Here is a 113,180-nt window from a genome sequence, read left to right as displayed (position 1 = left end):
GCGGGAGGCGGCCCCCTTCCCCGCCAGCCCGTCCAGCTACCGCGATCCGCGTCATGCGCCCTTGCATGACGACACCGGCGATGGTCACTCTGCACGGCGCTACGACAGCGCCACGCTGGACGTCCGCCACCGCTTCGGCAGCGCCACGCTGAGCGCTCGCGGCGCGTGGACCGGTTACACTCTCTCGCACACCGAGGATGCCGACGGCACCGATCACGTGGTAACGCACCTGGACACCGGTGTGGAAGGCCGCGGCCACAGTGCCTACGGCGAGTTGCGACTGTCCGGCGCGACGCCACGCCTGGACTGGACCCTGGGCACGAGTCTCTGGCGCGAGAACGCAGCGCAAACCAGCCTGGCACGCGCCAACACCGACACCGTCGATACTCTCGCACGCAACCGAGGGTTGCCCACCGGCCCCCCCGACGGCAGCGTGTACGGCTACTTCGACGCCATGCTGCGACAGGCCGGGATGCCTTGGCGCCTGCTTGGCGAGCCGATCGGCGAACAGATCGACAACCACCTCCGCACGCGGGCCGCCGCGATTTTCGCCGATGCCACCTGGCACCTGACCGGGCGCATCGATCTCGTCGCGGGTCTGCGCTACACCCGCGACAACAAACTGTTCTCCTGGTACACCCCTGCGCGCTCCGCGCCGGGCCTGGACCGCAGCCTCGACGAGATGGAACAGGCTGGCGTGCTCGCGCTGGCCGCGCAACTGGCCCACACCACCTCACAGGCCCTGCGCGCGGCGCTCTCGCGCAATCTGCTGTACGCCGACGCGGTGGGCCGGAACGTACTTCGGCGTAACCGTTGGAGCGACACCAGCCCGCGGCTGGCACTCCACTGGCAGCTTGCTCCCAGCGCCATGGCATACGCTTCGGTTGCCAAAGGCTACAAGGCCGGCGGCTACAACGCAGTGCAGGTCAACTCGATATTCGCCCCGGAACACGTGTGGAACCTGGAGGCAGGCCTGAAGACCCGGCAACCGACCTGGGGCTTCCTTTTCAACATGGCCGCGTTCACCTACCGCTACGACGATCGCCAGGCACTGACCCTGATTCCCACAACCAGCGGCGCCGGCGTGCCGCAGTACCGGGTCAGCAACACCGACCAGCAGGCCAAGGGCCTGGAACTCGAGACGCGCTGGCGGCCGCTCGGCGAGCTGCAGGTGGGCCTCATCGCGACCTGGACCGACGTGACCTACCGCCACGCGATCACCGCCGGCGGCCTCGACCTCGCCGGCCAACCCTCCGGTGAACCGACGCTCGCCTATGCGCTCGACGCGGGCTATCGCTGGCATGACGTCGCCGATGGCGACCTTTCGTTCACGGCCATCCACGGCTATCGCGGCGCCAACCGCTGCAACGACGACTCACGTCTGCAGGGCAACTGCGCGCCCGGCACGCCCTTCGCCGTCGGTGGCGCGCGCCGGCGCACCGACCTGCGGCTGGACTGGTCGTCCGCAGGCGACCACTGGGGGGTGGGGCTCTACGCCACCAACCTGTTCAACCAGCGCTACGTCGAGTCGATCGGCAACGTCACCACCGCCGTGCTGGGCACGCCTTGGGCCTACGTCACTTCGCCGCGCAGTTGGGGGGTCGAACTTCGCGCCTCGCTGTAGCGGACCTGAGGCCTGTTTCCAACCAACCGCTTTTTATCCCGCCCAGTCGCTCGCGGCAACTCGACTGCCGTTGAAAATCTTGAAGTGATCCACGCCGATGGAGACCAATGACGCTAGAGCAATGCGCTGGCAGCCGTCGGTGCTAGGCAGTGATTCCATTAGCCAGCGCCGGTTGAGCACACGCTTCAGCGCATCGCGCCAACAAAGTTCCAGTGGCTGGCGGATGGCGCTGTTCAATCTCGACGTGCGTGCATCGTGGTCGGAGCGCCTGCCTCCACCGAAGAGCACTGCTGACTCGAACGACCGCTTCAGGTCGATAGTGTTGAAAAACTCGCTTCGAAAATTCGAGTTCGCTCGAAGCGAGAAAATCCGGCCGCGACAATCGCTTTCTGTCGGCCTGAATGTGCAAATTGTACAGAATCGAATTGTCGTTGCCGTCGTGATCCAAAATTTGGACGTCTATTTGTAAAGACGGAGTTTTTCAACAGAATAGGACAGTAGCGGGCACAAAAAAGGCCGGAGCCTTTGCTATTGCTAGGCTTTCCGACCTGTCTCGGATCTTATTGGACTATTGGATGGTGCCGGCACCAGGAGTCGAACCCGGGACCTACTGATTACAAATCAGTTGCTCTACCAACTGAGCTATGCCGGCGAAGGTCGGGAATTCTAGCAGGCCCGCCGCGAAGCGTGCTCAAAAACAGCCGGTGCTGTGCGAGCCGACGTTGCTGGCCGGGATGTGGCTGCGCCAGTCGAAACGGGTGCGGTCGGCCACCACCAGATCCAGCCAGTATTCGGGAACGCTTTCGCTGCGCTCACTCATGCGGGCGGGAAAACCGGCGGCGATGACCTCGTCGCGACGCTTGCGTGCATTGGCGGGATCCTTGAAGAGGCCCAGCGAAATCGTGTTGGGCTGGTCTCCGGAACTGACCACGAAGTAGTCGCCGATATGGTGCGCGCCCAACTGCCTGGCCTGTTCCAGCGCCTGCGTGCGGCTGCCGGCGGCGGGCAGATACACCCACCAGCCGCTGGCCTGGCTGGCCTGCTCCTGGCGCGAGCGCATGCGCGTGGCCTGGGCGGCCAGTGCCTGCCGCGCATTGCGCAGATCCTGCGGCGTGGCGAACGGACCCAGCGCGACGCAGCTGTAACTGAGGTCGGGTTGCGACGTATCCGCGATCGGCGCCGCCACGGTGGCGGGCGTGGAGGCCGATGCGCCCGACTCCGGCACCTCCGACAGCAGGCGGATCTCCGCCACGCCAGGATCGGTGGGGCTGCCACCACGGGCATACGGCTGGCCCAGTAGCAACCAGGCACCTACCGCAATATTGAGCGCGCTCAACAGGACAAACAGCAGACGCAGAAACATCAAACCCCCATCAACCCGCAGCCATCGTCATTCTAGTCGGACGATGCGGCCGCCATATGCGTGTTTGCCCACACCGCCAGACCGCGCAACACGCCGTCCTCGCTTAGCCGGGCCGGCAACGACAGCAGCGGCGCCAGTCGCGCTGCGTCGCCGCCTCCCAGGATCAGTGTCGGAGTGGTGCCGAATCGCAAAGCCATCTGCGCCACGAAACGTTCGATCAAGGCGGCCGCTGCCAGCCAGCAGCCCGATGTCACCGCATCAGCGGTATTGTCGGCCAGTTCAAGAATGTCGCCGGGCCGCTCCGGCCGCACGCGAGCCGTCGCCGCCAGCAGCGACTGTTGCATCAGTTGCGGACCCGGCGCGATCAGGCCTCCCAGATGCTGGCCATCGGCCCCCAGCGCATCGAGCGTGAGCGCGGTGCCCGCGCCAGCCAGTACGCAGGGTGCGTGGCCATCGGCAAAGGCCGCCACCATCGCCAGAAAACGGTCCACGCCGAGCCGCTGTGGCTCGGCGTAGGCGTTGTGCACGCCACAGGCACTGGCGGGTGTGCGCAACCAATCGGGCACACATGCAAACAGGCGCTCGATCACGCTCGCCACCTGCGCCTCGCGCGAGGGATCAACCACCGACGCTGCGATCACCCGGTCCGGCCGCGGCAGGCTGGCCCAGGCCGACTTTAGTAGTGCCGGAATATCGGCCTCCTGCCAGTCCACCGCGCCACGCGCCAGCCATCCGAGCGACTGCGCCTGCAAGGCCCACTTCAACCGCGTGTTGCCCATGTCCAGCAGCAGTCTCATGCGCGGCGCACCGTGACGTCCGCGCTGTCGATCCGGCGCACGCTGCCGTCGGCCATGCGCACCTGCAGTGCGCCGTGGGCGTCCACGCCAGCACCGATGCCGTCGAACTCGCCCAGCGAGCCGCTCAGGTGCAGTGGCTGACCGCGCAGCAGGTCATGCCGCGCATAGTCAATGAGGAAACCGGTAAAACCCTCACGCTCGAATTGGCGCAGGCCTTCCACCAACGCAATGATCAGCGCCGCGGCGACGCGGTTGCGATCCGGTGGCGTACCGCCAGCCAGGGTGGCCAGATCGCACGCCGGCTGCCCGGCCTGTTCGTGCAGCGCCGGGGTCAACCGCAGGTTGAGGCCGATGCCGATGATCGCCGCGCACGGCCCCTGACACTCGCCACTCAACTCGACCAGGATGCCGCCCAGCTTTCCGCCGGGTTGCCCGCCCGTTACGGCAAGCACGTCGTTCGGCCATTTCAGGGCGGCCCCGGCGATGCCGAGATGGTCCAGCGCGCGCAGCACGATCACCCCGATCGCCAGCGACAAGCCACTCAAGGCGGCAAAGCCCCGGTCGAAGCGTTTGAGGCAGGACAGATACAGATTCAGCCCCGGCGGCGACAGCCACTGGCGACCGCGCCGGCCACGGCCAGCGGTTTGGGTTTCGGCCAGCACGATGCTGAAATCGCTTGCCGTCGTGCCGCGGCGTTGCAGTTCGCTGGAGGTGGAATCCAGTTCCCAATGCACCTCCAGCGCACCCAGCGAATGCGCCAGCGGCGCCGGCATGGCAGCGAGGATCTGCCCGGCATCGAGCATTTGCAGCGGCCACGGCACGCGGTATCCCGCCGGGCCACGTGCCTCGATCGGCACGCCACGGGCGCGCAAGGCTTCGATCTGTTTCCAGATGGCCGCGCGAGTCACGCCTGCCTGCGTGGCAAGGCCGGCGCCGGAGAGCGGCTCGCCCGCAGCGAGCAGCGCCAGCAATTGCACCGGCTGCATCAACAGGATCCGAACGCCGCGGCGACGGTCGGGCGGCGGCAGGGGACGGGAAAGCGGGGCAGGATGGGCATCGGCGGATTTTAGCCCGGCGCGCCGGTCGTGCGGCGCCCGCCGTCGGCACGGTGCGCAAACGCCGTCAAATGGCAGCACTGGCACAGCGCCAGTGTTTCTGAGACGATCCGGGTCTTCGCTTGCGGGTCAGGGAGTTCGATCGCCATGCGTGCCACTCATTGGCTTATCGGTTGCGCCTTGTGCATCGCCGGGATCGGCAGTGCCACGGCGACAAGTCTGGATACCCAGGACTTGGACAGCTCGCCGCACGCGACAGCCGACAGCGCCAGCACGCACGGCGGCAATGCCAGCGGCGGTGATGCGCTGGGGCTGTCCCGCGATTGCCCGTCGGCCAGCAACAGCGACAACTCCGGCAACAGCTCCAGCAACGGCAACGACCACTCCGGCGGCGCCTCGTCTGCACCGACGCAAACCCGCCGGCTGCATCTGGGCTGGCAATCGCTGCTGCCTGGCTCCATCCAGTAAGCGCTCGGCGTCATGCCGGGGCATTGGTGGCAATCACTGCGGGCACGCCTTGAACCTGCGCCGGTGGCCGACCCGTTGTGGCGGCGCGCGCTGCTTGCCTGCCCACTGGCCCGCCGGCTGGATCCCGAACGACAGCAGCAACTGCGCCGGCTCGCCGCACTGTTTCTCGCGCGCAAACGCTTTCACGCGTTGGCCGGTGCCGTCCTGGACGACTACTGGCGGCTGCTGATTGCCATGCAGGCCTGCCTGCCGGCGCTGCAGCAAGGTGCCGCCAGCCTGCGCGGCTGGCGCGAGGTGCTGATCTATCCGGGGGAATTCAAGGTACGCCGCAGCCACCACGACGACCGCACAGGCGTGGTTACCGAGGGTGACGAGGTACTTGCTGGCGAGGCATGGGAGCACGGCCCGCTGGTGTTGTCGCTGGCCGATGTGCAACTGGATCTGGAGCAACCGTGGGACGGCTACAACGTGGTCGTTCACGAGATGGCGCACAAGCTCGACATGCTCGATGGCCCGCCCGATGGCGTGCCGCCGCTGGTGGAGATTCCGCGGCGGCGCTGGATCCAGCAATTCCAGCAGGCCTACGATCGCCTGGTCAGCATGCCGGCGGACAGCCACGACAGCCCGATCGATCACTACGCCACGGAAAGCGCCAGCGAATATTTCGCCGTGGTCAGCGAGCTGCATTACTCGCAACCGACGCTGTTGCGCCAGGCGGAGCCGACCATCGCCGAACTGCTTGAAGCGTTCTACGGCCGCTCGCCGGCCGAGGGTTGCGAGCCCCCCGGCTTCTGCCGCTCGCGCTGAACGATCGAACGCGAGCGCTCAGCTTGCCGCCAGTTTCACGCAGAAGCGTGCACCACCGAATTCCGTTGAGCGGTCGACCGTCAGTTCACCCTGATAGGCATGCACGATGTCCTGCACGATCGACAACCCGATACCGTGCCCCTGCACCCGCTCATCACCGCGCACGCCACGCTGCAGCACCTTTTCGATCTTGTCATCGGCAATGCCCGGACCGTCGTCTTCCACGCACAGCAACAAGCCCGGACGCTGCCGACCAGCCTGAGGCTGCATCTTCACCACCAGCAGCACGCGGTGACCAGCCCACTTGAACGCGTTCTCCAGCAGGTTGCCAAGCAGCTCCAGCAAGTCACCCTGTTCGCCATAGAACACCGCGCCATCGGCGATGTCGAATTCGCACAGCACATTCTTGCTCGCATAGACCTTTTCCAGACTTTGCACCAGATCCTCGGCGTGGCCGGCGATCGGTATCGCGCTGGCGAAAGTCTGCCGCCCGGAAGTGGCCGCGCGCGACAGCTGGTAGGCCACCAGCTCGTTCATTCGCCGCACTTGGTCGAGCACGCTGCCACGCCGCGCCACTTCATCCCCCGCGGTCGCCGACTCCAGCTGCGAGCGGATCACCGCCAGTGGCGTTTTCAGGCTGTGCGCCAGATCGGCCAAAGTGTGCCGATAACGCGTGCGCTGTTCGCGTTCGTTGTTGATGAACGCATTGATGCGCTCGGTCAGGCCGGTGAGCTCCATCGGATACTGGCTGTCGAGTTGCTCGCTGTCGCCGCGCTCGACCCGGCTCATGTCGCTGGCCACCTTGCGCAGCGGCGTCAGGCTCCAGCGCAGCAGCAACAGCTGCAGCACGATCAGCATCACGCCAAGGATCGACAGCCAGATCACCAGGGTATGGCGGAACACCGCGTTTTCGCCTTCGAGCTGATCCTCGGACTGCGCCACCGTCATGGTGAGGCCCACCGACTTGCCCGTCTCCATATCCAGCGCCACGCCTTTGCTGTAGTAGTACAGCCGGCCCATGCGCGTGTCGATCGGGCCGACGAACCGGCTTTGGCCAGGCTCCAGCGGTTTCAGGAAATTGAAGTCGCGGCCGATCGCCGACGAGGATTCCCAGCGGAACCCGTGATCACCGATGGCTACCGCGTACAGCCCGGATCCCGGCCCCGAGAAATTCGGGTCCGGCAACGTGTCGATCGGCGGCAGCAGCTTGCCGTAGCGGTTGACGTCGGTATTGGTGATGTACGCAATCGCGAAGTTCTGCAGCCGATCGTGCAACGTGCTCAACGCGCGCTGCTTGTTCGCCTGCGACAAGGTCAACCCGACCAGCCCGAGAAACCCCGCCAGTACGAATCCGGTCGCGATCGCCGCGCGCGCCGCCAGCGACAGCGGGCGACTCGGTGGCGATGCGGGTTCGTTACTCGTCGTCGCCGTCAGTGCGCGGGATGGCAAAGCGGTATCCGCGTCCACGTACCGTCTCGATGGGTTTGAGGGTGCCTTCCGGATCGAGCTTGCGCCGCAGCCGGCCGATGAACACTTCGAGCACGTTCGAGTCGCGGTCGAAATCCTGCTGATAGATGTGCTCGGTGAGGTCGGCCTTGGAGACCAGCTCGCCGGCGTGCAGCATCAGGTATTCCAGCACCTTGTATTCGTAGCTGGTGAGATCGACCAGCTTGCCTTCCACCGTCACCGTCTGCGCGGTGGTGTCCAGCTTGATCATGCCGCAGGCCAGGATCGGCTTGGACCAGCCGCTGGCACGGCGCACCAGCGCGTTGATGCGCGCCAGCAACTCCTCGACGTGGAATGGTTTCACCAGGTAATCGTCAGCGCCGTACTTCAGCCCCTCGACCTTGTCCTGCCAGCTGCCGCGCGCGGTCAGGATCAGGATCGGATAGCGCTGGCCGTGCTCGCGCAGTGCCTTGACCAGCTCCATGCCGGACATCTTGGGCAGGCCCAGGTCGATGATCGCCAGATCGAACGGCACCTCGCGGCCAAGGTAGATGCCTTCCTCGCCATCCTGCGCCGCATCGACAGCAAAACCGTCCCGCTTCAGGCGTGCCGCCAGCGTCTCGCGCAACGGCGCCTCGTCCTCCACCAACAGGATGCGCATCAGTGTTTCTCCTTGCTGCCCGCGCGTTTCGCAGGCGGATTCTTGGTTGACTGACCGGAAGCGGGATTCTTGCTCGCCTCGGACGAAACCACCAGCTTCTGCACATGCCCGTCCGGCTTGAGCACCTTGATGAAGTATTTCAGTTTACGGTCGACCCGGTGCGGCTCGGCCGACAACACCCTGCCGCCCGTATCCTGCTGCACCTTGAGTACCGCCTGATCCAGCGTCATCACCGGCTCGGCCGACTGTGCCGAAGCCATCGCGGCCGCAGCCATGGCCACCCATGTCAACAGAGCAAGGATGAAGTTTTTGTGCGTTGTCATGCGTGAAGATCCCGCCCGGCACCTGCCGTAGCGTCTAGCCTAGGCAATCAGGCCTGAATACTGACCGGACGGACGGCAGCTGTCACGCCGCCACCGAACACGGCGCGAAGGCCTGTTCAAGCAACGCCCAACCCGCACCCGGCAGATGCGCACCCTCGCTGATCGTGCGCCGGAACGCGCGCGCGCCCGGCTCGCCCTGGTAGAGGCCGAGCAGGTGGCGGCTGATGTGCTTCAGCGCGGTGCCGCGCGCCAGCTCGGCTTCGATATACGTCCGCAGGTGTTGCAGCACGCTTTCACGGGTGGGCAGCGGCTCGCCGTACAGCGCGTGTTCGAGCCGCGCCAGCAGATACGGATCGTGATACGCCGCACGACCCAGCATCACGCCGTCCAGTTGCGCCAGGTGCATGCACACCTGTTCGACCGTGGTGATGCCGCCGTTGATCACTACCATCAGCTGCGGAAACTCGCGTTTGAGCCGGTAGACGCGCTCGTAATCGAGCGGTGGAATCTCGCGGTTCTCCTTGGGCGACAGCCCCTGCAGCCATGCCTTGCGCGCATGCACCGCCAGTACCTCGACCCCGACCTCCAGCATGATCTCGGTGAAGTGCTGCAACCCCGCGTAGTCGTCCTGGTCGTCGACGCCAATCCGGCATTTCACCGTCACCGGCACGCTGACCGCATCGCGCATCGCCTTCATGCAATCACCGACCAGCGCCGGCTCGCGCATCAGGCAGGCGCCAAAACGACCCGACTGCACCCGGTCTGACGGGCAGCCCACGTTGAGGTTGATCTCGTCGTAACCGGCCTCGGCGCCGAAACGCGCCGCCTGCGCCAGCTCGTGCGGATCGCTGCCACCCAGCTGCAGCGCCAGCGGATGCTCCTGCTGGCTGTGCTCCAGCAGACGCAGCTGCTTGCCGCGCACCAGCGCCGCGCTGGTCACCATCTCGGTATACAGCCGCGCCCGCGGCGACAGCAACCGATGGAAATAACGGCAATGCCGGTCGGTCCAGTCCATCATCGGGGCGACGCAGACGCGCCAGTCGTCGGCATGCAGGGGAACGGCGCGTGGAGAAGTGGTGTGGGGCATGCCGCCATTGTAAGGGGCTGCCGACCGCTCTGCTCCGGGCTAGTGGCCGCGCTTGCGCACGTGTTCCATCCAACCCTTGCTGAGCCACAGGGCTACGGCAGCGACGGTCAGGATCAGGGCGACAGGCTTGAGATGCATCTGATACAACGCCATGGCACCGATGATCAGCGGCGCCGCGATCATTTCCAGCAGCCAGATCCGGGCAAGCTGCGGCTCCAGATCGGGCGCGAGGTGCGCGATGAATGCCACGTGGAACCATAGCACCGCCATGCAGGCGAACGTCACGGCAATCGCCACCGCATAAACCACGAACCCCAGGTCCTGCGTCGAATCATTGAGCGAAAAACGGATCACCACCGGCATCAGCGCCACCAGGCTGAGCAGCAGCAGGTTGATCGCGGTGCCGACGCCGTCAATGTCGCGAAGGTGCGAAACGATACGGCGGTGTCCAATCCAGATCACTCCGATCAACAGGAAACTCAGGAAATAGACCGTCAATGGCCCCGACCAAGCCTGCCACATCGATTGGCCGGGCTTGAGCTCTGGCCGTATCTCGATGGCCGAAAGAGTGATCGCGATGGCGAAGATGCCATCGGACAACATCACCAGCCGGTCCAGATGGCGCTGATGAACGTGATGCCCCTTCACGGGCAGTGGTGCACCTGTTTCCATACAACACTCCGCATGAGTCGACTGCGGCATTCTGCCCGAGAATATCGTTGTCGTCGCCCGCGGCGCTCGCGCACGAAGCGACCCGAAAGCCGGGTCGGCGGCATCGATGCAACGTGGCGACGTCATCGGGAGCTTCGGCCCGATGCCGGTTTTCGGAGGCGCGTTACGCCGGCCTGGTCTTCTTCGCTGCCCTGGTGGTTTTCGCTGCCTTGGCAACTTTGCCGGCCTTCTTCGCGGTGGCAGATGTGACCTTGGCAACCGATGCCTGCGGTTTCATCACAAGGTTCATGCCGCCCGGCTGGTGCTTGTTCGCCTCGGCCTGCAACAGCGCGCACAGGGAATCGAAGCGGCAGCAGCATTCCTGATAGCTGCCCTTGTCGTCGGTGACGCCGAGCGCGGCGTAGTGATGGAGTCCTCGTGGTGGCAGTGCAGCAGGGCCGCTGGTGCCGTCCGCCGCAGTCACCGGCGGCCAGTCGAGCTGGCCATTGCCGGCCACGCGGGCGGGGATCAGCCAGTAGTCGCCGGTGGCATACAGGCCGCCTGGCTCGAAGGTGATCTGGATACCATCCTCCAACGTGACCGGCGCGCCCTCGCTCAGCGCCAGCACGCCTTGCACGTTTACCGCATCGACCTGATCCCAGCGTCGCAGCAGTGCATGCTGGCGCGAATCGTTGCTCGGCTGCCACGGCGTCAGGTTCTTCGGCACGTTGAGGGTAACGCTGCAGTTCGCCACGTCGATGGCGATCACCTGCAGCAGCGGAAACGCGCGCTGCCCCAGCGTGTAGGCATCGTCGACCAGCTCGACCCAATCGTTAACCGCCAGTCCGAGCCGCGCATCGCGACCTAACCGGCCCAGCGTCACCACCTGTTGCGCGCTGCCGTCGTCCGCCGTCGCACCGGACACGCTGCGGATGATCGGAAACACCACTGAACCGTTCTCGCGCGACCACTTGAAGCTGGCCGCGCCAGCCAGTCCGCCCTGATGGATCTCGACCCGGTACAGCTGATTCTCGCAGCCGCGGTAGCGCGCGTCGGCGGCGATCACGCAGGGGTCGCTGTCGGACTCCAGCGGTCCCAGTTCCGCCCGCATCCGCGGCAACGCATACAGCGCCCGTGCGCCGAGCAACTGACGCAGCAAGGTGCACGGGGAGACGTTGGCATTGGCATTGGCATTGCCCTGGCCGTCGATGCCGCTGCGCAGGTTGCCCACGTCGACCAGCTGCTGCTTGATGGCGGCGATGTCGGCCGCACTGCCCGCGGCTTTTTGCCGTGTCTTCAGTGCGGCGGTGACGTCGTCGAGCCGCTGGTCCGCCCGCGTCCGGTCGAACAAGCGCAGCTGCCACACCACCTGCGCGCGCGATGCGGTATCGACACCATCGAGCGCGACGTCGGCGAGCGCCGGCGCCTCTACCGCGGACAGGTGCCGCTCCCACACGTCCAGCCACAACGCGTAGCCCGGCGATGGATTCTCGAAGCCGCTGCTGCCATCGGCCACACCGTAGTCGGGCGTCGGCGCCTGCGGCTGCGTGGCCAGGGTGCAGGCAGCCTCGTTCACGCACAGGATGCCGTCCACGTAAAAATGTCCCGGTGCGAGTTGCCAGCCAGTCAACGGCAACGGCTTGCTGCTGCCGTCCGCATTCGTCGTCGTGCTGGTGATGCCGAAACCGCCGCCCGCCGCCCAGCACGGACCGACCAGGTCGCACACCAGGGTACGCAGCAGATGCAGCTGGATATGCGCCTGCTCGTTCCAGTCCGCCTCCAGCAATACGCGGCCCTGTTGCTGGAAGACCTGGCTGTAGTGCCGTGACGGATCGAACGTGACACGTGCGAAGTCGCCTTTCATGGTCGATCTCCTAACTCGCGAAAAGAATGCCGGCGTCCGTGCCTGCCGGAACGTATTCCTGCAGCCGCGCCGCGAGATTCGCCTCGCGCTGCGGCTCGTACAGATCGTGATACACGCCCATCACCGAACGATCCGACGCGCCGCTGCGGATCTCCGCGCAGCAGCGATCGGCCAGACGCAGGTAATGCGGCGTGGCGTAACGCTGGCTGCGGAACTGCGGCACCACGCGCAGCTGCTCATGCGCGCGCCTGCTGACGTCGCCCGCGGCGACTGCGGCCAGCGCCAGATCCGGCTGGCAGTGGAAACGCCGCGGCGTGCGTGAGCCATCCGCCACGTAGCAGAAACGCACGCAGCCCTGCTGCCGGCGCAGCACGCGCAGCGGGCCGGCGAAGATCGAATCCTCGGCCAGTGCGATGCCGTGCGCCTGCACCTCGCCGATCACCGTGCAGCGGCGGAAGCTCGCCTCGACATACGCCACCGCTTCGTCCGGCGCGCCCAGTGCCACCCGCTCGACGCCGGTGGCGTCGACGATGCTGTCGCAGATGTCCAGCAGTGGCGGCTCGCCACGTCGAGCCGGACTGATCACCGCGATCGCGCCGAGGATGCTGTGACTGACACGCAGCGCGGCACGCGTGCCGTCCAGCGAGACACTCGGCTCGCCTGGACGCTTGGGATCGCAATCGCAATGCAGCGCCCAGCCCGGCACCAGGGTGCAATGGCGAATCACCAGTTCGCACAGGTCGTCTGTCGCGGGGTTCTCTTCCGCCGGCCCCTGCACCTCGATGCCACGACCCACGATCATCAGGCCGTCGAGCAGCACGCGGCTACCGGCAGCGCCGCTGATGCTGAGCGCATCGGGCTGGCTGGCGCGCACATCGAGCAACCGCAGTATCGGCCGGGTGCGCTCGGCCGCCCGCAACTGGATCGCCTCGCCGGCATCCAGTAGCAGGTCGATGCTGCCTTCATACACTCCGCTCTCGGCCAGCTCGATGATCAACGCATGCAGCGGCTGTTGCGCCGGCGCGGCAGACTTTGCCTGCGCCCATGCGGTCAGTGCCGCGGCAATGCTGCCGTAGTGGCCCGGCGGCCAGCTGGTGCTCGGATCACGATTCGGCAACGCGGTGTGCACGATGTAGCGCGCGGCGCCTTCCAGCTCCGGCGTCACCCTTGCATATTCGCCACCACCGAGATCGGCGGCGAAGCCGTACTGGTACGACACCCACACGCCGCGTTTCGGCCGCTGGTTGGCGGGAAACAGCAGCCGGCCCCGTTCGGGATCGACGGCCACGCGACCGCGCGGTACCTGGTAATGCCAATCCGACAGATCAGCCGGGATCAAGGTCTCGCACGGCACCGGCACGCCCTGCCCTTTGGCCGGCCAGTCCGGCGCCCAGATCTGCACGCTGTTGCCGTCGCCATACAGCCCAGCCGCCACGCTGGCGTAATCGGCCTGCGGCCCGCGCACTGCGAATCGGTAGCGCCGCAATGGCAGCGGCAGATTGCGCTCGTCGGCGATATGGGTCGGCTCGGTTTCCTCGACCGGGCGCCGGAACAGCGGCGTGTCGTTGCCGAGCACGCTGAAGCTGAAACAGTGCGGGCCGCGTTCTTCCACGCAGTACGCCGACGTGCTGGTCACCGGATAGCTGCGCAGGCGGCAGGCGAACACGCCGACGTCCGGGATGTTGTAGCGACCACGCCGACGCCGACTGCCCATGCGTCGCAGGTCGACGCTGTGCGCGAACGGGTCGAACGCGCCGCTCGCCCAGCCGATACGCTGCAACCGCCCCGGATCGCGCAGGTCGGCCGTGCCGCCGCGATGCGGATGCTGGTGGTCGAGATGCTGCATCCAGCCGAGCCGGCGGTAGAACTCGACCGCGCGCGCCGGCCAGCCGGCGGCGTCGCGGGACAGGTCTTCGAGCAGCGACAGCGTGCCCTTGCGCCGGCGTGCGTCGATCGTGTTGGCCACGTCGGCGCGCGGCGCGAGCACTCGACCGAGGCCCGCCGTGCACGCATCACCTGTCGCATCCAGCGTGGCGGCTTCCGGCAGCAAGGTGTAGCCGAGCAGGTCGCCGATGTACGGCACCACCCAGTCGTCGCAGGTCTCGATGAACCAGTTGTCGTACAGCCGCGCGATGTCCTGTTCCAGCACGTCGGCCTGGGTGGCCAGCACGCGCAGCAGGTCGCGCAGCGGATAACCCTGCTCCGCGTCGCGCATGCGATAGACCGCGGGCAGCAGGTCGTACAGCCGATCCGGACGCGCAGTCATGGCGTGGCCTCCTGCAGCAGCAACGTGTCGGGGATGTTCGGTGGCAGATACGCGAGCTGCGCCGGCAGCAACCTGCCATCGCTGTCGTAGCGTGCGGGCAGCACCTGCACGCGCGGCGGTAGCGTGGCGGGCGTCGCCGCATGCGTCATCAACGAAGCGCCGTCACCACCTTTGCCGTTGTCGCCCGAATCGCCGAAACCGGCCAGCAGGGTCGCCTCGTCAATGCTGCCGAGCGCATCCACGTCGACCCAGACGACGCCACGCACCGCCTGCATGCAGGCGACGATCTCGCTGAGGTAGACGTTCTGCGCCAGCGCCCGCCGCTCGAAACCGAATGCATCGAGCAGCGCCGCGCGCAGCTGCGGCTCGACCACTTCCCACGCGTAGTCAGGTGCCAGCCCGACCTTCGCGCTGAGGGTCAACGCCAGCAGTTCGCGCACGTCGAGGCGCAGCGGCAACGACGGATCGCCGTACTGCTGCAGCGCCTGCAGCAGGTTGCGATAGAGATCGGAGGTCGGGTCGATCGGCGCGTCCTCCGCACCGGCGATGGTCACCTGCACCAGATTGCCGAGCTTGCTCGCCGCCGCCTTGCCGACGCCACCGAACGTGCGTGCAAAGTCGGCGTAATCCGGCACCGAGACCAGCCGGTCCAGCGCCAGCACCGCCAGCGGAACGTTGCGTCGCGCCTGGTCGCGCGTCTCCGCATCGGCGCCACCGGAGGCGCGCAACGGATTGATCACCGCCTTGACGCCGAGCGGCCGGGTCGCCAGCAGGCTGATCTGCTGAGCGCTCACATTGCCCGGTGTGCCGATGCCGTTGCGATAGACCGCGGTGATGTTTTCGACGCCCGTGGGCAGGCGCGCGCCATCTGTGCCGTCACCGAACACCACGGAGGTCTTGCCGCTGTCATCGGTGGCAGTGACGAAGCTGCGGTCGGCCGCACCGACGAAGGCAAGATTGCGCGTCTCGCGCCATGCCATGTCGTTGACGCGCACGCCGAGTGTGCTCTGCACGCCATCGATCGTGGCGGCGGAGACATACGTCAACGGCGACTGCTTCAGCACGAACGCCTGCATCGACAGCGCGCCATTGCCGCTGCCGAGCACTTCGTGGCGCGTTTCGCCGTGGGTGGCGCGCACCACGTTGGCATGGACCGTCACGCTGTCGCGCCGGTAGCTGTAGGCGAGACCCTGGTTGGCAAACACCAAGGTGCTGTGCACGGTGTCGCCGGGCAGCTGCGCATCCACGCCCTGCTCCACCGCGCTCAGCATCACCAGTTCGGCGGCGCTCACCGCATCGGTACCCGGCACGTCGGTGCGCTGGCCCTCGACGATCACCCAGCGGCCAGCCTTGAGCCCATCGATCGCGGCGGCCAGCTCCAGCCGGGTATTGCTATCCGCGCTGGTTCGCGTCGAGCTGTCGTTCGCGGCGATGCTGCCGACGCTGTCACTGATCAGCAGCTCGGCCAGCTGCAGCGGGTCGCTTTGCGCAAACACCTGCTGGATTCTCACCGTCTGGGTGATGTAGTGGATGTTGTTGATCATCGCCACCATGCTGACCGATGCGACTGGCGTGTTGTCCAGCGTCAGCTCAGTGGTCTTGCCGCTGATGCCGTAGGCGGTGCGCGGATGGATCGCCGCGGAGCTCACCTTGTGCACCTCGACGCTGGCGGCGGTGGCACCGACCGCCGGTGTGCTCACGATCACGTAACTACCAGGGCGGACGCCGTCATAGGCATTGTCGAGATACAGCGTGCCGGCTTTTTCGACGCTCTCCCAGTCGGTATCGGGCAGCGACTGGTAGGTGTCGCCGTCCTTCACCAGCTTCATCCTGAAGGGCGCGTTGTAACCGAACTTCGCGGCGGCAAGGCGCTGCACGTAGATATTCCTGACCTGTGCATTACCCGCGCGCACGGGCGTACCGCTCCACGCAGCGTAGAACGTGCCGGCCAGCCTGGCCTCGAAATTCAGCAGCAGCTGCGGCCGCACATCACTGGCGTTGCCCAGCGCACTGGCCGTGCTGCGTGACAGTCGCCGGGCGTTCGCCGGTTGCACGGTCGAGGGTTGCCTGAGCGCATCCACCAAGGCGACGAATGGGCTCTCGGCATTTCCGACAGCGGAAGGCGCAGCTGCCGTTGCTGACGAAGTGAACGTCGATACCGGTGCCGCGCTGGCAAGAGCGCCGATGGAGTCGGTCACCGCTGGCTGCAAGGTCACCTGGGTCCGTTGCTGCACGGCATCGAGCGTGACCTGCTGGATCTGGCGAATCGCCGGCGTGCTTCCGTCGGCGAATTCGAACACCAGCCAGTCGTTGGTCTTCAGGTTGTTCGCCGTGCCCTTGAAACCGAGTCCTGTCAATGAATCGAGCGACGCCCGGGTGACGATCTGCGGTTTGGTCAGCCGCGGCTTCAGCGCATTCCATTCGTAACGGGCGTCCAGCGGCTCGGCGGTCTCGAAGGTCTGCATCTGCTCGCCGGGCGCCGGGATGGATTGCGCGCGTGCGCCGGCGCCGATTGTCACCGGCGGCGAGTCTTTCTCGACGGTGTAGGCGAGGTAGACGCTGGCGGCCACGCCGGGGCGCAAGCGATAGTCGACCAGCCTGGCCAGCTCCAGCACCGAGCGCCGCTCAGTGGCAGTGCGCAGGTAGCCTTCGTTGGCGATGCGCTCCTGGTAGAAGCTCAGCACGTCGGCGCCGACCGCCCAGGCATCGAGCAGCGCCATTGCCGGATCGTCATTCGCGCGCGTGCGCAGCCCGGCCAAGCCCGGCAGCGCGGCGTCACTGAGGTCGTTCTGCATGGTGACGCGGAAGTCGGCGTACGTGCCGACGCGATAGGCGAGGCTGTCCAGCCCCGGCCGGTTGTACAGCGGCAACGGGGTGCCGGCGACCGCGCCGCAACCGCAGGCGCAGGCATGCTTGCCACAGGCGCTGCAGCAGCTCATCGGCCACCTCCCAGCGTAAACGCGATGCTTCCGTGGTCGGGATGATCCGGATCGTTGTCGACCTGCGCGATCTCGCGCGCAGCCAGATGCAGCACACCGTCGGCGGGCACGCCACCAGCCGGCACGTCATCGGCGCGGGCCAGCGTGGTGATCTCGACGTGGGCGACGCCGGTGATCGCCTGCGCCTCGGCCAGCAGCGCGCTGGCGAACACCGGCGCGCCCAGCCGCAGCCGATCCGGATGGAAGAACCCAGGCGTACCGTCGCGCCGAAGGCTCGCGCTGAAACGATCGCGCAGCTCGGCCTCGACGTGCGCCACCAGAAAGTTCGGCAGCACGCAGACGAACAGCTCGATCTGCAGCGGCACGTAACAGGCGCCGCGCACCTCGACGTCGTGGCCGATGCGACGGTAGCGCTCCAGTTCTGCCCTGATCCGCTGCGCCAATCCGGCCGGCAGGCTCTCGCGGCCGAGCGGATCGACCACCACGTCGGCGGCATGCCAGCTTCCGCTCCACTCCAGCGCCGCCGCCGCACCCTGCAACTCCGGCGCGCGCGCGGCGAACATCGCGTAGTCGTCGGCGACGATCGCGCGCAGCGGGTTCGCGCGAAACGCGCCGGGCGCGTACCGCTTCACCTCGGCGAGGCTTTCCGCTGCGGTGCCACCGCTGGCCGGCAGCGGGTTGCGCGGCTGCAGGTCGGCGGACAACTCACCCGACTTCAGCGCCAGCCACACGATGCTGTCGCGGCCGACGTTGCCGGACGGACCGTTGCCAAGCCGCGGCGCGGCACGAAAGAAGTCGCCAGCCTGCGGCTGCGCGCCAAGCACGCCGTCGCCAAAGCGCAGATGCGCGGCGCCGTCGTCGTCGATCTCGACCACGAAGTGGCGATCGTCCGGTCCGCTTCCCAGCAAGTCGTACTGCGGCTGCCATTGCCAGCGTGGGTCGGGCGCACCGGCCATCAGCACATCGCCAAGTGCGCCGCCGTAGACGCTCAGCTGCGGCAACGCTCGGCGCGGATCGCGCGCGAATAACCGGCATACCGGCGCTTTCGTCGGCAACGGCTCGGCCCAGGTCAGCGGCGTGCCAGGCAACACGTGGCCGGTGTCGGTGGGCGGCCGCCGTACGTCCTGCACCGCGCCATCACAGTGGCAGCAACCGTACTGCGTGGCACCCGGCACCAGCCAGCAATCCTCGGCGAGGTCGTGACAGCGCGGGCACGCATCCGGCAGCGCGGCCAGTGTGGCGGCGAGTCCGGGGTACTCGCCATCACCGCCACTGGGCACGCAGATCGCATTGGAGGTGCACTGGCCACGCACGTGGCCACCATGATCGACCAGCAGCACGTTGCCGCGCGCCAGGCTGACGTCGTGCAACCAGGTGCAATCGGGCGATGGCGTGCGCACCGAAAGGCACAGGTCGAACGGCAATGCATCGCAGGCATCCCAGGCGATTTCCAGCAGGAGGGTGCCATCGAACGGATCGACGGACGTCTGGACGTCCGTCAGCCGCACCGCATGCCGATGCGCTGGATCGGCATCGGCGGGATTGCCGGTCTGCGGCCCCAGCACTTCCTCGAAGATCAGCATGTCGCCGGCCGCGAGCTTCAACGCGCGTTGTGCCACCGCAGCGGCGGCCACGGAAACCGGTGCGGGATCGTTCGCCGCCGCGGATGTCGATGGCGTTGTCGATTCGGCCGGCGGCGCCGATGATGACGGTGGCGCATCGACCAGCGTCGCCCGCGTGCTCCCACGCGGCAGGCAGCACATCTCGTCACTCCAGCGGTGCAGGCGGATCGCGCTTTGCGCGGCGACCACGTTGAACGCATCCATGCCGTCCAACGACATGGGTTCAAACACCAAAGCGCCCTGCGTGCGCGCAGCATCGAGTTGGACCGCACCGATCACGCCGGGCTTCGCGTTGTTCTGTCCCGGTGGCGGCACCAGCAGCAACAGGTTGTCGAGCTCAAGACCAAGATCGGTATCGGAGGCCAGCACCACCAGCGCGCGCGCGTTGCAACCTTCGTGCATGCGGTAGTCGACCAGCCGCGCATGCCGGCGCACCGAGATGCGCCGACGCGCGGTGCCGAGATAGGCCTCGGTGGCGACCGCGTCCTGGTAGTAGCTGAGGTAGTCGGCGGTGTACGCCAGCGTCTCGACCAGCGCAATGCCGATGTCCGGCACGTGCTGCTCCTGCCACGCGGGCATGTCCAGCGCGATTTGGTCGAGGAACAGCTGGCGGAAGCTGGCGTAATCCTTCGCCAGATAATTGATCTCCGGCGCTGGCAACGGTGGTCGCGCGCATGGTGCCTCCTCGGCGCAGTCCAGCGTCTTCGCGCAGTCGAGACGGAAGTGCAGTGCCACGCAGGCATAGCGCGGATCGAAGCCCGGATACGCCAGCCAGCCGGCCGGGTCGTTGCCCGAAACCGCATCCACCAGGCACAGGCAGTACGCCGTGTGGTCGCCTTCGCGATCGAGCACCACGCGCAGGCAGGCATCGTCGTGCATGTCCGGTTCCAGCTCGGCGTTGACGCTGAGCACGCGCAGGCCGGTGATGCGATCGCCGCCACTGATCCGCACGTTCGCCACGCCGATACCTTGCGGGATCTCGCCGAAGAGATGCACGCACAGGCTGCTGCCGTCGTCGCCGACCTCGACGTAGTCGATGCCGTTGAGGTTGCCGGACAGCCGCAGTTTTTCGCGCCGCGCCGGCACGCTGCATGCCGGCAGCGCCGCACAGCCAATCGCGCCCAGGCTCGCGCTGCGACTCGCGGTGTTCATGGCAGGCTCCGCGTGAAACTATCGCTGCGCGTGTCGCCGCTGGCGCGCACGGTGTAGCTGAGGTCGACGCGCAAGGTGGCATCCTCGCTGCTTACCGCCAGCGCGCCGACATCGATCACGTCGCCAAGCCAGCGCTGCAACGCCGCCTGCAAGGTGAACTGCAGCGCGGCGGCCAGCTCCTGGCTGTTCGGCGCGAATACCAGTTGCAGCAGGCCACTGCCGAAGTCCGGCCGGTTGACGCGCTCGCCGGGATTGGTGAACAGCAGCTGCTCGATCATGTCGCGCACATGGTCATCGTCGCCGGTTTCCGCGCTGCGGCCGCGATTGTCGAAATGGAACGGGTAATCCATATTTTTGGCGATATTCATGGCCTCGTCCTCACATCGCGGTGACGCGCATCTGGCTGGCGACGATCAGCACTGGCGTACCGGTCGGCGCGCAGATCGCCTGGCTGTCGAACAGCAGCAGCGGTTGCCCGTTGGAAGTCACCCGGGTGGCCCCGCTGACGAACTGCGCGGTGACGCACGGCCCGTTCGCCGCCGGTGGCGGCGGCAGCGCGCAGCCGGCAACCAGCCATGGCGCCGGCAGCGTCACGCTGGGCTGGCCACTGACGCTGACGCGCGGATTCGGCGCGGTGGCCTGCGCCTGCCCGCCGTGCGAACAGAGCACGCTGGCGCCGACATGGATGAGGAAGCCCGGCATCATGCATCTCCCTAGGTCACGACCAGTGCGCCGTTGTTGATCGTCACCGTCGGCCCGGCCAGCACGATGGTGGCGCCCTGGCCGTTGGAGATCGTGATGCCGATCTCGTTGACCATGATCATCGCGCCGGTGACACTCTTCAGCAGGATGCCGCCGGTCGGTCCCGGCAGATCGCTGATCACGATGGCGTTCTGCAGGCCCGACTGCAGCACCACGCTGGGGCTGGCCGGATTGCCGGCCAGTGCCAGCGCCGGCACTTCCGCCGCCACGCCCCAGAAACCGCCGACCCAGATCGGATAATCCGGATCGCCCTGCTCGAACTCGATCCACACGCCCGCGCCGATCTGCGGCACCACATAGACACCGCTCTGCTTGCCAGCGAGCGGCACACACGGCATCGCCCAGCTCGACGGAACCAGTCCGGACACGTCCGGCACCATCGCCTGGATGCGCCCGCGCTGTTCGGGATCCACGTTCTGGATCACGGTGCCGCGGTACTTGCCGTAATAGCGGTTCATGCCAGCACCAGCGGCACGGTGGAGAGCAGCCCCTTGCGCGACAACTCGAAGCTCTGCTTGTACTCGCCGCGCTTGATCGTGTGACGCACCTGGCTGACGTAGTGCAGCCCGTCGAACGCGGGGCCGACGCCGCGCACGCCGACCAGCTGGCGCGGCTTGAGCACGCGGCCGTAGCGCACCACGTCGAGGCTGCCGCGGCCGGTGACGGTGTCGGCGGATTTCGCCGCCTCGGCCATGCCCAGCAGCATCGCGCGCATCGGCGAATACTTCGCGGTCTCCGGCAGCGTGCGGAATTTCTGCGGCGGCGGATCGATCAGCCCCAGCGGCGGATTGAGCGGGCCGATGTCCGGGATCGGTATCGGCAACGGCACCTTGGTCTGCTCGTTCTGGATGTAGACGATCGGCAGGCTGCGCGCGTTGCCGTCATAGCTGAAGCTGAGGCTCTCGACATTGCTCGCCGCATCCATGTCCGCGTTCAGCGCCGGCTGCGGCACGCCAACTTTCACCTTCGGCCCCCAGTACGCGATGCTCATGCCGGGCGCCGGGCCGGGATCGAGGTAGAACACGTAGCCGACGCGCTCGGCCAGGGTACGGATGTATTCCAGGTCGCTGCCCTGCTGGGTCGGGATGCGGTTGGTCGGGATCGGCACGTCGATCGCGATGCTCGGGATCACCAGCGGTACGATGCCGAGGAACGCGTACTTGGCCAGCAGCAGTACCACGATCGCCTCGGCCGGCATCGCCGGATACGGCAGGCCCGGCAAGCCGGAGAATTCCAGCTTGGTCATCACCGCGGTGAGGTCATCGCCGGTGACCTGCAAGGTGGTGTGGCGCTGGTCCGCGCCGGGCAGCACTTCGGTGCGGGTCACCACGCCGTCGATCAACACCTGCGGCATGCCGTTGAGCGTGACCACCACGATCACCCGCAGCAGCGGCACCACCCCGCCGCCGCTGAGCAGGAACAGCGTGTGCAGCGGCGACTGCACGCTCAGCGTGAACTGCAGGGTGAACGCGCCGGCCGCTTCGTCCGGTGCACTCACCTCGATCTGGGTCAGCGCATCCAGCACGATCTGCGGCACCGGCACCGGCACCACCGGGCCGACCAGCAAGGTCAGGTGCACGCCCTTAAGCATGCGGCACCCCCGGGATGCCTTCGGGCAAGGTGATGCGCAGCTGCTTTCCGATCGTCTCGGTCAGCTCCTCCGGGCGCAGTGCGCGGTTCGCATCGCACAGCCGCCAGAACTGTTCGGGATCGCCTAGATATTGAGCTGTGATGTTGTCCAGCCGCTCGTTCTGCACGACTTGATGCCATTGCAGCAGCGCGAGGTTTTCCGGCGCCGGCACGAAGCGGCGTTTGAGATAGGTGACCGGCGTGCCGTCGGCGCGCACGAGGGTCGCGGTCGGCGTCAGCGCGTAACGGCTGGTGGGTGGAAAGATCACATTCATCAGGGCACTCCGGTGATGCCGAGCGCGGACAGCTGGCCGGCGCCGGTGGCGGCCAGGCGCTCCTTCTGTTGCAGATAGTTCATGAACAGGCTGGCGGCCTTGTGCCCGGACGGCACGTCGTTCACCGACAGCACGCGCAGGCCGAGACCGATCTTGGCGCGGATCGGATTCAGCGCGGGGTCGAACGCCTCCTCGGTGATGCTGAATTCGGTGACGCGCACCGGCAGGATGCGCGACTTGCTCCACACGAACAGCGCCAGCGGTGTCTCCATCGGCACGATCTCCAGCGTGCCGATCTGCGCCAGCACGTCGTTCGCACGCAGCTGGCCGCTAGTCGGATAGACCATCGTCTCCAGCGCCGCCAGCTGCGCGAAGATGCCGGACTGCGTGGTGACGCTGTTCTGTTCCGGAAACTCCAGCTGATCGGTGGCGTCGATCTCCGCCTCCAGCTTCAGCGTCTCCACCGGCGGCCCCTTTAGGCGCAGCACCTCGGAGCGGTCGCCGCCGTCCGCACTGACCGCCTGCACCTGCAGCGAGCGCGTGAGCGAATCGGGGTTGTACTGCAGCGCGATCACCCGCAGCACCGCCGAGGTGCCGGCATCGATCAGCACGATGCCGCCCTTGAGAATCCGCGGTGAGCCGGGAAAGGCGCTCATGGCACGTGGCCGAAACCGAGCAGCTTGTCCATCCGGCTCAGCACATAGGAGAAGCCCTGCACGCGCGGGCTGTGGTTGCCCTCGATCGTGTACAGCATGCCGTCCTGCACCGAATGCACCAGGCCGGTGTGACCGAGCCAGCCGGCCAGACTCACCCGCCACCACACCACGACGTCGCCGGGCGCCGGCACGTAACCGCTGCCCGGTGCGTTGGACCGGCCCTGCTGCTTGAACTCAGTCAACAGGCTTCGCGCACTGGCGACATAGGCGAACGGCATCGCCGCCTTGTCGCCACCGCTCGCCTGCATGAAACACCAGCTGACGAAGCCGGCACACCACGACTGACCTTCGTCGAGACCGGTCGGTGCGAGGTACTTGCGCACGAATGGGCCGCGATTGTTGCCGCCGATCTCACGCGCGTTGGCCTTCAGTTCGCCGATCGCAGCGGCGAGTGCGGCACGGCCGACCCTGCTGCCACCCTTTGCCGGCAGCGTGGCGTAGTCGACCGCGGTCGGCGTCCTGATGAACGGCTTCGGGTTGTGCAGGCTCCACCATGTCAGCGGGCCGGCCACGCCATCGACGACCAGCGGCTGGCCGTGCTGATCGAGATTCTGGGTCTGGAACGCGCGCGACGCCTGCCAAGTCTTCGTGTCGAACATGCCATTGATGTCGGCCGCGTAACCACGCTGCACAAGCAGCTGCTGCAACTGCCGCACCTGCGTGCCCTGATCGCCCTTGCGCAAGGTATCCATCTTCATCGCTCCGTCGGCCTCGGGGTGCCGCCCATCCTGGCCGCGCGCAGCACCGCGGCATTGATCTTGATATTCGGGTTGAGCCGCAACGCGGCATCGACATTCGCCTGCGCCTGTTGCGGCTGGCCCAGCACGACATAGGCCTTGGCCAGCGCAGCATGCGAGGCCGCCGGCAACGGCGCGCCAGTGCCCTGCAGCTGTTTGGCGATTTCAGCGATCTCGCGCTGCTTGTTGCTTTGCGTTGGTGCTGACGCACTGGCCGCAGCCGACGCGGGTGCTGTCGCGACCGTGCCGGCGCTGGTTGGTGCGTCTGTCGGCGGTGGCGCAGCGGGTGCGGCAGCCGCAGGTGCAGCCGCGACCCTACCGGCGCCGGCTGGCGCGCCTGTCGCCGTCGCGGCCGGCGAGGTCGGCGCAGCACCCGAGGTGGACGAACTCGATCCAGGCGAAGATGCGGGCTGTGGAACGACCAGTGCGCCGGCCTGCACCTGATTCAGCTTCGCGGTCAGCACCGGCACCAGGGTGGCCTGCACCTGCGCCGACGGCTTCTGCTGCAGCACCGATTGCGCCAGCTGATAGCCTTTGTCCAACTCGCCGATCGCGCGATAGCCATCGGCCACCTGTGCCTGCAACTGCGGGTTGCCGGCGCTGCGTTCCTCGAGGGAACTCAACGTCTGTGCCGATTGCTGCTGCTGCTCCGGATCGGTTGGCGCGTTCGGCTGCGCACGAATACGATCCAGTTCGACCGTGTCCTGACTGAACTTGACTGCCTGGATGCCGGGAAACCCCATCAGCACGATCGCGAAGACAATCAGCCCCATCGCCATCTTGAAATCGCGCCGCTGCACGATCATCACCGTGATCGCCGCCAGCGCGAACACGAACAGGATGAAGCCGCAGATCAGCATCAGCCTCTCGTAGCCGAGCAGACCGTCGAAGATGCTGTTGAGGATGCTCATGACTTGCTCACTGGAATGAAAAGTGTCGACGCAGCCTTTGCGGATGCTTTCAATGGCAATTTCGTGTTCATCATTGGACTGTGACCTTTGGACCGCGCCCCAACGCGGCTCGCACGGCGCTGATCTGCCCGAAATAATTGGGCTGCCGTATCACCACTACGCCTTGATCCGAAAAATCCTCGAAGGTGTTGCTGGGCTTCAGGACAACAGCGACTACCCGGGGAACTCCCAGACGCTGCAATGTCTCCCTGGCCTCGCCCCACGAGGTATAGGTCGTGAAAAGCACGAGGCGGGTACCGTCGGCTTCGCTGACCAAGATGCCTTCATCGCTTTCACTCATGACAAGCGATGGCTTCGCAGCGATGCTCGCTACCGCAGCCCGTACATCGGAAACGAATGGACGAGCACGGTCGGGCGACATGGCAATGTCGGTGCCTTCTCCGATCACGGCGCTTCCGAAATGGGGATAACTCGCTGCATTCGCTCCCAGAAATGCGAGCGCGTCCGAATGCTCGCTCGCTTTGACTCCGAGGACGGGACCAAGACGCTTGGGCAAGAGGCCACCTGCCCGATAAGTGTCCTGATGGCCATATGGCAATCGCGAACGATCCGGTGAGGTGTCTTCGAGAAGGACGACGTCTCCGGCACGAAGATCGGACCCCTCCTGCCACTCGATCGCCACGTAGGGGCGCGCGTCGGCTTGAGCCGGTTCCCGACGCCCCGCCGCTCTGTAAGCGTCTTCGCGCACGTGAACAGCCCCGGGCAGCGGATGAGATCGGTTGAGCGACCAGAACGGTGCCAGTGCGACGACACCGACAAGCCCGACCTGGCTCAGGCGATCCACTTGAAGCTTCGATTCGTGAACCAGGTCCGAGGAGTCGCTGCTTGTAACGGAGAAGTCACCCAATACTTCGTAGAGGCCAATCTCGCGCAGGTGCTCGGCGATCTCCTCGTCGGTCAATGCGGTCTTTGCATTTGCCTCGGACTTGCTCATCCAGTGAATCCAGAGGTCGATCTCTATCGCTTCCTGCGTCCTCTTCAGCACGGGCGTATCGACGGTACCAAGGAACAATTGAAGTTCGCTTTCGGCCTGTTTCATGACCTGGCGCAGACTGCTCAGGTCTTCGTTTGTGATCGGGCTCACTACAGACGGTCGACCACCTGTCGGTGGCTTCGGATGCGGATCGTGCCCGGCAGCAGACGTCGGGGCCAATATCACGTCAATCACCAACTTGTCGAAATGCGAGACCGCCAACCCCGCCAGGGACATACCCTGCCAGGCCTGCGCCAACTGATCCATGTATTTGCGCGCAATCAGGTTGTCGCTCACTTCCGCCGGAAGTCCGAAAGCGGTCTTGCTTTCGGCCGGCGTGAGCGCCTCGACGGTGACGATCTCGGCCTCCTTCTTGGCAAGCTCGATGACGGTTTCGCTCTTCTCGACTGCCTTCGCAACGCTGTGAATGATGTTCGAGACCCTTTTGCCCAACAGGAAACTCGCCCCCAACAACTCTCCACCGGCCAACCCGATACCGACGACGACAACAAATTCCAGCGCCGTCTTCCATTTCTCGTTCTCGGCTTCTTTTTTCTGTGCCTCGGAGAGTCGCTGAGTGACAGCCTTATAAGCCCCGTCGTACTTTGCGATGTACCCCCTGACGTCGGTGCTGACTCTGGCCAATGCATCGTTCCCGCGCGTCAGGAACGCATCGAGTGCATCCACGAGCGTGCGTATCGCTTCGTCGGAAGGCGGTGCCGTCTTGACTGGTGGCGGCGGTGTGCCGCCAGGGCGGCGCTGCAGAGATGTCGCGACAGGGTTGCTGCCCGTCACCGATGCCTGCTGTACGACGTGGGTCAATTCGTGCGCGATGAGTCGACGACCCTCATGCGTTCCGGGAGCAAACCGGCCGGCACCAAAAACCACGTCGGATCCCACGGCGTAGGCCTGTGCGCCCAACTCCGACGCCGATTGCGAGGCACGAGCGTCGGCATGCACACGGACGCGGGAGAAATCGTGACCGAAGCGCCCCTCCATGTCCTTTCGCAGTGCAGGCTCCATCGGACTGCCGGGACTGGCCAGTACCTGATCCACGCTGATCGACGCTGCATCGGCCCGCCCATCCGGTTGTCGTGAAAGATGCTGGATGCGCAGTGGCGCCTGGACAGGCAACTGATGATCCGTGGCCAATACCTGTTCCGCGATCCGATCCGCTTCCTGCTCGTAGATGTCTGCAGCCTCATTGACTTGGAGCTTGGCCTGCACATCTGCGCGTTTTCTCTTGCTGCATTCGGTGCATTCGCCACCGTGGGGCGTATGCGTGCCACACGCGCACTTCCGCTGAAGGACACTCCCCATCGACCGGGTCGAAACCGGCTTCGCTGTTGCATGGACAATGCGCTCAGTCATGGCTGCTCCTGACAAGACACTGGAGCTTTGGTGACATCGACCTTCGGAACGGCGCCCTTGAAGATGCGACTGGGAGCAGGAGAGCTGGACATCATTCGCCCTCCCTCATCGTCGGCGCCTGTGGCGTGTGTTCGCGCAGGTTGCCAACCGCCTTGGTGCACATCCGCAGGAAGGTGGAATTCGACAGCCGGTTCCAGTAAGGGATCGGCGGATTTGCCGAGACGTACTGGTCGCCTTGCTTGACGATGACCTCCACTTTTGGCCACCAGCCCGGTTTCGGGCCCTTGAACAGGTAGTCGAGCACCTGGTCCCTCGGCACCGGCGGGCCGCCGTAATAGCCCCAGGTATCGTTGGCCGCCTGGGCCTTGGCAAGCACGTCCTGCTTGTCGTTGTCGGTCAGCGTGTCGTAGACGCGCCGGCTTTCCACGCCGAACGTCACCGACGTCGCCTGCGGCTTGCACCCTTCGCCCAGCCCGGAAGCCGTCGGCGCCTTGCCGCCGCGCGCGAGGTTATCGGCGATCGTCTGCTCGAACGCCGCCGTCACCTGACAACCGTAGAGCACCACGCGATTCGGACCGAACTGGTCGCGCCATCCAACGAACGCGCTGTCGCCACCGAACAACGACTTGATTGCGGCCTCGTCGTAGAAAACCGCATTCTTCTGCCAGTCCGGCGGCGCCTGCGCACCAAGCCGGTTCTCCGAAGCGTGGATCGCGAGTACCAGCGTCCAGGGCTTGTCGATCCTGCGCTGCATCAGCCTGGTCTTCGCGGCGGCCAGGTCGGACACCAGCACGCCTCCGCCCAGATCAAGCCCTGCATCACGCACCACGATGTGGAAATAGGCAGTGGCCGGATCCGGTGTCACCGGAGCGGGTTGTTGCTGCGCGTCGCTGCTCTTCGCCTTGTCCTTCTTTTCGTCGCGCTGCAACGACAACCGACCGGCGCCGCCTTGCTGCACGACATGGGTCAGCTCGTGCGCGAGCAGGCGTGTCCCTTTCGCATTGCCGGGATCGAACTTCCCTGCACCGAACACGATATGGCTGCCGACCGTATACGCATTGGCGTGCACATCGTCCGCGGAGCGCGCTGCGAGCTGATCCGAATGCACGCGCACGCCGCTGAAGTCATGGCCGAAACGCTGCTCCATGCCGTGTCTTAAAACTGGCTCCAGTGGTCTGCCTGGATCGGCCAACGCGTGATCCACACTAGCCGGTGCTGCATCGCCACGCTCATCCGATTGCCTGGAAAAACGCTGGATACCCAGTGGCGCCTGGATAGGCATCTGATGTCCCGGAACGACCATCACCCGATCCGCAATCCGATCAGCCTCCTGCTCGTAAATATCTCCCGCCGCATTGACCCGGAGCTTGGTCTGCACATCGGCGCGCTTTCGCTTGCTGCACTCGGCGCACTCGCCGCCATCGGGCGTATGCGTGCCACACGCGCACTTGCGCTGCAAACGCAGGCCACGGACCGACGCCGACGGGGCCGGTTTCATCGACAGGCTGGTGCTAGGCTCGGTCATGGCTTCTTCGACACGGCGCGTTTGTGCGCGACCGTTTGTTTGCTCGATGCCGGCTTGCGATTGCGAAGCGCGCTGAGGAACGCGTCGAGCTTTCCCGCATCGAGTGCACGCTTCTTTTTCGCGGTATCGATCGCATCGATGATCGCGTAGGCCTCGTCGCAATACTTGACGAGGAAGGCCCAGCTCATCTGCTGCTTGCGGCCCCAGGTGACGCAGACCGGGCCGCTCCTGGTGTAGCCGGGCACGTAGACGTAATGGCCGTTCTTCGGATTGGGCTGGCCGGCCTTGCCGCTGACCACCACCCACGGCTTGCCGGCGTAGTACTGGGTCAGCGCCGCATCGGGCAAAGTGAAACCCAGGCCCAACCCGATGTCCATGAACACCGCGCGCTTGACCTCGCTGCGTTTGCCCTGGTCGATCTGCGCGAAGGCCCTGATCCTGTAGCGCCGCTTCGCCGCGAGCCAGCCCTTGCTGCGCCATTCCTTCAGCGAATCGAGCACGACCAGGCCGCTGTCCGCTCCACCGGTTTCACCGAAGTATTCGTGCAGCACATCGTTGTCGCTGATCGCAATCAGCTTGTTCTGCTCGGCCTTCTCGAAGCGCAGGGTCTGGTGCGCGCGGCCGGCGATCACGCAGTCGCCGTACTGGTCGTTGCCGAACATCGGCGTGGGGATGCCTTGATGGGCCACGTCGAAGTCGTACTCGGCCGGCAGCACCGGCGGCGCCTTCAACAGGGCGGCGAACATCAGGTTGCGGTCGTCACGTTTGGCCTTCCGTTTGCCGAAGCGCACGATGCCACCGGGACGGGGTTGGGGGATCGCCTTCATGTCAATGCTCCTTGCCTGCGGTATGCCTGATGGGCGGGACGCCGAGGCCTTGCTGCACCGCCGCGGCGATGCGCGAACCCAGCATCGGCTGCGGATGTGTGGCGGCCGGCAGCAGCGACGGCGGCAGCGCGGCCACGGCACCCAGGCCGCGCAGGGCGTCGACGGCGCCAGATTGCGCCAGCAATTTCGTCAACTCGCGTTCGAGCGCATCGCGCACGCCGCCGGTGCGCTCGCCGCCGAGCAGCGCCTCGTCCAGCACCAGCCGCTCGATGTGCAGCACGATGCTCATGGCTTGCCTCCCGCGCTTTCGAGCCAGCGGAAGTCCGCTTCGTTGACCGGCTTGTCGAGCTTGCGGTATTCGCTGCGGGCGGCATCGAGCAGCAGCGGCATGCCGACGGACACGCCGGCCTTGGCCGCCATGAACGCGGCGTTGAGCGCGATGCCCTGGATGCTGCCGCCGGTGAGTGCAAGCCGTGCCAGCCGGTCGACATCCAGCGCCGTGACCGCTGCCTGCGCGGGGAACACCGACGCCCAGATCGCCTTGCGTTCGGCCACGCCGGGGAACGGAAAGTTGATGACGAAGCGCAGCCGGCGCAGGAAGGCCGTATCGAGCGCGCCCTTCATGTTGGTCGCCAGGATCGCCAGTCCGCGGAACGACTCCAGCCGTTGCAGCAGGTAGTTCACTTCGATGTTGGCGTAGCGGTCGTGGCTGTCCTTCACTTCGCTGCGCTTGCCGAACAGGGCGTCGGCCTCGTCGAAGAACAGGATCGCGCCACCGTCCTCGGCCGCATCGAACAGCTTGCGCAGGTTTTTCTCGGTCTCGCCGATGTACTTGCTGACCACCGCCGACAGGTCGATGCGGTACAGCGACAGGCTGAGTTCCTTCGCCAGCACTTCCGCCGCCATGGTCTTGCCGGTGCCGCTCTCGCCGGTGAACAACGCGCTGATCGACAGCCCGCGGTTCATCCGCTGGCGGAAGCCCCAGTCGTCGTAGACCGTGCTGCGCTGACCGACCTGGTCGGCGATCTGGCGCAGCAGGGTCTTCTCGCTGTCGGGCAGTTTCAGATCGTCCCAGCCGGCCTTGGGCTCGATCCGCTGGGCGAGCTGGTCCAGCGCCGGCCGCGTCTGCGCCAGCGCGCCCTGCCACAATGTCTGCGCCAGCGCTTCGGGCTTCTGCTCGACTGCCGCCAACGCGGCATGCGCGATCTGCTCGATCCGGCCGAGGTTGAAATCGAAATGGCCGGCCAGTTGTTGCGGCTGTGCACCGGCAACGTCACCAAGCAGTCGCTGCCACAGCGTGCGCTGCTCGACCGCGGTGGGTTTGGCTACGTCGACGCTGAGCGCACGCGTCGTCGCACTCGCCCACGGCTCGCGCGCATCGACGAAGCTGAGTCCGCCGGCACGGGCAAGGAAGCGTTTGACCAGGATCGCGGCGGCGGCGCCGTGCTCGACCTCGGCCGCATCGAGGTATAGCGCCAGCGGCAACAGCTGGCTTTCGCGCTGCCACAGCCGCAGCAGGGTTTCCTGCTCTGCCGTCGCGCTCGGCAGCAACTCGGCCGAGAGCCGGTACGCCTGCGCGCCGAATGCGGCGGCGATCGTCTGCGCGATCGCCTGCTTGCTGGTGCTGTCACTGCCGAGCAGTTGCACCACCGGCAGCGTGTCACCCACCGGCACTTGATGCAGGCCGTCCAGCAGCTGGTCGGCAATCGCGCGCTGCGACGGCGGCAGTGTTGCCGGCGGCAGCGCGGTGAGCAGCGGGGTCAGCCGGTCATCCAGGTAGTTCATGCCCTTGACGAAATTGACCACGCGCTCGTCGGCACTGAGCGCTGCGCCGATCAGTGGCTGCGCACCGGGCTGGTGGATGTCGAGCAGGCGCCAGTAACGCAGCGGCCGCTCCGGCGACAACGCATCCCAGCTCGGATCGTCGAGTACGGCGAAGGCCAGCGCGAAAGTCGGATACGGCTTGGCGGCATCGTGCTGCGCCTGCGCGCACAACGCGGGGAAACGCGTATCCAGTTCCATGCCGATGCACAGCAGCAGCAGATCGCGCTCGAACGCGGACAGGCCGAGCCGATTCGCGAGCACGCTCAAAGCCGGCGTGTGTTGGCTGTCGTCGGTAACGCTGCTGGCCGGCGATGCCGCGGCATCGGTTGCTGTCGCGCCGGCATCCGGCACGTCGACGACGAGCGGCTGTGCCGCTGGCGGCGTGTCGATGACCTTCATTTGCGCGTTCGACAGCGGCGTGCGTGCCGGCTGACTGCTGAACATCCGTGCGAACCACGAGTGCTTCTGTCCGCCCGGCGCATTCACCGCTGGCGCGGATTCCATCAGCGCGGTGGCCGCCGCGGCCGGTGCTGGCGGCGTGGCAGGCGCGTCATGCAATTGTGCGGCGCGCTGCAATCGCGTGCGCAGATCCGCCAGCGCCGCGGTGAGATACTGGTCGTTCGCTTGCAGCCAGGGTTTGTAGTCGTTCATGTCACGACCACCTGCTGGCTGCTGGCGAACGCCGGCACGCTGCCGCCGAAATCGACCGGAATGCTGTCGGCGCCATCGACGCGCAGGCGCACGGTATAGGTGCCTGCCGTTACGCCTGGCACCTGGAACACCAGCGCGCTGGGCTGATGCGTGTCAGCCGGGTTGTTGATGCTCTGCGGCACCAGCAGGCGATCGCCGAACAGCAGGAATACCCGCTGGCCGTCGCGCAGGCGCGGCAAGCAGGTGAGGTTCAAGGCGAGGTCGCCAGCCGCGGCGCCGAGCGGGCTGAGCGTGATGATCGGTGCCAGTACCAGCGGCAGTTCGTTGCTGAGCAGCGGCGGCAGGCCCGGCGGTTGCACCAGCAAGGCCACGGTGTAGATGCCCGGCGCCCAGCGCGACGCGGCATCCGCATCGTCGGTCGCATCGGCGAGATGCACACGCAGGCTGCCGGCGGCATCACCGGCCAGCGGTGCGATATCGATCGGCGCGCCGAGGCGCAGGCTGCTGAAGCGTGCCAGCGCGTGGTCCGTGGTGAGCTGACGACCGCCCAGCACGATGTCCTCGCCGAGCCGCACAGCCGGTTGCGTGCGCGGATAGGTCAGCGTATCCAGCACCGCGGCGGCGGACGCGGTGGCGATCACACCGCGATCCTGCGGGCCGCGCCGCAGCACCGGCAGCGGCGCGCGGATCGCCGCCTGACTGTCGATCAGCAGCACGGCCGCCTCGTACGCGGCGGAGATACGGTAGTTGGTCTGGAATGCCGTCCACAGCCGGGACAGCTCATCGACACTTTGCGGCAGCGGCGTGACGCGCACACGCTCGATCTGATTGGCTAGGTCGTTGTCCGGCAGCGCGTTGCGGATGTCGTTGCCGTCGAGCACGCCGCGGTCATGCAAGGTGCTCATCGCTGCGGCCAGTACGCGATGGCTGAGCGCGTCGCTGTCGTTTTCGCCACGGCCCCACGCGGTGATCACGTAGTGCAGGTTCAGCGCCAGCGGCGGCGGCGCCGTTTCACCGGGGCGTACCTGACCGGGCATGTCGAGATTTCGCCATGCCGCATTGGCGACCACCTGATACAGGAACAGGTTGAGCTGCGCCTTGCTGATGCCCTTGCGTGCCACATCCGGCGACTGCAGGGTCACTTCCAGGTCGCCCAGCTCCGCATCCAGCGCCGGCATCTGCGCCAGCAGCAGGTTGCGCAGCGTGCGGGTGGTCGCGGCGATCGCGAGGACATTGCTCATGACGAAGCCTTGCCGCGCTGGCGCAGATAGTCGTCGAGGCTGCTCGGCTGCGGCGCGTCGCGGCGGCGCGGTGGCGTGGTGGACGCCGGCGCCGCACGCACTTCGAGCCGGCCGATGCTGACGTGCACCACCGGTTCGCCTGATGAACTGCCCGCGCCGGCCTGCACGGCGAGTGGGCGAAATGCAGCCGCGTTGCTGGATCGAGCTGGCGCGGCCGCTGCGCCGAATACCGGCGTGGGCGCGGGCAGCAAGGCGCCGCTCGACGGCTGCGACGGCACCACCGTCTCCGTTGGCTCAGCCGCGATGCGCGTCTGCCGCGGCCGCACTGGCAGCGGCGCGGACACCTCGGCCGGGCGCAGCAACGTGGACGACGCGACAGGGCGCCCGATGACCGGCGACGGAGTTGGCGCGGCAGCGGCGATCGGCGCCGGCTGCACCGCGGCGCGCGGCATGTCTGCGACGGCGTGCGGCGGCGCAGCCACCGGCTCCGCCGGCGCGACGTGCGGTGCATCCGTCATCGCCACCACCGGCGCCTGCGGCAAGCGTGTCGGTGCGGTGGTCGGCGTCACCGTGGCGGCTGACACTGTTTCGCGATGCCGTGGCACCGCCTCGCCATCGTCGGATGCCGGCATGATCGACGTGCGTTGCAACGGTTCGAACAGCGACGGCATGCGCGGCACCAACGCTGTCTCGCTGCCGATCGCCCGTGCCGCCAGCCGGTCAAGGAAATCGCTCATGACGCGCACAGCTCCAGATAGGCTTGCCGGCGGCGCGGGCTCAAGCTGAGGATGTCGTCTTCAGACCAGTGATACGCGCACGCCAGCGTGTCCACTTCGCGCAGCATGTGCAGTGCCCAGGCGTGCAGTTCCTGCCACAGGAAGCGCGCTATATCGAACGTCGGTTGCCAGTCGTGGCCGCAATCCGGACAACGGAAGGCCAGTTGCAGGTCGGCTTGCGGATCGGCTTGCGCCATCGCCTGCGCGATCTCTGTCTGCAACGGTGGCGACAGGCTGCGCACGTCGCGCTTCGCACCTGCGTCGGACACGGCCAACACGCAGCGTTCGAACAGCAACTGACGCGCATCGTCGGCATGGTCGATATGCTCCAGCGCCAGCAGGTCATTGCTGTCAGGCAGGCGGAACTGCACGCGCGCACCATCCGCGGGTGAGACATGTTCAAACGCCGCGGCCGCAATGCCTGGCGAAGTCTGCCGCAGATCGTCGCAGCAGAACGTTGCCTCGACGATGGCCGCGCACTGCGGGCAGTTCGCCACCGCGCAGATCTCATCGCCGAACAGGCGCTCGCGCAGTTGCAGCAGCAGAGCATCGCGGCGCCCCAGCGGCAACGCCGCCAGCATCTCGGCCGGGTATTCGTCGCAACTGCTGCCGAGCAGCAACAGGCCGCACGTCGCCGCGGATGGGTCGCTTCCGCGTTCCCATACCTGCAGCAACTGCGCGGGCGTGGGCGTGCGCACGGCACTCAGCCGGCGGGCACGGTGAAGCTCGGCTCGCTCGGCTCCGGCACGCTGACGTCGCGCTCCCAGCCCTCGTTCTCGAGCTTCAGGTGCTGGATCGCCACCGCATTCGCGTTGGCATCCAGATCCGGCATCGCCTGGAACTCCGAGACCCAGCAGCGGTACAGCTTGTACGCAAGTGCGAGCTGGCCGGCCTCGTTGTAGACCTCGAGGATCAGGTCCTTGCGGAAGTCCTTCAGCGAGACCTCCGCACCGAGTCCGGCACCGAAGTTCCACACCTTGTTCGCCCACTTTTCGAACTCGCTGTCGTGGGTGACCCCGCGTTCGATGGTGATCGCTTCGTACTCGGTGCGGCCGGGCGATTTGCGCGTGCTGCTGGGGTCGCCGCCTTCGCGATGCTTGACCACCTCGGTGGTGCGCTTGAGGCCGGACACCTTGCTGACGCCGGCCACGTAGCGGCCATCCCATTTCACCCGGAACTTGAAGTTCTTGTAGGGATCGAAACGCTGCGCATTGACGCTGAATTGAGCCATGACGAAAGTCCTCAGGTCTGGATCTGGCCGGCCATCTGCTGCAGCTGGATGACCACGAACTCGGCGGGCTTGAGCGGCGCGAATCCGACCACGATGTTGACGATGCCCAGGTTGATGTCGTTCTGCGTGGTGGTTTCCTTGTCGCACTTGACGAAGTAGGCGTCGTTCGGCGTCTTGCCCTGGAATGCGCCCTGGCGGAACAGGTTCTGCATGAACGCGCCGACGTTGAGGCGGATCTGCGACCACAGCGGCTCGTCGTTCGGCTCGAACACCACCCACTGGGTGCCGCGGAACAGGCTCTCCTCGATGTACAGCGCGAGCCTGCGCACCGGCACGTATTTGTATTCATCGGCCAGCAGGTCGGCGCCGCGCAGCGTGCGTGAACCCCACACCACCGGCCCGACCAGCGGGAAGCTGCGCAGGCAATTGACGCCGAGCGGATTGAGCATGCCGTTCTCGGCATCGGTGAGTGTGGTGGCCAGACCCTGTACGCCGTTCAGTGCAGCATCCTGGCCGGCAGGCGCTTTCCACACGCCGCGCTGCGTATCGGTGCGAGCCATCACGCCGGCAACGATGCCACAGGGCACGAAGGTGTCGAGCTGGCCTTGCCGGGTCGGATCGGATTCGATCACCCGCGGGAAATACAGCGCGGCGTTGCGCGCGGCATCACCGTTGAGCCCGAGCCCGGTCAGCGCCGCGTTGTTGCTCTGGGTGATCGCGCCGGCGCTGCTCCACTCCGCCGGCGCGTCGACGAGCAGCAGGGCGCGGCGATCAACGCAGAACGCCATCGCACTCTGGTACACCAGAACGGACGTATTGCCTTCGCGCACATCCGGCGGAATGCACAGCAGGTTGAACAAATCGGTCTTCTTCAGAGCATAGATGCCGGTCTTGGCGTCCGGATCACCCAGGTAAGCCGCATCGTCCAGCGCCGCGCTGTCGGCCGCCTGATCGGCGGCGGCGACACCGGTGGAAGACTTGTCCTGATCCCACACGGTTTTTCCGCTGTCCGGATCGAGATGTGCGGCGGGTATGACCGTTGCCGGCAACACCAGTGATGCGGCGGCGCGTGCCAGCGACGAGCCGGCCTTCAGCACGCGATCGACACGGCGAGGACTCTCTTTCACGGTGAGGTTGCTGAAGCTTTCCTGCCTGCCGCTGCCCATGTCACGCACGATCAGGTTGAACAGGTCGGTGGTGGCAAGTCCGTAACGCGCAGCGATATCCGCCGACACGTTGGTGTCGATGCGTGCACGCAACTGGTTGCCCCAGCTGCCGGCAGACGCGGCCTCGAGCGGCAGGTTCGCGATCTTGATCGCGGCCTTGGCTGCCGCCGCCGGGTTTCCACTCGCCTTGTACAGACGGACGACCGCCGCCTGACTGCCGCCGTTGAGGTAGAAGTCGCGCACGGCATAGCCCATCGGATAGGCCGGGTCGAGCTTGCCGAAATTGCGCTCGAAGTCACCGTAGCTGCCGATGATCACCGGACTCTCGGCGTCGGCGTCGGTCGGTCCGCAGGCAGCACGGCCGATAAAGGCAGTGATCGACGTCGCCACCCCGGTAATGGTGCGGACACCGCTGGGAATTTCCTCGATATAGACGCCCGGATATGTGAGCGCAGCTGGCATGAGTCTGTCCTCCCTCGTGAAAACCCGCGTCACAGTCAATGCGGCTGCGGCGACCTCGTGTGCTTGTTCAGCGCGTACAGCACTTCGCCATCGGGCAACTGGTCGCAATGCAGCAATCCTTCCGCAACTAGTCGGCCCAATACGTGCTCAATGTGCTGGCACCCGTTTTCATAACGCTGCTGCGGCAGCCACCAGTTGACGATGCCGCGAAGGGTATCCGCGGCTTGTGGGTGGCCATGCAGATACGCAAGCACAGAGTGCTCGACCTCCACCTCGCTCCCGCTTGCCGCGCCTTTGCCCAGGTGTTTCGTCATGGCACTCTTCCGCACACATGCGTGAGGGTCGAGGCAACATGCATGCCATATCCGGAAATCCACGAAATGGCCTGCGGCTTGGGATTCACATGCCCGGCGCCGAAGCGCGCGGGTCAGCGTTGACCCGCTTTGTCGGCGCAGTGGGGAAGATTGCACCCGGCCCGGAGACACCCGCAGATACAGGTCGCGCGCAACGGAATCAGTGCGGACGGAACTGCTTCGTGCCGATGCCATGCTTCAGCAGCAGCTTGCCGAGCTGGCGGCGCTCGGTACCGGACAGGCGGGCGGCGGCACTGATGTTGCCGCAGGCCTCCTGCATCAGGTGGGTAAGGTAGTCGTGCTCGAACTTGCGGATGGCATGTGTCTTGGCCGCGCTGAAACCGAGCGATGGCTCATTCGCGCGGCGCCTCGGGGCCGACCTCGTCCCGGCAAACGCCGGCTCCGCCGCCACCAGCTCGGCGAGGCCAATCACGGCGGTCTCGGCACACATGTAGGCACGCAGCGCGACATTGTCCAGCTCGCGCACATTGCCTGGCCATGCATACGCGGCAAGCGCCTGCATGGCGTCTTCGCCCCAGGTTTTGTCCGGACCACGCAGCCGCACTGCGACGGCATGGATGAAATGTCCCGCCAGCAGGACCACGTCGTCACCGCGCTCGCGCAACGGCGGCAGCCGCAGGTACAGCGCGTTGAGTCGGTATTGCAGGTCGCGGCGGAAGCGTCCGGCCGCCACCTGCTGCTCCAGGTTCGCGTTGGTGGCGGCGATGATCCGCGCATCCGACACGCGTGCGGCACCGCCGCCCACCGGCCGGTATTCGTTGTCCTGCAGGAAGCGCAGCAGGGTCACCTGGCCCTTGTCGGAGAGCGCGTCGACTTCATCAAGGAACAGCGTGCCGCCGCGCGCGTGATCGATCAGTCCGGGTTGTGCACCCTTGGCGTCGGTGAACGCACCACGATCATGGCCGAACAGCTCGTTCTCGATCAGGCTGTCGGGGATCGCACCGCAATTGACCGGAACGAACGGGTGGTCGCGGCGCGCGCTGGCGTAATGGATTTCGCGGGCCGCCAGTTCCTTGCCGGTACCGGTCTCGCCCTCGATCAGCACCTGCACGTCGCAGCCGGCGTAGCGCTGCAATTGCGTACGCACTGACTGGATTGCCTGGGATTGGCCGAGCATCACCGGCATCATCCGTCCCCGAAGTCACCATCAAGAAACCTGGCACGCCATTACGGGCGTGCAACGGAATCCCCCTGGTATCCCTCCCGACCTGGCCGTGACGCACCAAATCGGAGCAACGATGGAGTATGCGCAACTTCAACGCTGTAGTTCAAGAATGTTCCATGCGTAATACATGGGATCTTCTCGTTGTAGTACTTCGCCCAGCTCCTGAGTAGTACATCACCGGCTCCCACAGCTGAACGGCCGCCGATCGCAGAATCGGATACTGCCGTTCACCCTGTGCAACGCATCGGGTTTCGCTGACTATCCTCCGCCGGATCCCGCCGGTCCATTGCCCTGGTTGGCATGGGCGCATTCACGCCCGCTCGCGTATCCTTGGCAGCTGCCGCCGCGGCTGTCCCGGCGTCCGCCAGGCGCCGCGGCAACACCGCCTTCCCGGCAAGTCTCGCCCCCGGTCTGCCGGATGGCCGAGCATGCAACCTTCCCGACACTACGCGGCAACAAGACGAGACAAACCCACCATGGTGGCAATGGCAACCGAGCACGTGATCGACGTGCAGCACTGGAACGACACCCTCTTCAGTTTTCGCACCACGCGCGATCCCGGCTTCCGCTTCGACAGCGGGCAGTTCGTGATGATCGGGCTGGAAACGGACGGCCGTCCGCTGATGCGCGCGTATTCCATCGCCAGCGCCAGCTGGGAAGAGCATCTGGAATTCTTCTCCATCAAGGTTGCCAACGGTCCGCTCACCTCGCAGCTGCAGCACCTCAAACCGGGCGACCCGCTGGTGGTCAGCCGCAAACCCACCGGCACGCTGGTGCTGAACGACCTGAAGCCCGGCCGGCATCTCTACCTGCTTGGCACTGGCACCGGCCTGGCGCCGTTCCTCAGCATCGTGCGCGATCCGGAAGCCTACGAGCGCTTCGACAAGATCGTGCTGGCCCACGGCGTGCGCCACATCGACGACCTCGCCTACTCGCACTATCTGGAACATGAGCTGCCGCAACATGAATACCTCGGCGAACTGGTGCGCGAGAAACTGATCTACTACCCCACGGTCACGCGCGAAACGTTTCGACATCGCGGGCGCATCACCGACGCCATCGTCGACGGCGTGATGAGCGAGGCGATCGGCCTGCCGCCACTGAATCCGCAAACCGACCGCGTGATGCTGTGCGGCAGCCCGGCGATGCTGGACGACCTGTGCGGCCTGCTCGAAGGCCGCGGCTTCCAGCCCTCGCCACGCACGCGCGAGCCGGGCGACTACGTGATCGAGCGCGCCTTCGTCGAGAAGTGAGCCGCGGCTCAGTCGCGCACGCGGCCTTGCCCTTCGTTGTCCCGGTAGCCGAACACGCGCCGCGCGATCAGCTTGTACAGCCGCTTGCCGGTGGCGCGCCGGTGCAGCCGCGTCAGCAGCCGAAGCGCGTCGCGGTAACAGCTGCGATGTCGCGGTTGCGCCTGCTGCATCGGCGCACCGGCGATGTAGCTGCGCAGCAGTTCGCGGCCGTTCCATGCCAGCAACGCAGGCACACCACCGATACCCGCCAGCCCGATCAACGCGCGCGCCTCGCGCGCCGCCGCGCAGCGGGCAAACGGGCGGGTCCACCAGTGTGGCGGCCGCGATGTCGCGACGGATGATGCGCAGGCCATCGCGTTCAATGATCTCGATGCGGCCCAGTTCGTCGGCCTTGAGCAGGATGGGTTGGGCAGTCCACGGGATTCCGGTGGACGCGAACGGCGCACCATTGCCCGTCATAGCGTCCCAACCGGTTATGGTTGTGCGATCCGCGGCGTACCGCCGCCTGACCACACTGGCGGATCTGCATGCTGGATATCGCGTTGTATGTGCTCGCCACGCTGTTGATCGTCGGCGGCCTGGCCGGCTCCGTGCTGCCGGCGCTGCCGGGGATACCGATGCTGTTCGGCGGCATCTGGCTGGTGGCGGCGCTGGACGATTATCAGCACCTGGGCCTGTGGTGGCTGTTGATCATCGGTGCGCTGGGCGGCGTCGGGGTAATCGTGGATTTCATTGCCGGCACGCTCGGCGCCAGACGCGTGGGAGCCAGCAAGCTGGCCCTGTGGGGCGCCAGCCTGGGCACCCTGGTCGGGATGTTCTTCGGTATCCCAGGCCTGCTGTTCGGCCCGTTCGTGGGCGCGCTCGCCGGCGAGCTGGCGTCCGGCACCAGCGTGCTGAGATCGGCGCATGTAGGCATCGGCACCTGGCTCGGCCTGCTGTTCGGCACACTGATCAAGCTGGTGCTCTCGTTCGTGATGGTGGGGCTGTTCGGGCTGGCGATGCTGTTCGGCTAGGTGCGGCGTGAACTTGTTTTGCCCCGACCTTCGGCACATGGCGCGCATGGCGACAGCCATTTAGGGTGACCCATCCAAGGGAGCCATCACCTCATGTCCAGACGCCTCGTTGTCGCCTTCGCCGCCACGCTTGTCGCTGCCGGTGCAGCGCGTGCGCAGACCGCACCACCCGCATGGATCGCACGCAGCGACGCCGATTCGAAGATCCTGCTCGACGAGATCGTGCGCTTCAGCCCCGAATCCGCCTCGCAACTGGGTGTGACCGGTTACGACGACAAGGTGGCCGATCTCAAGCCGGGTGTGGACGAACGCTCGCGCGCCGCACTGGTCGCCGCGAAGGCGAAGCTGCAGGCACTGCTGGCCGCGGAGAAAGACATCAATGTCCGGCAGGACCTGCAGATCCTGGTCAAGGCTGCTGACGAACAGATCGAGGGCATCGATCTCAACCGGAAATACCTGCTGCCCTACAACGACGTCGGCCAGCTGATTTTCAGCGGCGAGTTTGGACTGCTGAAAGATGACGTCGCCGCCGCGCGCCGTCCCTCCGCGCTGAAGCGGCTGCAGTGCTACGTCGGCAAGGCGCCGGGCTGCACGCCCATCACCGACCTGGCCAAGGCGCAGACCATCGCCCGGCTCGGCGACAAGGCGTTGCTCGGCCCCTACAAGGGCGAGGTGGAACAGAAGCTGGCCAACACCCGGCGTTACGTCGACGGCATCCGCCAGTTGTTCGCCAAATACAAGCTGGACGATGCCGACGGCAAGGCCGCGCTGGATGCGCTCGACGCGCAGCTGCAGGCGTACGACAGCTGGGTGCGCAGTACCGTGCTGCCGCGCGCCCGTACCGATTTCCGCCTGCCCGAACCGCTCTACGCCTACAACCTCAAGCAGGTCGGCATCGACATTCCACCGCAGCAACTGATCCAGCAGGCGCAACTGGAGTTCGTCGAGCTGCGCGGCATGCTGCAGGTGCTGGCTCCGACCGTGGCGAAGGCCGAAGGCATCGACGCCGTCGATTATCGCGACGTGTTGAAGGCGCTGAAGAAACAGCAACTGGGCAAGGATCAGGTGGTGCCGTGGTATCACGAGGTGCTCGGACGCATCGAGCAGATCATCCGGCGCGAACACATCGTCACCCTGCCGCAGCGCAAGATGCAGATGCGCCTGGCCTCGGAGGCAGAGGCGGCGCAGGTGCCGGCGCCGCACATGGACCCGCCACCGTTCGTGAACAACCACGGCGAGCAGGGCACCTTCGTGCTGACCATGGGCAATCCCGGCACGAGCACCGACGGGAAGTCGGATGACAAAAGCCAGGCCTACGACGATTTCACCTTCAAGGCGGCCGCGTGGACGCTCACCGCGCACGAGGGCCGGCCGGGGCACGAACTGCAGTTCGCCGCGATGGTCGAGCGCGGCGTGTCGCTGGCGCGCAGCCTGTTCGCGTTCAACAGCGTCAACGTGGAAGGCTGGGCGCTATATGCCGAATCGGAAATGCTGCCGTACGAACCGTCGGCGGGTCAGTTCATCGCGCTGCAGAATCGGTTGATGCGCGCGGCGCGCGCCTGGCTCGACCCGATGCTCAACCTGGGCCTGATCACGCCCGAACGCGCGCACGACGTGCTGGTTCATGACGTCGGCTTGTCCGAGGCGCTGGCGCGGCAGGAGATCAATCGCTACACGTTCGAATCGCCCGGCCAGGCCACCGCCTATTTCTACGGCTACATGCGCCTGCAGCAACTGCGCCTGCAAACCGAACAGGCACTGGGGCCGGCATTCGACCGGATGGCATTCAACGATTTCGTGATCGGCCAGGGCCTGCTGCCACCGGAACAGCTTGCCGAAGCGGTGCGCACCCAATTCGTGCCAGCCCGGCGCAAACCCTGATCGATCACCGCGCGGTGATGGTCGTGCGGCCCTCGCCACCCGCATGCCGGCGCGGCGTCAGCGATGCCGCCGCGGCGATGACGCGGCGGGTCGCGAGCTCGCCGCCGCTCGCGCGCTCTTCGCCAGCCAACCCGCGAGTTGCACGGTATCGCGGCTCAGCGGTGCGGGCAGCACGATGTAGTGCCGGCTCGGCGCCGCACCCGGCTTGGCGATCAGCCGCGATGCCCCCGCCAGCTGCAGCAAGGCCGGTTGATCGGCGGGCGCCAGCTTCAGGGCCAGTCCAGCGGGCGTCAGCCATGCGCACGGCTTTTCATCGAGCCAGGCCATCAGGCCGCCGAACATCGGCTTGATGCGCAGATCGTGCAGCTTGCCCAGATGCGCAGCCGCATCCTCAAGCTCGCCGCGCATGACGTCGAGTGTCGTCGGCACGCTCATGCCGGCGCGTCGGGAATCACATACAACAGCACGGCGAGGAAATGCAGCACGCTGCCGGTCAGCACGAACACATGCCACAGCGCATGGTGATACGGGAGCCGCCGCCACAGATAGAACGGCACGCCCAGCGTATAGGCCAGACCGCCGCCGATCAGCAATACCGTGCCACCGGTCTGCAGATGTTTGCTGAGCGGCTCGAACGCGACCATGCCGATCCACCCCATGCCCACGTACAGCAGTACGGCCAGCTTGTGGTAGCGCTTGCGCAGGCCAAGCTCCAGCGCGCTGCCGACCAGTGCCAGTGTCCACACCGCCACAAACAGGCTCCAGCCCCAGGCGCCCGGCAGTGCGATCAGGGTGAACGGCGTATAGGTGCCGGCGATCAACACATAGATCGCGATGTGGTCGAGCGCACGCAACGCCGGCTTGGCCGACGCCACGGAGATCGAGTGGTACAGGGTGGAGGCGGTGTACAGCAGCACCAGCGAGGTACCGAACACCGCGCAAGCCACCACGGTGAGCGCATTGCCGTGCAGGGCGGCGAACGCCACCAGCACAGCCAGCCCGGCAATGCTCAGCGCGATGCCGACGCCATGGATGACGCTGCTGGCCAACTCGTCGCCGAAACGGTAGCGCGGGATCACCGCGTGGGATGGGGTGGACATGGATCGCTCCTGGCATGATCGCAGGCGCCGCGCAGCGCCGTAACGTGGTGGGCGCTGCGGCGCCTGTCTGTTGCACTCACGGCATCCCGGCCGCGCGCCAACCGCTGCACTATTCGATGATGAACGCGCCGAACGCCACGCCGAGATTCCAGCCGCTGCCCTTGCCGCTGAGCGCCAGCGACACATTGCCCTTGGTCAGCACCTGCGCGTCGGCAGCCTTGTCCTCGGCACCAGCGTGCGCTTCCGCGTTGGCGTAGTGGCCCAGCACGTCGCGCACGTTGCTGATCCCGCTGAACTTGCCGATGCCGTCGGTGATCTTCGTCTTGCCAAACGTCAGGCCGCCGCCCTTGGCGCGCAACTTCACGTGCAGGCTCTGGCCGTTGCTGCAGCGAACTGTGCCGCTGCCGCTGGCGGTCTTGTAGAACACCGACCAGCCGGACAGCTGGAAACTCATCTTGCAGGAAAGGTCGCCGGCCCGTGCCGGCGTGCCCAGCAGCAGCCAGCCACACGCCAATCCCACCACGCCCGCCCATTTGATCAGACTCATGCCGTTCTCCCATCCTGCCCGGCTCACCGCCGATCACTGATTGTTGCAGGACTACCCTGCCGTGGGCGATGCCTGCGTGAAATCTCTTGTTGCCGGGGACCCGCGCCCGACCGCTGTCGCGGCTGCGTGTCCCTGCTGCCGTGCGCAAGCCATCACGCGCCGGTGTCATCGCCGCACAAATGGCCGTCCAGCCGTCCGCTTGCGCGATCGTGCCATACAGGCATACGCTGCAATCGCGACAGCGCGATCCCCCTGCTCACGCAGCGCGACTGCCGCCACAACCCCATCGTTGTCAGGAGGTCGCCCATGTCGTCCGCAAGCCTGGCCGTTGCTCATCGTACCCACCCCGACAGTGCACGCATCGCCGCCATCAGCGCAGCGATTGCACTCAACCTTGCCGTTCTCGTGATCGCCTCGCGGCCGATCACTCCGGCGCAGCTCGCACTGATTCACCAGCCCGCCGCGATCCAGCAGATTCGCCTGATCACTCCGCCGGCGGTGCTGCCGCCACCGCCAGCGATCGAACTGAAACCGTTGCCGCATCCACCCACGCTGCCGCAAGCCCGCCTGCGACCGGTGCCATTCAGCCCGCCGGCAGTGGTGCCCAGCACCGAGGGCCGCCTCGCCGCATCGCCGGTCAGCGATCCGACCGTGCTGCCCGACAACGCCATGCCGGGCACGGCGACGGAGACAGTTCCGGTGGAGGCCAGCCTTGCCTATCGCTCGGCACCGCTGCATTTTCCCAGCGTGGCCCTGCGCCAGCGCATGCATGGCAGCGTGCTGTTGCGGGTGCTGGTGGATGAAACCGGCAAACCCGTGGAAGTGACGGTGGAGCATGGCAGTGGCTATGCCCTGCTCGACCGCAGCGCGCGCGATCAGGTGCTGGCGGGCTGGCGCTTCCAGCCGGCCATGGTGAACGGGCGCGCGGTGCGCGCCTGGGCCCGGGTGCCGGTGAATTTCGACCTGCGCGAGTAAGCCGTTCACGGCCACTCCGGCCGGGCGTTCGGCGGCAACGATTGCCCCCTGCCGGCGTGACGGCGCGATCGCACGCGATCGCACGCGCCGAGGGGGCTTGCAGCGCCGGCGGCTTACGCGTCTTTAACGATACGCATGCTCCACTGACGCCCATTCACCCTGCCAGGTTTCATGCATGGGCAAGCATCCGAACACCCTGAAAACCCTGAGCGCGATCGCGCTCGAGCATGCCACTGCCGGGCAACCCGATCTCGCCTCGATGGCGCGCGAACTCGGCCGTGTGGTACATCAGGACGGGGCTGCACTGGCCGTGCGACTTGCCGCTTTGCGTACGCGCCAGCGTGGCCTCGAGCGTTGGCTGCTGGCCGAACGCAGCATGCCATCGATCAGCGTGCTGGTGATGGCGTGGCCGCCGAACCACCTCACCCCGGTGCACGACCATGCGGGATTGTGGGGCCTGGAAATGACCTTGCATGGCGCGCTGGAAGTACAGTCGTATGCACGCGACCCCGTCTCGGGCGACCTGCGCATGCGCGGCCGCGACTGGCTCGGACCGGGCGACGGTACCTGGTTCGAGGGCGATCAGAACCATGCGCATCGTTGCCGCAACCTGTCCCGCTACGATACGGCGTTGACGCTTCACGTCTATGGTGGCGATCTGGCACGGTATTTCGCCTACGAGCAGGCGGAACCGGCCGGACGATGGATCGCGCAGCCGCAGCGCAGCGCCATCGCCGGCCGTCTGCACCGCTGATCGACACGCCACTACATACAAGGAATTCCATGTTTCGACGGGTCGCCATCATCGGCGGCGGTGCCGCGGCCGCCACGCTGCTCAGCGAAATGCTGGAGCGCCAGCCGCCGCAGCCGCTGCATCTGGACTGGTATACGGGCGGCGAGGCGTCCGCACGCGGGGTGGCCTACGGCACCGCGTCGGAACGCCACCTGCTGAACGTGCGGGCGGCTTCGATGAGCATGTTCGCCGGCAAGCCACGCGGCTTTCTGGATTTCGTGCAGCGTGACGATCCGGCGATTGCCGGCACCGACTTCCTGCCCCGCCGCCGTTACGGCGACTACCTCGAGGCGGAAGTGGCGCGCGCACTCCAGCAAGGCAACGCGCATGGCCATGACGTGAACATCATTCCGTTCGCGGTCGATGCGCTGGTGCCTGAGCGCGACGGCGTCACCGTGATCCACGGCGAGGAGAGCCGTCGTGTGGACGCTGCCGTGCTGGCGCTGGGTGCGCTGCCGCCGCAGCCGCTACCGGGGGTCAGTACCGCGGCGCTGGACTGCGGTCGCTACGTGGTGGATCCGTGGCGTCTGCTGGCCCATCGCGATGCGTGGCCGGAGCCGCCGCGCAAGGTGGTGCTGATCGGGCTGGGGCTGACCGCGGTCGACGTGTTGCTGGAACTCTCCGCGCGCTGGCCGCAGACCGCGTTCATTGCAATCTCGCGCCACGGCCTGCTGCCCGAGGCGCATCTGCACGCAGCTGCCGTGCCCGCCGACGACAGCGCCGAGCTGATCGAAGCCATGCGCGACGCGCCGGATATCCGCCACTGGCTACGCCTGCTGCGCGAAACAATCACGCAGCATGGCAGCGAATGGCGCACCATCGTCGACAGCCTGCGGCCGCATTTGCCCGGCCTGTGGGGCGAACTGCCGCTGGAACAGCGCGCGCGCTTCATGCGTCATGCGCGCTGGGCGTGGGAACGCGCTCGTCACCGCATGCCGCCGCAGGTGCGCGAAGCGCTCACCGCACTGGAACAGGGTGGCCGGCTGCAACGCCAGCGCGGACGCATGCAGTCAGTCGAGGTCGCCGGCGACGCCGTGCAGTTGACTCTGGTCCGGGCCGGCCAGACGCATACGCTGACCGCGGACCTGGTGATCCAGACCGTCGGCCTGAACACCGACGTGCGCCGGACCCAGCATCGGCTGATCAGCCAGCTGCTGACCAACGCGCACATCGCGCCCGACCCGCTGGGTCTCGGCGTGCTGTCCGATACGGACGGCCATCTGCAGCGCGATGGCGCCCAGGAGACCCCGACGCACTGGCCACATGTTTTCGCCATCGGCAGTCTGCTGCGCGGTACCTTGTGGGAATCCACCGCGATGCCGGAGATTCGCCAGCAGGCCCGCCACCTGGCCGATCAATTGCTGACCGGCTGACCGGTCCGCAGCGCCCGCGATGACCGCCAGCGCACTCACCACCGGCATCGTTCTGCTGCATCTGCTGGGCGTGTTCGCGGCGATGCATGCGGTGATGCACGCGCGTACGCCGCAGGGTGCGATCGGCTGGGCACTCGGCCTGATGTTGCTGCCTTACGCGACCCTGCTACCATACCTGTATCTGGGCTCCAGCCGCTTCCTCGGTTACCGCGTCGCCCATCCGATACAGCCATCGCACGCCCTGCCCGCAGCCCCGGACGCACTGCCGGCCGATCCGGGCTGCGCCCGCTTCGCGGCGATCAGCGCACTGCAGGGGCGACCATTCCGCAGCGGCCACCGGCTGCGTTTGCTGATTGACGGCGAACCGGCGTTCGACGTGATGCTGGCGGCGATGGCTGCGGCCGAGTACTGCCTGCTGGTGCAGTTCTTCATCATCCACGACGACGCGCTCGGCCGGCGCCTGCAGCAGATATTGCTGGAGCGCGCGGCAGCCGGCGTGCGCGTGTGCGTGTTGTTCGATGGCATCGGCAGCCACGCGCTGCCGCGGCATTACGTCACCACACTGCGCACTGGCGGCGTGGCAATCCATCGGTTCGCCACGCATCGCTGGCGCAATCGCCTGCAGCTGAATTTTCGCAACCATCGCAAGATCGTGGTGGTGGACGGCACGCGTGCCTTCGTCGGCGGGCTCAACGTGGGTGACGAATACCTGGGCCTGAAGCCGCCGCTGGCGCCGTGGCGCGATACCCAGCTGGAACTGCAGGGACCGGCGGTGGCCGACCTGCAGCAGTTGTTCGCCGATGACTGGCAGTGGATCACCGGTGCCGCGCCGCCACTGCTGCTGCCGCCACCCGGCGACGGCGATGCCAGCGCGCTGATCGTGGCCAGTGGCCCGGCCGATCCGCAGGAAACCGGCTCGCTGTTCTTCACCGCGGCGATCAACGCGGCGCGCCAGCGCGTGTGGTTGAGCACGCCGTACTTCGTGCCCGACCACGCCGTGCGCGCGGCGTTGCAGCTGGCGGTGCTGCGCGGAGTCGATGTGCGTGTGCTGATTCCCGCCCGACCCGATCACCGCACCGTGTTTCTCGCCTCCACCATGCACGCCCATCACGCAGTGCGCGCCGGCATCCGCGTGTTCCGCTACCAGCCCGGCTTCCTGCACCAGAAGGCGCTGCTGATCGACCGCGACACCGCCGCCATCGGCAGCATGAACCTGGACAGCCGTTCGTTCCGGCTCAATTTCGAGGTCGCCGCCATGGCCGTCGATCGGGCCTTTGCCGCCGACGTGGCGGCGATGCTGACGGCCGACTTCAGCCACGCCCGCGCCGTGGACGAACGCGAGTACCGCGACGCGCCGTACCTGCGCCGGGTGGCGATGCACGTGGCGCGGCTGTTCGATCCGCTGCTGTAGGTGGTGTCGCGCATGCTGCGCTGCGGCTTGCCCACGGCGCCGCATCATCATGAACTGGAGCACCCCGCCATGGCTCTCCCCGCATGCGCTACCTCACTGCCCTGCTTTTCATGATGACCGCCAGCCTCGCCAGCCATGCCGGCGCGCCCGCGCGCTTTGTCGAGCACTCGCTCGACCTGCACGGCAAGACGTATCGCTACCAGGTATACGTTCCGGACGGCTGGACGGCCAAACGCTCGTGGCCGGTGGTGCTGTTCCTGCACGGCAGCGGCGAGCGCGGCAGCGACAACCAGAGCCAGCTCAGCCAGGGCCTGCCGCCGTGGCTCAGGCGGCACGGCAAGGATTTCCGGGCTGTTGTGGTGATTCCGCAGGCACCGCAAGACAGCGCCTGGAGCGGCGAAATCGAGCAGATGGCGCTGCAGGCGCTGGACGCCAGCATCGCGACTTACCACGGCGATCGCCAACGGCTGTACCTCACCGGCCTGTCGATGGGCGGCTACGGCTTGTGGCAGATCGCGCTGGATCATCCCGGCATGTTCGCCGCTGCCGCGATCATCTGCGGCGGCATTCGCCATCCCAACGATAGCGACCGGTTGCACGTGCAGGGCGTTCCTGCCGATGTCGCCGATCCCTATGCCTGGGTTGCCGCACACATCGGCAAACTGCCGGTGTGGATCTTCAACGGCGCCATCGACGATGTGGTGCCGCCGGAAGAATCGCAGCGCATGCACGCTGCCCTCAAGACGCGTGGCGACGATGTCCGTTACACCGAGTTCCCCGGTGTCGGGCACGGCTCATGGGAGGCGGCCTATGCCACCGCTGAACTATGGCCGTGGATGTTCGCGCACCGGTTGCCGCCTGCCCCGGCAACCCGTTGAAAGCCGGCCGGTGCCGATGCCTCAATCAGACCCGCGTCCGTCGCCGCGCCGACGGCTGCACAAAACCCAGCCGATGTAGACACCCAGCGCCACGCCCAACAATTCGCACAACACCCGCGTACCGATGCCATCCGGGTCATGCACCTGCGCCAGCTTGGCCTTGAGCAGCTGCAGCGACTGCAGTCGTGCGTAGTTGAAATAGAACAGGTCCCACAGATCGCCGCTGGCCGTCAGCACCGTCGCCAGCAGGAACGACCAGCCGATCTGCGGGCCGTAACTCCAGTCATGGCGTCGGCCCAGCCAGTGGAACAGGCCGAACAGCAGCAATCCGGCCAGCACCGAAATGGCTCCAGCTTCCAACCCACCGACGATGCCGTAGCCCATCCAACTCTGGTCGTAATGCATGTTGCCGCGGCTTCCGTCTGTCGTTGCCCATCCCATTATGCCTGCACCGCCATTCGACCTCGGCGCCACCGCGCTAGACTCTCGCCCTGCCCACCCGCGGAACCCCAGCATGAGCCGCACCCTCTCGCCCCATGCCGCGTTGATCGTCGTCGACGTGCAACCGGACTTCATGCCCGGCGGCACGCTCGCCTGCCACCAGGGCGAGGCGATCGTGCCGGGTGTCGACCGCCTGCTGCGCTCGCGCGTGTTTTCTCACGTCGTTGCCACCCAGGACTGGCATCCACGCGGGCATATCTCGTTCGCCAGCTCGCATCCGGGTCGCGCACCGTTCGAGCAGATCGCGCTGCACGGTCAGCCGCAGACGCTGTGGCCGGATCACTGTGTGCAGGGCACGCCTGGCGCCGAGCTGCATCCGGGCATCGACTGGACGGCGCTCGATGCGGTAGTCCGCAAGGGTAGCGACCCGGCCGTGGACTCCTACAGCGGCTTTCGCGAAAACCACGGGCCGCAAGGCGCGCGTCCCAGCACCGGCCTGGCCGGCTGGCTGCGCGAACGCGGCGTGGATGAAGTGTTCGTATGCGGACTGGCGCGCGACATATGCGTGCTGTGGACCGCGCAGGACGCCGTGGAACTCGGCGTTCGCGCCAGCCTGCTGTGGGATCTCAGCCGCCCGGTGACACCGACCAGCGACGACGCCACCCGCGCCACGCTGCAGGCCCGCGGCATCGCCCTCATCGAGTCGGCGAACCTCGCCATCTGAAAGTCAGGCCTCGTTCTCACCCGACGCATGCACTTGCGGTTCGCCCTCGGCGTCGATCTCCACCCGCAAGGTGATGGGTCGGCAGCACACCTGGCAATCCTCGATGTATTGCTGGCTGCGGATCGACGCGTCGATCAGGATATCGATCGACTCGCCGCAGTACGGGCAGTCGATGCTGCAGGGCGTAAGCATGAGCGCACCTCGACAGGTGGGCGCTCAAGTACAGCACATGACCGGACCGCCGGCGATGCGACGCTCAAGCTTTGCGGAGCGACCACGCCTGCGGCAGACCGATCCAGAACAGCTCGTCACGGGCACAACGCGGCGCCAGCTTCAGCAATTCGTTGTCCTTGCTGACCAGCCAGCGCGCACCCGATGCCTGCGCCAGCTCCAGAAACATCTGATCATCCGGATCGGCGCAGCGCGGCAGTCGCCCATCGGCCGATGGCGTTGCCAGCTCATCGGGCAGGCAACGAACCAGTGCATCGAACGCCGCCTCGATCGCCGGTCGCGTGACGTCGCTGACCGGCACTTGCGGATAGTGCAGCACGCGCAGCCATTCGGCGCGGCAATCGGCACGCGTGACCGCCTCGATCGTGCGGCTCTGCATCGCCACGTGCAGCGCAGCGGACTGCGGCTCATGGAACACGAACATATCCAGGCACACGTTGGTGTCCAGCACGATGCGCGGCACGGAAAGTTCGTCGGTCATTGCGACATGATGAGGCAACCGGGCCACGCGATACACTGCACGCTTTCCGATCGAGGTGATGACCATGGCCGAGCGCGAGTTCGACAACTACCTGGCCCGCTCCGGCGCCACCCTCGAAGGCTCGCGCTACACGGCATATCTCGCGGTCACTCCGCGCGGGAACGGTTTCCCGATGTATTTCGCGATCTGCGAAAACCGCAGCTTTCGCGACAAGACCGTCGCCGAGACCGCCGCCGCCAAGGCGCTGGCCGACATGCTCGGGCTGGAAGACGATGGCACGCCGATCTTCCCCGAGGGCTATACCGGCTTCGACGACGACAAGCCGGCAGACATCGCGGAATGAGCCCGCGCCCGGTGTGCATGAGGCACCGCGCTGCGATATCTCACAGTGTCAGCAGTACCTTGCCGATCGCCGCACGGCTTTCCAGATACGCATGCGCGCTGCCGCCATCGCTGAGTGCAAAGCGGGCTGCGATGTTCGGCCGCAGCTTACCGGCACGGATCTGCGCGAACAGCGCCGCTGCGCGCTCACGGCGGATCGCGGCACTGGTCAGTACGTTCCACAGATCGCCACCGGTCAGCGTCAGCGAACGATCCATCAGCAGGCGCGGATCGACCGGATCCGGATCGCCCGCCGCCATGCCGTAGAACACCACCGTGCCGCCGATGCGCGCCGCGGCGAGGCTGTCGCCGAGCGTGCGGCCAATCGAATCGTAGACCACGTCGGCACCCCGGCCTGCACCCAGTTGCTTCGCCTGCGCCGGAAGATCGTCGTAGCCGCACGCAGCGTCCGCGCCGGCTGCCAACACCGCGGCGCGTTTCGATGCACTGGACGCCACACCCAGCACGGTCGCTCCCCGTACCTTCAACATCTGTACCAGCAGCTGGCCCACACCGCCGGCCGCCGCGTGCACCACCGCCACGTCACCGCGCCGGACCTTGTAGCTGTCGGTCACCAGGTACTGCGCAGTAAGTCCCTGCAACAGCGTCGCGGCGGCGGTATCGAACGTGATGTCGTCCGGCAGTGGAATCAGCTTGTCGATATCCACCGCGACCAGCTCGGCATTTGCCTGCGGCATGTCGGCGAAACCGACCCGTGTGCCGACCGGAAACAGCTGGTCGCCCGCAGCCGCCTGTTCGATCACTCCCGCGCCTTCGTAACCCAGGACCCAGGGCGCCGTACCACTCAGGTGATAGTTGCCGTTGCGCCGGTAGACGTCCGCGAAATTCAGCCCGACGCTGCGCATGCGTAGCAGCGCCTGACCCGGCGCGGGGATCGGATCGGGTCGTTCACCCCAGCGCAACACCTCGGGACCACCGAACTTGTCGAACAGCAAAGCGTGCATGGTGTAGCGCTTCGAATCGGATGAACCTGGTGACTACCGCCATGGTTGCACGCGGGCCGTGATTCAGGCCGCGGCCCGTTCACGCAACTGCGCAATCGCGGCCGGTATCGACGATGGCGCATCCACCGTGACCACGTGCTGCTCGTCCTCGCCCAGACCGTGCTCCAGCTCATGTGCCCAGGTCACGTGATACGGCAGGTGCACGCCCCAGCCGCCGAGGCGCACCACCGGCTCGATGTCCGAGCGCAGCGAATTGCCGACCATCGCGAACTGCGCCGGCTGCAGGTCGAACTCGGCCAGCACGCGCCGGTAGGTGTCCGCGTTCTTCTCCGACACGATCTCGATGCGCCGGAACAGCCCGGCCAGTCCGGATTGCGCGACCTTCTTCTCCTGATGGAACAGGTCGCCCTTGGTGATCAGCACCACCGCATGGTGCTCGGCCACCGCCTCGACCGCTGCGCGGATCCCCGGCAACAGTTCCACCGGATGCTGCAGCACGGTCTTGCCGATCTCCACCAGCCGATGGATGTCGGCGGTGGAAATGCGTCCTCCGGTGATCGCGATCGCGGTTTCCACCATCGACAGGGTCATGCCCTTGGCGCCGTAGCCGAACAGCTGCAGATTGCGCCGCTCGGTCGCCAGCATGCTGTCGTGGACGTGGCTGTCGGCCAGGTCGACGTAGCCCCCGACGATCGCCGCGAACTCCTCGTTCGCCTGCCGGTAATAACCCTCGCTGTGCCACAGCGTGTCGTCGCCGTCGAAACCGATCAATTGCAACATGCGGTCAACCTTTTCATCCACGCGTGGTCCTATCGGAACAGAAGCCGAAAGTCGGCCTATGATAAACGTCCGGCCCGCCCTTGCCTTCATGCACCGGCGGCCTTTCCGGATCTCTATGGAGTCTCTCGATGGCCAATCGATGCAACCATCTCGACGGCATTCAGGATGTCACGCCCAGCGCGCGCGGCTGCGAAGAATGTCTGCAGTCCGGCGATGTCTGGCTGCACCTGCGCCTGTGCCGCACCTGCGGGCATGTCGGCTGCTGCGACGATTCGCCGAACCGCCACGCCACCAAACACTTTCACGGCACCGGGCATCCGATCATCGAAGGCTACGACCCACCGGAAGGCTGGGGCTGGTGCTATGTGGATGAGGTGACGTTCGACCTGCGCGACCGGATGACGCCGCAACTCGGACCGATCCCGCGCTACTACTGACCTGCGGAGCACACGACATGAGCCAGCCCAGCAAGATCCTGCTGCAGACGACGATTCCCACCGTCATCGACGATTGGCATATCGGCCGCTTCGGCCTGTTGCGCGACTATCTGGCCGGCCTGCGCGACATGGCCGGCACGCCGCTGTTCGAGGTGACGGCGCGTGACCGCGATCCGTCCGGGGCGCCCGACAGCGTGCTGTCGCAACTGGACACGTCATCGTTCGATGAGATGTGGCTGTTCGCCGTCGATACCGGCGACGGACTCACCGAGGAAGACTGCGCCGCCATCTCGCGTTTCCGCCAGCGCGGCGGCGGCCTGCTGGTGACGCGCGACCACATGGATCTGGGCTGTTCGGTGTGCACGCTGGGCGGCGTCGGTGCCGCGCATTTCTTCCATTCGAAGCATCCCGAGCCCGACCCGGCGCGTCACTGCATCGACGATACCTTCGCCAGCGACATCCTGTGGCCCAACTACCATTCCGGTGCCAATGGCGATTTCCAGCACATCCGGATCAGCGCGCCGTTGCATGCGGTGCTGACCGATCCGGACTCGCCCGACGGCACCGTGCATTGCCTGCCTGCGCATCCGCATGAAGGCGCCGTCGGCAAGCCGGCGGACGATCCGAGTGCGCGGGTGATCGCGACCGGCCGCAGCACGGTCAGCGGCGCAGAATTCAACCTCGTGGTGGCGTTCGAGCCCTCGGCCGATGGCGGACCCGCCATCGCGCAGTCGACCTTCCACCACTTCGCCGACTACAACTGGAATCCGCAGCTGGGCGCACCCAGCTTCGTCGCCGAACCGCCGGGCGACGCCCTGGCGCATTCGCCAGAGGCGCAACGCTCGATCGAACGCTATGTCAGGAACCTGGCGTTGTGGCTGGCCGGACGGCCGGTGGACACCGCGCTGGCGGACTAGCCCACCGCCCGCCGCTCAGCTCACTTCACTGCCCAGCCGCAGGTTGATGCCCAGCGCGGTGGCGAGCTCGCGCAGCGGTTCACCGTCGCGGGTCAGCGTCATCCAGCCCGCATAGGTGTCGCCATCGGTTTCCCACGCCCACAGCGTGTAGCCGAACTCGGCCAGGCGGTCGTAGGCGATCGAGAACAGTTCGGCCGCGTCCATGTCGTCGAAGAATTCGTCATCGTCCGGATCGCCGTTCCAGTCGATCGAAAGATTCCAGCGCGAGGACAATTCGTTCACCGCCTGCACCAGCGAACGCAGGTCGTTCGCGTCGACGATGAAGCCGGAGCGCCAGTCGATCACCCGGCCGATCACCTCGATCGGCTCGACCCCGTCGGCATCCGCGTCGGCCATCGCCTCGCGGTAGTCATTGAACTGCAGCAGCGCGGTTTCCTCGTCGCCGGGGTTGATCAGCAGCAGCAGCTGCCAGACCTTCGCCTCAACCGAGTCCTCATCGACATCGTCGAATTCGCGCTCGCCATCGTAGTCGTCGTCGGAGGAATTCATGGGCGGATCACGGCAGGCGGGAATCGCATGGTGGCGCGTCCGTCGCCACGGGGGAAGCGCCGATCGTCACGCGCCCACGCGGCGGCGCACTGCATTCATGTCGCGCACCGGCCGGATTTCGATCGCGCCGGTGCGCGACCACGGGAATTCCGAGGCGATCCGCACCGCCTCGTCCATGTTCTCGGCCTCGATCAGGTTGAAACCGCCCAGGTATTCCTTGGTCTCGGCGAACGGCCCGTCGACCACGCTGACGCGGCCGTCGCGCACCCGTAGGGTCTTCGCCGTGGCCGGCGCCTCCAGCTGTTGCGAATCATGCAGGTGTCCGTCTTTCTGCAGTTCGTCCGCGTGCATGAAGCAGCCGTGCATCATCGTGTCGAATTCGCCTTCGGGCAGCGCGCCCAGCAGGGTGTCGTCGCTATAGATCATCACCAGGTATTTCATGGCGTCCTCGGGGGAAGGTTCATGGAACCAAGGGGGAAGCGGTGCAGGGATGGATAATGCCGCATCATGTCCGCCATGCACGATACCCCCATCGCATTCTCCTGCCCGCCCATCGCATTCGTGCGCTCGCCGTACGTGCGCCGGATCGACGCGCCGCACCAGTCCACCGTGATTGCCGGCACCGAGACGGAAGCGGCGGCCGAGGCCACCATCGAATTTGTGGAGGGCTTCCCCGCCGCTGCGTTCCGCGACCTCGCCGGCTTCGAGCGGATCTGGCTGGTATTCGTGTTCCATCGCAGCGAAGGCTGGAAGGCCGAAGTACGGCCACCGCGTGGTGGCGGTAAGCGCAGCGTGCTGGCCACCCGCTCGCCGCACCGCCCGAACCCGATCGGGCTGTCCGCAGTCGAGCTGGTCGAAGTCGGGGCGCACGCATTGCGCGTGCGCGGCATGGACCTGCTCGACGGCACGCCGATCCTCGACATCAAGCCATACGTACCCTACGCCGATGCCTTTCCCGATTCGCGCGCAGGCTGGATTGACGCGATCGACGCGACGCACGGGCGGCACTCCGCGCCAGGGCCGCGCAAGCCGCGAAAGCCGGTGCCGGGCGCGGAAGACGACGCTAGCGCGTCATGAGCAGCTGCCGCAGCGGCCGCTACCGCCGGTCACGCTGCCGCGTAAGCCGGTCCCAGTCCCTGAGACGCACCAGAGTCACACTGTCCGGGTCGTGACGGCTCACGTCGACGGCGCCGATGCACCTGGCAGTGGTCGGTTCAAACGTTCGCCGCGCCCGGTCCTGCCCGGCGCGGCTTTTTTTTTGCCGGTTGAGCCTGCAATGGCTTCAGCGGGTGCCCGGCGTGCCGGTGACGACCAGCCAGGGCGACCGCCGCGGGCGATCCAGTGCGGCCAGCAGGTTGCCATCGCGCTGGTAGACATCGGGGCGGAAGCCGGGCCGGCCGCCATCGTGCAGGTCCACCGTCCAGTACGCCAGCAACAGCGTCACCGGCTCGCGCAGCATCACGGTCTGGGTCTTCAGCGTGTCGATCGCGCGGTCGATGGCAGCGCGATTCCACGCGACGGGATCATCGAGCAGCAGTTCGGCCAGTTCGCGCGGACGCTCCACCCGGATGCAGCCGGAGCTGTTCGCGCGCTGCTCGTTGGCGAACAGCTCCTGGTGTGGCGTGTCGTGCAGGTAGACCGCGTAGTCGTTGGGAAAGCGGATCGCCAGCCGCCCCAGCGAATTGCCCGGGCCCGCATCCTGGCGCAACACGACGCCGCGCGGGCTGGCCCAGTTCACGCTTGCAGGCGCCAGCTCGCGGCCGCGTCCATCGAACACGCGGATGCGGTTGGCGGCGAGGTAGCCGGCGTTCCGCCGCAGCTTGGGCAGCACGTCGTTCTTCAGGATGGTGGGCGGCACCGTCCAGGTCGGGTTGAGCGTGATGTAGGTGATCGTCGACTTGAACACCGGTGTGCTGCGGTATGGTTTGCCCACCTGCACGCGCGCGCGCCAGACCGGCTTGCCGTCGTTGTAGTAGATCACCTGGTAACCGGCGATATCGACCACCACGAAGCGCCCCTGCAACTGGTGCAGCAGCCAGCGCGCCCGCTCCAGGTTCACCCGGAGCTGGCCGATGCGCGCGGCCACCGGCACGTTCAGTGCCGCCAGCGTGGCTTTGCCCAGGTGGCCATCTGCGATCAGATATTGTTCGCGCTGGAACTGCCTGAGCGCGGCCTCCAGGGTGGAGTCGTAATGGTCGTCGGTGGCATCGCCGGCCGGGTATTCGCCCAGCCGCAGGCGCTCGCGCAGCAGCGGCACGCGTGGGTCGCTGACACCGGGCTTCAGGGTGGCGCCGTCGGCAAGCAGCGGCCAGCCACCTCGCGCCGCCACCTCGCGCAGTTTCGCCAGTGCTGTGCGCAGCCGGCCGTACAGCGGGTGCTGCGGTCGCGCACGCTCGAACAGGCCGGTGATCGCACCCGGCGCCAGCGCGTCGCGCAAGGCCTGCAGGCCGCGCGCCTGCTCGATCTGACGCGGATCGAAATTCCAGTGCGTATCCAGCGTGGCCGGATCGACCTTGCCCCGGTACAGGTGCAGCAGCGCGGCGAAGCAGGCGTCGGTGGCCAGCAGGTCGAACTGGGCGCGCTGTTGCGCGGTCGCCTGCGGATCGCTGAGCACGCTGCGGCGGCGCTGCAGTTCGCCCAGCGCGTAGTCTTCCGGGTCGAGGCCGTCACCCGCCACATCACGCAGTGCGGCGAACAACTGGTCGAGGTTGTCCGACCGCGTCCACGCCGGCGCAAATCGGGCCTGCTCATAGAAAGTCATCACCGCCTGATCGAGCTCCGGCGGCGTACTTGCGTCCGCTTGCACGGCACGCCACTGCTCGATGCGCTCGCGGATCTGCTCGGCCACCGGACTCAACGGCGGCTCCGCCGGCGTCTGTGCATGCAGTGTCGCCCCCAGCAGCAGGAGCAGCACGGCGAAGCAACGAAGGACATGATGACGGCGAGGCAACACGGGAAAATCCTGCACGGGATGTTGCTGTTGTCATAACACAGCCGCGCACCGGCGCAAGCACGCATGACACCAGCGCGCATGGGCCTGTCCGCCGGCATACAGCAGCCGGATTACCTGAACGCTGCACCTGCGCCGCCTGCCAGGCGCGGTGCGCCATGCAGCGCAGCGCGTTAACCTGTCCCGACCACCGCTCCCGGAGGCATTGCATGAAAGCCCTGCTCATGTTGCTCCCGCTCACGCTCGCCTCCTGCATGGCCGGGCCCGATGCAGCCACACGCGCCGCCACCGCGCCGCAGGCCGACGCCGCAGTCACGATTTCCAGCACCACGCTCTCACGCCAGCACTGGCAATTGCGCGATGCCGTTGACGGCAGCAACAGGCGTCTCGACGCACTGCTGGGTCTGCCGGACAAACCGCTGCAACTCGATTTCAGCGCCGACCGGATCAGCGTGAGCAACGCCTGCAACCGCATCAGCGGCAGCTACCGCATCGTCGAAGGCCATCTCGTCACCACACAGCTGCTGCAGACCAGGATGGCCTGCGCCGACCCGACGCTGACCCAGCGCGATACCACCATTACGACCGTGCTGCAGGGTGGGCCCACGCTGATCCTGTCGAGTGCCGGCCACACCCCTCTGCTCACCCTGGCAGACGCCAACGGCCGGACCCTGACGTTCGCCGGTGTGCCTGCGGCCGACGCACATCCCGGTGACGACGGCGACACGGCGCCGCAACAGCCCTGACCCGCGCCGTCCACTACGTCCAGCGAAGTCATGGGCACTGCCCACCATTGAACGTGCTGTCGTTGTCGCACGGCAGACGCTGGCCGAGCGAGTTCAGCCGTCCGTGGATCGGCCCGACGCAGCTAACCTCATTCGCCGCGCCGTCCGCGGTAGTGACATGCACGCCCGCGCGGCGCTTGCCGCTCTCGGTGAAGTCGAACACGGCGTAATCGGCATCGGCGCGGCTGAACGTCACCTCGGCGCGATCCGTCTGAAAGCGGTTGCAATGCGCGTAGCGAAGTTGCTCCGTACCCTGCGCTGCCACATCCGAAAACTGCAGCTTCCTGCCTCGTCAGTGTTTCGCGACATGGAACATGCCTCCCGATTCATTCACACGTCGACCGCCCGGATTCGGGTGCGTTTGAACTCGGATGGCCGGGTTTGAGCTTCCGGCTTCAGTTGATGGAGATACGCGCTGTGCAACGGACTTTTATCGTTGGATGTCCGCGCTCAGGCACGACTGTCGTGCAAACCTTGCTTGCCAGGCACACCCGGATGTGTACCCCTGCCCGAGACGGCTTTCTTTGAGCATCTGTACGCTGATCTGGCATGGCGATGGGGCGATCGCCATGCCAAGCCGCGACGACACCGGTGGCGACAGCACCTCGGGTTGATGCGAAAGGAGGCAAGGCCGTCGATTGACTTGTTCACCACGAAATTCAAGCTGTGGCTGGACGATCATCTGGAGTCGTACGACAACCTGCGCGCGAAATATCTTCTTTCACGCAACCGGGTAGCCGCAGCGTGAGCCGCTCGGATTCAGGAAGCTGCATGACGTCCCTTTCAGGCACCGGCATGAGCCATCAGCCGCGCTGCGAGTAAGCGCCGCCCTGCGCGCCTGCCATCCATGGGTGCGGCTACTCGCCGTTGGCATCACACATCGATGGCGCGCAATTTACGGGCGATCCGCGATTTGCGCCGGGCGCAACAGATCCTGCAAGCCGATCCGCCAGAACAACTCGGCGCGCACCCGGTCGGCCACGCCGTTGACGATCTCGGCACCGTCGCTGGACGGATCGATGTGGACGCGGAACGGCCGCCGACCGAATGGCGCGTCGACGACGTCCACGATGGCGCGCGCTACCGCGCCGGCATCGGCATCGGCCGGTTCCAGCGCGGCCAGGCCGTGCAGGCTCTGCTCCGGCAGGCCGGCATACGGCCCGTTGTCATATTCCGCCGCACGCGCGGCGTCGGCCGGCTTGCCCGAATGCGCGAAATGATGGGTGCCTTTGGTGAAGGCGCCGGGCACGATGATCGAGGTCTCAATGCCCCAGCGGCTCAGCTCGCTGGCGTAGCTGACGGCGAGCGAATCCATCGCCGCCTTCGCCGCGAAGTACGGTGACAGATACGGTGGCGTACCGCCGCGCGCGCTGCTGCTGGATACCCACACGACCAGGCCGCGCCCCTGTTTGCGCAGCTGTGGCAGCGCGGCGCGATTCACCCGCTGGGTGCTCAGCACGTTGGTGTCGTACAGCTGCGCGAACTGCTCGGGCGTGAACGCCTCGGCCGGACCGAACGACATGTGCCCGGCGTTGTGGATAATCACGTCGAGACGACCGCTTTGGGCGATCACGGCCCGGATGCCTTGCTCGACCGAGGCCTCCGACGCTACATCCAGCTCCACCGCGCGCAGATCCACCGCATGCTCCGCGGCGTACTGTTGCAGCAATGCCACCTGTGGCGCGTTGCGCGTTTCCGTCTCGCGCATGCCGGCGTAGACGGCATGACCCGCATCGGCGAGTGCGCGTGCGGTGAGTGCGCCGAAACCGCTGGACGCGCCGGTGATCACGATGACCTGTTGCATGGGATGACTCCTTCGAATGGATTGGATGCGCGCCGCGAACGCGGCGCGTCCGCGAGTTCAGATGATTCCGCCGTTGGCGCGCAGCACCTGGCCGTTGACCCAACCGCCGTCGGCGCCGGCAAGGAACGCCACCACATCGGCGATGTCCTCGGGCTGGCCCAGCCGCTCCAGCGGCGCCAGTCTGGCCAGACGGTCGATCAGCTCCGGCGACTTGCCGTTGAGGAACAGATCGGTCGCGGTGGGACCGGGCGCGACCGCGTTGACGGTGATGTTGCGACCGCGCAACTCCTTCGCCAGCACGCTGGTCATCGCCTCGACGGCGGCCTTGGTGGCGGCATAGATGCCGTAGCCCGGCTGCAGCAGGCCAACCACGCTGGACGAAAAATTGATGATGCGGCCACCGGCACGCAGTCGCGTGGACGCCTCGCGCAACGTGTTGAAGCTGCCCTTGAGATTCACCGCGATCTGCCGGTCGAATGCCGCGTCGTCGGCATCGGCCAGGTTCGCCAGTTGCATGATGCCGGCGTTGTTGACCAGCACATCCACCCCGCCGAACGCGGATTCGGCCGCATCGAACAACTGGCGTACCGCCACCGGATCGCTGACATCCGCCTGTGCGGCGAGCGCGTGGCCACCGCTGGCATCGATGTCGCGCGCCAGCGCTTCGGCCGCCGCCACATCACCGGCGTAATTGATCACCACCGTGAAACCGTCGCGGGCCAGACGTCTGGCCACCGCGGCGCCGATGCCGCGCGAGGCGCCGGTGACGATCGCGACTTTGCTGATGTTCTCGTTCATGCCTGCTCTCCAGCGCCGAACCATTCGGCTGTGGGAGTAAGTATGATTAGCGCGGCCTTGAGGATAATCTACCCGCATCAGCCAACACTATTCGGATAGACAGCACAATGCGCCAGCTGGATACCCTGGATGCCATGCGCCTGTTCATGCGCATCGTCGATCGGCGCAGCTTCACTCTGGCCGCGCAGGATCTCGGCCTGCCACGCTCCACCGCGACCGGTGCGATCAAGCAACTGGAAGCGCGTCTGGGCGCGCAACTCCTGCAGCGCACCACTCGTCAGGTCAGCCCCACCCTCGATGGCGAGGCGTACTACCGGCGCTGCAGGACGATCATCGCCGACATCGAGGATGCCGAAGCGGGCTTCCGCGATTCCAGGCCGCGCGGCATCCTGCGCGTCGACGTGCATGGCACGCTGGCCCGGCATTTCGTGCTGCCGCGACTACCCGATTTCCTGGCGGCGTATCCGGACATGCAACTGCATCTGGGCGAAGGCGACCGTTTGGTCGACCTGGTCCGCGAAGGTATCGACTGCGTGTTGCGCGTGGGCCCGCTGCAGGACAGCAGCATGATCGGCCGACGCGTGGCCACGCTGGGTGAAATCACCTGCGCCAGCCCCGCCTACCTTAAGCACTTTGGCACGCCGAAAACGCCGGACGATCTCGACGGCCACCAGATGATCGCCTTCGTCTCCTCGTCAACCGGCAGTCCGTTACCGCTCGAGTTCACCACCGGCGACGACGTGCGCAACGTCGTGCTGCCCGCGCGCCCCTCCGTCGTCAACGCCGAAACCTATGTCGCCGCCGCGCGGCTCGGCCTCGGCCTGATCCAGGTACCGCGCTACCACGTCGAGCGCGACCTGGCCGGCAAGACCTTGGTCGAGGTATTGCCCGAGCACCCGCCGACACCCTCGCCGGTTTCGCTGCTGTACCCGCACAGCCGCCAGCTATCGCCGCGCGTGCGCGTATTTGTGGACTGGCTGGCGAAGGCATTTGCGTGAACCGGCGCTTCCGGCATGAGGGAATCTCACACTGTCGTGCCGGGTGCTTAACCGCCGAATGCCCAGCATCGTCGCGTCGATACGACGATCAGGCAGGAGTGCGCCATGCTGGGCAACCACGATGCAGCAGCCAACATTGCCGTGAGGGACATCGCGGTCGCGCGGAATTTCTATGAGGGCGTACTCGGGCTCGCCATCAGCAGCACCGAAGGCCAGGCACTGGTGATCTACCGTTGCGGCCATTCGACGATCCTCGTCTATCGCTCGGTATACGCCGGCACCAACCAAGCCACCGCGCTGACCTGGACCGTGGGCGACAAGGTCGACGAACTCGCCCGCGCACTGAAGGCCAAGGGTGTGTGGTTCGAACACTACGAAATGCCGCAGACCCATCTCGAGGGCGACGTCCACGTCGCTGGCGAGCGGCGCATCGCGTGGTTCAGGGATCCCGACGGAAACATCCTGTCGTTCGTCAACGGATGACGGCCCGCTGCCGCGCCTGCACCGAGTGTTGACCCTGTAACCGCCCTGCCTTCACCACTCGGTGCATAGGCCAGCGCTGGCGCAGCGGTCATACTTGCGGGCTGCCATACAGCGACAGCGTGACCCATGCACATCGGTATCGATTTCGGCACCAGCTACTCGGCCGCCGCGGCCATCATCGACGGCGAGCTGAGCCTGGTGCGCTTCGGCGACGCCGAGCAGTTCCGCACGGCGGTGTTTTTCCCCGAACGGGTGCCGGATCCCAACGACTTCGCCTTGACCCCCGCAATGGAGGCGCAACTGGAGATCCAGCTGCGCCTGGCCAGAACCCAGCAGCGCCAGCTGGCTGCAGCCGCCGCGGCACGCGGGCAGGCGCCGGGGTCACGCAGCGAAGGCGAACTGCATCGTGAAGCGCTGCGCGTGGTGCGCCGGCAGTGGATGGAGGAACAGACCCGCGCCGCCACGGCCTCGGTGGCCAGTTTCCAGCACGCGCTGTTCGGCGAGGAGGCGGTGGAAGGCTATCTGGACAGCGGCGGCGGCAACCTGATCGAGTCGCCGAAGTCGATGTTCGGCTATCGGCTCGACCCGCAGGTGCGCCAGGTGATCGTGCACATCGCCACGCACATCCTCGAACACATACGGCTTACCGCCAGCCGCCAGTTCGGCGTGCCGGTGCGTGGCGCGGTGATCGGGCGGCCGGTGGAATTTCGCAGCTCGATGGGTGCGCAAGGCTCGTTGCAGGCGATCGAGATCCTGCGCGAAGCCGCCGCCGTGGCCGGCTTCGACACGGTGACGTTTCTGGAAGAGCCGGCCGCCGCCGCGATGCACTACCACCGCAACCTGCAGCAACGCCAGTACGCGCTGGTCGTCGACATCGGCGGCGGCACCACCGACGTGGCCCATGCGCAGCTCGGCGGGGGCGAAGCGGCGCGCATCGCGCGCAGCTGGGGTTTGCCCAGGGGCGGCACCGACCTCGACGTGAGCGTCAGCCTGCACAGCTTCATGCCGCAGCTGGGCAAGGACCGGATCAGCATGCCGGCGCACCGCTATGTGGATGCCGCCAGCGTGCACAACCTGCCCAAGCAGCGCGAGTTCCGCCAGCAGGATTACCGCCTCGTCGACGAACCTTATGGCGCACGCCTGCGCGCCCTGCAGGAACCCGGCGCCACCACCCGCCTCAACCAGGCGGCCGAGCGCAGCAAGATCACCCTGAGCGCGTCGCCCCATCACCGTGTCGAGCTGGACTTCATCGAGCACGGTCTGGCGGTCGAGCTTGACAGCACGGATTTCCGCAACGCCATCGCGACCTTTCTCGGCCAGCTCGAGCGCACCCTTGCTAGCGTGCGCGACGACCTCGACGAACTTCCCGCCAGCATCTTCCTCACCGGCGGCACCTCGCGTTCGCCACAGGTCAGCGAATGCGTGCAGGCGTGCTTCCCCGGCCTTCCGCTGGTGCGGGGCGATCCTTCGCTGGGCGTGGTATCGGGCCTGGCGGTAGCGGCGAGCGAGGCCGGTCATCAGCCGGCGTAATTTCGCTTCGTTCCTTCCCGAACTGCTGTTGCGAACATCCTGCTACCGGGCTGGACGAATCCGCCCGGTAGCTGAAAGCACATCCCATCCGCGATGACGATCCGTCAGTTCGAATGCGTCCCCGCACTGGCAGCCCAGTGCGCCTTGAGCTCGCTGTTGAACTCGTTCGGACGCTCCTCCGGAAAGAAGATGCGGGCGGACTCGAACTCCACGCGTCGCCTGGTGCCGGGGATGGTCTTTTGCAACCAGTGCGACCACTTCAGGTCGAAATAGATGTCGTCCGTGCCCCAGGCGATCAGCGTGGGCGCCTGCACTTTCGCCAACTGCTTTTCGATATCGACGGTGTGGCGGCAATCGAACGCGTTGACGAAACGTTCGACATCGCGCAGGCGCTGTGCGGTGCGGGTGTGCGGCCGCAGGTACGTTTCGATGGTGTCGTCGGCCACGGCTTCCGGCCGTTCGTAGGCTGGTCCCAGCGCCTGCGACGACCGGTAGACGGTCTTGTCGTCGAGCATGGCATCCAGCGTCTGCGCCAGACCACCGGCGGCGACCATGGCGACAAACGGCTTGAATGCTTCGGGCGGCCAGTTGTCGTGCGTGTCGCAGTTGGTGAGCGAAAGACTGCGCAGTCTTTCCGGATACAGCGCGGCGAATATCTGGCAGACGCCGCCACCGCTGTCGTTGCCGACCAGATCCACCTGGTCGATCTTCATCGCATCCAGGAACTGCGCCAGCATGTGCGCGTTGGCCGTGACCGAAACATCCTGGGTTGCCGATATTTCGGTGTTGCCGTGCGCCAGCAGATCCACCGCGATGCAGCGCCTGAGCCCGTCGAGCTGTGCCAGCTGGTGCCGCCACATGTAGCCGTTGAGCAGCACGCCATGCACGAACAGCGCGACCGGGCCACGGCCGCTTTCGACGTAGCTGATGCTGCCCGATGGTGTTTCGACGCTGCGCCGGCCGGCGAAGAACTCCTTGCCGTTCACGACGCTTTCTTCGCGCTAGCTTCACGCAGTTTCGTGGCGCATTCGTCGCAGCACACTTCGACCACGTTGGCACCGATCCTGACCTGGATCGCCGTGGCGTCGAGTTCGCAGTCGCAGGCTGCACAGGTTTTTTCATTCATGACCGCATCTCTCTGATTGGCCCGCCTATCGGGCATGCTCAGGAGACCATTTCGGCTTTGCGGCCGCTGTCGAAATCTTTAGCGGTTTCTACAGACGCCGGGTCGCTTGCTTGAACGCCGTCGGCGAACGGCCATAGGCCTGGCGGAACGCCGCCGCGAAATGACTGTGGCTGGAGAAGCCGAGCTCGGCGGCCAGTGCCGAGATGTCGTCGTATCGCGCAATCAGATCCAGCGCCCGCGCCAGGCGCAACCGCAGGTGATAGCGATACAGCGGAAGGCCCTCGACCTGCTGGAACACCTGGGTCAGGTATACCGGCGAGCCGCCGATCTCGGTGGCGATCTCCGCCAGCGTCCAGCGCCTGGAAATATCGCTGGCCAGCAGAACCTTGACGCGGTCCGCCAGCCGGCGGCGCGCATGCGTCGCTCCCGATGCGTGCGAAGTACGTGGACCGAGGCTGCGGCAGACCAGGGTCAGCAACAAGCCTTCCGCCTCCAGCGGCTCCAGCGTGCCACCCTCCAGACCGTGCCGCAGCAGCGCGACAAGGGCCTGGGCACGCGGGTCGATGCGCTGATGCTGGCGACGGAATCCCGCGGTGCCGCGATGGTTCAGGAGCGAGGCAGGTGCCAGCTCGCGCAGCAGCGGTTCCGACAGATCGAGCGACAGGCTGGCATCGCCGCCTTCAACCGGATGGCTGACCTGGTAGCCCTCGTCGGCATTGAAGAACAGCACATGATTGGCATCGGCCACGGCCTGATCGCTTCCGACATGGCGGATGTAGACGCCGCGATAAGGAAACACCAGCTGCGTGGCCGACGCGCACTCTTCCGCACTGCGATGAAGACAGTTACCCCGGCAGCAGACATTGCGCACCGCGAGCGTACCGGTATCCAGCAAGTGGCTGATGTCGAACTCGGGCATGCGACAGTCCGCGGGTATCGGGCAACGGGAGAGACCGGCTCATTGTAGAGCCGCGCTACAGATATTTCGTGAGTGTTCCCGCGTTGTAGCCCAGGCGTCCGTCGGCACGCCAGAACGCGCTGACGACCAGTCCGTGGATGGTGCTCGGTCTGGTCTTGTGCGCACTGCTGCCATCAAGGCCGTAGTAGCTCTTGCTGCCACCCGCAAAATTTTTGTGCGCGACTGCGAACTTGAGCCCCAGTTTCGCCACGATGTCCTCTCCAGCCGCGTGACCGTTCTTGTCCATCCTGTACAGATGGTTGACCACCCAGCCCTCTTCCATCTGGTTGTAGCCGGTCGGCAGGAACGGGGAAAAGATCAAACCCGCACCCGGCCCCTTCGCTTCGACGACCAGGTAATTGAAGCTGCCGTTGTGATTGGCGCGGCGCCAGATCTGATCGATGCCGGTACCGGAATGCACATGTGCGCCCCAGATCATCTGGAAACCGGGGTAGTTCTCCAGGATGCAGATCGCCGCAGCGGCCTCACCTACTGCTTCGGTGACTCGCGTGCTCGCGTAGGCGGTGCGCAAGGTGACCGAGACATCGTCGAAATGCGCGCGCGCCTCGACGTCGGCATCCGCGCCAGCCACAACCTGCGACATCCCCTGCAACGTCTGGCCGGTAATGTCGAGATATTTGAACGGTAACCAGATCGTGTCGACAGAGCCGTCCATCCAGTTCACGTCATTGATGATATCGGCGATGTAATCGACGCCGCCATGCATGCCCAGCAGCGGCCAGCTGGTCTGCGGTGGCGCCGAGGACGCGCGGCCGACCAAGCCTGAAAACTTGCTCACCTTGATGGTGATGGTCTTGGACTTGGCGAAGCCCAGCTTGTCGTACTTGTGGTTGATCTGGTGGTAATCGATCTTCTTGCGCTTCCTGAGTACCCTGCCCATGCGTCCTCCTGGTCAATAGAAAATCTTGCAAGCTCGCGTTGTCGGAATCAGGGCATTCGCCATCGTCGCCGACGCCGAAAAAATCCGGCGTGATCGGGTCAGACGGGTGACTTGGATGTGCCCTGTTCTGCTGCCGCGGAGCCGACTTGTGCGGCACCGCTCCAAGCATTGGCTCCGCCATCGGATGACGAGGGTCCGGCATGCCGCCGGTCGTCTCGCCGAAAATGCCGGATTCTGGCGAACCGATTGCCTTGACCCGGCTCAGCATACTGCGTGCGCAACCGCAGGCACGGACGCTCGACGAGGTAATGCAGCGCCGCACCCAGCAAAAGAACCGCCGAGGCGTAGGTCGCAAAGGCCATCAACGCGTGCCCCTGCAGTTGCGCACCGAATGTCGTCTCCACCACATGAAAGGCGATCTTGTGGCTGAGATACAGGCTGTAGGAAATCGCAGCGAGCCAACCCGCGCCCGGCACGCGCCAGCGGCCGATCAGGCTGCGCTGATCCGCGCCGGCGAACACCAGCAGCCCGAAGCCGAGCGACAGCAGTGGCCAGCCGAGCGCATTGGCGAGCAGGCCGGTGCGATCGCGAAACAGCCAGAGCGCGAGGCAAGCCACCGCCAGGCCGCCGACCAGCACGGCATTCGAATGCCGCTGCCATCGCGTCCACGCCTGCGGCCGATACACCCGCAACGCGGCGAGCATGATGCCCATCAGCAAGCCGTCCAGCCGCATCCACGTCGGGTAGTAGATGTCTTCGAGAAACCAGTTGCGCGGCGGGTCGAGTGCCGTGTCGTGCAGCCATACCGTCGTGCGCAAGGCAATGCCGAGTACGACGATCGCCACGCAAATGCCGGTGAACTTCAGCATCGACGGGCGCCGTGTCAGCCACCACGCCAGGCATGGAAAGACCAGATAGAAATGTTCCTCCACGCACAACGACCATGCATGCGAGAACGCGGAGTTGTGCGCCGAATCGATCAGCAGGTTCAGCGTGAACGTGGCGAACTGCCACCACGGTTGCAACCCCGGCACTTCGCGCAAGGCGGGAAACAACACGTAAAGCGCCAGCACTATGGTGAACGCCGGCAGGATGCGCCAGGCACGGCGCGCGTAGAAACCGCGGAACGAGAACGACTCGCCACGTTGCAAAGGCCGCAGTACCTGGGTGCCGATCAGGAAACCGCTGAGCACGAAGAAGATGTCCACGCCGGCCCAGCCAAAGCGCGACAGCCAGGCAAAGTCGGGGCCGAGGCCACCGACGATGAACGAATGGAACAGCATCACCCAGACGATGGCGATGGCACGGAGCAGATCGAGGCCGGGGAGGCGATGCATGGACATCCTGTCGCTGGGATGGGTATTGATTGAGGGCAAGGCGGCCGGCACGCCGCGTCGATTATTTGATCACGACACGGCCTCGAACACCCGGTCCGTATGGGTGGCTATCCTCATCCGCTGGTTGCCCGGCAGCGTTGGTAGCGGTGTCCGTCTCAATGGGCATCCGTCCACGTCGACTCGATGTCGACCTTGATGGCGTCATCGAGGTCCGTGGCAGAAGCGCCCGGCAGGTTGTGCACACAGCCGTGGCGCATGCCGGCGTAGTCGCCGTTGTGGCGGAAGGTTGCCGTCCAATGGACGCGACCGGCGCTCGGCGGCTGGTAGTCCCCTTCGTAGGTGAATCCGTTGCCGGTCTTGCCGGAGACATTGCCCATGGGTGAAACCTCTTGGCGTAATGGCACCGCCAGCATAGGCCCTTGAGCGATGCGACACCCGATGCCCGCAGCAGGAATGCGGTGCGGCGGAAAAAAAGCCACCGCCCCCGGCCCCACTTCCTGACGCTATCCTTGCGTTTCCTGGAATGGCACGGAAAGGGGGTTTTCCATGATCGTCGGGCTTCGCAGCAGCGCGCAGTTCAGAACTATTTCGCAATCAAAGACAGGGTGGGGCTCGCGCAAGGCCGTGCTCACCGCGATCGAGGGGGCCATTGACGACGCGCATCTGGAAACCGACCCGTTTGCGCAATGCCGCGCGATCGTCAAGGTGCGTGCCTGTTGCCAGGCGTGGTTCGACGCCAATCCCAACAAGACCTCGTTCCGGCCGGCCAAGTACGTCGGCAGCGGCAGTGGATCGCATCGATTCGATGGCGTGACGACGCTGGCCGCCGAGCTGGACGGGCTGCTGACGACCACCTACGCGCGAGCGTTCCGGGCATTTCAGCGCATGACCGGCATGCGCGACGAGCGCATTCGCGGTCGCAAGGCGAAGGTGCTGTCCAATCAGGAATACCACGCCGAGTTCCTCGATCCGCGACACCGCTCGAAGGCAACGGTGCTGCACCAGAACTACGCGCTATGGGACAACCCGACCGGACTCTCGTTCCAGGAATGGCTGGCAGACAACACGATCCAGTCGTCCAGCGACGCGCAAGAGTTCATCGACAAGATGTGGCCCGACGCGACGACCGGCCGGGCCAAGGAAGTGGCCTACCTGGACGACAATGCGCGCATCCCGTATCGCCTGGTCTGCCGCGGCGGCCTCTACTACCGGGACATCGACGGTGGCGCCCCGTTTCACTCCGGCAACCACCGTACCGGCGATGGCGACTTGAACAAGAGCTGGGCCATCTTCGTGCTGAGCCCGTCCGGATACTTCTACGCCCACTCCAAGGAAATCGGCCGGTTCCATCACTCCACCTTCCTGTCCGGACAGCCGACGCTGGCGGCGGGCTGCCTGTGCGTCGACAACGGCCGGATCACCGGCCAGAACAATGCCAGTGGCCACTACAAACCGGGCGCCGAGCAAAGCCTGCAATTCGTCCAGGAGCTGTACAAGGACATGAAGGGCGCGGTCGGCAAGGATCAGGCGCGACGTTATCTGGACAAGGATTTCAAACTTTCCCTGTCGTATGAGACCGCCGGTTTCCATGGGCCGTACTACAACGCGTTGCAATTCATGGAGAGCGACGGCACGACCCGGACACCCGAGGCGGCGCCGGTAACGCCGGTGTAACCGGGGAGCGCGCGGTCGGCTCCCGCCCGCCGCGCCTCTTCGATGGCCGCCTCATCCGATCCCGTCATCGCCCAGCGGCGTGTTGCCCGCGGCAACATCGAGTGCCTGCAGCGAGACGGTCTTCCGGCCGCCATGGAGCTGCTGGCGGCCGACTTCGCGAAAACCCAGCCTGGCGTGGAAACGCTCGGACGCCGGGTTGGGCGGCTCGATGTCGAACTCGCAGGTAATGAACGGCACCGCGTCACGCGAGGCCAGCGAGTAGGCGTCGCGATAGAGCTGCGTCCCGGCACCCCGCGCATGCGTGTCGGCGGCAACCACGATGCGATCCACATACAGGAACCGCGCATAGCGCTGCGCAAACCAGCGGTAGTTCGGGCTGTCGTAGTCCGCACCCTCGCGCAGCACCAACAGGAACGCCTCGACCCGCCCGTCCCGCTCGATCACGCGATGCAGCGCCGCCTGCGCATGCAGCCGCGCCAGCCGGTCGCGGTCGAGCGGACTGAGCACCTTCACGAAGGCCTCGTTGAGGGCGAGGATGGCAGGGAAATCGGCTGGAGTCGCGTCGCGGAGCATCATCAATGCATCAGTGGGAGGGAGGAAGCCGGTGGGATCCGGATTGTGCCCGGCGCCCGGCCTGGCACCGGTGCGAGGCCAGGTATCGAAAAAACGGTCGCGCGGCACCGCTGCGACAGGACATACCATGCGCAGGGTATCCCGTCTCGAGTGGTAATTTTCGACCGTGGGTTCCTGCCCGCTTTTTCTTCTGTCTGCCACAGGAAATTGCCGCGATGACCACGCTGCCGATTGAACTCGATCCAGCCCGTCATGCATTTGCCGAGCGTTACCGCCAAAGGCCGTTTACCGAAGCGGAGATCGCGGCGCTGCCGGCACTTCAGATTGCGCAGAGCAGCGAGGTGGGGATACAGCCGTCTGTCGAAGGCGTGAATCCGCCCGCACCCGCCGATGCCGGCCAGACCGGCATTTGCGACAACCTTCCCGACCGCCTCCGAAAGATGCAGACTGTGACGACATCGCTGGAGACAAACCCATGATGCTTGTCCTTCTCCTTGCGGTCGCCACCGAGGCCGCCACGGCGCAACCGATGCAAAAGGCCGCCATCCTTCCCTCGCCCGACGCGGACAAGGCGGCGGCCATCGCCAGCGTCCACGCGGCGCTCGCTGGCATATCGGCGCGCGACAAGCGTGCCGTGCTCGCCCAGATGCGTCCGGTCGGCACGGCAACGGCGGTGATGGAGAAGGCGGACGGCACCGTCACCATCCGCAATGCCGACTGGAACGCCTATGCCGGATCGGATCCCGGCCCCGAGCGATACGAGGAACGGATGCCCGATCCCAAAGTCGAGATCGAAGGAGCGATGGCCACGGTCAGCGGACGCTATACGTTCTCGATCGACGGTAAGCTGGGGCACTGCGGTTTCCAGCGCTTCGACCTCGTGCGCGACGAGGGCCGCTGGAAAATCCAGAACGTCACCTGGTCGGTGCGCACCTGGGGCTGCGAAAGCTGAGTGCCGATCTCACGCCTCACCGGCAATGGCGAAGGGGACCCTCGGCATCGACTTCATCCATGCGGAATGCTTCGGCGGCTAAGCAGCCTACGCCCATGTTGGGCGAGCGCATCGAGCCGCAACATGTCGTACTCCTCGTCGTGGAACCAGCCATCGACATGCAACACATCGAGTGATCTGGCGTTCATGGCATCGACATCGGCTTGATGACTTGCGTGAAAGATACGGGCTCGCACCTGCACCGCAACGTCAAGGCAGGCATGCGATTCCGGACGCTCTTGCTACATCTGTTCCACCGGCAACACACGGCGGCGCGCACGTTCACGCAGTGAGCAATCGCGGAGCGTGTCCGCCATGCCTTCAAGCCCGGGAATGCCGTATAGGTAGACCGACGACATGCCCTGGTCAGATGAGTGGAGATGCACCTGGCACTGGCCCAGCAGCCGCATGCCGAGCGGCTTCAACACATCAAAGTGGTCGACCCGGGACAGTTCAAGGTTGTCCTTCACCTTGGAGAACAGCCCGCGCTCGACCTGCACGGGCTGAGTAGTGGTCGCGGTACTCAGGCTGGAACAACCTCAACCTTCATCCCTGATTTGTTTTACGTGTTCTGGTGCCAGCCACGGGCTCAAGCTCATTGCTACTGTCCTGCCGACGTCACCGCCGTGGACCCCATCCTTTTTTTCTCATAGTTGAGCATCAGCTGGTCGGCCAAAGCGTAGTTCTTGGTGCTGAGTGCGGATTGAAGCATGGACGCAATCTGATCCTCGCTCTTGCCAGACAGCGATGCGGCGCGATTGAGATCGGCATCGCTGACCCGATAGCCTGATGCAACCATCTCGGCACCTTTCGCAGACATGCCGAAATGCTGCCACACCTGGGTCAGATGCGCCCGCACCTTGGGCAGATCGGCCATCGCCTTGACGGAGCGTTGGTCGTAGCCGCGTTCCCATGCATTTCCAGCAGCTTCGCTCCGGCTGTACCCCTGCGCCGCCTGTTGCATCTGTGCCTCGTGGGTATCCTCATTTTGCTGCTGCTGGGCCAGAGAAGTATTCGCAGCAGTCAAAGCCAGCAGTGCCAAGCAAACAACTCTTCCTCGAAACATGGTCCACCTCCATCGATCGCGTTCGCTTTGCTCCGGGGCACGTCGGAATCAAACGGCAAGCCCCTTACCCAGCCGCGGCTCTGCGTTATCGCTCACCTGCAGCGGGTCCCTTTTCCACCCTACTACACTCGCAATTTGTCACGAAAGCCAGTCATACAGCAAATTTAAAGAGTCAAAGGGATCGGTGTTAGCCGAACTGGCGAACACCAGCGGTTGTTTTGACTCCGCTTTGTTCCACCCCAACCTCAGCCCGCCAGACTTTCGAACGCATGCACGATGGCCATCCATGTCGGCGTGGCGGCAAACGGCACGGTCAGCAGTTGCTGGGCCAGCAGCGCCAGGCCGCCGATGACATAGACGCGGTGCGGGCGGCCGAAGATGCGCCAGTCGCGCACCATCGCCACGACCAGCAACAGGTCGGCCACCAGTGCCGGCGGTATCGACACGAACGGCGGCGGCGGTCCGCCTGCCGCGGCGCCGGGCGGTGCCAGCAGGGTGAGGAACACGCGCGCGATCGCCGGCGTCATCATGCCGATCATCAACAGCGTCATCAGGCGCTTGTGCACCTCGGGGCGACGGATGTTGACGATGGCCAGCGTGAACATCCCCACCATCAATGGCCACGCGCACAGCGTGACTGCGGCGAAATGCTGCGCCGCCTCGCCCATGCCTCGCGCTTCGTCGCGCTTCAGCACGGCCATTTCACCGACCAGGATCATGCACGCAATGGTGCTGAACAGAGCGATGCCGGCCAGGCCCCAGGCGCGGTGGTCCAGCGTGCGACGGGTCGCCACGAGTGCCGTCTGCACGAAGTAGAAGCAGGTCCAGGTGAACATCAGGATGCCGTGGATATGCACCACCGGCGGCGCATGAAACCGGTGCGTCACCACCGGCGCCCAATACGTGGGCACGAAGCCGCCAAACGCGACCAGCACGAAGACTGTCGCCATCCACACGTAGAAATACCGCCCCTCGACAACGCCCGCCCTGATGGCGGCAACCGGTGCGTTCATGGGTTCACCTGTCTGTCAAAGCCGTCCACATGCGCGCAGCACACCGCGCTCCCCTCGTGCTGGATAGCGCGAACCGGCCCGAAGCCTTCAACGACAGCGTCTCATCATCCCCGCGCTGCCATCGCCCCTGCTTCGCAACCGCATCGAAGCCGTTCGTGTCCCCCAGCTACCGAGCGCGAGTGTCCTGCAGTCGCGGCACGCGCGATAGTGCCCCTCGACGAGGCATGCGTGCGCGACCCATGCAAACCGGCCACCCCTGTTTCGCTACTGCCCGACAGAAGCCTTCGCAGGGTGGGCCAGCGCGAAATCGATCGCCGCACAAACGGCCGCCACTTGCGCGGCGTTGCATTGTTCGGGCGTGGCCCGCGGACTGTCGGGATAGACCTCGGTGGTGGTCTTGTACGGCGCGCTGGTGATGCCGGCGCAGAGGCCTAGCTGATTGAGCGCGTATTCGATGACACCCGCCGCCACCACGGGCGAACCGATGATCTCGCCCTGGCTGTCGGCGGGAGCGATGTGGGTGACTTTCGCCACCGCCGCGATCACCGCCTGCTGGAACGCCGGTTGCGGATGCGCGCTGTCGTCGACCAGGTAGAAACCGTCGGGGATTTCACCGGGCTCATAGGCCACGCCATCGCGGGCGGCCAGCGCCGGGCGGAATTCGGACTCGTCGCTGTCGGTGGTTTCATGCAGATCGATATGCACCAGCACGCGATCGCGAATTGGCGCGACCAGGCGCATCAGCGCGACCGACTCCTGCGCCGGGCTGTTCTCGCGAAACGAGCGGTTCGGGTCGAGCGCAGCCGCGTTCCAGCGATGAATCCGCTCGTAGGCCCACGGACTGACGCACGGCACGACGACCAGGTTGGCTCGCCCCGCATAGTCCGCCGCATGCTGGCCGACGAACCGCAGCGCTCCGTGCACGCCACTGGTTTCATAACCATGCACGCCACCGGTCACCAGCGCGATGGGTAGCTCGTCGCGCCAGTCGCGGCTCTTGATCGCAAACAGCGGGTAGTTGTGGGGCGCGTAATCCAGCCGGCCGTACTCCGACACATCGAAGCGCGCGCGCAGCGTTTCGATCACGCTCAGCACGTCGGCCGCGTAGCTACGCCGGATCTTTTGTTGTGACAGCCATTCAGCCCTTTCCGACTCGCCCCAGGGACGTCCGGATGTACCAATCGGATAGGGTGCGTGGCTGCTCATCACGTGGCTCGCTCTGCTTGGATATCGAGCCTGCGACTTTAACACCGGTCTGAAACGACGGCCGCCGCGATGCACCAACCTTCAGCTCACCTGCCTACTCGCTCACGTGGCCCGGCGATTCCAGAATGTCCGTCAGCGGCCTGCCCTGGACTTTGCCGAGAGGTATGTGCAGGAGCTGCGCAATCGTGGGTGCAATGTCGAGATTGGGAAAGGCCGGAATTTCACCCCTGGGCCGAATGCCGAAGCCTGCCGCGATGAAGATGCCCTGCATGAGCGGGTCGGAGTTGGGATAGCCGTGGGCCCCGATTTCATTGGTCGGCGTCACATAGTCTCCCGTGTCACCCTTCTTGAAGGCGTAGCCGTCTGCTGCGTAGAGCAGCAGATCGGGCGCTTGATCGCTCTGGGCCGGTACAGGCCAGCCTTCTTTCGCCGCCTCGGCAGGGGTCAGTACCGAGCGGATGCCGGGCGTGCCCACGAAGAGCGACTTCAGTGCCTTGATCGAAGCTTTCGTGGCGTGCTGCTGGAAGACCAAGGCGAAACCATCATCCGGCACGCTGAAACTGGGCTGGCTCGCCGAGACTGCCTGCAGGCCAGCCTGCTTGAGCAAAACATCGGGGTGCAATAGCTGATGAACGCTCCGCTGACCGTGGTCGGAGACGATGATGAAGGTCGTGCGGTCGAAGTCGCCGGCGGCACGTACCGCGTCGATGACATCCTTTACGCGGTCATCGAGAAAGGCGATCGTGTTGCGCCCCGAGTTGTTGCCGAAGCCCGTCTCGTGCTCGATGCTGTCGAGTGCCAGCAAATGCAGCAACAGCAGGTCGGGGTGATGCTGCTGGATGATGTCGATGGCCGCGCGGGTGTAGATGCGATCGCGCCACGCCTGGGATGACTTGCCGAACTGCACGAGTTGATCGCGGGTGACGACGCCTTGCCGCACGAGATCCTGTTCGATGGCGCCATCGGGGCGAGGGTGCTCGGCGAATTGCCAGTCGATGCCCGGTGCGCCTTCGATCGCGACCCAGTCCACCTGCGCCGTCGTGAGACCCGCCCGGTGCGCGGCGTCGTATACGGTGGGGACGGCGACCAGCCGGGACTTCGGCACCCCCATGTCGATACCGGGCGGCGTGGCGGTGCGTTGGTTGACGATGAGCCCGTTGACCAGCACGTGATGCCGGCTCGCGTTGACGCCGGTGACCATGGCGGTGTGGTTCGGCCAGGTGACGGTGGGGTTGATCGGCTGCATGGAAACCGCATGGACACCGCGCTGCATCAGCGCCTGCAGCGTTGGCGCGGGCAGCAGCGGCTCATGCAGGCTGGCCGCGCCAAAGGCGTCCAGACTGATGACAATGACCTTCGGACCCTGCGCGGCGGGCGCCGCCTGTACGCAAAGAGGAAGCGCGGCGCTGCCCATAAAGAGCAGCACCGCGGCCACGACGTTTCGAAGCCAATGGAAGGTTGTGCGCATCATGCGATTCCGTCTATGGAGAAAAGATGCCGGTGAGAGCGCCGCATCACTGGGCCACCTTGCGCCCGCCGATCGTCGCGCTGGTGGCCGTGGTGCCGGGCGATTTTTTGACCTGTGGTGAATTCGTCGCATCCATGCGTTTGCTTGTCTGATCCGGGTTCCACACGAAAGTCGCCACGCTCTGTGGTGGCAACGTGTATTGGAAACTGGCTTGATCCTGCTTCACGGAAACGCGGTGCGCCTCCGCATGGCTGTTTACCATCACCAGAACGATCGATCCGCCAGCGGCATTCTGGAACGCCACATTGTCGATGCCCTTGTCGGTTTCGCTGGATCCCACCCGGACGGCACCGGGCAGGACAAATCGACTGAAGTGTGCGAACGCGTAGTACTCATCGTTGCGGCTCACCTCACCCGTGCGTGAGTCAATCGTGACCACGCCCTTGCAGGTGTCGCATCCACCGAAGTGCGGACCATAGTGCTCGTCGAGTGCCAGGTTCCAATAGACGATCCCGCGCGCCCAGTGCCTCAGCCCGGCGAGCAGCAGGTCCCGCGTAAACCAGAGCAACTCACCGTTCTTGCTGGACGGCCAGTCGCCACCGGAACACTCGGTGATGTAGGTATCCTTCCTGGGGAACGCACGATGCACCTGGCTCTGCGCATACGGGCTGCCTCGGTAGCAGTGCCAGGCAATACCGGCGATATAGCGCGCAACATCGGGGTTGGCCAATACGCTCAAGGGTTGCTCGGGTTCGTCCCAGTTGTGGTCCCAACCAAGAATGCGTGTTTTCGGCTCACGACTCGCCAACGCCGGACCAAGATACTGCGCGATGAGGCGCTCCCGCGTGGATGCAGGCACTTCCATCCCCGGGTAGGTCACGGGCACAAAGCCCGGCTCGTTTTGCAAGGTCAAGGCAAAGATGGGGATGCCGTACCCGCGGTAGGTGTCGAGGTACTTGACGAGATAGTTCGCGTACGTGCCTTCGAACTGTTCCAGCAACTCCCCGCCAATCAGGTTTGCGCTGGTCTTCATCCACGCCGGTGCGCTCCATGGCGACGCGATGATGCGCAGCTGTGGATTGATGGCCAAGACCTCGCGTACGGTCGGTATCACGTCATGCAAATTGAACGTGACGTTGAAATGCAGCAATTGCGGATCGACTTCGCCGACGGGAAGATCATCCAGGGTGTACGGCCGCAGCGAAAAATCCGAGGCGCCGATGGTCAGGCGCGTCATGTTCAGATTGAGGTTGGGCGGCGGCCCAAACAGTTCGTGCAACAGCGCATTGCGCTGCTGCTCATTCAGCCTGTTCTGGATCAACCACGCCGACGAGTCCGTCAGCGCTGCCCCGAAGCCGACGATGGATTGATAGGTCTTGTTGACGTCGATGACCACCTCGACCGGCAGCGCCTCATGCGCGCTCATCTCGATGTCGGGCTGATGTGCCAGGCGCAATCGGCGATCAGCCGTGCTCAGCCACAGCTGGACGGCGGGCCTCATCGGATGCGTCGGGATAACTCTGGGCTTTATTGCGGGATGCTGGCGGCGCGATACATGAAGGGCCGTCAGTGCGAGCAGGGTAATCAAAACGATGGATGAGATGGCCATCCAGCTGGAAACACCTTTGCGCTCATCCATGGTGCACACACAGCCCATCGCACACGTGGCAATGCACTTGCGACAACCCCACGATCACGGAGCGCCCAGGCTTGCGCATGGCAAGTCAGCGCGCCCAGCCGCCGTACCCGCGACGATTTTCACGTCGGCAAACGCAGCGGAAAACGGCGGCGACGCCAGCACACCGAACGGAACATCGACGTGCGAGAGGTCGGTGCGCCTGTTATCGGCACCGGTCTTGATGAAGCACGCCAGCGGAATCGACACGGTGTGGCGGGCGCCGTTCGCATAGGTGGTGAAGGTATGCGCAAGGTCGACACTTGTCGTGCAGTGCTGACCGCACCCGATGTACACCTTCACCGGCCCTTTGGCGGGTGTGGCGATCACCACATCGAACTGCAAGGCCGCATGGGTGGAGACCAGCGGCATCAGGTTCCTTGGTTGCGGACTGCGCGCAAAGAATCGGCCGGCGCCGAGCCAGGTGACGGATTTGGCGTCCTGCTGGGTGTTGACTTGAACCGTGCGCAAACGCAGCACCGGATGACTACTTGGCCACTCGATGACGGCGTTCAGATCGGCACCGATGTCATGCGCAGGATGCTGCGGGTTCGCATCGTCCAGGTAGAGCGAGAACGGCGGCACCGCAAGCGTGTGAAACACCGACAGCACCGCTGCATCGGCGCACGCGTCGACGGCGGGATCGGTGGGCAGCGTGGCCACCTCGTGCTTGCTGGGATAGCGCAGCCCGTAGCCGGGCGCGAACAGCCAGCGCGTCGCCTTGGCGCTGCTGCCGCCCGCGTCGGGACAGGGCACACCCGGCCACGGCATCGCGAGTGTCCCGCTGAAATTGTAGGGGCCTGCGCCGGAGTGGCCCGCTAACAGCACGTCGGCCACGCCCGCACCTTCGGTGCCGGGCAGCCAGGCGGCCACGAAGGCGTCGGAGAGATTGAGCAGATTGTTGACGTAAAGCGGACGCCCCGCCATGAACACGACGACGACGGGCTTGTTGCCCTTGGCCACCGTTTGCAACACGGCCAGATCCTCCGGATAGCGATCGCTATGCCGCAGCGTTGCCGACGGCATGATGTCGCCCATGGTCTCCGCGTAAGGCGTCTCGCCAATCACCGCCACGATGGCATCGAAGGACTTGAGATCCACGCCCTGCGCCGTTTCGCTGTAAGTGACATTCGCCGCGCCATCGGCGTGGCGCAGCCCGGCCAGGATCGTGTCACCGTTGGGGAAATCCGCATTGCTGTTGCCCGTGCCCTGCCACGTCGACGACCAGCCCCCGGCTTGGTTGGGCAGGCTGTCCGCATTCTTTCCCACGACCAGAATTTTCGACCCTGGTTTCAACGGCAACACGTCGCGGTTGTTCTTCAACAGGACCAGCGATTCGCGCACGGCGCGCCGCGCCAGCGCGCGGCTCTGCAATGACCTGGCGTCGCCGGCCCCTGTCCGTTTCGAAGGCCGCGTGCCGAACAGCCCCATGCGCAACTTGGCACGAACGATCCGGCTGACGGCATCGTCAATGCGCACCATCGGAATCTCGCCGTGCTCGACCTGGCGGGTGGTGTTCGCGATGAAGGCCTTCCAGTCATCGGGCACCATCACCATGTCGATGCCGGCATTGATCGCCTGCGGGCAACTGGCATTCGTGCAGCCCGGCAACTGACCGATGGCGTTCCAGTCGGAAACGACAAAGCCATCGAAGCCCATCTTGTCCTTCAGCGCATCCGTCAACAGCGCGCGCGCACCTGACATCTTTCCGTAGTTGGTGCCTGTACCTACATCATCCCAGCTGCTGTAGGACGCCATCACGCTCTGCACGCCGGCTTCGAGCGCGCCGAAGTAACCCGATCCATGCACGTTGATCATGTCGTGCAGGCTGACCTTGGCGTTGCCCTGATCCGTTCCGTTCTGCGTCGCGCCGTCGCCAATGAAATGCTTGGCGGTCGCCATCACATGGTGGTCGTCAAAGTCGCCCTGCAGTCCTGCCACGTAGGCGCGCGCATACGCGCGCACCAGCGGACCGTCGGTGGAAAAACTTTCGTAGGTGCGGCCCCAGCGGGCGTTCTGCGCAACGGCGAGGGTCGGGGCGAACACCCATTCGACGCCGGTAGCACGTACCGCCCTGGCGGTGGCCGCGCCAATCTCCTCGATCAAGGCCGGGTCGTGCGCCGCACCCAGGCCGATGTTGTGCGGAAACAGCGTGGCGCCGAAGACATTGTTGTCCCCGTGCACGGCGTCGATGCCCCAGATGATCGGCAGCCTGATCGCCGCGTCGGTCGCCATCGACGCATCGTAATAACGGTCGGACAACGCCAGCCATTCCGCGATCCCGGCGTGCTTGTTTCCATCCGGCCAGGAACCGCCACCATTGAGTACCGAGCCAACATAGAATTTCGTCACCTCGGCCGGCGTGATCGACTTGATCTCGGCCTGCGTCATCTGGCCGATTTTCTGGGCGAGACTCATGCTCGCCACGATTTTCCGCACGCGCGCTTCCAGCGCGGGATCGGTGGCCAGCCGGCTCTCGACCGCCGGCCAGTCCGTGTAGTGGGTCGGCGCCGGTATGCGATGACTGGAGGAGGATGCCACCGAAGCCTGGGCGTCTTTCGCGGCTGCCACGTCAGCGGCCAGCACGGCGCCCGCGCAGTCTACCGTCGCCAGCATCGCCAGCACTGCACATACCAACCGCAACCATCGGGAACGAACCATGGGGAGCCTCGTTTGTCTGGAGCATTCGCCTGACACTTTACAGGCGTGTGGTTTCCACCGAGGCACGCGAACTGCACCGACATCACACTTCTAGAGCGCACGGCTACTACGGCACAGGCCTGCCGGGATGTGAAACACACGCCTGACCTCACACCGGGCGAGCAAGGGCGCCGTAGTGCGGCGCCTCGTTGCCTGCTGCTTGGGCTACAACTTGTAGTTGAAACCAAGCAGCACGGTGCGCCCCCAGGTGTCGTATTCCAACGGACGGGTAAGCGGAACGTTGTTGGGGAGCGTGGCGATCTGCACCGTCGAATCCGCCGAGTTGCTCAGGTTGTTGACCTGCAACAGGATCGACAACCCGTCCAGGCTGCCACTGGAGAATGCATAGCCCAACTGCAGGTCGGTTTGACGGTTGGCCAGGATCTTGGTGTAGCCGAGCTGATCGAATAGGGCCACAGCCTCACCGGTAAACGACGAGCGATAGCGTTCGGCCACACGCACGGAGAAACCATACCGTTCGTAGAACAGGGTCAGATTCGCCACCTGTCGCGACAGGCCAGGCAGGGTCTTGGGGCCGCCGGGAATCGATGAAATGGAGCTGGTCGGGATCGAGCTGTTGGTCAGCGAATAGTTGGCCTGCACGCCGAACCCTTCCAGCGCGTGTGCCAGCAATCCGCCCTCCAGCGAGCCGGACAGCTCCAGTCCGTCCATCTTGCCGCCGGTACCGTTTTCCGGCGTGCTGAATGAGCCGATATTGCTGGTGGGAACCAGGGTCGGCGTGGTGTTGATGTAGTTCGAAAAGTTGTAGTCGAGGACGGTCTGGGTATAGATGTAGTTCAGCAGGTTCTTGTGGAACACCGCCGCCGCCACGTAACTCGCCTGCCCGAAATATTTTTCCCACGACAGGTCGGCGCCGACCGCGACGTAAGGCTTCAACTGGGGATTGCCGCCGCTACCGGACCAGAGCACCTGTCCCGCGGCGGGGCCATCGGTGACTTTCGCCACATAGGCGGAACTGGAAATTTTTTCGTCATCGATGCGACCACGCGCCATGGTCTTGGCCAGACCGAAGCGCAGGTATTGGCGGTCGCCGAGTGTGGCTGCCAGATTCAGACTCGGCAGCACGTTGTTGTAGGACGCGCCACCGGAAATCCTGCCAACGACCGTATTGCCGTCGGTCTGCAGTGCATTGGACGATTGATCGGTATGCACGAACTGCACGCCGACATTGCCGCGCAACGGGATACCGGCCACCGTCGTGTCGATATTGAACTTGGCGTAGGCGAGCGGAACCTTTTCCTCGACTGTGTAGTTGCGACTCCAGTCGCCCTGCCCGTTTTGCTGGGTCAGGTAAAACTGGTTGTACAACGCACCCAGCACGTTGTAATTGAGAACGCCCGGGATCCCGCCATAACCCAGTGATGTCGGGTTGTAGAGAAACGCCGAATTGATCGGCGTGCTGAAGTGGTTCTGGTACGTCGTATCTGTGGAGCCGTTGCCGTTCAGCCAGGCGAAGTTGACATCGGCCTGCTTGGTCTTGGTGCGATCCGAATAGGCCAGACCGAGATCCATGCTGCTGAAAATCCACCCCACCGGATGGCTTACCTGCAGGCGCAGGGCATGGATCTTGTCGACCTGGCGGTCAAACTCTTCACGACCGTTGTAGCCGTAGCCGTCCGGATCGGTAAAGACCATGGCAGCGGGGTTGCTCAGGTCGACGGCCGGCCTGAAATCCGGATAACCAAAGCCGGCCGGCGTGTTGAACGCCACGCTGGTGAAGGCGCCACCGGACAAGCCGCTGAACAGGTAAGCATCGTGCAGCTTCACCGTGGCGCTGGAGGACGACAGATCCGCCATGGCCGTCCAGTCGCCGAGGTAGAGCTTGTTGTTCCAGCCTATCGAATACAGCTTGTCGTGTTCCTTGGTGTATTCGTTCTGCAGGATCGGCGCGATGCCGTTCACCGTGCCCGAGGTGACGATGGGCAACGGCTGACCGGGCGAGGTCGCCACGTTGTCGTAGGAAACGTTGTCGTAGGGACTGCTCGACCACTGCGCGCCGTTGGTGAATTTCTTTTTGTTGAAGGTGGAGTAGTACAGGTCGAGCTTGGAGTAGTAATGATCGTTGGGCGCCCATTCGAGCACGGTCATCAAGCCGTTGCGCTTCTGATCCTGCGACTGCGCGCGCAACTGCATGCCTTCCTGCGAAATCACGTTGTCCGGCATGCCCGGCGTGTGCGGTCCGCCCCAGTTCTGGGGGTTGTCGATGCCCGCCGAGCCGTTGTCGGCGCTCCACCACCAGGCCTGGTATTGCTTCTCCTGGATCGGCTGATCGACTTGTGCGAGGCCGATGGCGAGGCCCAGCGTGTGGTTGAAGAACTGATCGACGTACGAGAAGCTCGCACGGTGCCCGTTGTCTCCCGTGCCGGTACCGGGATTGAGGTTGCCGTTACTGTTGTGCTCGCCGCGCAGATTGAACACGAGGGCGCGCTTGGACAGATCCAGCGGATTGATGGTGTGCAGATCCACCGTGCCGGACAACCCCTGGCCAATCAGGCTGGCGTCCGGCGTCTTGTACACCTCCGCGCCATTGATCAACTCGGCCGGGTATTGATCGTATTCGACGCCACGGTTCTCGCCGATGGTCGCCTGCTCCCGTCCATCGAGCGTGGTACCGGCAAAGTCCGGTGAAAGACCGCGGACCGAGATGGCGCTGGCCTGGCCGTCAACCCGCTGCGTCGCCAGCCCTGGCAATCGCGCCAGACTGTCGGCAATGCTGACATCCGGCAGCTTGCCGATGTCCTCCGCAGAGATGGCTTCGACGATGTTGTCGGAGTTCTCCTTCACCTTCAGCGCGCTCTGGATACTGCCGCTGATGCCGGTCACCACGACGGTACCGAGTTCGGCCACCGGAGACTTGGACTTCTTGCCGGGTGCCTCGGGTGTCTTCACGCCTTGTTTGGCCGGCACCTGCTCGGTCGTCGCGGGTTTCGCCGGAGTCTGGTCCGCCGCCTCCTGCGCCGAAGCCATCTGGCTTGTCATGACGAAGAACAATGCGGCAGTGCACGCGGCGGCCAAGGGACGCAGGTGCTGTGAAGTGACATGCGCGACGGACGCCCGCGACGGACAACGACTATTCATGGTTATTTCCCCAGAGGACTTACTTGCGGTTCCGTCTCGCGGCGGTCGAAGCTCATGGTAGGCACACGCGTGCTGCATGTCATTTGCGCAATATTTTGCGCCCATCGAAAGCGCGGCGGAGTGAAGTGGCCCTGCTTTTTCGGATACGCACGATCCTCGCGCTGGTGCGTGCCCGGTTCTCGCGCACGCTCAGCCAGCCCCTGCCTCGGATTCGCTTATGGCCGCTCCAGCCAGCGGTTGGAAACCGCTGCGTCCCTGCCACCGTTGCGATGACAGGCCCTGACCCACTATCTCTTCGATAGCCGATACACCACCGTCTCCAGCGCACTCACTCCTTCGGCGACGAACCCCGGCTGCTGCGCGAGGATGTCGCGGCGTTCCAGTGTTTCCACGCGCCAGTCGCGACCATACAGCTCGCGCACCTCGGCTTCCGGCACGGCGAATGGCGGGCCCTGCTTTTCGTGTTGCGGATATTCCAGCGTGATCAGCAGGCCGCGGCAGCCGCCCGGGAGCAGCGCATGCAGCTCGCGCACGTAACGACGACGCAGCGGTGGCGGCAGCGCGATCAATGCAGCGCGGTCGTACACCGCCGCGCAATCGGCCAGTACGTCGGCGTCGAGGCCGAAGACGTCACCGCAGATCAGTTCGATCTCGCCGGCCCGGTAGTGGCTGCCGTAGCGCGAGTCGTGCACCTGCGGCGTCAGGCCGTGCTCGGCGAAGAACTGCGCGATCGCCAGCGGCGACAGTTCCACCCCCAGCACGCGGTGGCCCTGCGCTGCCAGCCAGACGAGATCCAGCGACTTGCCGGCCAGCGGCACGAACACCTCGCTACCCGGCGCCAGCGCCAGCGTCGGCCAGAACTTGAGCAGTTGCGGCGTCGGCCGGTCCTGGTGAAAACCGGTGCGGCCTTCGCGCCAGCGTTGATGCCAGAAATCGGGGTCCATGGTGCGTCTCCTGCGCGCGTGAAAGCGAAACGTGCCGGGCCGTGCCGGACGGGAAGTCATGCTGACACCCTTTCATGGTGACGGCCTTGCTGTCGCCCCGGGCGCGGAAGTGTCCTGCCCCCTCGATGGAGAGGAACAGGACAGGCGCCCGATCACACCGTCACTTCCCCCCTGGCAGGGGCAGGCATTCCATGACTTCGACCGAATCGCCCGGAAAGATCGTGAAATGCGGGTGGCCTTCAAACATCCTTGCGGCCGCTTCGTGGGAATCGGCCCGCACGATGGTGAACGCGGCCAATGCGTTCCTGATGCTCTCGACACCATGCCTGGATACGCGCAAGGTCTTGCCCAACGGGGCGCCCGTTTCAACGATGGCGTCCTTGTTGGCCTCCACCCAGCGCCCCCAGGCTTCCACTCCCTGCTGGTGTCGCGCCTGCTGTTCTGCCTCATCAAGCTCATGCCATCCGGATGCCTTGAGCGACGCCTCCGAGCCCGTATAGACAGCGAGGAAATTCTTCATGGTTCATTCTCCGAAATAGTGGTGGCGGGCCTGCAGCCCATGATCCTGCAATCAGGCAGTTGCGAACGCCGGTGCCTGCTGCCCGATCGCCTGCGCTGGCCACGGATCGGCCCAGGCGGGAATGTCCATCAGGCGATCGAGCCAGCGCGCGACATGCGGGTAATCGGCGAACGGCATTTCCGCATGCCGCCACTCGCACGCCATGGACGCCAGCTGGAAATCGGCAATCGTGAGCCGGTCGCAGGCCACGAAATCGCGCTGCTGCAGATGGCTGTCCAGCACGGCGGCGAGTTTCCTCAGCTCCGGCATCATCGCCGTCATTTCCGAGCGGTCCATTTCGCCGAGATGGAAGGCCGGCTTGATCACATGCTCGAAGTAGAACGGTCCGACTGCGCGCGACCAGTGATTGTCGCTCCAGGACAGCCAGCGCAGTATCTCGATCTGCTCGGCCGGCCGCTGCACCGGCCACATGTCCGAACCGGCCTTGGTGCAGAGGTACGCCATGATCGCGGACGATTCCCACAGCGTGACATCGCCATCCACCATCGTCGGCGCCTTGCCGTTGGGGTTGAGCGCAAGATACGACGGACGCTTCAGCCCGCCTGCCAGCAGATCGACTTCGATGCACTCCGCGTCGATGCCGAGATGCTTGACCAGCGCCAGCACGCGGCGCGGCGCCTGCGCTTTGATCCAGTAAATCTTCATGTCCGTTCTCCGGTTTGTGGGTTACCGGTGACGCAGCATACGCAGCGGCAAAATATGTTAAAGAACATATTTTGTGGGCCTGCTATATCTGACAACCGGAGGTCGCCACGCCATGCCCTACAGTCCCGAACATGCCGTCCAGACACGCGCCCGCATCGTCGAGTCAGCACGCCGCCTGTTCAATCGCCACGGTTTCGAACAGGTCACCCTCGACCAGATCATGGCCGCTGCCGGCTTGACGCGTGGCGCGTTCTACCACCACTTCCGCAGCAAGGACGAACTGTATGCGTCCGCCGTGGCGAGCTTCGTCACCTGCAATCCGTTCGCCATCCAGACGGCTGACGCCGCGCAGAAACTCCGCGATCCGCAGGGGCTGGCCCGCATGCTGGTGGAGCTCTACCTGAGCGACGAAGTGCTGGACAACGTCGACCTGCACTGCCCGCTTTATGCCCTGCCGTCGGACGTGGCGCGTGCCGGCCTGGAACCGCAGCAGGCGTATACCGACCTGATCCGCGGCATGGGCCACATCTACCGCACGGCACTCAAGGGCGTCCGCGATGCCGGCCGGCGCGCCGAAACGATGGTGGCCCTGTGCGTGGGTGGCATGGTGCTGGCACGCACCACCAACGATCCGGGCCTGCGCAAATCGCTGCGTGCATCGGCACGGCACCAGGCGCTGGCGCTGTTGAAGGTGGAATAGAGGTTGCCCCACCCGGCGGGAAACGGGTCAGCTCGCTCTGCCCCGCTTTCCGATCCTCAGAGCTTCCCGGTGCCTTTGCGCAACCACATATCTATCAGGGACTTCTCGTAACGCAACGAGTCCTGGTCCGCGACAAAGTTGTGGCTGAGGAAGGACAAGTCGCGCAACGAGCGATGGCCCTTGCGCAGCACGTCACCGTCGGGGCCGTACAAGGTGAAGTCCAGATCGATGCGCGGCGGATAGATGTCCTTGACGATGCGCACGTCGTCAAAACGGGAGCCACGCCAGGGCTCGTACTCGCCGGCACGGTCCACATCGGTCACCTCGATGTCCAGCCGCTGGCCCGGTGCCAGGATGCGCGAGGCACGCTGGACGATGTAGACCTTGAGCGGCTCCAGGTAATCGTTGGCATGGATCCGGTGGACCCCGAAACTTCGCTTCATCTCGGTGAAGTGCTGGGGATCCTTGTAGCGAACTTCGACGTTGTCCGGCGGTATCGCCGCGCGCGCCATGACGGAAGCGAGGGCCAGGCAGGCAACACACAGCAAGCGGAGCAGCGGGGAGGATTTCATGGCAGATCTCCCGTGGCGGAACAGGCCGCCTATGGCGGCAGTCAAGCGGCGAGGATCAGTATACGTCCGCCCGGAAGGCAGGTGGCGCGGCCGTCTTCGCGACGAGTCCCGGCTGCCGCGCGAGGGCGTCGCGGCTTCCGGCGCATGGGAACGGCAGGCCCTGCCTTTCGCGTTGCGGGTCCTCCGGCGTGACCGACGGCATATCGACCGAGCGGGCATGCGCCCACAGAATGTCCCTTGCCATTTCAGGAGATCGCGGATCATGACTGCCGGACCGATGCTGATCCTCGCAATCGCGGCGCTGACCATCGTGGCGGCTCCATTGGCGTGGGGGATGGCCGGCGCCATGTCCGCTCGCCGCGCCCATGACGACCATGCAGCCATCGCCGGAAGCCGGCGGCTCACGGCGGCGTCGACGCTGCTCTACGTGCTCGCGTTCAACCTGACGTTCTTCATCCAGGAACTGTTCCTGGTACTGCCCAAGGCGCTCACGCCGGGCCTGCGCCCAACCCTGTACCACAACAACCACGGCTGGGAGGGCACGAATCCGCTTGCCGGCCTGTTCCAGGGCACCGGCGCGCTGGCGACCCTGGCCGTCGGCCTGTTCTGCCTCTGGATGCTCGGGCAGCCGCGGAAACGATCGGACGGCACGCGGTTGTTCCTCTACTGGATGGCGTACTGCGGCTGCTTCATGGCGTTGCCGCAGGTCGTCATCGGCTCGCTGAGCCCGGGCAGCGATGTCGGCATGGCGATGAGCTACCTGCACTTGGGCGAAACCGCGCGCATCGGCGCGGGCCTGCTCGCCCTGGGCCTGATGCCGGTCATCGCGCTGCAATTGCGGCGGCCGGCGCTCGAGCTCGCCCATGTAGGCGAGCACGTCGAAAGCCCTGGTTCCCGCGCGCGTTTCGTGTTCCGCGTCATCACGCTGCCGGCGCTGCTCGCCACCGCGCTGGTCATCCCGTTCCGCGTTCCGCGCGAACTGCTCGAGGTCCTCGTGGTGCCCTTGCTGGTGCTCCTCTGTGGCGTCCCCTGGATCCAGGCGGGAGCCTGGCGCGTGCGCGAGGTCAAAGCCAACGGAAGCTCCACCGCGCCGCCTCTCGCCTACCTGTTCGCCGCGGCCCTGGGATTGCTGATGCTCTTCCAGCTCGTTCTCAGGCCAGGCATCCGCTTCTACTGAAAACGGACGGGAGTGCTGATCCCATGTGCGGTACCGGGACCCGAATCTGCGCGGAAGCCTGTTGTACGCAAGGAAGTTCCGACCCGGCCAGTTTCTCCGACCCGCCTGCCCCGCTCGAAGAGCACACTCCGGCTTTGGCTCGACCCTAGTTTCTGTTCCCGGCGCTGTGGCGACTGAGCGCCGCGGCACGGTTCATGGCTCGCTGTGCGTCGCGCTCCTCGCCCAGTTGCTGATAAGCGTGGGCCAGCCCGAGGTAGAAACGCGAGTCGCCGTCATAGAGACGGATGGCCCGCCGGTAGTGCTGCACGGCACCCGCGTAATCGCCCTGCTTCTCATCGTCCTCGGCCTGCAGGAACTGGAAATAAGGGTCTTTCACCTGGATCTCCTCGAGACGCCGGGCATAGATGGCGCGGCGCGATTCGTCGCCGTTGTTTCCGTACAGCATCACCAGGTTGACAAGCGCACTCGCGTTTTTCGGGTCGAGCGTCAGCGCCTTCAGGTAATTGCGTTCGGCCGCTCGCGGGTCGCCCTGGCGCAGGTCCAACACGCCGGCATTGGCCCAGGCGCCGGCATAGCGCGGAGCCAGCTGCAACGCCATGGCCATGTATGGAACGGCCGCCGCGGGCGAGGCACCGGCAAGCAGCTCGGCAGCACGGTTGCTGTAGTAGAGCGCCAGCAGGCGCTGGTCGGAAATCGGCTTGGGCAGGTCGCGCGCCATCACCAGCTCCCGCGCCACATCCACCGTGAAGCGCGAATGACCCACGGTGATTCCCGCGTTGACATGGTTGAACCCGTAGATGATGTTGCCGTCCACGCGCCAGGCCACGATGTCGTCAAGCTCCTGCCCGTAGGCCTCCAAGCCGGACTCGCGCGCCAGCGCCACGGTCAGCAGGGTGAAGGTCAGGCAGTTGGCTTGGCGTGTGCGGTAAGCCTGTTCGACGGTCAACGTGGCGTCGGCCGAATACTCCATGCCCAGGCCCGCCTTCTGGAACAGGAAGTCCACCAGTCGTTCCAGTCGCGACCTTCCGGAACCGCCGGCATCAATGACCTGTTGCTGCAGTTGCGTGCGCAACTCCGGCGGCACCGCCATGACCTGCTCCGGGCGCGGCATCGGCGACACGACCGGCGCGACCGATGCGGGCACGGCGACCGACCATGCCAGGATTGCTGCGTACGCCCAGATCACCATGCCGAAACCCTCCACGCCCTGGGGGCGGGAACGTTTACCAAGGCCAGTCTAGTCCTTTCACAGGCGCCGGATCAGTCCGTTCGCGATGGCAGGGCCGTGTCCGGCATCTCCAGCTTCAGCCGTTGTCACTGACATGTTTTCGGACCCGGTTGGCTGGCCGCCATGCCTGCCGGTCAGTTGTCAGCTTCAACGGTGACAACGTGCGCCTGGATCTTGCCGTCGACACTGTCCCGCCCGAATCGCCTGGCGATGGCCTCCGCAGCGACCTCGGTGGCTCCACCGAGCCGATCAGCGCCGCGGGCCTCGATCTCGTTCCTCAGCGGGGTGCCCTGACAGTAAGCCACGGCGGCCGCCCGGGGAGACTCCGCGCGGCTGCGCGCCGCGACGGTATCGATCCGCGGCGAGCGGGTGAAACCGCCTTTGGCCAGATCCCGTGCGATGCGCTCACGGTCGTGATAACCGTGGGGCGTGCGGGCCATGAAGCGCGGCGGGTCCCACGGAAAGACGGATGCCAGCGCGGTGGTGACGACGTCGGCAAATTCGTTTTCTTCGATCCGGTCCCACACGCTGAAAATGAAGACGCCCCCCTTGCCGAGCATCCGGCGCGCCTCGGCGAATGCCCTGGACTTGTCCGGAAAGAACATGGCCCCGAACTGGCACACCACAGCGTCGAACGTCGCGTCCTGGAAGGGCAGCTGCAGCGCGTCCGCCTGGCGCCATTCGACCGCGCGCGCGGTTCCCACGGCGCGGGCATGATCGAGCATCGCCTGATTCAAATCCGTGGCGACGATCGTGCAGTCTTCCGGCAATGCCGCTGCCATCGCACGCGTCGCCACGCCGGTACCGGCGGCGATTTCCAGCACCCGGGAAAGACGCCTCGGCCGCAGCCGGCTCACCAGATCCGTCGCGTACGGCGCGAAGATCAGCGGCACCATGCACGTGTCGTAGAGCTCCGGGACGGAACCCGCAAACACCGCGTCGGCACGATCACCACTCATGGCGCTCACCTCGTCGCAATTCCGCTCTGGGCGGCATGACGGTCGCAGCGCGTGCGGACCGCCGAACGCCATCGACGCGGGCCGGCGAACCGCCCGACCCGCAGGCCTGCGCGATCACCGTTGGCGGCTGGCTTCCATCGCCAGGGCCTGCATGAAAAACGATAGCACCGTCCAGGCCGGTCCCGTTCAACTCGCATCAGGTGTAGGGTCGGAATCACGGGTTGACGGACGCGGGCCAAGGGCATCGACGGAGGGCAGCACATGGGGCGAGCGATTGAGCTGGCGTGGCGCGACGCCTCCGCGATCCTGCAACCGTTGGTGCAGGTTGACGACTACCGCCACTGGGACATCAACCTCGGCGTGGTGGGAGCCACCATGGTGGCGGTGGCGGCCTGTGTGCTGCTGCATTACGAAGGCCTCACCCTCATCTCTCGCAGCCTCCCCCACATGGGCGGAAAAAAGCGTCGGCGGGTGCTGGCCGGCATCTTCGGCGTGCTGCTGGTGCATGTGCTCGAGATCTGGGTGTTTGCACTCGCGCTGTTTGGGCTGCTATGGGCGGATCCGCGTTTCGGCGCCTTGCGCGGCATTACTCCAGGCACGCTTTTCGACCACGTGTATTTCTCCGCGGTGACCTATTCCACGGTGGGCTTCGGCGACGTGATTCCGGAAGGCCCGATCCGCTTTCTGGTGGGCACCGAGGCGCTGACCGGCTTCGTGCTGATCACCTGGTCCGCCTCGTTCACTTATTTGGAGATGGAGCGGTACTGGCGGCGCGAGTGAGCACATCCCGAGAGCGCCGAGAGCGGCTCGCATTGTCCCTGCAAACTGCTGTCGCCGCCGCTCGCGCAGGGCGGCACGAGGGAACTACCACGGTTTCAACCCCGCCCAGCGACAGGAGGCAGCCGCTGACCGATGGGCTGATGGATCAGGGCCATGCCGTGCATCGGGCCTCGATTACCGCCCGTCCCCGAGGTTTCGAGTTTCATCTGTCTCCGCGGCCTTCTGCGCGAGTTCCTTGATCTTGAGCATGCGCAACTGCTCGGACTTCCTGAGTCCTTCGCGCGCCTCCTTGATCACCTCGTGGGCGAGATTCTGGTTGGTGTGATGTCGCTTCGCGTCGATGGCGGCATCCAGCCGTTGCTGGGCGGCCCGGATTCCTTTGTCCACGCGGTAGAGGGGACCATGCGGGTTCGTGGTCAGAGGTGGCGTGTAACTTTTCATCATGGCGGTTCTTCGTGATCAGGACGGCACGATAGTCCGGTTGACCCGGCACCGCACGTACATCCGTCGTTGCCCGCCGGGAGCAGGAACGGGGTCAGGTTCGCTTGCTCGGCTGGATCATCTGAACCCGACCCATCGAAAGCGGCTTTCGAATCGGCGCGAGAGCTTGTTGCACACATGGGAGGCGCCCTGTGACCCCCGTGGTCGCTCCTGTTCCTGCGAGCCCATTTAGCCGTCCGAATAAAATGAACCTGATCCCTCTCCTGCGTGCCTTTCTCGCGTCAAGCACCCATCAATAGCCGGCCGCCAGACCGGCGGGACGACGCGGGTCATGGGCGCCTTCGAGCAGGCCGGTCTTCGGATTGAACAGGATCGCCTCGACCGCGCCCCCGCTGAACGGCTTGAACCGGTAGCCCATCGCTTCCAGGGCCTGCTGGGACTCCGGCGTGAGCAGGCCCTGGCCCGCGTAAACGACGTCCGGATACCACTGCTGGTGCAGGCGTGGCGCGTTGACGGCTTGCTGCATGTTCATGCCGAACTCGACCACGTTGAGGAAGCTCCCCAGCGTGGACGAGATGATGGTGGCGCTGCCGGGACTGCCCGTGAGCATGAACGGCTTGCCATCGCGCAGCACGATGGTCGGTGTCATCGAGCTCAAGGGCCGCTTACCCGGCTCGACCCGGTTGATCACGCCCTGGACCAGGCCGGCCCCGTTGGCGACGCCCGGCTTGCCGGTGAAGTCGTCCATTTCGTCGTTGAGGAAGAAGCCGGTGTCGCCGGCGATCTGCTTGTTGCCGAACAGGAAGTTGACGGTGTACGTGACGGCGACGGCGTTGCCATCCTTGTCGACCACGGAGTAGTGCGTGGTGTGATTGCCTTCGGGTGCGCCGAGGCTGCCCTGGACCTCGGATGACGGCGTGGCCTGGTCCTGCTTGATGGTGGCGCGAAGCTTGGCCGCGTGTGCGTCCGAGAGCAGCGTGTCGATCGGGTTGTGCACGAAGGCCGGATCGCCCAGGTAGGTGTTGCGGTCGGCGAACGCGCGGCGCTCGGCCTCGACCAGGTAGTGCACGCTGTCGACCGAGCCGTAACCCCACTTGGCGAGAGGGTAAGGTTTGATGATCTGCAGGATCAGGCACAGCGTGGTGCCACCCGAGCTCGGCGGCGGCGCCGACACCACGGTATAGCCGTGGTACTCGCACTGGATCGGCTTCTCCCACTGCGCGGTGTACCCGGCAAAGTCGCGCAGCGACAGGATGCCGCCGTTGGCGTCGCTGCCCTTGACCACGGCGCGCGCGATCGGACCCCCGTAGAACGCCTTGGTGCCGCCTTTCGCGATCAGCTCAAGCGTGCGCGCCAGGTCCTTCTGCACCAGCCGCTCGCCGACCTTGAACGGCTTGCCATGGTCGAGGAAGATCGCCGCCACGTTGGCATGCTTCGCAAAAGCGCCGGTGCTCGAGTCGAGGCTGTCGACGTCACCCTGCTCCAGTACGTAGCCGTCGCGGGCCAGCTTGATGGCCGGCGCGATGAGCTGTTGCAGCGACATCGTGCCGTAGCGCTTCAACGCGGTATCGAAGCCCATCACCGTGCCCGGCACGCCCACACCGAGATAGCTGTCGGTACTGCGTCCCTCGACGACGTTGCCGTCGGCGTCCTGGAACATCGTCGGCGTGGCTTTCGCCGGCGCCTTCTCGCGGAAATCGAGGAACAGGTTGCGACCGTCCTTGAGGTGGATGGTCATGAACCCACCGCCGCCGATATTGCCGCAGCACGGATGCACCACGGCTTCCGCAAAACCGACCGCCACGGCGGCGTCCACGGCATTGCCGCCGCGCTTGAGAATGTCCACGCCTACCATCGTGGCCAGGTGCTGCGCGCTGACGACCATGGCGTGTCGGGCGGTTACCGGCCTGGCCTTCTGCAGTGCGGCCCGGGTGCCGACCGGCTCATGGCCGGTCTCGTCCGGATTGACGTTCTGGGCGCAGGCCAGTGCGCTGAACGCCGCCAGCGTCGCCGCCAGCAGGGCGCGGCGCTTCCATCGGCTGCCGTGGAGCGCCTCCGCGTGTGCGGCTGCGCTGGCATCGAGTTGCGATGTGTTCGGATCGGACATGGGTTCACTCTCGGCGTGGATCGGATCAAGCATAGCCACACCTGCGCGCGTGATGAAAAAGCAGCATCATCCGTGCCGGTCGGTTCGCGCAGCATGCGAGCAGGTTGCTTGCGATGTATGGATCAGTCTGTATAACGACCTGCCCGTACCGATGATCGGCCAGGTTCGTCCGGTCACACCGGCGGCGGGGTCACGCTTTTGAAAATGCGCTGTAGATCTGGTTTGCTCCATCGGCGTCACACCAATGCGTCACCGACCAAGGGGCTCCGGCCCCGTCAGCTGGAGTGGATCATGGCCATGCGCTGGATCGTCTGCCTGTTGTTGTTTTTCTGCGCCGATGCGCGCGCCGGCGAACCCGTCGCCACGGTACGCGTGGCCTTCGATCGCGATGGCATCACGGCCACGCGGGTCCATGGCCTGGCGGACAAGGCCGCGGGCCGCAAGATCACGGCGGACGATCCGGTACGCATCGCCTCGATCTCCAAGCTGGTCACCACCCTGGGTGTCATGCGACTGGTGGAGGCCGGCAAGCTGGGCCTGGATGCGGATGCCTCCGACCTGCTGGGCTGGCGCCTGCGCAACCCGGCCTTTCCACAGACGCCGATCACCCTGCGGCTGCTGCTGTCGCACCGCTCCAGCCTCACCGATGGCGCCGGCTACTGGCAGACGCCGCTGGGTGGAAAGCTGCGCGACATCGTCGAGGATCCGCGCGCCTGGGACACCGAGCATGCGCCGGGAACCTATTTCCGCTACACCAACCTCAATTTCCCCCTGGTGGCGCAGATCATGGAGCGCGCTACGGGCGAGCGCTTCGACCAGCTGATGGAACGCCTGGTATTGAAGCCGCTGGCCATCGACGGCTGTTTCAACTGGGATCGCTGCGATGCGGCGACCGCTGCCCGCGCGGTGGTGCTGTACGACGCCGACGGCAAGCCGGTGAAGGACGACAACCACGGCCACAAGCCCGACTGCCCGGTGACTCCGGCCGGCGACGGCAGCTGCGACCTGTCGCGCTGGCGCGCCGGCGAAAACGGCGCCCTGTTCTCACCGCAGGGCGGCTTGCGCATTTCCGCCAACGGCCTGGTCCGCATCGGCCGATTGCTGCTGGGCAACGGCAGCATCGACGGCAAGCGCCTGCTCAAGCCCGGCTCCGTGCAGGCGATGATCACCCCGCAATGGCAATACCGGCTCGGCAACGGCCAGACCTACGAGGAAGATACCGGCGACGTCGACTTCGGCTTCTTCTGCCGTTACGGTTTGGCCGTCCAGACGCTGGCCACACCGGTGAAGGGCTGTCGCGACGACCCGTTTGGCGACGGCGTGGCGCGCGTCGGTCATTCCGGCTCCGCCTATGGACTGCAAGCCGGCGTTTGGGTGGATCGCAAAAGCGGCACCGGCGTGGTCTGGTTCGCTACCGGGATGCCGGACGAACGCAAGGGAGGGAAGTCGGCTTTCAGTGCGGTCGAGGAGGGTTTGGCGCACTGAGTTACCAACGCAAAGCACAAGGCAGAGTCGACGCTCGAGAACGCCAGTCGAACGATCGTCGATCTGCCGTGGTGTCTGCAAACGCATGACTTCCTGCACGCGCTGATTCCACGACGGCGTGCTTAAGCTTCGCCACCTGCCCACCGGAGATGCCACGATGCGCCAAAGCTGCATGCAAGGACTCATGCTGGTTGCGGCGCTCGTCGCCACGGGGGGCGCGCGGGCTGCCGAGACGGACACCGCCGCGATCACCCGCCTCTCGCAGGCTTTCTCCGACGCCTCGGCGAGCGGCGATGCCAAGACGCTGGACAAGCTGCTCGACGAGAATGTGGTGTTCATGGGCGAGGACGGCACGCTGTCCAACAAGCACGATATCGTCGCAGGCGCGTCGCCGCCGCCCGCGGGTACGCGCAACACCCTGGTCCAGTCGGATTTCCATGTCGCACTGCATGGCGACGTCGCCGTAACCAGCTTCACCGACAACGCCACCTTCGTCACCTACGGCCAGACCGCGCACGACAGTTTCCGCTCCACCGAAGTGTGGCTGCGCAAACACGGCAGCTGGAAGCTGGTGTCCAGCCAGACCATCGAGGTGCCGGTCGAACCGCCGCCCATCCAGTTGACGACGGGCGAACTCGACCCGTACGTCGGCACCTACCAGCTGGCTCCCGGGCATGCGATGCGAATCGAGCGACAAGGCAACCGCCTGGTCAGCATCGGTCGCGACAACAAGCCGGTGCCGATGCTGGCCGAGGCCCGCGACGTCATGTTCCGGGCCGGTATGCCGCGCGTGCGATTCGTCTTCGCCCGCAACGCCGATGGCCGCATCACCGGCTTCGACGTCCGTCGAGCCGGCCACGACATCCAGCACTTCGCGCGCAGCTGAGCAAAGCACCGGTTCGCATGGACAGGACCCAACGAGGCCTCCTGGCCGGAATCATCGCGGCGACGCTGATTGCGCTGGCTGTCGTGATCGTCACCCTGGCGGTGGGAGGCCGCGCCGATCCACCCCGCTTGCGCGCGGCCACCAGCAACCTCGACGGCGCATGGCGGTTCCGCATCGGCGACGACTTGCGATGGGCCAACGCCAACACGGACGACCGTGGTTGGGAAACGATGGACCTGAGTGCTCCGCCCGGTAGCCACGACGCCGATGTCGGCCTGCCCGGTTACGTCGGCGGATGGATGTCGCACGGCCATCCCGGCTATCGAGGGTATGCCTGGTATCGCCGCATGGTGACGGTGCCTTCCGGAAACCGCGCATGGGACCTTCTCGGCCCGACCGCCGTCGACGACGGCTATGAGCTGTACTGGAACGGAGCGCGGCTGGGCGGATCGGGCCGGCTCGGCGCCGCGCCCCGAGTCGTCGGCACGCGACCGATGCTTTTCGCGCTTCCCGCCGATGCGCCCGGCACCCGCGGCGTGCTCGCCATCCGCACGTACATGCAACCGGGCAACGACGCCAGCGCCGATGGTGGCGGCATGCACATCGCGCCCCTGCTCGCGCCGCGACCGGAGAGCCATGCGCTGTACCGCGTGCAATGGTGGCGCACGATCGCGGGCTACATCGTCGACCTGATCGAACCGATCGCCATGTTCGCACTCGCCGGCCTGGGGCTCATGTTCCGGCGACGCAGCAGCCACCCAGGCTTCCTCGCGCTTGCCGGCATCGCGCTCGTGCTTTCGGCGTTGAAGCGCCTGGAGAACCCGACCTACGCGTGGACCGACCTGCTCAGCCTGCCCGCCTACGTGTGGTGGATGAACGCGCTATTGGCGCCCCTCGGCATGGCCGCGTGGGCGCTCGCCTGGAACCGCTGGTGCCCGCGCGCCTGGCGGACGATCGACGTCGCTGCCCTGGCGCTGGCCGTCGCCGGTGTCGCCGGTGGCGCGATGCATGTCACGGCGCTGACCCATGTCAGTCGACTCGGATTGCTCGCCTTGCTCGTACTGATTGCCATGCGCATGGTTCGCGATGGCCCGATGCGCGTCACGGCGCTCGCCACGATGGCGTGGGTCCTGATCGCGCAGTTCCCCGATGAGCTGAGTGCGATCGGCATCCCCGGCATCTGGTTTCCGCTCGGCATCGGTGTGTCGCGAACCCAGTACGCCTACGCGGTCGCCATTCCGCTGCTGGCCGTTCTGATCGTGCGCACCTTGTCTTCGAACCGGATGCAACGATGGCCCGCTGCTCTACCAGGGGCCCCTGTTCGGCGGTGAGACGGGGACGATTACCGGAACGTTCAAATTGGCCCCGACATCATTTTCGGGCCACTACACAAGCAGGCGCACTGCCGGCGGCGAAATGGCGACTCCGTTCCTGGTCGCGCCCGATCAGATGCGGCCGCCGCGATCGACGAATTCCCAGACCTTCGATATCACCACCGATCCCTCGCCGACGGCCGAAGCCACGCGCTTGACCGATCCGCTGCGCACGTCGCCCACCGCAAAGATGCCCGGCCGCGAGGCGGCGAAGGGCGAGCTTGCGCCCGCCGCCTCGCCGGTGAGCACGAAGCCCTTGTCGTCCAGCTTGACCAGATCCGTCAGCCAGTCGGTATTGGGGGCGGCACCGACCATGATGAAGAGCGCCCGGGTCGGCACCGTTTCTTCGCTGCCGCGCGCGGTGTTGCGGATCGTCACCGCCTCCAGGTGGTCGCTGCCGTGCAGCGCGCTGACTTCGGCACCGTATTCGATCGTGATCGTCGGCTCCGCTTCGAGCCGGCTCGACAGGTAACTCGACATCGATGCCGCCAACGATCGACCGCGCACCAGCAGGCGCACCCGGCTCGCTGTTCGGCTGAGGAACATCGCCGCCTGGCCGGCCGAATTGCCGCCGCCAATGATGATCGCCTCCGTTCCCTTGCTGTAGCGGGCCTCGATTTCGGTCGCCGCGTAGTAAACGCCAGCGCCCTCGAACTCGATCAGCCGCTCGATCGGCAGACGGCGATATTGCACGCCGGTCGCCACCACGACCGCCCTGGCCCGAATCCGCTTGCCGTTGTCGAAGGTGGCGCAGAAGCTGCCGTCCGCCAGCACCTCGAGCTGCGCGACGCGACGCGGCATGGCGAAACGCGTGCCGAACTTCATCGCCTGGATTTCGCCGCGCCACACCAGGTCGGCGCCGGAAATACCGGTCGGAAAACCCATGTAGTTCTCGATCCGGCTCGACGTACCCGCCTGGCCGCCGATCGCGATGTCCTCGGTCACCAGCGCACAAAGCCCCTCGGCACCCGCATAGACCCCGGCCGCCACACCCGCCGGCCCGCCGCCGACGATCAACACGTCGAAATCCTCGTCATCGACCAGATCCAGGTTGAGCCCGAGCAGGCGCGCGACCTTGTCCGGCGTGGGATCGGCCACGATCGTGTCCCGCCCGAAAATGACCGCGGGACGGCCCGGCGCCAGCGAGCACGTGGCAGCCACGGCGTCCGCCTCGGCGCTGCCCAGCTCGAACGAGCTGTAGGGAATGCGATTGCGAGTGGCGAATTCGGCGATGCAACGGACATCGCGGTCCAGCTCCTCGCCGATCAGCACCAGCGCACTGTCGCGTTGCTCGATCTGCCGGCGGCGGCGCGCGGAGAAAACGGTGATGATGATGTCCGACATCTCGGGAATCTGTGACATCAGCGTCAGCATCGTGGCACGCGGCACCTCGATCACGGACGTATCGCGCACGGCACGCATCGGCATGGAGAAGGTGCCGCCGTTGAGGAACGAAATCTCGCCCATGAATTGGGTCGGCCCCAGCGTCGATGGCAGATGACGCTCATCGGTGTAGGCATTGACGACCTCGATTTCGCCATCAAGGACATAGACGAATCGATCGGCCAGTTGTCCCGGGCGCGCGAGGTAGCTGCCGGCCGCGTAGACCACCTGCGTACCCGCCTCACGCAACGCGGCAACGTGCGCAGGGGCCAGCGGGGTACGCTGCATGACTCGCAAATCGTCGCCGATCGATTCCATGGAATTCCGCCTTTGCGATGCGTTCCAGCACGTCGCCTACCGGATGGACGGCTATCGGGGAAATCACATGTGGTGATCATAACGCGGCCGATAGTGACGACGCTCGGCAGCTTCCGGCCCTTGTTCAGGCTTCCCTGAAAAGGGCGGACCACGATGGCCCGCCGTTCTACCCGGAGTCCCTGTGCAACGGTGAGTCGGGGGACGACAGGCCGCTCGCCAGTAAGTGACCCTGAGGTGGCTCAGTTGGCCCCCGCTGCGCACGCGCGTCGTCGTTACCTGCCTGGACCTAACGAGGAACGGGCTCTGACCCGCTTAGCCCTATCACTGCTTTGTTTGGTCAACGGAAAGACTGTCGACGAATTTCTCTCGCCACAAATATGCCCACGACAGTGAGCAACCAACTGGCACCAAACGGGGTGCGCAAGAACCCAAAGAACGCCATCACCGCAAGAAACGGGTTGAGACCTCCAACAACGAAGACGTCCACAACGTAACCATAGATCAAGCTTCCGACATCAGAACCTAGGACCATGCACGGATGAACATCGTTCTCGCCCGTGTTGCAGCCAAGAAGTCCCGCACCTCCAATGACAATGAAGTTGCCCAGGAGAGGAATTGCCAAGAGCAGGAAGAATGCGCTGACCGGAATCACCACGCACTTCAAAGCAAGATTGAAGCGCTTGAAAGCGGGATCCGCCGACTGCCGTACTCGCCGCATTTCGATGCGTTGTGCTTTCTCTTGCTCCGCAATTTCATGCCTCGCGGCAGCGGTATCTCCGACCCGCCCAGCTTCGTCAATTTGATCGCGCGAGTAGCCTCGGCCTTCAAGAACCGATAGCAACGCCACTTCAGCATCCGGCACCAACCCGCCATTTCGATAGCGTTGCAGTAGCAGGTTCGTCTGCATTGCCTCGAACTGCTCCAAAAACATGCGCTGCTGTTGATTCATCGCGTCCTCCCTGAGCAAGATCAATCGCGTTCCCGTGCAAGATACGCTCCCGGCGCCACAATACAAATTTAAGGGGACGGAGGTATTTAAACGGCTCAACCTTACTCATAGCCGGCGCCACCGCTTGCAGACGGACGTAGCCTACAGCCTCAAGCTGGCACCCGACTTCTCCATTGCGAATTCAGCCATGCCGCGACTGCCGCGACTTGAGCTCCCCGGCGTCCCGTTGCACGTAACTCAGCGTGGCGTGAATCGTGGCGCCATCTTCCTGGACGATCAGGACCGACATCATTTTCGCCGGCTCTTGTGCGACGCTTGCCAAAAGCATGCGATCCAGATTCATGCTTTCGTGCTGATGGACAACCATTTCCATCTGCTGCTGACCTCACCGCGACCCGGCGCTCTGTCCCTAGCCATGCGCGCCGTCGGTCAGAACTACGTCCAGGCGTTCAATTATCGTTATGCACGCTGCGGCGCGCTCTGGCAAGGCCGGTTCAAATCCTGCCTGGTCGAAACCGAACGCTACCTGTTGACCGTGATGCGCTACATCGAACTCAATCCTGTTCGCGCCGCCATGACGGCCAGTCCGCAGGACTATCGCTGGTCAAGCGTCCACAAGCATCTCGGCCAGGCATATGATCCGTTGATTACGCTACATCCCCTCTATCTGGCACTGGGCTCCACGCCCGACGAACGATGCAGCGCCTACCGGGCATGGTTGCAGGAAGGGATTGCCGACGACGACCTTGCCCGCATTCGACAACACGTGAATCAGGAACGCGTCATCGGAGACGAACGTTTCCAGCGCATGGTCGAGAAAACGCTGGGAAGGCCTGCAGCCTGTCGGCCACGCGGCCGGCCAAGAACAAAGGACGGTATTTAATTACCTCCGCCCCTTAAATTCGTCCCCTTAAATTCACCGGCGATCGGCCCCTCAAATCCTGGATTCGACAGGACATCAATCAAAAATTATTAACGCCACCAAAATTATATACGAGGATAATCCGATTAAAAAAAATATCCTGGCACTCCATAACAAGCCATTCAAACTATGATGATTATCAGTGGACTTTATAAAGAAAATATATTTCATCAAAACACTTGAGTTTCTTGTAGAATCACCGGTCATTTCATCATCAAACTCACTTATTTTTTCCATACAATATTTTGCTAAAATCATATATGTTACGGTCGATATAAAACTCAAGAAAAATACAATTGACATGTATTTTACCGTCCATAATTGAGGATCAATAAATTATCGAAACATCGTCGATTTAAAAACTTAAATAAACTGGGTTTCTTTCAGATTAGTCGAAGCAACTATGAAGTTTCAAATCTAATTTCTCAACATATCTGTATTTTGGCGTCCAAAACCTGCTGTCTCTCGCAAATATTGTTCATCCATCATAGCTTGCTGCTTCCTCTCGTCTTCAGTTTGTTGATCGCTAGATTCGCTCGTCCCCACATAATTGGCTGAACCTAGGTAAGCAGCGTCTCCCTTGCCAACACCGACCATTAAATAACCTGAGAGTGTTCCCCCAGAATTATAGACAAGCTCCCCTCCACCCCCCAAATATCCATCGTGACTAGTCGCGTGTGCCGTTAGTTCATACGGCCCGTTCTTGGAATCCTTAGCAACGGGTATTGTAAAGAGCCTATATTTTACGTCCACACTTACTTCAACACCTGGCTTTCCAAAATAAGTCACACCCAAACTATCCCCTGCATTAGCAAGTCCCAGTGAACCGGTCACACCAGCAATACCATTTCGTATAATCGTGCCATTCAGTGAAACGCTAGTTCGCCGAGATTGATTGAGAAAAATGCTACCCACAGTCACGACCGCATTCTCATATGCATTATTAATATAATTTCTGGCGTATGTAAGCTGGGCTAGAATCGGCGACTGCGGAGCTTTTCCATCGGGATCGACATTTTTTATCGGGTTATTTTTAGTGTAGTCATATCTGTTAAACCCAAAGATTGCACCCGCTTTCACCCCTACCGGGTCCACACTCAGAAACCGCCCCACTTCAGGATCGTAGTAACGCGCCTGCATATACACCAATCCCGTATCGGGATCATTTACATGCCCCGTATATCCCGGCCCGTTCGGCGCCGCCCCCATGCTGGTGACGGACTGCCCGTACGGCGCGTAGTCGAACCGCGCCGTGATGGTCCCGCTGGCATTGGCTTCCGCCAGTGGCGTGCCCTGCGGATCGGTGTACACGTAGGTCACCGTGCCGGCATGTGCCGTCGCAACAAGCAGCCACAGCGCCAACAGCAGCAGATTCTTAAAATTTTTCATCGCATGGCCTCCCTGGCTCACAAGTCAGATTGCAGCGTGACGTAGCCATAACCGCTCCACCCCGAGCAACCGGTGGCATTGCACGCCTTTACGCGGAACTTCACCGACCCGGTCGCGAAAATGAGCGAGCTGGCGGAGGTATTGGGACCACTGTAAAAGGTGTCGCCGACGCTGCTTCCCGGATCGGTCTCCTCGACGGTGTAACTGGTCGCGCCAGCCACCGCGCCCCAACTTACGGTAACGACTGGCTTGTTGCTCGGACCCGAGGCATGCACGGCCGGCGTGCCTGGCACGGCTGGAATTACCCCGACCGCTATGGTTTTGACGGTGCTCCATTGGCCGCAGCCATTGGCGTTGCACGCTTCCACGTGGTAGCCGTAGCTACCGGTGGTCTTGCCACTGATTGCCCTACTGGTGGCTGTGCTGTTCTGCACGCTGGTCCAGCCCCCACCGTTGACCTGCTCCTGCAGCGTGTAGCTCGTTGCTGTACTGACACTGGTCCAACTGACGGTATAGCTACCCGTGCTGCTGTTTGCTGGCACGCTGAGCGTCGGTATCCCCGTAGGCGCCGAACCGCCGTGGCCGGTGTCGGCACTCCACGCCGAGCAACCGGCTGCGCTGCACGCACGCACCTTAAAGCTCACCGCGCCTTCGTCCAGGACGACGATGCTGGCGGAAGTGTTCGGCCCGTTGTAGAACGTGTTGACCCCGCTGGCATCGGTCTCCGCGGCCTCGTAGCGCGTCGCCCACTGCATGGCGCTCCAGGTCAAGGCGAAGACCGGCTTCCAGTCCGGACCGCTAACGGTGATATGCGGAGCCGGCGGCGCGGCGGGGATCAGGCCGACGACGATGGTTCCGACGGCGCTCCATTGGCCGCAGCCATTGGTATTGCACGCCTCCACGCGATAGTCGTAGCTACCCGTGGTTTTGCCGCTGATTGCCATGCTGTTGGTTGTGCTGTTCTGCACGCTGGTCCAGCCGCCGCCGTTGACTTGCTCCTGCAGTGTGTAGCGCGTTGCTGTGCCGACACTCGTCCAGCTGACGGTGTAGTTACCCGTGCTGCTGTTCGCCGGAACACTGAGTGTCGGTATTCCCGTAGGCGCCGAACCGCCATGGCCGGTGCTGGCGCTCCACGCCGAGCAACCGTACGTGCTGCATGCACGCACCTGAAAACTCACCGCGCCCTCGTCCAGGATAAGGATGCTGGCGGAGGTGGCCGGCCCGCTGTAGAACGTGTTGACCCCGCTAGCATCGGTCTCCGCCGCCTCGTAACTCGTCGCCCAAGGCATGGCACTCCAGGTCAAAGCGAAGACCGGCTTCCAGTCGGGACCGCTGACGGTGATATGTGGGGCCGGTGGCGTGGCGGGGATCAGGCCCACCACGACAATCTGGGTTGTACTTAAGGGCCCCGACCCTCCAGCATTACTTGCTTGTACGCGGTAGCCATAGCTGCCATTGGCTTTGCCACTGAACGTCTCGCTGGTGGCGCTGGTGTTCTGCTGTGTGGTCCAACTACCCCCATTGATTTGCTCTTCCAGGATGTAGGTAGCCGCTCCGGCGACGCCGCTCCAGCTCACGGTATAGGTCCCCGTACTGTTGGTCGCGGGGATGCTTACGGTGGGCGCTGACGTGGGCGGCAAGGTCACCACGACTGGCGTGCTGGCGCGGTAACCACTGCAGCCGACTACATTGCATCCCTTGACTTGATAGGTGTAGCTGCCGTTCGCCGTCTGATGCATCGTCTGGCTGAGGCCGGAACCCGTATATACGGAGGTCCAGGCCCCACCATTCAGGCTCTGCTCCAGCACATAGCTGGCTGCGTTGGCGGAATCATCCCAGCTCACCGTGTAACTGCCGCCGCTGGTCCCGGGCACGGTGATCGAGGCAGGGGTGTCAGGGATCACCAGGAGCAGGCTGTTCCGGGCAATCATCTTGGTGCCCAGGTAGATGAAGCCCGTCGCCTTGTTGCTGACCGGCTCGTACTGGTACAACAGTTGCCCGGCTTGGTTGTAGAAGTAGTAGGTCGGGGTGCCGCCGGTAGGCGTCTTCATCACCCGCCGGCCGGCCGCGTCGTAGGCGTAGTCGTCGTAACCGACGATCTGGGTCAGCTGGTTCTTCTGGTCGAACGCCAGGATCGCGCCGTTCTTGCTGGTGACGTTGCCGCGGTTGTCGTACTGGAAACTGTCGACCGTGCTGGCACCGTTGGTGATGCTGGCCAGCTTGTTGCTGGGGTCGTAGTTGTAGGTAGACGTCTGGCTAGCGCTGGTGCGGCTGCGCAGATTGTTGAGCGCGTCGTAGGTGTACGCCTCGCTACCCCACAGACCGGTCGCCGTGGCCGTGCTCAGCCGGTTGAGGTCGTCGTAGCTGAACGCCTTGGTGCGCGGGCCACCGGCCAGGTCGGTCACGTTCGTGATGTTGCCGTTCGCGTCGTAGCTCACGTCCTCGCTGAGCTGCGCCGCCGCACCCGCGCCATAGCTGAAATTGCTCAACAGCTGACGGCCATTCTGTTCGGCCGCATACGCGGTGCCGTTGCCGTAGATGAACTCCGACACTTGCCCGTTGGGGAAGTAGCCGATACCTCTGGCATAACCGCTCACCTGGGTAGGCCTCCCCAGCGCATCGGGCGCATAGCTGACGTTCTCGCCGTCCGGGTAGTGGATCAGGCTGAGGCTGCCGTACGCGTCGTGGGCATAACCGATGCCCCAAGCATTCTGGCCAGTCACTTGCAGGCTCTCGCCGGTCAGCATGCCGCGGTAGTTGTATGCGCCATCCCACGTCGTGGTGCCCGAGACCACGTGATCCGGCTGACCCAGCGGCGTGTAATGGTATTGGGTGCTCTGCGTGTTCGTGCCCACTGGCGGCAGGATGGTCAGGACCCGGTTCATCGCATCGTAGGTGCGCGTGGTCCGGGCGGCCGTGGCCACTTGGTCCTGGCCACAGTCGGTGCCGGTGATGGCCAGGCCTTCGGCACTCCATGCCAGATTGTTGGCACTGTCGTAGGCCATCACCGTGCTGCCGCTCTCCGGTTCGCTCGTGCGGCACAGGCGGTGATAGGGGTCGTAGGTCAACGTCTTGGTCACGCTGTTGGTCTCGGTGCCGTAGAGCCCGGACTGCGTGATCGAGAGCGGATTACCGTAGAGATCGCGAGCGATGGTCTGGGTGATGCCGGCCGACGCCTGCACCTTCGTCACCGCGTCGTATGAGGGCGAATCGAAGACCTGGTAGCTGGTGGTGGTGACCTTGCCCTTGGGGTCGGTCACTTGCTGGCGCGCGCCGGACAGGTAGGCCGTGATGCTGGTCAGCGGGCCTAGCTCGGAATCCTGCGCGACCTGGGTGACGCGCCCCAGCGCGTCATACGTTGTCGTGCTTCCATCAATCGTCGGGCTCAGCGAGAAGGTCAGTGCCGTGGCACTGGGGTAGGCGCTGAAGATCTTCTGACCCTTCGCGTCGTAGGTCGTCAGCGTGCTCGCCTGCACCGCACTACCGATGGCGCTGTCGCTCAACACCGGCTGCAGCATCGCATTGAAGTACGTCACCGCCTTGGCACTGCCGGTAGCGGCAGTGCGCCGCCAGTGGTTGGCCGGCACACCGCGCTCGGCGCTGGTGACAAAGTCGTAGGTAAACGTCTTCGGCAGCCATGCGACCTCGTCCCCGCTGGGATAAGTGATCCCGGTGATCCGGCCGACGCCGTCATACCCATAACTGGTGGTGTGACCGGCCTGATCCGTGATCGCGCTGATCTGACCGAAGTCGTCGACGGTCAGCGTCTCGTTGGTACCGTCCGGGTAGCCGATCGTCTGCGGAATGCCACGCTTGTAGTTGCCGAGGGTGGTGGTGTGGGTGTTGCCGTCGGTGAAGCTGTCCAGCTGGCCCGTGCTGTTGAACGTGTAGCTCATCAGCGGCTGACCGAAACGGGCGCGCGTCAGCAGCGTGTCGTTGCTGGGGTTGTAGGTGTTACTCGACTCGACTTCACCCGTCGTGTTGTTGGTGACCTGCAACGGCAGGCCCAACACCCAAAGCGCAGAGTCATTGAGATAGCTGGTCTGCTCCTCGATCGCGCTCTGCCCGGCGATCGAGTTGAAACGTTTGGTCTGGGTCACCTGAGCGTAGGCATTGAACGCCTCCGCCTGCCACGTGTAAATGTCACCATCCTGGCTGATCGTGCGCACGGTCTGTGGCGCCGACAGCTCGACCTGTGCCCGGTTCATGCGGGACTGGAGAACGCTGCCATAGCGTTTGGGCCACGGCCACGGCCATGCTTCAGTGGCCGGTGGGATTGCCGCGTAGTCGTTGTCTTCCGACCGAAGTAGCGTTGTACCCACGGCACCGCTATAGAAATCGGTGGCGAGGAGCTGCCCTTCCGTGGCATCGAAGCGATTGCTGAAGGTGTAGCGGGTCGCTTGACCCGTTGGGTTCACGACATCCGTCCAGATGGTGGATACGCAGCCACTGGCGCAATCCTGCAACCAGCTTTCGTTGGCTGGCGAGTAGGCGTAGTGCCACGTTTCGGCAGGCACTCCCGCACCGCTGAAAGTCTTCTGTACCAGCGTCAGCTGGTAGTACACCCGGGGAATCGCCGCCGTACTTCCTGGCGTGTCATAGCCGGTGCCGTTGCATGATCGGACCACATACGACCGTCCGTGGACCATGCCCTTGACCTGGAAACTACCCACCAGGCCGGAGGGATGCGTGATGCTGCCGATCCATGTATCGGTGGACAACTGGGCTGCCGTGGAACAGGTGCCGCCGGCCGGGTTCATGTCCGAAGCGAGGAAGTCAGCCATGTCAAACGACCACGACGTGTTGTCGGGAAGCGTGACTTTTTTCAATACGTGATAGACGTCCGTGCCATAGTCGTACGACCATTCTCGAAGGGTAGCGTCGGACGCTTGCAGAGTGGCCTTGTCGATGCGCGACGTTCCCGGCACATAGGTAAGGTTCAGCGCGCGACCATCGCTAGCGGTAATGGCGGTCAGATTCGCCCCGTCGTAGTGGTAGATCAGGTAATTGCCGAAGCGATCCTCGACTCGCGTGACCAGCATCGACGCCTGCCGGCGCCGGAGAAAATCATCCACCGCCGCCATCGGCTGCATACCAAACGACTGCAGGCTCATGGGGTCGGAGCCGTAAGGCCGGTTCATGTTCGGCGCCCAGCGATAGACGAGATGGTTGAAGGTGTACTTCGTGCCATCCGGAGCAATGGCCAGGAAGCCTTCGCCACCGTTGGTTTCGTTATCGGTCAGGACCCCGCATTTCACCATCCAGTTCTGTTTGGTGACGATCGGAAATGTCATCCCGCTCATGTTCGGCGAAAGCGTATTTTCGCTCGTGCGGCTGAGCAGGTCCTGATTGCCGCTGCCCGGCACGATGAGTTGGTAGCCGGTCCACCAGGTCGTCGGTTCCCAATCCGCTCCTCCTATCTGTGCAGCGACCGTAGGGGGCGGTCCGAACAAGGTGCATCGCGCGGTGCTATTGGGTTCGTTGATCAGCCAGCCGGTGACATTGGCCTGGTCGGCCGTCATCGTGGTGATGCGCGGAATCTCGATATCCCAGTCGGAGAAGGCGCCATCGATAGATTCGGATTCCTTCGCCTCTCTCAAGTGGTACGAGCGCGAAAGCTGCAGCAGCGGCCCATTGCCCGGAAGGCTGACGTCGGTCTGATCGAATGACAGGCTACCGTTGTAAAGACTCACGCTTTCGCCGAAGGGAGTGGCACCCAGAGGCTGGATGTCTTCGCTGACGCGGATCAGCTTCTTGTACTCGTCTTCCGGCGTCACCGTCGATTGCGCGTGCAGCGCACCGGACATGGACAGCGCCATGCACACGAAAAGGCACAGACGGGCCAACCGTCCCTTTGGCTTGAACATTTCCCTACTTCCCCTGTCAGCCCGACGCGTTGCGCGGTGGGTGTCCCATGGGAACCTCAGAGATTGAGTTAGTCAAGTGCTCGCGCGAAACTTACCTGCATTACGGCGACGGCCTGATCGACTCAGGCCTGACAATTCCCGCCGCCAAATCGGCACCGCGCGCAATATCAACGCCATCGCCAAGCTGGCCGAGCTCTCAGCGTCGCGTTGAGAACCTGATCTCGCGCACAGAAACCGGAAATGTCCCTGACACCATTTTCACCGCGCCATCGAACGCGACAGCCCTACCGCCTGATAAACCCGGCGCTCGCTCCAGTCGTGACAGTCCGTCAGCCACGAGATGAGCGGGCGCTTGTGCGCCGGGTCTACAACTTTTTTGCGATGAGATCCTTCAGCGCGTTGTTCTCCATCGCCAGCTCGACATATATGCGCTTGAGCTTGGCATGCTCCGCCTCGACGCCCCGCAACCGCTGCACGTCCGACGCTTCCATGCCGCCGTACTTGGACTTCCATACGTAGTAGGTCGCGTCCGATATGCCCAGCTCGCGGCACACAACCTTGACCTGGCGACCGCCTTTGACCTGCTTCAGCGTCGCGACGATCTGACTTTCGGTGAACTTGCTCTTACGCATCGTGGGCCTTCTTGGGGCTAGTTTGCCCGGAGACCTCTGGTTATGCGTGGATCAAGATTACGGGAATCGTCAATCCAGTTCTGCCTATTTTGCTTGGCTTCAAATAAACAAAAGCAGAAATAGCAATGGCACGGTCATAGCAAATAGCAACCTCGCCACGTAAATTTTATTCTTCAACGCCTTACTGTAATCCGAAGACGGCAAATCGGTGTCGAATATCATGCCAGTCACTGACAAGGACGTTTTCATGCCGATGGTGAATTTTCCACCAGGAGACTTCAAATTGAAATAATCAGGATCCTCCCTGTTGAGCTCACGTGCAGCATACCGGGAAAATAAATATTGCGATCCGATGTAAAACCACATTATCCAAAGAATTTCATTTCCGTTCATAATTATCTGTCGCCCCAAAAAGCATCATTACCTTTCTTCTGTAGGTCCACTTGAGGCGCCACAAGAACCGGGATATCGTGAATCTTCCCGGTCGCCAACTCGCCAAAACCCAAGCCGACCTTAGGCGTTAAGGTGACATTCCCATTAGTGTCTAGAGACAACGAAATTCCCGCGTGAAATACATCACCACCCTCCGCGTTTGCCGATAATTTTAAATTAGATTCCTCAGAACTTCCACCAAATATATTAAACGTCAATCCATGCCTCGGAGCCACATCTAGACTCACATTAGCACCCTCCCCATATACTGGAGCTACGCTCATCTCATCCCTGTGCAAGACATCCACCTCACCTACAGCTCCAAACCTTCCGGCGACTCCCCCAACAGAAGCCGTAATTTTGAAATTTTCATCAAATTTCTTGTAGGCGAATTTGGCAGGCTGCACAACGGTTTCCTCTGTTGCTTGATTCACTACATTATGAAACCAATCGAGCTGAAACAGCATTGATGGAAGCGGAAATTGTCCGTTCGGATCTACATTCAATATCGGATTACTCTTCCCATAAATATACCTATTGAATGTAAACCCATCTCCCGCTTTCACCTCTACTGGATCCACGCTTAAAAACCGCCCCACTTCAGGGTCGTAGTAGCGCGCCTGCATGTACACCAACCCGGTGTCCGGATCATTCACATGCCCGGTATACCCCGGCCCATCCGACGCCGGACTCATGCTCGCCACCGCCGTACCATACGGCGCGTAGTCGAAACGGGCCGTGATGTTGCCGCTGGCATCGGCCTCCGCCAACGGCGTGCCCTGCGGGTCGGTGTACACATACGTCACCGTGCCGGCATGCGCCACCGCACCGAGCAGCCATAAGCCGGTCAGGATCAATAAACGGGTCAACTTGTTCATGGCATCGCATCCTTGGCTTGAGGGTTCAATTGCCTGATATCAAGTTGACAGAGCCGTAACCGCTCCAGGCCGAACAGCCCGCGCTGCTGCACGCCTTCACCCGGAACTTCACCGTTCCATTCTGCAAGATCAGCGCACTGGCCGTGGTGTTGGGGCCGACATACATATTGCTGACGCTACCGTCCGGATCGGTCTCCTCCAGCGTGTAGCTGCCAGCCCAGGCGACCGCCGCCCAGCTCGCGTGCACCACTGGCTTGTAATACGGGCCACTCGTGCTGATCTGTGGCGCCGCCGGCACCGCCGGGATCACACCCACCGCGATGGTTTGGGTCGTACTCCACGGACCGCAGCCGCTACTGTTGCACGCCTGCACCTGATATCCATAGCTGGCGCTGCTCTTGCCGCTAATTGCGAGACTGGTCGCGGCGCTGCTTTGCACGGTCCCCCACGCGCCGTTGTTGACCCGCTCCTGCAGGATATAGCTGGTCGCCCCGCTTACACCGCTCCAGCTCACCGTGTAATTGCCTGTAGTGCTGGTGGCCGGCACGCTTAGCGTAGGTGCAATCCCCGGTGGAGGCGTGGTAGCCCCGCCCTGGCTAACATATCCGCTCCATGCAGAGCAGCCGCTGGTACTGCAGGACTTTGCCCGGAACTCCACCGTACCCTCGTCGAGAATGAGCTGACTGGCAGTGGTGTTGGGGCCGCTATAGAACGGTGTGACATCTCCGTTGGCATTGGTTTCCTCCACCTGATAACTCGTCGCCCACGGCATGGCGCTCCACGTCAAGGTGAATACGGGCTTCCAGCTCGGACCGCTCGTCGCGATGACGATGCTGGTGGGCGCCGCCGGTATCAGCACGACCGCCACGGCCCCGATGCTGCTCCAAGGGCCACAGCCGCCAGCATTGCAGCCCCTTACCTGGTAACCAAAACTGCCGTTGGTTTTGCCGCTGATCGCGCTGCTGGTTGCGCTGCTGGTCTGGATCGTGGTCCAGCCACCCCCGTTGATCTGCTCTTGCAGCGTATAGCTGGTCGCCGCCGTGACTCCGCTCCAGCTCGCCGTGTAGCTGCCGCTGCTGTTGGTCGCCGGCACGCTGAGCGTCGGGGTCCCGGCCGGCGGCAGGGTCACCGTCACCGCGCTGCTGACTTTATAGGCGCTGCAACCGCCCGGGTTACACGCCGCCACTTGATAGGTGTAGTTGCCGCTCGTGGGGACCGAGCTCGTGCTGCTGGTAGCCGCGCCGGTGTAGACCGTACTCCAACTGTTACCGCCCAATTGCTGCTGTAACGTATAGCTGGTTGCTGAACTGCTGGCCGCCCAGCTCACCGCCACACTGCCACTACTGGTTGCAGGCACAGTAATGGACGCCGGCGTCAGTGGCGGAAACAATACTGTCGTACTGGCGATGCTGCTCCACGAACCGCAGGTCACGCCGTTGCACGCCTGCACCTTGTAACCGTAGATGC

General features: G+C 64.9%; 108 protein-coding genes, 1 tRNA gene and 2 pseudogenes (2 of these 111 cut by a window edge). 32 read left to right on the top strand and 79 right to left on the bottom strand.

Annotated features, from left to right (window positions below; all coding sequences use genetic code 11):
- Together EAH75_RS08920 and EAH75_RS08915 are read left to right on the top strand one after the other, a co-directional pair.
- On the top strand, positions 1–1,624 hold the 3' portion of the coding sequence (locus EAH75_RS08920) for a TonB-dependent receptor (protein ID WP_140805186.1). Its footprint begins 782 nt before the window's first position; the window shows 1,624 of its 2,406 coding nt (coding positions 783–2,406); its start codon lies off the left edge, out of view; its stop codon occupies positions 1,622–1,624.
- Positions 1,625–1,721: 97 nt separating this feature from the next.
- On the top strand, positions 1,722–2,093 hold the full coding sequence (locus EAH75_RS08915) for a hypothetical protein (RefSeq protein ID WP_140648282.1): 372 nt from the start codon (positions 1,722–1,724) through the stop codon (positions 2,091–2,093).
- Positions 2,094–2,200: 107 nt separating this feature from the next.
- Here the strand turns inward: EAH75_RS08915 and EAH75_RS08910 are convergent.
- The 5 genes from EAH75_RS08910 to EAH75_RS19620 form a co-directional block, all read right to left on the bottom strand.
- A tRNA-Thr gene (locus EAH75_RS08910) sits at positions 2,201–2,276 on the bottom strand.
- A gap of 39 nt (positions 2,277–2,315) precedes the next feature.
- The gene (locus EAH75_RS08905) at positions 2,316–2,987 is read right to left on the bottom strand and encodes an SPOR domain-containing protein (RefSeq protein WP_140648281.1); all 672 of its coding nucleotides are present in this window, start codon (positions 2,985–2,987) and stop codon (positions 2,316–2,318) included.
- Between the two features lie 32 nt (positions 2,988–3,019).
- Positions 3,020–3,784, bottom strand: a complete 765-nt coding sequence (locus EAH75_RS08900; protein WP_140648280.1) for a type III pantothenate kinase — start codon at positions 3,782–3,784, stop codon at positions 3,020–3,022.
- Complete coding sequence (locus tag EAH75_RS08895; protein ID WP_140648279.1) at positions 3,781–4,770, bottom strand: biotin--[acetyl-CoA-carboxylase] ligase; 990 nt, start codon at positions 4,768–4,770, stop codon at positions 3,781–3,783. The genes EAH75_RS08900 and EAH75_RS08895 overlap by 4 nt, the downstream gene beginning before the upstream one ends.
- Positions 4,771–4,850: 80 nt before the next feature.
- On the bottom strand, positions 4,851–4,988 hold the full coding sequence (locus EAH75_RS19620) for a hypothetical protein (protein WP_161596170.1): 138 nt from the start codon (positions 4,986–4,988) through the stop codon (positions 4,851–4,853).
- Between EAH75_RS19620 and EAH75_RS08890 the strand changes: the two genes are divergently transcribed.
- Positions 4,987–5,307: a hypothetical protein gene (locus EAH75_RS08890; RefSeq protein WP_140648278.1), complete on the top strand. Its 321-nt coding sequence runs from the start codon at positions 4,987–4,989 to the stop codon at positions 5,305–5,307. The two genes, EAH75_RS19620 and EAH75_RS08890, sit on opposite strands and share 2 nt — an antisense overlap.
- A gap of 12 nt (positions 5,308–5,319) precedes the next feature.
- On the top strand, positions 5,320–6,114 hold the full coding sequence (locus EAH75_RS08885; protein ID WP_140648277.1) for a zinc-dependent peptidase: 795 nt from the start codon (positions 5,320–5,322) through the stop codon (positions 6,112–6,114).
- A gap of 18 nt (positions 6,115–6,132) precedes the next feature.
- On the opposite strand, the gene EAH75_RS08880 is transcribed toward EAH75_RS08885, so the two are convergent.
- The 29 genes from EAH75_RS08880 to EAH75_RS08740 form a co-directional block, all read right to left on the bottom strand.
- Complete coding sequence (locus tag EAH75_RS08880) at positions 6,133–7,563, bottom strand: ATP-binding protein (RefSeq protein WP_140649554.1); 1,431 nt, start codon at positions 7,561–7,563, stop codon at positions 6,133–6,135.
- Positions 7,529–8,221 carry a response regulator transcription factor gene (locus EAH75_RS08875; RefSeq protein WP_056391729.1) on the bottom strand — a complete coding sequence of 231 codons (693 nt, stop codon included), beginning with the start codon at positions 8,219–8,221 and terminating at the stop codon, positions 7,529–7,531. Before EAH75_RS08875 ends, EAH75_RS08880 begins: the two co-directional genes overlap by 35 nt.
- Complete coding sequence (locus tag EAH75_RS08870; protein ID WP_140648276.1) at positions 8,221–8,544, bottom strand: PepSY domain-containing protein; 324 nt, start codon at positions 8,542–8,544, stop codon at positions 8,221–8,223. The genes EAH75_RS08875 and EAH75_RS08870 overlap by 1 nt, the downstream gene beginning before the upstream one ends.
- A gap of 82 nt (positions 8,545–8,626) precedes the next feature.
- Positions 8,627–9,631 (bottom strand): tRNA dihydrouridine(20/20a) synthase DusA, encoded by a 1,005-nt coding sequence (dusA, locus tag EAH75_RS08865; RefSeq protein WP_140648275.1) that lies wholly within the window; start codon positions 9,629–9,631, stop codon positions 8,627–8,629.
- Positions 9,632–9,670: 39 nt separating this feature from the next.
- Positions 9,671–10,303, bottom strand: coding sequence for a TMEM175 family protein (locus tag EAH75_RS08860; RefSeq protein WP_140805184.1), 633 nt, complete (start codon positions 10,301–10,303; stop codon positions 9,671–9,673).
- 163 nt (positions 10,304–10,466) lie between these two features.
- On the bottom strand, positions 10,467–12,146 hold the full coding sequence (locus tag EAH75_RS08855) for a DUF6519 domain-containing protein (RefSeq protein WP_140648273.1): 1,680 nt from the start codon (positions 12,144–12,146) through the stop codon (positions 10,467–10,469).
- Between the two features lie 10 nt (positions 12,147–12,156).
- Positions 12,157–14,412, bottom strand: a complete 2,256-nt coding sequence (locus EAH75_RS08850; protein ID WP_140648272.1) for a hypothetical protein — start codon at positions 14,410–14,412, stop codon at positions 12,157–12,159.
- Positions 14,409–17,351 carry a putative baseplate assembly protein gene (locus EAH75_RS08845; protein WP_140648271.1) on the bottom strand — a complete coding sequence of 981 codons (2,943 nt, stop codon included), beginning with the start codon at positions 17,349–17,351 and terminating at the stop codon, positions 14,409–14,411. Before EAH75_RS08845 ends, EAH75_RS08850 begins: the two co-directional genes overlap by 4 nt.
- Positions 17,348–20,125 (bottom strand): putative baseplate assembly protein, encoded by a 2,778-nt coding sequence (locus tag EAH75_RS08840; RefSeq protein ID WP_140648270.1) that lies wholly within the window; start codon positions 20,123–20,125, stop codon positions 17,348–17,350. Before EAH75_RS08840 ends, EAH75_RS08845 begins: the two co-directional genes overlap by 4 nt.
- Complete coding sequence (locus tag EAH75_RS08835) at positions 20,122–20,493, bottom strand: GPW/gp25 family protein (RefSeq protein ID WP_140648269.1); 372 nt, start codon at positions 20,491–20,493, stop codon at positions 20,122–20,124. The genes EAH75_RS08840 and EAH75_RS08835 overlap by 4 nt, the downstream gene beginning before the upstream one ends.
- Before the next feature lie 10 nt (positions 20,494–20,503).
- Complete coding sequence (locus EAH75_RS08830; protein WP_140649551.1) at positions 20,504–20,827, bottom strand: hypothetical protein; 324 nt, start codon at positions 20,825–20,827, stop codon at positions 20,504–20,506.
- Between the two features lie 11 nt (positions 20,828–20,838).
- Entirely contained in the window at positions 20,839–21,345 is a 507-nt protein-coding gene (locus EAH75_RS08825) for a phage baseplate assembly protein V (protein WP_140648268.1), read from the bottom strand.
- A complete protein-coding gene (locus EAH75_RS08820) occupies positions 21,342–22,478 on the bottom strand; it encodes a hypothetical protein (RefSeq protein WP_140648267.1) in 1,137 nt (378 codons plus the stop codon). Before EAH75_RS08820 ends, EAH75_RS08825 begins: the two co-directional genes overlap by 4 nt.
- Complete coding sequence (locus tag EAH75_RS08815) at positions 22,471–22,791, bottom strand: LysM domain-containing protein (protein WP_140648266.1); 321 nt, start codon at positions 22,789–22,791, stop codon at positions 22,471–22,473. Before EAH75_RS08815 ends, EAH75_RS08820 begins: the two co-directional genes overlap by 8 nt.
- Positions 22,791–23,447 carry a hypothetical protein gene (locus tag EAH75_RS08810; protein ID WP_140648265.1) on the bottom strand — a complete coding sequence of 219 codons (657 nt, stop codon included), beginning with the start codon at positions 23,445–23,447 and terminating at the stop codon, positions 22,791–22,793. Before EAH75_RS08810 ends, EAH75_RS08815 begins: the two co-directional genes overlap by 1 nt.
- Positions 23,444–24,199, bottom strand: a complete 756-nt coding sequence (locus EAH75_RS08805; RefSeq protein ID WP_140648264.1) for a CHAP domain-containing protein — start codon at positions 24,197–24,199, stop codon at positions 23,444–23,446. The genes EAH75_RS08810 and EAH75_RS08805 overlap by 4 nt, the downstream gene beginning before the upstream one ends.
- Positions 24,200–24,201: 2 nt before the next feature.
- The gene (locus EAH75_RS08800) at positions 24,202–25,155 is read right to left on the bottom strand and encodes a hypothetical protein (RefSeq protein WP_140648263.1); all 954 of its coding nucleotides are present in this window, start codon (positions 25,153–25,155) and stop codon (positions 24,202–24,204) included.
- A gap of 70 nt (positions 25,156–25,225) precedes the next feature.
- Positions 25,226–27,559 carry a DUF4157 domain-containing protein gene (locus tag EAH75_RS08795; RefSeq protein ID WP_240046098.1) on the bottom strand — a complete coding sequence of 778 codons (2,334 nt, stop codon included), beginning with the start codon at positions 27,557–27,559 and terminating at the stop codon, positions 25,226–25,228.
- A gap of 91 nt (positions 27,560–27,650) precedes the next feature.
- Positions 27,651–29,084: a DUF4157 domain-containing protein gene (locus tag EAH75_RS08790; protein ID WP_205043146.1), complete on the bottom strand. Its 1,434-nt coding sequence runs from the start codon at positions 29,082–29,084 to the stop codon at positions 27,651–27,653.
- Positions 29,081–29,911: a hypothetical protein gene (locus EAH75_RS08785; protein WP_240046097.1), complete on the bottom strand. Its 831-nt coding sequence runs from the start codon at positions 29,909–29,911 to the stop codon at positions 29,081–29,083. The genes EAH75_RS08790 and EAH75_RS08785 overlap by 4 nt, the downstream gene beginning before the upstream one ends.
- Before the next feature lies 1 nt (position 29,912).
- Positions 29,913–30,200, bottom strand: coding sequence for a hypothetical protein (locus EAH75_RS08780; RefSeq protein WP_140648262.1), 288 nt, complete (start codon positions 30,198–30,200; stop codon positions 29,913–29,915).
- Complete coding sequence (locus tag EAH75_RS08775; protein ID WP_140648261.1) at positions 30,197–32,386, bottom strand: ATP-binding protein; 2,190 nt, start codon at positions 32,384–32,386, stop codon at positions 30,197–30,199. Before EAH75_RS08775 ends, EAH75_RS08780 begins: the two co-directional genes overlap by 4 nt.
- The gene (locus tag EAH75_RS08770) at positions 32,383–33,627 is read right to left on the bottom strand and encodes a DUF4255 domain-containing protein (protein ID WP_140805182.1); all 1,245 of its coding nucleotides are present in this window, start codon (positions 33,625–33,627) and stop codon (positions 32,383–32,385) included. The genes EAH75_RS08775 and EAH75_RS08770 overlap by 4 nt, the downstream gene beginning before the upstream one ends.
- A complete protein-coding gene (locus EAH75_RS08765; RefSeq protein WP_140648259.1) occupies positions 33,624–34,364 on the bottom strand; it encodes a hypothetical protein in 741 nt (246 codons plus the stop codon). Before EAH75_RS08765 ends, EAH75_RS08770 begins: the two co-directional genes overlap by 4 nt.
- On the bottom strand, positions 34,361–35,101 hold the full coding sequence (locus tag EAH75_RS08760; RefSeq protein ID WP_140648258.1) for a hypothetical protein: 741 nt from the start codon (positions 35,099–35,101) through the stop codon (positions 34,361–34,363). Before EAH75_RS08760 ends, EAH75_RS08765 begins: the two co-directional genes overlap by 4 nt.
- A 5-nt stretch (positions 35,102–35,106) precedes the next feature.
- Positions 35,107–35,634 (bottom strand): phage tail protein, encoded by a 528-nt coding sequence (locus tag EAH75_RS08755; RefSeq protein WP_140648257.1) that lies wholly within the window; start codon positions 35,632–35,634, stop codon positions 35,107–35,109.
- An 11-nt stretch (positions 35,635–35,645) separates the two neighbouring features.
- The gene (locus EAH75_RS08750; protein ID WP_140648256.1) at positions 35,646–37,262 is read right to left on the bottom strand and encodes a phage tail sheath family protein; all 1,617 of its coding nucleotides are present in this window, start codon (positions 37,260–37,262) and stop codon (positions 35,646–35,648) included.
- A gap of 35 nt (positions 37,263–37,297) precedes the next feature.
- Positions 37,298–37,576 carry a hypothetical protein gene (locus EAH75_RS08745; protein ID WP_240046096.1) on the bottom strand — a complete coding sequence of 93 codons (279 nt, stop codon included), beginning with the start codon at positions 37,574–37,576 and terminating at the stop codon, positions 37,298–37,300.
- A 199-nt stretch (positions 37,577–37,775) separates the two neighbouring features.
- Entirely contained in the window at positions 37,776–38,753 is a 978-nt protein-coding gene (locus tag EAH75_RS08740) for a sigma 54-interacting transcriptional regulator (protein ID WP_240046095.1), read from the bottom strand.
- A gap of 524 nt (positions 38,754–39,277) precedes the next feature.
- On the opposite strand from EAH75_RS08740, the gene EAH75_RS08735 reads away from it, so the two are divergent.
- Positions 39,278–40,054, top strand: a complete 777-nt coding sequence (locus EAH75_RS08735) for a ferredoxin--NADP reductase (protein ID WP_140649542.1) — start codon at positions 39,278–39,280, stop codon at positions 40,052–40,054.
- 8 nt (positions 40,055–40,062) lie between these two features.
- On the opposite strand, the gene EAH75_RS08730 is transcribed toward EAH75_RS08735, so the two are convergent.
- The gene (locus tag EAH75_RS08730) at positions 40,063–40,407 is read right to left on the bottom strand and encodes a hypothetical protein (protein WP_240046094.1); all 345 of its coding nucleotides are present in this window, start codon (positions 40,405–40,407) and stop codon (positions 40,063–40,065) included.
- A gap of 177 nt (positions 40,408–40,584) precedes the next feature.
- On the opposite strand from EAH75_RS08730, the gene EAH75_RS08725 reads away from it, so the two are divergent.
- Complete coding sequence (locus EAH75_RS08725) at positions 40,585–41,067, top strand: DUF456 domain-containing protein (RefSeq protein WP_140649540.1); 483 nt, start codon at positions 40,585–40,587, stop codon at positions 41,065–41,067.
- Between the two features lie 93 nt (positions 41,068–41,160).
- Complete coding sequence (locus tag EAH75_RS08720; protein WP_140648254.1) at positions 41,161–42,948, top strand: DUF885 domain-containing protein; 1,788 nt, start codon at positions 41,161–41,163, stop codon at positions 42,946–42,948.
- Positions 42,949–43,005: 57 nt separating this feature from the next.
- On the opposite strand, the gene EAH75_RS08715 is transcribed toward EAH75_RS08720, so the two are convergent.
- The 3 genes from EAH75_RS08715 to EAH75_RS08705 all read right to left on the bottom strand — a co-directional run bounded on the left by EAH75_RS08715 (position 43,006) and on the right by EAH75_RS08705 (position 44,589).
- Positions 43,006–43,383 (bottom strand): TfoX/Sxy family protein, encoded by a 378-nt coding sequence (locus EAH75_RS08715; protein WP_140648253.1) that lies wholly within the window; start codon positions 43,381–43,383, stop codon positions 43,006–43,008.
- A complete protein-coding gene (gene trhA / locus EAH75_RS08710; protein ID WP_140805180.1) occupies positions 43,380–44,048 on the bottom strand; it encodes a PAQR family membrane homeostasis protein TrhA in 669 nt (222 codons plus the stop codon). Before trhA ends, EAH75_RS08715 begins: the two co-directional genes overlap by 4 nt.
- Positions 44,049–44,157: 109 nt before the next feature.
- Positions 44,158–44,589, bottom strand: coding sequence for a hypothetical protein (locus EAH75_RS08705; protein ID WP_428993506.1), 432 nt, complete (start codon positions 44,587–44,589; stop codon positions 44,158–44,160).
- Positions 44,590–44,901: 312 nt separating this feature from the next.
- On the opposite strand from EAH75_RS08705, the gene EAH75_RS08700 reads away from it, so the two are divergent.
- The 5 genes from EAH75_RS08700 to EAH75_RS08680 all read left to right on the top strand — a co-directional run bounded on the left by EAH75_RS08700 (position 44,902) and on the right by EAH75_RS08680 (position 50,025).
- The gene (locus tag EAH75_RS08700; RefSeq protein ID WP_140648250.1) at positions 44,902–45,570 is read left to right on the top strand and encodes an energy transducer TonB; all 669 of its coding nucleotides are present in this window, start codon (positions 44,902–44,904) and stop codon (positions 45,568–45,570) included.
- 175 nt (positions 45,571–45,745) lie between these two features.
- Positions 45,746–46,324: a cysteine dioxygenase gene (locus tag EAH75_RS08695; RefSeq protein WP_140648249.1), complete on the top strand. Its 579-nt coding sequence runs from the start codon at positions 45,746–45,748 to the stop codon at positions 46,322–46,324.
- A gap of 29 nt (positions 46,325–46,353) precedes the next feature.
- Positions 46,354–47,736: an FAD/NAD(P)-binding protein gene (locus EAH75_RS08690; protein ID WP_140648248.1), complete on the top strand. Its 1,383-nt coding sequence runs from the start codon at positions 46,354–46,356 to the stop codon at positions 47,734–47,736.
- Positions 47,737–47,755: 19 nt separating this feature from the next.
- The gene (cls, locus tag EAH75_RS08685; protein ID WP_140805178.1) at positions 47,756–49,147 is read left to right on the top strand and encodes a cardiolipin synthase; all 1,392 of its coding nucleotides are present in this window, start codon (positions 47,756–47,758) and stop codon (positions 49,145–49,147) included.
- Between the two features lie 83 nt (positions 49,148–49,230).
- Positions 49,231–50,025 (top strand): prolyl oligopeptidase family serine peptidase, encoded by a 795-nt coding sequence (locus tag EAH75_RS08680; RefSeq protein ID WP_140648246.1) that lies wholly within the window; start codon positions 49,231–49,233, stop codon positions 50,023–50,025.
- A gap of 21 nt (positions 50,026–50,046) precedes the next feature.
- Here the strand turns inward: EAH75_RS08680 and EAH75_RS08675 are convergent, their stop codons facing one another.
- Complete coding sequence (locus EAH75_RS08675; protein ID WP_140648245.1) at positions 50,047–50,430, bottom strand: hypothetical protein; 384 nt, start codon at positions 50,428–50,430, stop codon at positions 50,047–50,049.
- Between the two features lie 109 nt (positions 50,431–50,539).
- Here EAH75_RS08675 and pncA point away from each other — a divergent pair, with 109 nt between their 5' ends.
- Positions 50,540–51,190 (top strand): bifunctional nicotinamidase/pyrazinamidase, encoded by a 651-nt coding sequence (gene pncA, locus EAH75_RS08670; RefSeq protein WP_140648244.1) that lies wholly within the window; start codon positions 50,540–50,542, stop codon positions 51,188–51,190.
- Between the two features lie 3 nt (positions 51,191–51,193).
- Here the strand turns inward: pncA and EAH75_RS08665 are convergent, their stop codons facing one another.
- Positions 51,194–51,382 carry a CPXCG motif-containing cysteine-rich protein gene (locus EAH75_RS08665; protein ID WP_140648243.1) on the bottom strand — a complete coding sequence of 63 codons (189 nt, stop codon included), beginning with the start codon at positions 51,380–51,382 and terminating at the stop codon, positions 51,194–51,196.
- A gap of 64 nt (positions 51,383–51,446) precedes the next feature.
- Positions 51,447–51,902, bottom strand: coding sequence for a putative toxin-antitoxin system toxin component, PIN family (locus EAH75_RS08660; protein ID WP_140648242.1), 456 nt, complete (start codon positions 51,900–51,902; stop codon positions 51,447–51,449).
- 64 nt (positions 51,903–51,966) lie between these two features.
- Between EAH75_RS08660 and EAH75_RS08655 the strand changes: the two genes are divergently transcribed.
- On the top strand, positions 51,967–52,245 hold the full coding sequence (locus EAH75_RS08655) for a hypothetical protein (protein WP_140648241.1): 279 nt from the start codon (positions 51,967–51,969) through the stop codon (positions 52,243–52,245).
- A 40-nt stretch (positions 52,246–52,285) separates the two neighbouring features.
- Here EAH75_RS08655 and EAH75_RS08650 read toward each other — a convergent pair whose 3' ends face one another.
- Positions 52,286–53,248 (bottom strand): quinone oxidoreductase family protein, encoded by a 963-nt coding sequence (locus tag EAH75_RS08650; RefSeq protein ID WP_140648240.1) that lies wholly within the window; start codon positions 53,246–53,248, stop codon positions 52,286–52,288.
- Positions 53,249–53,311: 63 nt separating this feature from the next.
- Positions 53,312–54,028, bottom strand: a complete 717-nt coding sequence (locus EAH75_RS08645) for an HAD family hydrolase (protein WP_140648239.1) — start codon at positions 54,026–54,028, stop codon at positions 53,312–53,314.
- Between the two features lie 128 nt (positions 54,029–54,156).
- On the opposite strand from EAH75_RS08645, the gene EAH75_RS08640 reads away from it, so the two are divergent.
- On the top strand, positions 54,157–54,465 hold the full coding sequence (locus EAH75_RS08640; protein ID WP_140648238.1) for a UBP-type zinc finger domain-containing protein: 309 nt from the start codon (positions 54,157–54,159) through the stop codon (positions 54,463–54,465).
- A 17-nt stretch (positions 54,466–54,482) separates the two neighbouring features.
- Positions 54,483–55,382, top strand: coding sequence for a hypothetical protein (locus EAH75_RS08635; protein ID WP_140648237.1), 900 nt, complete (start codon positions 54,483–54,485; stop codon positions 55,380–55,382).
- Positions 55,383–55,397: 15 nt separating this feature from the next.
- On the opposite strand, the gene EAH75_RS08630 is transcribed toward EAH75_RS08635, so the two are convergent.
- A complete protein-coding gene (locus tag EAH75_RS08630) occupies positions 55,398–55,931 on the bottom strand; it encodes a DUF6630 family protein (RefSeq protein ID WP_140648236.1) in 534 nt (177 codons plus the stop codon).
- Between the two features lie 66 nt (positions 55,932–55,997).
- Positions 55,998–56,372 (bottom strand): YciI family protein, encoded by a 375-nt coding sequence (locus EAH75_RS08625; protein ID WP_140648235.1) that lies wholly within the window; start codon positions 56,370–56,372, stop codon positions 55,998–56,000.
- Between the two features lie 75 nt (positions 56,373–56,447).
- Here EAH75_RS08625 and tsaA point away from each other — a divergent pair, with 75 nt between their 5' ends.
- A complete protein-coding gene (gene tsaA, locus EAH75_RS08620) occupies positions 56,448–57,008 on the top strand; it encodes a tRNA (N6-threonylcarbamoyladenosine(37)-N6)-methyltransferase TrmO (RefSeq protein WP_170212204.1) in 561 nt (186 codons plus the stop codon).
- A gap of 205 nt (positions 57,009–57,213) precedes the next feature.
- Here tsaA and EAH75_RS08615 read toward each other — a convergent pair whose 3' ends face one another.
- On the bottom strand, positions 57,214–58,884 hold the full coding sequence (locus EAH75_RS08615; protein ID WP_240046093.1) for a L,D-transpeptidase family protein: 1,671 nt from the start codon (positions 58,882–58,884) through the stop codon (positions 57,214–57,216).
- 206 nt (positions 58,885–59,090) lie between these two features.
- On the opposite strand from EAH75_RS08615, the gene EAH75_RS08610 reads away from it, so the two are divergent.
- Complete coding sequence (locus EAH75_RS08610; RefSeq protein ID WP_140805176.1) at positions 59,091–59,627, top strand: META domain-containing protein; 537 nt, start codon at positions 59,091–59,093, stop codon at positions 59,625–59,627.
- A 28-nt stretch (positions 59,628–59,655) separates the two neighbouring features.
- Here the strand turns inward: EAH75_RS08610 and EAH75_RS08605 are convergent, their stop codons facing one another.
- Positions 59,656–59,862: a hypothetical protein gene (locus EAH75_RS08605; RefSeq protein ID WP_140648232.1), complete on the bottom strand. Its 207-nt coding sequence runs from the start codon at positions 59,860–59,862 to the stop codon at positions 59,656–59,658.
- Positions 59,863–60,068: 206 nt separating this feature from the next.
- Here EAH75_RS08605 and EAH75_RS20165 point away from each other — a divergent pair, with 206 nt between their 5' ends.
- Positions 60,069–60,194, top strand: coding sequence for a sulfotransferase (locus tag EAH75_RS20165; RefSeq protein WP_369333819.1), 126 nt, complete (start codon positions 60,069–60,071; stop codon positions 60,192–60,194).
- Positions 60,195–60,561: 367 nt separating this feature from the next.
- Here the strand turns inward: EAH75_RS20165 and EAH75_RS08600 are convergent, their stop codons facing one another.
- Together EAH75_RS08600 and EAH75_RS08595 are read right to left on the bottom strand one after the other, a co-directional pair.
- Positions 60,562–61,470, bottom strand: a complete 909-nt coding sequence (locus tag EAH75_RS08600) for an SDR family oxidoreductase (protein ID WP_140648231.1) — start codon at positions 61,468–61,470, stop codon at positions 60,562–60,564.
- Between the two features lie 57 nt (positions 61,471–61,527).
- Positions 61,528–62,268, bottom strand: coding sequence for an SDR family oxidoreductase (locus EAH75_RS08595; RefSeq protein ID WP_140648230.1), 741 nt, complete (start codon positions 62,266–62,268; stop codon positions 61,528–61,530).
- A 116-nt stretch (positions 62,269–62,384) separates the two neighbouring features.
- Here EAH75_RS08595 and EAH75_RS08590 point away from each other — a divergent pair, with 116 nt between their 5' ends.
- The 3 genes from EAH75_RS08590 (at position 62,385) to EAH75_RS08580 (ending at position 65,279) form a co-directional block, all read left to right on the top strand.
- Positions 62,385–63,266 carry a LysR family transcriptional regulator gene (locus EAH75_RS08590; protein ID WP_140805411.1) on the top strand — a complete coding sequence of 294 codons (882 nt, stop codon included), beginning with the start codon at positions 62,385–62,387 and terminating at the stop codon, positions 63,264–63,266.
- Positions 63,267–63,371: 105 nt separating this feature from the next.
- Positions 63,372–63,749: a VOC family protein gene (locus EAH75_RS08585; RefSeq protein ID WP_140648229.1), complete on the top strand. Its 378-nt coding sequence runs from the start codon at positions 63,372–63,374 to the stop codon at positions 63,747–63,749.
- A 126-nt stretch (positions 63,750–63,875) separates the two neighbouring features.
- Positions 63,876–65,279: an Hsp70 family protein gene (locus tag EAH75_RS08580; protein ID WP_140805174.1), complete on the top strand. Its 1,404-nt coding sequence runs from the start codon at positions 63,876–63,878 to the stop codon at positions 65,277–65,279.
- A 104-nt stretch (positions 65,280–65,383) separates the two neighbouring features.
- Here EAH75_RS08580 and EAH75_RS08575 read toward each other — a convergent pair whose 3' ends face one another.
- The 6 genes and pseudogenes from EAH75_RS08575 to EAH75_RS08555 form a co-directional block, all read right to left on the bottom strand.
- A complete protein-coding gene (locus EAH75_RS08575; protein ID WP_140648227.1) occupies positions 65,384–66,265 on the bottom strand; it encodes an alpha/beta fold hydrolase in 882 nt (293 codons plus the stop codon).
- A complete protein-coding gene (locus EAH75_RS19735; protein WP_170212203.1) occupies positions 66,262–66,405 on the bottom strand; it encodes a hypothetical protein in 144 nt (47 codons plus the stop codon). Before EAH75_RS19735 ends, EAH75_RS08575 begins: the two co-directional genes overlap by 4 nt.
- Before the next feature lie 88 nt (positions 66,406–66,493).
- Positions 66,494–67,324, bottom strand: a complete 831-nt coding sequence (locus EAH75_RS08570; protein WP_140648226.1) for a helix-turn-helix transcriptional regulator — start codon at positions 67,322–67,324, stop codon at positions 66,494–66,496.
- A 55-nt stretch (positions 67,325–67,379) separates the two neighbouring features.
- Positions 67,380–68,264: a hypothetical protein gene (locus EAH75_RS08565; RefSeq protein ID WP_140805172.1), complete on the bottom strand. Its 885-nt coding sequence runs from the start codon at positions 68,262–68,264 to the stop codon at positions 67,380–67,382.
- Positions 68,265–68,539: 275 nt separating this feature from the next.
- A pseudogene (locus EAH75_RS08560) lies at positions 68,540–69,601 on the bottom strand (acyltransferase family protein); the annotation flags it as partial.
- A gap of 155 nt (positions 69,602–69,756) precedes the next feature.
- Positions 69,757–69,978, bottom strand: coding sequence for a TonB-dependent receptor (locus EAH75_RS08555; protein WP_140648223.1), 222 nt, complete (start codon positions 69,976–69,978; stop codon positions 69,757–69,759).
- 169 nt (positions 69,979–70,147) lie between these two features.
- Here EAH75_RS08555 and EAH75_RS08550 point away from each other — a divergent pair, with 169 nt between their 5' ends.
- Entirely contained in the window at positions 70,148–71,275 is a 1,128-nt protein-coding gene (locus EAH75_RS08550; RefSeq protein WP_140648222.1) for a hypothetical protein, read from the top strand.
- A 51-nt stretch (positions 71,276–71,326) separates the two neighbouring features.
- On the opposite strand, the gene EAH75_RS08545 is transcribed toward EAH75_RS08550, so the two are convergent.
- Positions 71,327–71,851: a GNAT family N-acetyltransferase gene (locus tag EAH75_RS08545; protein ID WP_240046092.1), complete on the bottom strand. Its 525-nt coding sequence runs from the start codon at positions 71,849–71,851 to the stop codon at positions 71,327–71,329.
- 212 nt (positions 71,852–72,063) lie between these two features.
- Here EAH75_RS08545 and EAH75_RS08540 point away from each other — a divergent pair, with 212 nt between their 5' ends.
- Positions 72,064–72,327 (top strand): hypothetical protein, encoded by a 264-nt coding sequence (locus EAH75_RS08540; protein ID WP_140648221.1) that lies wholly within the window; start codon positions 72,064–72,066, stop codon positions 72,325–72,327.
- On the top strand, positions 72,324–72,800 hold the full coding sequence (locus tag EAH75_RS08535) for a nuclear transport factor 2 family protein (protein WP_140805170.1): 477 nt from the start codon (positions 72,324–72,326) through the stop codon (positions 72,798–72,800). Before EAH75_RS08540 ends, EAH75_RS08535 begins: the two co-directional genes overlap by 4 nt.
- Before the next feature lie 281 nt (positions 72,801–73,081).
- Here EAH75_RS08535 and EAH75_RS08530 read toward each other — a convergent pair whose 3' ends face one another.
- The 11 genes from EAH75_RS08530 to EAH75_RS08480 form a co-directional block, all read right to left on the bottom strand.
- On the bottom strand, positions 73,082–73,339 hold the full coding sequence (locus EAH75_RS08530) for a PH domain-containing protein (RefSeq protein ID WP_161596169.1): 258 nt from the start codon (positions 73,337–73,339) through the stop codon (positions 73,082–73,084).
- A gap of 101 nt (positions 73,340–73,440) precedes the next feature.
- Positions 73,441–73,881, bottom strand: a complete 441-nt coding sequence (locus EAH75_RS08525) for a hypothetical protein (protein WP_140648218.1) — start codon at positions 73,879–73,881, stop codon at positions 73,441–73,443.
- A gap of 269 nt (positions 73,882–74,150) precedes the next feature.
- A complete protein-coding gene (locus EAH75_RS08520; RefSeq protein WP_140648217.1) occupies positions 74,151–74,918 on the bottom strand; it encodes a hypothetical protein in 768 nt (255 codons plus the stop codon).
- A gap of 264 nt (positions 74,919–75,182) precedes the next feature.
- Positions 75,183–76,124, bottom strand: a complete 942-nt coding sequence (locus EAH75_RS08515) for a M14 family metallopeptidase (protein ID WP_140648216.1) — start codon at positions 76,122–76,124, stop codon at positions 75,183–75,185.
- Positions 76,125–76,218: 94 nt separating this feature from the next.
- Positions 76,219–77,595, bottom strand: coding sequence for an alkaline phosphatase family protein (locus tag EAH75_RS08510; protein ID WP_206666209.1), 1,377 nt, complete (start codon positions 77,593–77,595; stop codon positions 76,219–76,221).
- A gap of 43 nt (positions 77,596–77,638) precedes the next feature.
- The gene (locus EAH75_RS08505; protein WP_140805168.1) at positions 77,639–79,231 is read right to left on the bottom strand and encodes a glycoside hydrolase family 30 protein; all 1,593 of its coding nucleotides are present in this window, start codon (positions 79,229–79,231) and stop codon (positions 77,639–77,641) included.
- A 54-nt stretch (positions 79,232–79,285) separates the two neighbouring features.
- Complete coding sequence (locus EAH75_RS08500) at positions 79,286–81,928, bottom strand: glycoside hydrolase family 3 protein (RefSeq protein ID WP_241668922.1); 2,643 nt, start codon at positions 81,926–81,928, stop codon at positions 79,286–79,288.
- A gap of 204 nt (positions 81,929–82,132) precedes the next feature.
- A complete protein-coding gene (locus EAH75_RS08495) occupies positions 82,133–85,066 on the bottom strand; it encodes a TonB-dependent receptor (protein WP_140805166.1) in 2,934 nt (977 codons plus the stop codon).
- A 287-nt stretch (positions 85,067–85,353) separates the two neighbouring features.
- Positions 85,354–86,010 (bottom strand): thiopurine S-methyltransferase, encoded by a 657-nt coding sequence (locus tag EAH75_RS08490; protein ID WP_140805164.1) that lies wholly within the window; start codon positions 86,008–86,010, stop codon positions 85,354–85,356.
- Positions 86,011–86,170: 160 nt separating this feature from the next.
- Entirely contained in the window at positions 86,171–86,530 is a 360-nt protein-coding gene (locus EAH75_RS08485) for a hypothetical protein (protein ID WP_140805162.1), read from the bottom strand.
- A 51-nt stretch (positions 86,531–86,581) separates the two neighbouring features.
- Positions 86,582–87,235 (bottom strand): glutathione S-transferase family protein, encoded by a 654-nt coding sequence (locus tag EAH75_RS08480; RefSeq protein ID WP_140805160.1) that lies wholly within the window; start codon positions 87,233–87,235, stop codon positions 86,582–86,584.
- A gap of 112 nt (positions 87,236–87,347) precedes the next feature.
- Between EAH75_RS08480 and EAH75_RS08475 the strand changes: the two genes are divergently transcribed.
- The gene (locus EAH75_RS08475; RefSeq protein WP_140648210.1) at positions 87,348–87,935 is read left to right on the top strand and encodes a TetR/AcrR family transcriptional regulator; all 588 of its coding nucleotides are present in this window, start codon (positions 87,348–87,350) and stop codon (positions 87,933–87,935) included.
- Positions 87,936–87,991: 56 nt separating this feature from the next.
- On the opposite strand, the gene EAH75_RS08470 is transcribed toward EAH75_RS08475, so the two are convergent.
- Complete coding sequence (locus tag EAH75_RS08470; protein ID WP_140649527.1) at positions 87,992–88,507, bottom strand: DUF3016 domain-containing protein; 516 nt, start codon at positions 88,505–88,507, stop codon at positions 87,992–87,994.
- Between the two features lie 262 nt (positions 88,508–88,769).
- Between EAH75_RS08470 and EAH75_RS08465 the strand changes: the two genes are divergently transcribed.
- Entirely contained in the window at positions 88,770–89,684 is a 915-nt protein-coding gene (locus EAH75_RS08465) for a hypothetical protein (protein WP_140805158.1), read from the top strand.
- A 145-nt stretch (positions 89,685–89,829) separates the two neighbouring features.
- Here the strand turns inward: EAH75_RS08465 and EAH75_RS08460 are convergent, their stop codons facing one another.
- Positions 89,830–90,873 (bottom strand): tetratricopeptide repeat protein, encoded by a 1,044-nt coding sequence (locus EAH75_RS08460; protein WP_140805156.1) that lies wholly within the window; start codon positions 90,871–90,873, stop codon positions 89,830–89,832.
- Between the two features lie 173 nt (positions 90,874–91,046).
- On the bottom strand, positions 91,047–91,871 hold the full coding sequence (locus tag EAH75_RS08455; RefSeq protein ID WP_140805154.1) for a class I SAM-dependent methyltransferase: 825 nt from the start codon (positions 91,869–91,871) through the stop codon (positions 91,047–91,049).
- Between the two features lie 261 nt (positions 91,872–92,132).
- On the opposite strand from EAH75_RS08455, the gene EAH75_RS08450 reads away from it, so the two are divergent.
- Positions 92,133–92,651 carry a potassium channel family protein gene (locus EAH75_RS08450; RefSeq protein WP_140648206.1) on the top strand — a complete coding sequence of 173 codons (519 nt, stop codon included), beginning with the start codon at positions 92,133–92,135 and terminating at the stop codon, positions 92,649–92,651.
- Positions 92,652–92,825: 174 nt separating this feature from the next.
- Here EAH75_RS08450 and EAH75_RS08445 read toward each other — a convergent pair whose 3' ends face one another.
- Together EAH75_RS08445 and ggt are read right to left on the bottom strand one after the other, a co-directional pair.
- Positions 92,826–93,095 (bottom strand): hypothetical protein, encoded by a 270-nt coding sequence (locus EAH75_RS08445; protein ID WP_140805152.1) that lies wholly within the window; start codon positions 93,093–93,095, stop codon positions 92,826–92,828.
- Positions 93,096–93,384: 289 nt separating this feature from the next.
- A complete protein-coding gene (gene ggt / locus EAH75_RS08440) occupies positions 93,385–95,199 on the bottom strand; it encodes a gamma-glutamyltransferase (protein ID WP_140648204.1) in 1,815 nt (604 codons plus the stop codon).
- A 291-nt stretch (positions 95,200–95,490) separates the two neighbouring features.
- On the opposite strand from ggt, the gene EAH75_RS08435 reads away from it, so the two are divergent.
- The 3 genes from EAH75_RS08435 to EAH75_RS08425 all read left to right on the top strand — a co-directional run bounded on the left by EAH75_RS08435 (position 95,491) and on the right by EAH75_RS08425 (position 98,901).
- Positions 95,491–96,684: a serine hydrolase domain-containing protein gene (locus EAH75_RS08435; protein ID WP_140648203.1), complete on the top strand. Its 1,194-nt coding sequence runs from the start codon at positions 95,491–95,493 to the stop codon at positions 96,682–96,684.
- Positions 96,685–96,856: 172 nt separating this feature from the next.
- Positions 96,857–97,570, top strand: a complete 714-nt coding sequence (locus EAH75_RS08430) for a DUF4440 domain-containing protein (RefSeq protein ID WP_161596294.1) — start codon at positions 96,857–96,859, stop codon at positions 97,568–97,570.
- A gap of 17 nt (positions 97,571–97,587) precedes the next feature.
- Positions 97,588–98,901 (top strand): glycoside hydrolase family 2, encoded by a 1,314-nt coding sequence (locus EAH75_RS08425; protein ID WP_140648201.1) that lies wholly within the window; start codon positions 97,588–97,590, stop codon positions 98,899–98,901.
- Between the two features lie 114 nt (positions 98,902–99,015).
- On the opposite strand, the gene EAH75_RS08420 is transcribed toward EAH75_RS08425, so the two are convergent.
- Positions 99,016–100,644, bottom strand: coding sequence for an FAD-dependent oxidoreductase (locus tag EAH75_RS08420; protein WP_140805148.1), 1,629 nt, complete (start codon positions 100,642–100,644; stop codon positions 99,016–99,018).
- Between the two features lie 337 nt (positions 100,645–100,981).
- A complete protein-coding gene (locus tag EAH75_RS08415; RefSeq protein WP_140656449.1) occupies positions 100,982–101,593 on the bottom strand; it encodes a hypothetical protein in 612 nt (203 codons plus the stop codon).
- Positions 101,594–101,780: 187 nt separating this feature from the next.
- On the opposite strand from EAH75_RS08415, the gene EAH75_RS08410 reads away from it, so the two are divergent.
- Positions 101,781–102,476, top strand: coding sequence for a transposase (locus EAH75_RS08410; protein ID WP_140656452.1), 696 nt, complete (start codon positions 101,781–101,783; stop codon positions 102,474–102,476).
- A 456-nt stretch (positions 102,477–102,932) separates the two neighbouring features.
- On the opposite strand, the gene EAH75_RS08405 is transcribed toward EAH75_RS08410, so the two are convergent.
- The 5 genes and pseudogenes from EAH75_RS08405 to EAH75_RS08385 form a co-directional block, all read right to left on the bottom strand.
- The gene (locus tag EAH75_RS08405) at positions 102,933–103,904 is read right to left on the bottom strand and encodes an RHS repeat-associated core domain-containing protein (protein ID WP_140805146.1); all 972 of its coding nucleotides are present in this window, start codon (positions 103,902–103,904) and stop codon (positions 102,933–102,935) included.
- A gap of 17 nt (positions 103,905–103,921) precedes the next feature.
- Complete coding sequence (locus tag EAH75_RS08400) at positions 103,922–109,771, bottom strand: RHS repeat protein (protein ID WP_140805144.1); 5,850 nt, start codon at positions 109,769–109,771, stop codon at positions 103,922–103,924.
- Between the two features lie 261 nt (positions 109,772–110,032).
- Positions 110,033–110,403: pseudogene (locus tag EAH75_RS08395) on the bottom strand (transposase); the annotation flags it as partial.
- A gap of 395 nt (positions 110,404–110,798) precedes the next feature.
- On the bottom strand, positions 110,799–111,713 hold the full coding sequence (locus tag EAH75_RS08390) for an RHS repeat domain-containing protein (protein WP_140805142.1): 915 nt from the start codon (positions 111,711–111,713) through the stop codon (positions 110,799–110,801).
- A gap of 25 nt (positions 111,714–111,738) precedes the next feature.
- On the bottom strand, positions 111,739–113,180 hold the final stretch of the coding sequence (locus EAH75_RS08385) for an RHS repeat domain-containing protein (RefSeq protein WP_140805140.1). 4,114 nt of this gene lie beyond the right edge of the window; 1,442 of the gene's 5,556 nt are visible here — the last part of the coding sequence; its start codon lies beyond the right edge, outside the window; it ends in the stop codon at positions 111,739–111,741.

It is taken from the genome of Rhodanobacter glycinis (assembly GCF_006438785.1).
GTDB classification, from domain to species: Bacteria; Pseudomonadota; Gammaproteobacteria; order Xanthomonadales; family Rhodanobacteraceae; genus Rhodanobacter; species Rhodanobacter glycinis_A.
Note: the sequence above shows the minus strand (reverse complement) of the source record. Positions and strands in the feature narration are given on the sequence as shown.

Excerpts from the sequence above, each read along its gene's own strand:
- EAH75_RS08915 (WP_140648282.1), top strand. The coding sequence starts at position 1,722 with ATGGAGACCAATGACGCTAGAGCAATGCGCTGGCAGCCGTCGGTGCTA.
- EAH75_RS08905 (WP_140648281.1), bottom strand. The coding sequence starts at position 2,987 with ATGTTTCTGCGTCTGCTGTTTGTCCTGTTGAGCGCGCTCAATATTGCG.
- EAH75_RS08900 (WP_140648280.1), bottom strand. The coding sequence starts at position 3,784 with ATGAGACTGCTGCTGGACATGGGCAACACGCGGTTGAAGTGGGCCTTG.
- EAH75_RS08895 (WP_140648279.1), bottom strand. The coding sequence starts at position 4,770 with ATGCAGCCGGTGCAATTGCTGGCGCTGCTCGCTGCGGGCGAGCCGCTC.
- EAH75_RS08890 (WP_140648278.1), top strand. The coding sequence starts at position 4,987 with ATGCGTGCCACTCATTGGCTTATCGGTTGCGCCTTGTGCATCGCCGGG.
- EAH75_RS19620 (WP_161596170.1), bottom strand. The coding sequence starts at position 4,988 with ATGGCGATCGAACTCCCTGACCCGCAAGCGAAGACCCGGATCGTCTCA.
- EAH75_RS08885 (WP_140648277.1), top strand. The coding sequence starts at position 5,320 with ATGCCGGGGCATTGGTGGCAATCACTGCGGGCACGCCTTGAACCTGCG.
- EAH75_RS08875 (WP_056391729.1), bottom strand. The coding sequence starts at position 8,221 with ATGCGCATCCTGTTGGTGGAGGACGAGGCGCCGTTGCGCGAGACGCTG.
- EAH75_RS08870 (WP_140648276.1), bottom strand. The coding sequence starts at position 8,544 with ATGACAACGCACAAAAACTTCATCCTTGCTCTGTTGACATGGGTGGCC.
- dusA (WP_140648275.1), bottom strand. The coding sequence starts at position 9,631 with ATGCCCCACACCACTTCTCCACGCGCCGTTCCCCTGCATGCCGACGAC.
- EAH75_RS08860 (WP_140805184.1), bottom strand. The coding sequence starts at position 10,303 with ATGGAAACAGGTGCACCACTGCCCGTGAAGGGGCATCACGTTCATCAG.
- EAH75_RS08855 (WP_140648273.1), bottom strand. The coding sequence starts at position 12,146 with ATGAAAGGCGACTTCGCACGTGTCACGTTCGATCCGTCACGGCACTAC.
- EAH75_RS08850 (WP_140648272.1), bottom strand. The coding sequence starts at position 14,412 with ATGACTGCGCGTCCGGATCGGCTGTACGACCTGCTGCCCGCGGTCTAT.
- EAH75_RS08845 (WP_140648271.1), bottom strand. The coding sequence starts at position 17,351 with ATGAGCTGCTGCAGCGCCTGTGGCAAGCATGCCTGCGCCTGCGGTTGC.
- EAH75_RS08840 (WP_140648270.1), bottom strand. The coding sequence starts at position 20,125 with ATGAACACCGCGAGTCGCAGCGCGAGCCTGGGCGCGATTGGCTGTGCG.
- EAH75_RS08835 (WP_140648269.1), bottom strand. The coding sequence starts at position 20,493 with ATGAATATCGCCAAAAATATGGATTACCCGTTCCATTTCGACAATCGC.
- EAH75_RS08830 (WP_140649551.1), bottom strand. The coding sequence starts at position 20,827 with ATGCCGGGCTTCCTCATCCATGTCGGCGCCAGCGTGCTCTGTTCGCAC.
- EAH75_RS08825 (WP_140648268.1), bottom strand. The coding sequence starts at position 21,345 with ATGAACCGCTATTACGGCAAGTACCGCGGCACCGTGATCCAGAACGTG.
- EAH75_RS08820 (WP_140648267.1), bottom strand. The coding sequence starts at position 22,478 with ATGCTTAAGGGCGTGCACCTGACCTTGCTGGTCGGCCCGGTGGTGCCG.
- EAH75_RS08815 (WP_140648266.1), bottom strand. The coding sequence starts at position 22,791 with ATGAATGTGATCTTTCCACCCACCAGCCGTTACGCGCTGACGCCGACC.
- EAH75_RS08810 (WP_140648265.1), bottom strand. The coding sequence starts at position 23,447 with ATGAGCGCCTTTCCCGGCTCACCGCGGATTCTCAAGGGCGGCATCGTG.
- EAH75_RS08805 (WP_140648264.1), bottom strand. The coding sequence starts at position 24,199 with ATGGATACCTTGCGCAAGGGCGATCAGGGCACGCAGGTGCGGCAGTTG.
- EAH75_RS08800 (WP_140648263.1), bottom strand. The coding sequence starts at position 25,155 with ATGAGCATCCTCAACAGCATCTTCGACGGTCTGCTCGGCTACGAGAGG.
- EAH75_RS08795 (WP_240046098.1), bottom strand. The coding sequence starts at position 27,559 with ATGACTGAGCGCATTGTCCATGCAACAGCGAAGCCGGTTTCGACCCGG.
- EAH75_RS08790 (WP_205043146.1), bottom strand. The coding sequence starts at position 29,084 with ATGACCGAGCCTAGCACCAGCCTGTCGATGAAACCGGCCCCGTCGGCG.
- EAH75_RS08785 (WP_240046097.1), bottom strand. The coding sequence starts at position 29,911 with ATGAAGGCGATCCCCCAACCCCGTCCCGGTGGCATCGTGCGCTTCGGC.
- EAH75_RS08780 (WP_140648262.1), bottom strand. The coding sequence starts at position 30,200 with ATGAGCATCGTGCTGCACATCGAGCGGCTGGTGCTGGACGAGGCGCTG.
- EAH75_RS08775 (WP_140648261.1), bottom strand. The coding sequence starts at position 32,386 with ATGAACGACTACAAACCCTGGCTGCAAGCGAACGACCAGTATCTCACC.
- EAH75_RS08770 (WP_140805182.1), bottom strand. The coding sequence starts at position 33,627 with ATGAGCAATGTCCTCGCGATCGCCGCGACCACCCGCACGCTGCGCAAC.
- EAH75_RS08765 (WP_140648259.1), bottom strand. The coding sequence starts at position 34,364 with ATGAGCGATTTCCTTGACCGGCTGGCGGCACGGGCGATCGGCAGCGAG.
- EAH75_RS08755 (WP_140648257.1), bottom strand. The coding sequence starts at position 35,634 with ATGGCTCAATTCAGCGTCAATGCGCAGCGTTTCGATCCCTACAAGAAC.
- EAH75_RS08750 (WP_140648256.1), bottom strand. The coding sequence starts at position 37,262 with ATGCCAGCTGCGCTCACATATCCGGGCGTCTATATCGAGGAAATTCCC.
- EAH75_RS08745 (WP_240046096.1), bottom strand. The coding sequence starts at position 37,576 with ATGACGAAACACCTGGGCAAAGGCGCGGCAAGCGGGAGCGAGGTGGAG.
- EAH75_RS08740 (WP_240046095.1), bottom strand. The coding sequence starts at position 38,753 with ATGCTCGGCCAATCCCAGGCAATCCAGTCAGTGCGTACGCAATTGCAG.
- EAH75_RS08735 (WP_140649542.1), top strand. The coding sequence starts at position 39,278 with ATGGTGGCAATGGCAACCGAGCACGTGATCGACGTGCAGCACTGGAAC.
- EAH75_RS08730 (WP_240046094.1), bottom strand. The coding sequence starts at position 40,407 with ATGGCCTGCGCATCATCCGTCGCGACATCGCGGCCGCCACACTGGTGG.
- EAH75_RS08720 (WP_140648254.1), top strand. The coding sequence starts at position 41,161 with ATGTCCAGACGCCTCGTTGTCGCCTTCGCCGCCACGCTTGTCGCTGCC.
- EAH75_RS08715 (WP_140648253.1), bottom strand. The coding sequence starts at position 43,383 with ATGAGCGTGCCGACGACACTCGACGTCATGCGCGGCGAGCTTGAGGAT.
- trhA (WP_140805180.1), bottom strand. The coding sequence starts at position 44,048 with ATGTCCACCCCATCCCACGCGGTGATCCCGCGCTACCGTTTCGGCGAC.
- EAH75_RS08700 (WP_140648250.1), top strand. The coding sequence starts at position 44,902 with ATGTCGTCCGCAAGCCTGGCCGTTGCTCATCGTACCCACCCCGACAGT.
- EAH75_RS08695 (WP_140648249.1), top strand. The coding sequence starts at position 45,746 with ATGGGCAAGCATCCGAACACCCTGAAAACCCTGAGCGCGATCGCGCTC.
- EAH75_RS08690 (WP_140648248.1), top strand. The coding sequence starts at position 46,354 with ATGTTTCGACGGGTCGCCATCATCGGCGGCGGTGCCGCGGCCGCCACG.
- cls (WP_140805178.1), top strand. The coding sequence starts at position 47,756 with ATGACCGCCAGCGCACTCACCACCGGCATCGTTCTGCTGCATCTGCTG.
- EAH75_RS08680 (WP_140648246.1), top strand. The coding sequence starts at position 49,231 with ATGCGCTACCTCACTGCCCTGCTTTTCATGATGACCGCCAGCCTCGCC.
- EAH75_RS08675 (WP_140648245.1), bottom strand. The coding sequence starts at position 50,430 with ATGCATTACGACCAGAGTTGGATGGGCTACGGCATCGTCGGTGGGTTG.
- pncA (WP_140648244.1), top strand. The coding sequence starts at position 50,540 with ATGAGCCGCACCCTCTCGCCCCATGCCGCGTTGATCGTCGTCGACGTG.
- EAH75_RS08665 (WP_140648243.1), bottom strand. The coding sequence starts at position 51,382 with ATGCTTACGCCCTGCAGCATCGACTGCCCGTACTGCGGCGAGTCGATC.
- EAH75_RS08660 (WP_140648242.1), bottom strand. The coding sequence starts at position 51,902 with ATGACCGACGAACTTTCCGTGCCGCGCATCGTGCTGGACACCAACGTG.
- EAH75_RS08655 (WP_140648241.1), top strand. The coding sequence starts at position 51,967 with ATGGCCGAGCGCGAGTTCGACAACTACCTGGCCCGCTCCGGCGCCACC.
- EAH75_RS08650 (WP_140648240.1), bottom strand. The coding sequence starts at position 53,248 with ATGCACGCTTTGCTGTTCGACAAGTTCGGTGGTCCCGAGGTGTTGCGC.
- EAH75_RS08645 (WP_140648239.1), bottom strand. The coding sequence starts at position 54,028 with ATGTTGCAATTGATCGGTTTCGACGGCGACGACACGCTGTGGCACAGC.
- EAH75_RS08640 (WP_140648238.1), top strand. The coding sequence starts at position 54,157 with ATGGCCAATCGATGCAACCATCTCGACGGCATTCAGGATGTCACGCCC.
- EAH75_RS08635 (WP_140648237.1), top strand. The coding sequence starts at position 54,483 with ATGAGCCAGCCCAGCAAGATCCTGCTGCAGACGACGATTCCCACCGTC.
- EAH75_RS08630 (WP_140648236.1), bottom strand. The coding sequence starts at position 55,931 with ATGAATTCCTCCGACGACGACTACGATGGCGAGCGCGAATTCGACGAT.
- EAH75_RS08625 (WP_140648235.1), bottom strand. The coding sequence starts at position 56,372 with ATGAAATACCTGGTGATGATCTATAGCGACGACACCCTGCTGGGCGCG.
- tsaA (WP_170212204.1), top strand. The coding sequence starts at position 56,448 with ATGCACGATACCCCCATCGCATTCTCCTGCCCGCCCATCGCATTCGTG.
- EAH75_RS08610 (WP_140805176.1), top strand. The coding sequence starts at position 59,091 with ATGAAAGCCCTGCTCATGTTGCTCCCGCTCACGCTCGCCTCCTGCATG.
- EAH75_RS20165 (WP_369333819.1), top strand. The coding sequence starts at position 60,069 with ATGGAGATACGCGCTGTGCAACGGACTTTTATCGTTGGATGTCCGCGC.
- EAH75_RS08600 (WP_140648231.1), bottom strand. The coding sequence starts at position 61,470 with ATGCAACAGGTCATCGTGATCACCGGCGCGTCCAGCGGTTTCGGCGCA.
- EAH75_RS08595 (WP_140648230.1), bottom strand. The coding sequence starts at position 62,268 with ATGAACGAGAACATCAGCAAAGTCGCGATCGTCACCGGCGCCTCGCGC.
- EAH75_RS08585 (WP_140648229.1), top strand. The coding sequence starts at position 63,372 with ATGCTGGGCAACCACGATGCAGCAGCCAACATTGCCGTGAGGGACATC.
- EAH75_RS08580 (WP_140805174.1), top strand. The coding sequence starts at position 63,876 with ATGCACATCGGTATCGATTTCGGCACCAGCTACTCGGCCGCCGCGGCC.
- EAH75_RS19735 (WP_170212203.1), bottom strand. The coding sequence starts at position 66,405 with ATGAATGAAAAAACCTGTGCAGCCTGCGACTGCGAACTCGACGCCACG.
- EAH75_RS08570 (WP_140648226.1), bottom strand. The coding sequence starts at position 67,324 with ATGCCCGAGTTCGACATCAGCCACTTGCTGGATACCGGTACGCTCGCG.
- EAH75_RS08565 (WP_140805172.1), bottom strand. The coding sequence starts at position 68,264 with ATGGGCAGGGTACTCAGGAAGCGCAAGAAGATCGATTACCACCAGATC.
- EAH75_RS08555 (WP_140648223.1), bottom strand. The coding sequence starts at position 69,978 with ATGGGCAATGTCTCCGGCAAGACCGGCAACGGATTCACCTACGAAGGG.
- EAH75_RS08550 (WP_140648222.1), top strand. The coding sequence starts at position 70,148 with ATGATCGTCGGGCTTCGCAGCAGCGCGCAGTTCAGAACTATTTCGCAA.
- EAH75_RS08545 (WP_240046092.1), bottom strand. The coding sequence starts at position 71,851 with ATGATGCTCCGCGACGCGACTCCAGCCGATTTCCCTGCCATCCTCGCC.
- EAH75_RS08540 (WP_140648221.1), top strand. The coding sequence starts at position 72,064 with ATGACCACGCTGCCGATTGAACTCGATCCAGCCCGTCATGCATTTGCC.
- EAH75_RS08535 (WP_140805170.1), top strand. The coding sequence starts at position 72,324 with ATGATGCTTGTCCTTCTCCTTGCGGTCGCCACCGAGGCCGCCACGGCG.
- EAH75_RS08520 (WP_140648217.1), bottom strand. The coding sequence starts at position 74,918 with ATGAACGCACCGGTTGCCGCCATCAGGGCGGGCGTTGTCGAGGGGCGG.
- EAH75_RS08515 (WP_140648216.1), bottom strand. The coding sequence starts at position 76,124 with ATGAGCAGCCACGCACCCTATCCGATTGGTACATCCGGACGTCCCTGG.
- EAH75_RS08510 (WP_206666209.1), bottom strand. The coding sequence starts at position 77,595 with ATGATGCGCACAACCTTCCATTGGCTTCGAAACGTCGTGGCCGCGGTG.
- EAH75_RS08505 (WP_140805168.1), bottom strand. The coding sequence starts at position 79,231 with ATGGATGAGCGCAAAGGTGTTTCCAGCTGGATGGCCATCTCATCCATC.
- EAH75_RS08500 (WP_241668922.1), bottom strand. The coding sequence starts at position 81,928 with ATGGTTCGTTCCCGATGGTTGCGGTTGGTATGTGCAGTGCTGGCGATG.
- EAH75_RS08495 (WP_140805166.1), bottom strand. The coding sequence starts at position 85,066 with ATGAATAGTCGTTGTCCGTCGCGGGCGTCCGTCGCGCATGTCACTTCA.
- EAH75_RS08490 (WP_140805164.1), bottom strand. The coding sequence starts at position 86,010 with ATGGACCCCGATTTCTGGCATCAACGCTGGCGCGAAGGCCGCACCGGT.
- EAH75_RS08485 (WP_140805162.1), bottom strand. The coding sequence starts at position 86,530 with ATGAAGAATTTCCTCGCTGTCTATACGGGCTCGGAGGCGTCGCTCAAG.
- EAH75_RS08480 (WP_140805160.1), bottom strand. The coding sequence starts at position 87,235 with ATGAAGATTTACTGGATCAAAGCGCAGGCGCCGCGCCGCGTGCTGGCG.
- EAH75_RS08475 (WP_140648210.1), top strand. The coding sequence starts at position 87,348 with ATGCCCTACAGTCCCGAACATGCCGTCCAGACACGCGCCCGCATCGTC.
- EAH75_RS08470 (WP_140649527.1), bottom strand. The coding sequence starts at position 88,507 with ATGAAATCCTCCCCGCTGCTCCGCTTGCTGTGTGTTGCCTGCCTGGCC.
- EAH75_RS08465 (WP_140805158.1), top strand. The coding sequence starts at position 88,770 with ATGACTGCCGGACCGATGCTGATCCTCGCAATCGCGGCGCTGACCATC.
- EAH75_RS08460 (WP_140805156.1), bottom strand. The coding sequence starts at position 90,873 with ATGGTGATCTGGGCGTACGCAGCAATCCTGGCATGGTCGGTCGCCGTG.
- EAH75_RS08455 (WP_140805154.1), bottom strand. The coding sequence starts at position 91,871 with ATGAGTGGTGATCGTGCCGACGCGGTGTTTGCGGGTTCCGTCCCGGAG.
- EAH75_RS08450 (WP_140648206.1), top strand. The coding sequence starts at position 92,133 with ATGGGGCGAGCGATTGAGCTGGCGTGGCGCGACGCCTCCGCGATCCTG.
- EAH75_RS08445 (WP_140805152.1), bottom strand. The coding sequence starts at position 93,095 with ATGATGAAAAGTTACACGCCACCTCTGACCACGAACCCGCATGGTCCC.
- ggt (WP_140648204.1), bottom strand. The coding sequence starts at position 95,199 with ATGTCCGATCCGAACACATCGCAACTCGATGCCAGCGCAGCCGCACAC.
- EAH75_RS08435 (WP_140648203.1), top strand. The coding sequence starts at position 95,491 with ATGGCCATGCGCTGGATCGTCTGCCTGTTGTTGTTTTTCTGCGCCGAT.
- EAH75_RS08430 (WP_161596294.1), top strand. The coding sequence starts at position 96,857 with ATGCAAGGACTCATGCTGGTTGCGGCGCTCGTCGCCACGGGGGGCGCG.
- EAH75_RS08425 (WP_140648201.1), top strand. The coding sequence starts at position 97,588 with ATGGACAGGACCCAACGAGGCCTCCTGGCCGGAATCATCGCGGCGACG.
- EAH75_RS08420 (WP_140805148.1), bottom strand. The coding sequence starts at position 100,644 with ATGGAATCGATCGGCGACGATTTGCGAGTCATGCAGCGTACCCCGCTG.
- EAH75_RS08415 (WP_140656449.1), bottom strand. The coding sequence starts at position 101,593 with ATGAATCAACAGCAGCGCATGTTTTTGGAGCAGTTCGAGGCAATGCAG.
- EAH75_RS08410 (WP_140656452.1), top strand. The coding sequence starts at position 101,781 with ATGCCGCGACTGCCGCGACTTGAGCTCCCCGGCGTCCCGTTGCACGTA.
- EAH75_RS08405 (WP_140805146.1), bottom strand. The coding sequence starts at position 103,904 with ATGAAAAATTTTAAGAATCTGCTGCTGTTGGCGCTGTGGCTGCTTGTT.
- EAH75_RS08400 (WP_140805144.1), bottom strand. The coding sequence starts at position 109,771 with ATGTTCAAGCCAAAGGGACGGTTGGCCCGTCTGTGCCTTTTCGTGTGC.
- EAH75_RS08390 (WP_140805142.1), bottom strand. The coding sequence starts at position 111,713 with ATGAACAAGTTGACCCGTTTATTGATCCTGACCGGCTTATGGCTGCTC.